Origin of the sequence: Photobacterium sp. 53610, from assembly GCF_036409375.1 — a bacterium.
Taxonomy (GTDB): Bacteria; Pseudomonadota; Gammaproteobacteria; order Enterobacterales; family Vibrionaceae; genus Photobacterium.
Map to the genome: position 1 here is coordinate 400787 of NZ_JAXOFS010000001.1, position 115343 is coordinate 516129.

General features: G+C 50.6%; 106 protein-coding genes (2 of these 106 running past the window's edge). 64 read left to right on the top strand and 42 right to left on the bottom strand.

Annotated features, from left to right (window positions below):
• Window positions 1-77: the final stretch of a DUF3137 domain-containing protein gene (locus SPK40_RS01895; protein WP_330959227.1), read on the top strand. It extends 907 nt beyond the left edge of the window; the window shows 77 of its 984 coding nt (coding positions 908-984); its start codon lies beyond the left edge, outside the window; the stop codon is at window positions 75-77.
• Window positions 78-143: 66 nt separating this feature from the next.
• Here the strand turns inward: SPK40_RS01895 and SPK40_RS01900 are convergent, their stop codons facing one another.
• From SPK40_RS01900 to pabB, 4 genes are all read right to left on the bottom strand, one after another.
• The gene (locus SPK40_RS01900; protein WP_330959228.1) at window positions 144-1505 is read right to left on the bottom strand and encodes an L-serine ammonia-lyase; all 1362 of its coding nucleotides are present in this window, start codon (window positions 1503-1505) and stop codon (window positions 144-146) included.
• Between the two features lie 180 nt (window positions 1506-1685).
• Complete coding sequence (locus SPK40_RS01905) at window positions 1686-2957, bottom strand: serine/threonine transporter (RefSeq protein WP_248140676.1); 1272 nt, start codon at window positions 2955-2957, stop codon at window positions 1686-1688.
• Window positions 2958-3124: 167 nt separating this feature from the next.
• Complete coding sequence (locus SPK40_RS01910; RefSeq protein WP_248140675.1) at window positions 3125-3763, bottom strand: CoA pyrophosphatase; 639 nt, start codon at window positions 3761-3763, stop codon at window positions 3125-3127.
• 47 nt (window positions 3764-3810) lie between these two features.
• A complete protein-coding gene (gene pabB / locus SPK40_RS01915; RefSeq protein ID WP_330959229.1) occupies window positions 3811-5187 on the bottom strand; it encodes an aminodeoxychorismate synthase component 1 in 1377 nt (458 codons plus the stop codon).
• 218 nt (window positions 5188-5405) lie between these two features.
• Here pabB and SPK40_RS01920 point away from each other — a divergent pair, with 218 nt between their 5' ends.
• The 4 genes from SPK40_RS01920 to SPK40_RS01935 all read left to right on the top strand — a co-directional run bounded on the left by SPK40_RS01920 (window position 5406) and on the right by SPK40_RS01935 (window position 12301).
• Window positions 5406-6920, top strand: a complete 1515-nt coding sequence (locus SPK40_RS01920; RefSeq protein ID WP_248140673.1) for a fumarate hydratase — start codon at window positions 5406-5408, stop codon at window positions 6918-6920.
• Between the two features lie 185 nt (window positions 6921-7105).
• Window positions 7106-8137, top strand: a complete 1032-nt coding sequence (locus SPK40_RS01925) for an efflux RND transporter periplasmic adaptor subunit (protein ID WP_248140672.1) — start codon at window positions 7106-7108, stop codon at window positions 8135-8137.
• Between the two features lies 1 nt (window position 8138).
• Entirely contained in the window at window positions 8139-9233 is a 1095-nt protein-coding gene (locus SPK40_RS01930; RefSeq protein WP_248140671.1) for an efflux RND transporter periplasmic adaptor subunit, read from the top strand.
• On the top strand, window positions 9230-12301 hold the full coding sequence (locus tag SPK40_RS01935; protein ID WP_330959230.1) for an efflux RND transporter permease subunit: 3072 nt from the start codon (window positions 9230-9232) through the stop codon (window positions 12299-12301). Before SPK40_RS01930 ends, SPK40_RS01935 begins: the two co-directional genes overlap by 4 nt.
• A 46-nt stretch (window positions 12302-12347) precedes the next feature.
• On the opposite strand, the gene SPK40_RS01940 is transcribed toward SPK40_RS01935, so the two are convergent.
• Together SPK40_RS01940 and pyrC are read right to left on the bottom strand one after the other, a co-directional pair.
• Window positions 12348-13580 carry a cation:proton antiporter gene (locus tag SPK40_RS01940; protein ID WP_248140669.1) on the bottom strand — a complete coding sequence of 411 codons (1233 nt, stop codon included), beginning with the start codon at window positions 13578-13580 and terminating at the stop codon, window positions 12348-12350.
• A gap of 144 nt (window positions 13581-13724) precedes the next feature.
• Complete coding sequence (gene pyrC / locus SPK40_RS01945; protein ID WP_330959231.1) at window positions 13725-14756, bottom strand: dihydroorotase; 1032 nt, start codon at window positions 14754-14756, stop codon at window positions 13725-13727.
• Between the two features lie 278 nt (window positions 14757-15034).
• On the opposite strand from pyrC, the gene SPK40_RS01950 reads away from it, so the two are divergent.
• Genes SPK40_RS01950 through SPK40_RS01960 form a run of 3 tightly spaced genes read left to right on the top strand, consistent with a single transcriptional unit; the run spans window position 15035 to window position 17986 of the window.
• The gene (locus SPK40_RS01950) at window positions 15035-15355 is read left to right on the top strand and encodes a 2Fe-2S iron-sulfur cluster-binding protein (RefSeq protein ID WP_256549289.1); all 321 of its coding nucleotides are present in this window, start codon (window positions 15035-15037) and stop codon (window positions 15353-15355) included.
• Window positions 15348-16733: an NAD(P)/FAD-dependent oxidoreductase gene (locus SPK40_RS01955; protein ID WP_330959232.1), complete on the top strand. Its 1386-nt coding sequence runs from the start codon at window positions 15348-15350 to the stop codon at window positions 16731-16733. The genes SPK40_RS01950 and SPK40_RS01955 overlap by 8 nt, the downstream gene beginning before the upstream one ends.
• Window positions 16730-17986 (top strand): NAD(P)/FAD-dependent oxidoreductase, encoded by a 1257-nt coding sequence (locus SPK40_RS01960; RefSeq protein ID WP_330959233.1) that lies wholly within the window; start codon window positions 16730-16732, stop codon window positions 17984-17986. The genes SPK40_RS01955 and SPK40_RS01960 overlap by 4 nt, the downstream gene beginning before the upstream one ends.
• A gap of 82 nt (window positions 17987-18068) precedes the next feature.
• On the opposite strand, the gene SPK40_RS01965 is transcribed toward SPK40_RS01960, so the two are convergent.
• From SPK40_RS01965 to SPK40_RS01980, 4 genes are all read right to left on the bottom strand, one after another.
• Entirely contained in the window at window positions 18069-18464 is a 396-nt protein-coding gene (locus tag SPK40_RS01965; RefSeq protein ID WP_330959234.1) for a ribosomal maturation YjgA family protein, read from the bottom strand.
• Window positions 18465-18552: 88 nt separating this feature from the next.
• Entirely contained in the window at window positions 18553-19908 is a 1356-nt protein-coding gene (gene creD, locus SPK40_RS01970) for a cell envelope integrity protein CreD (protein ID WP_330959839.1), read from the bottom strand.
• Between the two features lie 71 nt (window positions 19909-19979).
• Window positions 19980-21422 (bottom strand): two-component system sensor histidine kinase CreC, encoded by a 1443-nt coding sequence (gene creC / locus SPK40_RS01975; RefSeq protein ID WP_330959235.1) that lies wholly within the window; start codon window positions 21420-21422, stop codon window positions 19980-19982.
• Entirely contained in the window at window positions 21419-22135 is a 717-nt protein-coding gene (locus SPK40_RS01980; RefSeq protein ID WP_248140663.1) for a response regulator, read from the bottom strand. The genes creC and SPK40_RS01980 overlap by 4 nt, the downstream gene beginning before the upstream one ends.
• A gap of 147 nt (window positions 22136-22282) precedes the next feature.
• On the opposite strand from SPK40_RS01980, the gene SPK40_RS01985 reads away from it, so the two are divergent.
• Both SPK40_RS01985 and SPK40_RS01990 read left to right on the top strand, forming a co-directional pair.
• Entirely contained in the window at window positions 22283-23035 is a 753-nt protein-coding gene (locus SPK40_RS01985; RefSeq protein WP_330959236.1) for an AAA family ATPase, read from the top strand.
• A gap of 443 nt (window positions 23036-23478) precedes the next feature.
• Window positions 23479-24462 carry an ATP-grasp domain-containing protein gene (locus SPK40_RS01990; protein ID WP_330959237.1) on the top strand — a complete coding sequence of 328 codons (984 nt, stop codon included), beginning with the start codon at window positions 23479-23481 and terminating at the stop codon, window positions 24460-24462.
• Here the strand turns inward: SPK40_RS01990 and SPK40_RS01995 are convergent.
• Window positions 24426-25352 carry a LysR family transcriptional regulator gene (locus tag SPK40_RS01995; RefSeq protein ID WP_330959238.1) on the bottom strand — a complete coding sequence of 309 codons (927 nt, stop codon included), beginning with the start codon at window positions 25350-25352 and terminating at the stop codon, window positions 24426-24428. The genes SPK40_RS01990 and SPK40_RS01995 overlap by 37 nt on opposite strands.
• A 95-nt stretch (window positions 25353-25447) precedes the next feature.
• On the opposite strand from SPK40_RS01995, the gene SPK40_RS02000 reads away from it, so the two are divergent.
• The 3 genes from SPK40_RS02000 to SPK40_RS02010 all read left to right on the top strand — a co-directional run bounded on the left by SPK40_RS02000 (window position 25448) and on the right by SPK40_RS02010 (window position 28228).
• A complete protein-coding gene (locus SPK40_RS02000; protein ID WP_330959239.1) occupies window positions 25448-26644 on the top strand; it encodes an MFS transporter in 1197 nt (398 codons plus the stop codon).
• Between the two features lie 355 nt (window positions 26645-26999).
• A complete protein-coding gene (locus SPK40_RS02005; RefSeq protein ID WP_330959240.1) occupies window positions 27000-27446 on the top strand; it encodes a GNAT family N-acetyltransferase in 447 nt (148 codons plus the stop codon).
• A gap of 38 nt (window positions 27447-27484) precedes the next feature.
• A complete protein-coding gene (locus SPK40_RS02010) occupies window positions 27485-28228 on the top strand; it encodes an alpha/beta fold hydrolase (protein ID WP_330959241.1) in 744 nt (247 codons plus the stop codon).
• A gap of 429 nt (window positions 28229-28657) precedes the next feature.
• On the opposite strand, the gene SPK40_RS02015 is transcribed toward SPK40_RS02010, so the two are convergent.
• The 3 genes from SPK40_RS02015 to SPK40_RS02025 all read right to left on the bottom strand — a co-directional run bounded on the left by SPK40_RS02015 (window position 28658) and on the right by SPK40_RS02025 (window position 30682).
• Window positions 28658-29821: a hypothetical protein gene (locus tag SPK40_RS02015; RefSeq protein ID WP_330959242.1), complete on the bottom strand. Its 1164-nt coding sequence runs from the start codon at window positions 29819-29821 to the stop codon at window positions 28658-28660.
• A gap of 13 nt (window positions 29822-29834) precedes the next feature.
• Window positions 29835-30308 (bottom strand): hypothetical protein, encoded by a 474-nt coding sequence (locus tag SPK40_RS02020; RefSeq protein ID WP_330959243.1) that lies wholly within the window; start codon window positions 30306-30308, stop codon window positions 29835-29837.
• Between the two features lie 212 nt (window positions 30309-30520).
• Window positions 30521-30682 (bottom strand): hypothetical protein, encoded by a 162-nt coding sequence (locus SPK40_RS02025; protein WP_330959244.1) that lies wholly within the window; start codon window positions 30680-30682, stop codon window positions 30521-30523.
• A 228-nt stretch (window positions 30683-30910) separates the two neighbouring features.
• Between SPK40_RS02025 and SPK40_RS02030 the strand changes: the two genes are divergently transcribed.
• From SPK40_RS02030 to SPK40_RS02040, 3 genes are all read left to right on the top strand, one after another.
• A complete protein-coding gene (locus SPK40_RS02030) occupies window positions 30911-31522 on the top strand; it encodes a CHAP domain-containing protein (RefSeq protein WP_330959245.1) in 612 nt (203 codons plus the stop codon).
• A gap of 102 nt (window positions 31523-31624) precedes the next feature.
• Entirely contained in the window at window positions 31625-32182 is a 558-nt protein-coding gene (locus SPK40_RS02035; protein WP_330959246.1) for an NADAR family protein, read from the top strand.
• Between the two features lie 116 nt (window positions 32183-32298).
• Window positions 32299-32730, top strand: a complete 432-nt coding sequence (locus tag SPK40_RS02040; protein WP_330959247.1) for a hypothetical protein — start codon at window positions 32299-32301, stop codon at window positions 32728-32730.
• Between the two features lie 106 nt (window positions 32731-32836).
• On the opposite strand, the gene SPK40_RS02045 is transcribed toward SPK40_RS02040, so the two are convergent.
• Window positions 32837-34834: a methyl-accepting chemotaxis protein gene (locus tag SPK40_RS02045; RefSeq protein WP_330959248.1), complete on the bottom strand. Its 1998-nt coding sequence runs from the start codon at window positions 34832-34834 to the stop codon at window positions 32837-32839.
• A 417-nt stretch (window positions 34835-35251) separates the two neighbouring features.
• Here SPK40_RS02045 and hinT point away from each other — a divergent pair, with 417 nt between their 5' ends.
• From hinT to SPK40_RS02085, 8 genes are all read left to right on the top strand, one after another.
• The gene (hinT, locus tag SPK40_RS02050; RefSeq protein ID WP_248140651.1) at window positions 35252-35602 is read left to right on the top strand and encodes a purine nucleoside phosphoramidase; all 351 of its coding nucleotides are present in this window, start codon (window positions 35252-35254) and stop codon (window positions 35600-35602) included.
• 71 nt (window positions 35603-35673) lie between these two features.
• Window positions 35674-37071: a COG3014 family protein gene (locus tag SPK40_RS02055; RefSeq protein ID WP_330959249.1), complete on the top strand. Its 1398-nt coding sequence runs from the start codon at window positions 35674-35676 to the stop codon at window positions 37069-37071.
• The gene (locus tag SPK40_RS02060; protein WP_248140649.1) at window positions 37071-37466 is read left to right on the top strand and encodes a YcfL family protein; all 396 of its coding nucleotides are present in this window, start codon (window positions 37071-37073) and stop codon (window positions 37464-37466) included. Before SPK40_RS02055 ends, SPK40_RS02060 begins: the two co-directional genes overlap by 1 nt.
• A gap of 74 nt (window positions 37467-37540) precedes the next feature.
• Entirely contained in the window at window positions 37541-38131 is a 591-nt protein-coding gene (gene lpoB / locus SPK40_RS02065; protein WP_330959250.1) for a penicillin-binding protein activator LpoB, read from the top strand.
• Entirely contained in the window at window positions 38132-38983 is an 852-nt protein-coding gene (locus tag SPK40_RS02070) for a phosphotransferase (protein WP_330959251.1), read from the top strand.
• Between the two features lie 53 nt (window positions 38984-39036).
• Window positions 39037-39891, top strand: coding sequence for a DUF6279 family lipoprotein (locus SPK40_RS02075; RefSeq protein WP_248140646.1), 855 nt, complete (start codon window positions 39037-39039; stop codon window positions 39889-39891).
• Between the two features lie 108 nt (window positions 39892-39999).
• Complete coding sequence (ycfP, locus tag SPK40_RS02080) at window positions 40000-40542, top strand: alpha/beta hydrolase YcfP (RefSeq protein WP_330959252.1); 543 nt, start codon at window positions 40000-40002, stop codon at window positions 40540-40542.
• 133 nt (window positions 40543-40675) lie between these two features.
• Complete coding sequence (locus SPK40_RS02085; protein WP_330959253.1) at window positions 40676-41965, top strand: NAD(P)/FAD-dependent oxidoreductase; 1290 nt, start codon at window positions 40676-40678, stop codon at window positions 41963-41965.
• A gap of 97 nt (window positions 41966-42062) precedes the next feature.
• Here the strand turns inward: SPK40_RS02085 and SPK40_RS02090 are convergent, their stop codons facing one another.
• From SPK40_RS02090 to SPK40_RS02110, 5 genes are read right to left on the bottom strand one after another with little or no spacing between them, the layout of a single operon-like run.
• Window positions 42063-42536 (bottom strand): FKBP-type peptidyl-prolyl cis-trans isomerase, encoded by a 474-nt coding sequence (locus tag SPK40_RS02090; RefSeq protein ID WP_248140643.1) that lies wholly within the window; start codon window positions 42534-42536, stop codon window positions 42063-42065.
• Between the two features lie 39 nt (window positions 42537-42575).
• The gene (locus tag SPK40_RS02095) at window positions 42576-43139 is read right to left on the bottom strand and encodes a GNAT family N-acetyltransferase (protein ID WP_248140642.1); all 564 of its coding nucleotides are present in this window, start codon (window positions 43137-43139) and stop codon (window positions 42576-42578) included.
• 55 nt (window positions 43140-43194) lie between these two features.
• Window positions 43195-44004: a peptidoglycan binding protein CsiV gene (locus tag SPK40_RS02100; protein WP_330959254.1), complete on the bottom strand. Its 810-nt coding sequence runs from the start codon at window positions 44002-44004 to the stop codon at window positions 43195-43197.
• A gap of 28 nt (window positions 44005-44032) precedes the next feature.
• On the bottom strand, window positions 44033-47488 hold the full coding sequence (gene mfd, locus SPK40_RS02105; RefSeq protein WP_330959255.1) for a transcription-repair coupling factor: 3456 nt from the start codon (window positions 47486-47488) through the stop codon (window positions 44033-44035).
• Between the two features lie 6 nt (window positions 47489-47494).
• Window positions 47495-48070: a PilZ domain-containing protein gene (locus tag SPK40_RS02110; protein ID WP_330959256.1), complete on the bottom strand. Its 576-nt coding sequence runs from the start codon at window positions 48068-48070 to the stop codon at window positions 47495-47497.
• Between the two features lie 188 nt (window positions 48071-48258).
• Between SPK40_RS02110 and lolC the strand changes: the two genes are divergently transcribed.
• The 3 genes from lolC to lolE are packed head-to-tail and all read left to right on the top strand — an operon-like array spanning window position 48259 to window position 51390.
• Entirely contained in the window at window positions 48259-49467 is a 1209-nt protein-coding gene (lolC, locus tag SPK40_RS02115; protein WP_330959840.1) for a lipoprotein-releasing ABC transporter permease subunit LolC, read from the top strand.
• Window positions 49460-50149, top strand: coding sequence for a lipoprotein-releasing ABC transporter ATP-binding protein LolD (lolD, locus tag SPK40_RS02120; RefSeq protein WP_330959257.1), 690 nt, complete (start codon window positions 49460-49462; stop codon window positions 50147-50149). Before lolC ends, lolD begins: the two co-directional genes overlap by 8 nt.
• Entirely contained in the window at window positions 50146-51390 is a 1245-nt protein-coding gene (gene lolE / locus SPK40_RS02125; RefSeq protein WP_330959841.1) for a lipoprotein-releasing ABC transporter permease subunit LolE, read from the top strand. Before lolD ends, lolE begins: the two co-directional genes overlap by 4 nt.
• A 153-nt stretch (window positions 51391-51543) precedes the next feature.
• On the opposite strand, the gene SPK40_RS02130 is transcribed toward lolE, so the two are convergent.
• Window positions 51544-52053: a DUF2062 domain-containing protein gene (locus SPK40_RS02130; protein WP_330959258.1), complete on the bottom strand. Its 510-nt coding sequence runs from the start codon at window positions 52051-52053 to the stop codon at window positions 51544-51546.
• A gap of 53 nt (window positions 52054-52106) precedes the next feature.
• Between SPK40_RS02130 and SPK40_RS02135 the strand changes: the two genes are divergently transcribed.
• The 6 genes from SPK40_RS02135 to SPK40_RS02160 all read left to right on the top strand — a co-directional run bounded on the left by SPK40_RS02135 (window position 52107) and on the right by SPK40_RS02160 (window position 59754).
• Window positions 52107-54401, top strand: coding sequence for a DNA internalization-related competence protein ComEC/Rec2 (locus SPK40_RS02135; protein WP_330959259.1), 2295 nt, complete (start codon window positions 52107-52109; stop codon window positions 54399-54401).
• Window positions 54402-54531: 130 nt separating this feature from the next.
• Entirely contained in the window at window positions 54532-56289 is a 1758-nt protein-coding gene (msbA, locus tag SPK40_RS02140; protein WP_330959260.1) for a lipid A ABC transporter ATP-binding protein/permease MsbA, read from the top strand.
• An 11-nt stretch (window positions 56290-56300) separates the two neighbouring features.
• Window positions 56301-57314, top strand: a complete 1014-nt coding sequence (gene lpxK / locus SPK40_RS02145) for a tetraacyldisaccharide 4'-kinase (RefSeq protein WP_330959261.1) — start codon at window positions 56301-56303, stop codon at window positions 57312-57314.
• Window positions 57295-57474 (top strand): Trm112 family protein, encoded by a 180-nt coding sequence (locus SPK40_RS02150; RefSeq protein WP_248140634.1) that lies wholly within the window; start codon window positions 57295-57297, stop codon window positions 57472-57474. The genes lpxK and SPK40_RS02150 overlap by 20 nt, the downstream gene beginning before the upstream one ends.
• A complete protein-coding gene (gene kdsB / locus SPK40_RS02155) occupies window positions 57474-58220 on the top strand; it encodes a 3-deoxy-manno-octulosonate cytidylyltransferase (RefSeq protein WP_248140633.1) in 747 nt (248 codons plus the stop codon). The genes SPK40_RS02150 and kdsB overlap by 1 nt, the downstream gene beginning before the upstream one ends.
• A 226-nt stretch (window positions 58221-58446) precedes the next feature.
• Window positions 58447-59754 carry a serine hydrolase domain-containing protein gene (locus SPK40_RS02160; protein ID WP_330959262.1) on the top strand — a complete coding sequence of 436 codons (1308 nt, stop codon included), beginning with the start codon at window positions 58447-58449 and terminating at the stop codon, window positions 59752-59754.
• Between the two features lie 81 nt (window positions 59755-59835).
• On the opposite strand, the gene exaC is transcribed toward SPK40_RS02160, so the two are convergent.
• Window positions 59836-61356 carry an acetaldehyde dehydrogenase ExaC gene (gene exaC, locus SPK40_RS02165; RefSeq protein WP_330959263.1) on the bottom strand — a complete coding sequence of 507 codons (1521 nt, stop codon included), beginning with the start codon at window positions 61354-61356 and terminating at the stop codon, window positions 59836-59838.
• A gap of 268 nt (window positions 61357-61624) precedes the next feature.
• On the opposite strand from exaC, the gene SPK40_RS02170 reads away from it, so the two are divergent.
• Window positions 61625-63412 (top strand): sigma-54-dependent Fis family transcriptional regulator, encoded by a 1788-nt coding sequence (locus SPK40_RS02170; RefSeq protein WP_330959264.1) that lies wholly within the window; start codon window positions 61625-61627, stop codon window positions 63410-63412.
• Window positions 63413-63510: 98 nt separating this feature from the next.
• On the opposite strand, the gene SPK40_RS02175 is transcribed toward SPK40_RS02170, so the two are convergent.
• Together SPK40_RS02175 and elyC are read right to left on the bottom strand one after the other, a co-directional pair.
• Window positions 63511-64899 carry an L-cystine transporter gene (locus SPK40_RS02175; RefSeq protein WP_248140629.1) on the bottom strand — a complete coding sequence of 463 codons (1389 nt, stop codon included), beginning with the start codon at window positions 64897-64899 and terminating at the stop codon, window positions 63511-63513.
• A gap of 261 nt (window positions 64900-65160) precedes the next feature.
• Entirely contained in the window at window positions 65161-65973 is an 813-nt protein-coding gene (gene elyC / locus SPK40_RS02180; RefSeq protein ID WP_248140628.1) for an envelope biogenesis factor ElyC, read from the bottom strand.
• A 117-nt stretch (window positions 65974-66090) separates the two neighbouring features.
• Between elyC and cmoM the strand changes: the two genes are divergently transcribed.
• Genes cmoM through mukB form a run of 4 tightly spaced genes read left to right on the top strand, consistent with a single transcriptional unit; the run spans window position 66091 to window position 73441 of the window.
• Window positions 66091-66885, top strand: coding sequence for a tRNA uridine 5-oxyacetic acid(34) methyltransferase CmoM (cmoM, locus tag SPK40_RS02185; RefSeq protein WP_248140627.1), 795 nt, complete (start codon window positions 66091-66093; stop codon window positions 66883-66885).
• A 55-nt stretch (window positions 66886-66940) separates the two neighbouring features.
• Window positions 66941-68269, top strand: coding sequence for a chromosome partition protein MukF (gene mukF / locus SPK40_RS02190; RefSeq protein WP_248140626.1), 1329 nt, complete (start codon window positions 66941-66943; stop codon window positions 68267-68269).
• A complete protein-coding gene (gene mukE / locus SPK40_RS02195) occupies window positions 68250-68978 on the top strand; it encodes a chromosome partition protein MukE (RefSeq protein WP_248140625.1) in 729 nt (242 codons plus the stop codon). The genes mukF and mukE overlap by 20 nt, the downstream gene beginning before the upstream one ends.
• Window positions 68978-73441: a chromosome partition protein MukB gene (gene mukB / locus SPK40_RS02200; RefSeq protein ID WP_330959265.1), complete on the top strand. Its 4464-nt coding sequence runs from the start codon at window positions 68978-68980 to the stop codon at window positions 73439-73441. The genes mukE and mukB overlap by 1 nt, the downstream gene beginning before the upstream one ends.
• A gap of 112 nt (window positions 73442-73553) precedes the next feature.
• Here mukB and SPK40_RS02205 read toward each other — a convergent pair whose 3' ends face one another.
• On the bottom strand, window positions 73554-74336 hold the full coding sequence (locus tag SPK40_RS02205; RefSeq protein ID WP_330959266.1) for a sulfite exporter TauE/SafE family protein: 783 nt from the start codon (window positions 74334-74336) through the stop codon (window positions 73554-73556).
• Window positions 74337-74339: 3 nt separating this feature from the next.
• Complete coding sequence (locus SPK40_RS02210; protein ID WP_330959267.1) at window positions 74340-75239, bottom strand: NAD(P)-dependent oxidoreductase; 900 nt, start codon at window positions 75237-75239, stop codon at window positions 74340-74342.
• A gap of 265 nt (window positions 75240-75504) precedes the next feature.
• Between SPK40_RS02210 and SPK40_RS02215 the strand changes: the two genes are divergently transcribed.
• The 5 genes from SPK40_RS02215 (at window position 75505) to SPK40_RS02235 (ending at window position 80920) form a co-directional block, all read left to right on the top strand.
• Window positions 75505-76845, top strand: a complete 1341-nt coding sequence (locus SPK40_RS02215) for an aminotransferase-like domain-containing protein (RefSeq protein WP_330959268.1) — start codon at window positions 75505-75507, stop codon at window positions 76843-76845.
• Between the two features lie 299 nt (window positions 76846-77144).
• Window positions 77145-78197 carry a hypothetical protein gene (locus SPK40_RS02220; protein ID WP_248140620.1) on the top strand — a complete coding sequence of 351 codons (1053 nt, stop codon included), beginning with the start codon at window positions 77145-77147 and terminating at the stop codon, window positions 78195-78197.
• 320 nt (window positions 78198-78517) lie between these two features.
• Complete coding sequence (locus SPK40_RS02225; RefSeq protein ID WP_248140619.1) at window positions 78518-79342, top strand: tetratricopeptide repeat protein; 825 nt, start codon at window positions 78518-78520, stop codon at window positions 79340-79342.
• 155 nt (window positions 79343-79497) lie between these two features.
• Window positions 79498-79944, top strand: a complete 447-nt coding sequence (locus SPK40_RS02230) for a globin domain-containing protein (RefSeq protein ID WP_248140618.1) — start codon at window positions 79498-79500, stop codon at window positions 79942-79944.
• A 133-nt stretch (window positions 79945-80077) separates the two neighbouring features.
• Window positions 80078-80920, top strand: a complete 843-nt coding sequence (locus SPK40_RS02235; protein ID WP_330959269.1) for a hypothetical protein — start codon at window positions 80078-80080, stop codon at window positions 80918-80920.
• Between the two features lie 52 nt (window positions 80921-80972).
• On the opposite strand, the gene SPK40_RS02240 is transcribed toward SPK40_RS02235, so the two are convergent.
• Window positions 80973-81107, bottom strand: a complete 135-nt coding sequence (locus SPK40_RS02240) for a hypothetical protein (RefSeq protein WP_330959270.1) — start codon at window positions 81105-81107, stop codon at window positions 80973-80975.
• Window positions 81108-81287: 180 nt separating this feature from the next.
• On the opposite strand from SPK40_RS02240, the gene SPK40_RS02245 reads away from it, so the two are divergent.
• On the top strand, window positions 81288-82058 hold the full coding sequence (locus SPK40_RS02245) for a TSUP family transporter (RefSeq protein ID WP_248140616.1): 771 nt from the start codon (window positions 81288-81290) through the stop codon (window positions 82056-82058).
• On the opposite strand, the gene SPK40_RS02250 is transcribed toward SPK40_RS02245, so the two are convergent.
• Together SPK40_RS02250 and SPK40_RS02255 are read right to left on the bottom strand one after the other, a co-directional pair.
• Window positions 81958-82863: a LysR family transcriptional regulator gene (locus tag SPK40_RS02250; RefSeq protein ID WP_330959271.1), complete on the bottom strand. Its 906-nt coding sequence runs from the start codon at window positions 82861-82863 to the stop codon at window positions 81958-81960. The two genes, SPK40_RS02245 and SPK40_RS02250, sit on opposite strands and share 101 nt — an antisense overlap.
• 122 nt (window positions 82864-82985) lie before the next feature.
• Entirely contained in the window at window positions 82986-83483 is a 498-nt protein-coding gene (locus SPK40_RS02255; RefSeq protein ID WP_248140614.1) for a MarR family winged helix-turn-helix transcriptional regulator, read from the bottom strand.
• Window positions 83484-84046: 563 nt separating this feature from the next.
• Here SPK40_RS02255 and SPK40_RS02260 point away from each other — a divergent pair.
• The 7 genes from SPK40_RS02260 (at window position 84047) to SPK40_RS02290 (ending at window position 92337) form a co-directional block, all read left to right on the top strand.
• Window positions 84047-85297, top strand: a complete 1251-nt coding sequence (locus SPK40_RS02260) for an imelysin family protein (RefSeq protein WP_330959272.1) — start codon at window positions 84047-84049, stop codon at window positions 85295-85297.
• Window positions 85298-85401: 104 nt separating this feature from the next.
• A complete protein-coding gene (locus SPK40_RS02265) occupies window positions 85402-86826 on the top strand; it encodes a di-heme oxidoreductase family protein (protein ID WP_442957539.1) in 1425 nt (474 codons plus the stop codon).
• Window positions 86827-86836: 10 nt separating this feature from the next.
• Entirely contained in the window at window positions 86837-87847 is a 1011-nt protein-coding gene (locus SPK40_RS02270; RefSeq protein ID WP_330959273.1) for an imelysin family protein, read from the top strand.
• A complete protein-coding gene (locus tag SPK40_RS02275; protein WP_330959274.1) occupies window positions 87828-88949 on the top strand; it encodes a DUF1513 domain-containing protein in 1122 nt (373 codons plus the stop codon). Before SPK40_RS02270 ends, SPK40_RS02275 begins: the two co-directional genes overlap by 20 nt.
• 135 nt (window positions 88950-89084) lie before the next feature.
• Window positions 89085-90881 (top strand): L,D-transpeptidase family protein, encoded by a 1797-nt coding sequence (locus tag SPK40_RS02280; RefSeq protein WP_330959275.1) that lies wholly within the window; start codon window positions 89085-89087, stop codon window positions 90879-90881.
• A 160-nt stretch (window positions 90882-91041) separates the two neighbouring features.
• A complete protein-coding gene (locus tag SPK40_RS02285; RefSeq protein WP_248140609.1) occupies window positions 91042-91593 on the top strand; it encodes a YcbK family protein in 552 nt (183 codons plus the stop codon).
• A gap of 90 nt (window positions 91594-91683) precedes the next feature.
• The gene (locus SPK40_RS02290) at window positions 91684-92337 is read left to right on the top strand and encodes an MBL fold metallo-hydrolase (protein ID WP_248140608.1); all 654 of its coding nucleotides are present in this window, start codon (window positions 91684-91686) and stop codon (window positions 92335-92337) included.
• A 5-nt stretch (window positions 92338-92342) separates the two neighbouring features.
• On the opposite strand, the gene SPK40_RS02295 is transcribed toward SPK40_RS02290, so the two are convergent.
• Entirely contained in the window at window positions 92343-93014 is a 672-nt protein-coding gene (locus SPK40_RS02295) for a DUF2982 domain-containing protein (RefSeq protein WP_248140607.1), read from the bottom strand.
• Window positions 93015-93366: 352 nt separating this feature from the next.
• On the opposite strand from SPK40_RS02295, the gene SPK40_RS02300 reads away from it, so the two are divergent.
• Window positions 93367-93762, top strand: a complete 396-nt coding sequence (locus tag SPK40_RS02300) for a MarR family transcriptional regulator (protein WP_248140606.1) — start codon at window positions 93367-93369, stop codon at window positions 93760-93762.
• Window positions 93763-93988: 226 nt separating this feature from the next.
• Window positions 93989-94294, top strand: a complete 306-nt coding sequence (locus SPK40_RS02305) for a hypothetical protein (RefSeq protein ID WP_036751706.1) — start codon at window positions 93989-93991, stop codon at window positions 94292-94294.
• A gap of 125 nt (window positions 94295-94419) precedes the next feature.
• On the opposite strand, the gene SPK40_RS02310 is transcribed toward SPK40_RS02305, so the two are convergent.
• Window positions 94420-95610: an amino acid aminotransferase gene (locus tag SPK40_RS02310; RefSeq protein ID WP_248140605.1), complete on the bottom strand. Its 1191-nt coding sequence runs from the start codon at window positions 95608-95610 to the stop codon at window positions 94420-94422.
• A gap of 281 nt (window positions 95611-95891) precedes the next feature.
• Complete coding sequence (locus SPK40_RS02315; RefSeq protein WP_248140604.1) at window positions 95892-96785, bottom strand: LysR family transcriptional regulator; 894 nt, start codon at window positions 96783-96785, stop codon at window positions 95892-95894.
• A 115-nt stretch (window positions 96786-96900) separates the two neighbouring features.
• On the opposite strand from SPK40_RS02315, the gene SPK40_RS02320 reads away from it, so the two are divergent.
• From SPK40_RS02320 to SPK40_RS02335, 5 genes are all read left to right on the top strand, one after another.
• Window positions 96901-98109: an MFS transporter gene (locus SPK40_RS02320; protein WP_330959277.1), complete on the top strand. Its 1209-nt coding sequence runs from the start codon at window positions 96901-96903 to the stop codon at window positions 98107-98109.
• Window positions 98110-98545: 436 nt separating this feature from the next.
• Window positions 98546-99025 carry a DUF1456 family protein gene (locus tag SPK40_RS02325; RefSeq protein WP_248140602.1) on the top strand — a complete coding sequence of 160 codons (480 nt, stop codon included), beginning with the start codon at window positions 98546-98548 and terminating at the stop codon, window positions 99023-99025.
• Between the two features lie 409 nt (window positions 99026-99434).
• Window positions 99435-99764, top strand: a complete 330-nt coding sequence (locus SPK40_RS22960; protein ID WP_442957550.1) for a rhodanese-like domain-containing protein — start codon at window positions 99435-99437, stop codon at window positions 99762-99764.
• Complete coding sequence (locus tag SPK40_RS02330; protein WP_330959278.1) at window positions 99730-99951, top strand: rhodanese-like domain-containing protein; 222 nt, start codon at window positions 99730-99732, stop codon at window positions 99949-99951. The genes SPK40_RS22960 and SPK40_RS02330 overlap by 35 nt, the downstream gene beginning before the upstream one ends.
• Before the next feature lie 239 nt (window positions 99952-100190).
• Window positions 100191-100664 carry a hypothetical protein gene (locus SPK40_RS02335; RefSeq protein WP_330959279.1) on the top strand — a complete coding sequence of 158 codons (474 nt, stop codon included), beginning with the start codon at window positions 100191-100193 and terminating at the stop codon, window positions 100662-100664.
• Window positions 100665-100888: 224 nt separating this feature from the next.
• Here the strand turns inward: SPK40_RS02335 and SPK40_RS02340 are convergent, their stop codons facing one another.
• Window positions 100889-101287, bottom strand: coding sequence for a winged helix-turn-helix transcriptional regulator (locus SPK40_RS02340; protein ID WP_330959280.1), 399 nt, complete (start codon window positions 101285-101287; stop codon window positions 100889-100891).
• A 142-nt stretch (window positions 101288-101429) separates the two neighbouring features.
• On the opposite strand from SPK40_RS02340, the gene SPK40_RS02345 reads away from it, so the two are divergent.
• From SPK40_RS02345 to SPK40_RS02355, 3 genes are all read left to right on the top strand, one after another.
• On the top strand, window positions 101430-101909 hold the full coding sequence (locus SPK40_RS02345; protein ID WP_330959281.1) for a nuclear transport factor 2 family protein: 480 nt from the start codon (window positions 101430-101432) through the stop codon (window positions 101907-101909).
• Window positions 101910-102179: 270 nt separating this feature from the next.
• On the top strand, window positions 102180-103844 hold the full coding sequence (locus SPK40_RS02350) for a S1 family peptidase (RefSeq protein ID WP_330959282.1): 1665 nt from the start codon (window positions 102180-102182) through the stop codon (window positions 103842-103844).
• Window positions 103845-103922: 78 nt separating this feature from the next.
• Window positions 103923-104213 (top strand): hypothetical protein, encoded by a 291-nt coding sequence (locus tag SPK40_RS02355; RefSeq protein WP_330959283.1) that lies wholly within the window; start codon window positions 103923-103925, stop codon window positions 104211-104213.
• 82 nt (window positions 104214-104295) lie between these two features.
• Here SPK40_RS02355 and SPK40_RS02360 read toward each other — a convergent pair whose 3' ends face one another.
• Window positions 104296-105519 (bottom strand): GGDEF domain-containing protein, encoded by a 1224-nt coding sequence (locus SPK40_RS02360; protein ID WP_330959284.1) that lies wholly within the window; start codon window positions 105517-105519, stop codon window positions 104296-104298.
• Window positions 105520-105749: 230 nt separating this feature from the next.
• On the opposite strand from SPK40_RS02360, the gene SPK40_RS02365 reads away from it, so the two are divergent.
• Complete coding sequence (locus tag SPK40_RS02365; RefSeq protein ID WP_330959285.1) at window positions 105750-106421, top strand: hypothetical protein; 672 nt, start codon at window positions 105750-105752, stop codon at window positions 106419-106421.
• Window positions 106422-106582: 161 nt separating this feature from the next.
• Entirely contained in the window at window positions 106583-106771 is a 189-nt protein-coding gene (locus tag SPK40_RS02370; RefSeq protein ID WP_248140593.1) for a DUF4250 domain-containing protein, read from the top strand.
• 53 nt (window positions 106772-106824) lie between these two features.
• Here SPK40_RS02370 and metR read toward each other — a convergent pair whose 3' ends face one another.
• Window positions 106825-107736 carry an HTH-type transcriptional regulator MetR gene (gene metR / locus SPK40_RS02375; protein ID WP_248140592.1) on the bottom strand — a complete coding sequence of 304 codons (912 nt, stop codon included), beginning with the start codon at window positions 107734-107736 and terminating at the stop codon, window positions 106825-106827.
• A 214-nt stretch (window positions 107737-107950) separates the two neighbouring features.
• Between metR and SPK40_RS02380 the strand changes: the two genes are divergently transcribed.
• The gene (locus tag SPK40_RS02380; RefSeq protein WP_330959286.1) at window positions 107951-109630 is read left to right on the top strand and encodes a CHASE domain-containing protein; all 1680 of its coding nucleotides are present in this window, start codon (window positions 107951-107953) and stop codon (window positions 109628-109630) included.
• A gap of 47 nt (window positions 109631-109677) precedes the next feature.
• Here SPK40_RS02380 and SPK40_RS02385 read toward each other — a convergent pair whose 3' ends face one another.
• From SPK40_RS02385 to SPK40_RS02415, 7 genes are all read right to left on the bottom strand, one after another.
• Window positions 109678-110112, bottom strand: a complete 435-nt coding sequence (locus SPK40_RS02385) for an META domain-containing protein (protein WP_248140590.1) — start codon at window positions 110110-110112, stop codon at window positions 109678-109680.
• A 100-nt stretch (window positions 110113-110212) separates the two neighbouring features.
• Window positions 110213-111853: a mechanosensitive ion channel family protein gene (locus SPK40_RS02390; protein ID WP_330959287.1), complete on the bottom strand. Its 1641-nt coding sequence runs from the start codon at window positions 111851-111853 to the stop codon at window positions 110213-110215.
• A 92-nt stretch (window positions 111854-111945) separates the two neighbouring features.
• On the bottom strand, window positions 111946-112278 hold the full coding sequence (locus SPK40_RS02395) for a hypothetical protein (protein WP_248140588.1): 333 nt from the start codon (window positions 112276-112278) through the stop codon (window positions 111946-111948).
• Window positions 112279-112562: 284 nt separating this feature from the next.
• Window positions 112563-113312 (bottom strand): phosphate ABC transporter ATP-binding protein PstB, encoded by a 750-nt coding sequence (gene pstB, locus SPK40_RS02400; RefSeq protein ID WP_248140587.1) that lies wholly within the window; start codon window positions 113310-113312, stop codon window positions 112563-112565.
• Window positions 113313-113329: 17 nt separating this feature from the next.
• On the bottom strand, window positions 113330-114217 hold the full coding sequence (gene pstA / locus SPK40_RS02405) for a phosphate ABC transporter permease PstA (RefSeq protein WP_248140586.1): 888 nt from the start codon (window positions 114215-114217) through the stop codon (window positions 113330-113332).
• Window positions 114218-114222: 5 nt separating this feature from the next.
• Complete coding sequence (gene pstC / locus SPK40_RS02410) at window positions 114223-115134, bottom strand: phosphate ABC transporter permease subunit PstC (RefSeq protein WP_248140585.1); 912 nt, start codon at window positions 115132-115134, stop codon at window positions 114223-114225.
• Between the two features lie 94 nt (window positions 115135-115228).
• Window positions 115229-115343: the end of a phosphate ABC transporter substrate-binding protein gene (locus SPK40_RS02415; protein WP_248140584.1), read on the bottom strand. 704 nt of this gene lie beyond the right edge of the window; 115 of the gene's 819 nt are visible here — the last part of the coding sequence; the start codon falls outside the window, past its right edge — the gene reads right to left on this strand; its stop codon occupies window positions 115229-115231.

Below are 115343 nucleotides of genomic sequence, written 5' to 3' on the forward strand. Positions count from 1 at the left end.
TTTATCAGGACTTGGATTTCATTACTGGGATTGTGGAAGATTTGGCGCTCAATACCCGAATCTGGACCAAAACGTAATCGTCCGGGAAATTCAGAATAAAAAAAGGGAGGTATGGCCTCCCTTTGTCTATATGATTTGCTGATTTAGCAGATCACTTTAATTGCCAGACCACCCTGAGAAGTTTCACGGTATTTGGCGTTCATGTCTTTACCGGTTTCCAGCATGGTCTCGATCACTTTGTCCAGAGACACGCGTGGCTCAGAGGCGCGACGCAGGGCCATTCGGGATGCGTTGATCGATTTCACCGCAGCAATACCGTTACGCTCGATACAAGGCACCTGTACCTGACCGGCAACCGGGTCACACGTCAGACCCAGGTTGTGTTCCATTGCAATTTCAGCAGCCATACAGACCTGCTCCGGACTTGCGCCCATCAGCTCAGCCAAGCCAGCTGCAGCCATAGAACAGGCCACACCCACTTCACCCTGACAACCAACTTCTGCACCAGAAATAGATGCGTTGCGCTTGTACAGACCGCCGATCGCGCCGGAAGCAGCGAAGTAACGCAGGTACTCTTTCTCGCCTACAGGCTGAATGAACTTGTCGTAGTACGCCAGTACTGCCGGAATGATACCGCAGGCACCGTTGGTTGGTGCCGTCACAACACGACCGCCAGCGGCGTTTTCTTCGTTTACAGCAAACGCATACATGTTCACCCAGTCAACAACAGTCATCGGGTCGTTGTTGGTGCGTTCAGAAGTAATCAGCTGCTGACGCAGTGCCGCAGCACGACGCGGAACACGCAGCGGGCCAGGCAGAATACCTTCTTCGTTCATACCGCGGTCCATACATTCCTGCATGGTTTTCCAGATACGGGAGAAGTAGTCTTTGATTTCTTCGTCAGTATGCATGGCGCGCTGGTTTGCCATGACCACAGAACTGATAGAGCGGCCCTGATCCTTACAGTGCTGCACCAGTTCTTGTGCAGACGTAAACGGGAACGGAACCTGAACTTCAGATTCATCATCTTTACCGAAGTGTTCTTCATCGACGATGAAACCACCACCGATGGAGTAATAAGTCTTGCTGTAAACTTTTACATCACCCGCCCAGGCGTGAATGCTCATACCGTTTTCATGCAGCGGCAGATTGGTGTTATGGAAATTCATGCCACCGTCACGCTGGAAATCGACCGTGTGAATGTTACCAGCAATTGGAAGACGTTCGGTCTCGCCGACACTGGCGATAAACCCAGGAATGCTGTCGATATCCACAGTTTCGGGGCTGTTGCCCGCCAGGCCCATGATGATGGCAATATCTGTGTGGTGGCCTTTACCTGTCAGAGACAGAGAGCCATACACATCAACGGTGATTTTGGTGACATCGTTGATAGTGCCCATCTCGCGCAGGTCATCGACAAACTCTTTACCTGCTTTCATTGGACCTACAGTGTGCGAACTGGAAGGACCCACACCAATTTTGAAGATATCAAAAATACTGATCATGCGTAGTACCTCAGTCGGGGAAGCAGTCTTGCTTCAGCCCAGGACTGTTATCTTTTTGATGAACTCCCGCCCCTTCCTTGGCGAGTATAGTCAAAACAAAAGAGCAGGCGATGAAAGCTCCCCTGCTCTTAAGTATCGGTTCTTTTACGTATTTTGTCAGTAAGGCTGTACAGGCGACGCTTAGAAGAACAGGCCGTACAGAATGGCTGAGATAGCGATCAGGCCCATCAGCGTGACAAATACGTTGCTTATTGCGCCCTTGTACTGCTTCATTGCAGGGACTTTATGCACTGCATACATTGGCATCAGGAACAAAATAGTCGCAATAATCGGGCCGCCTAATGTTTCAATCATTCCCAGAATACTAGGATTAACTGTCGCGACCAACCAGATAGTTGCAATCATGAAGACAACAGTAAATTTGTCAATCTTCTTTTCGTTAACTTGCTTACCAGACGACTTTAATTGTTTAGAAACCAATCCATTCAGGCCTTCGCGAGCACCTAGGTAGTGACCAAAAAAGGACGATACAATCGCAACAAACGCAACGATCGGGCCGAGATATGAAATAAACGGATTATCGTGTTTGTTTGCCAGATAAGACAGGATGGCCAGGTTTGCTTTCTTCGCAGCAGCCAGATCTTCCGGAGACAGGCTCAGGACGCAAGAGAATACAAAGAACATTACAAAGCCCAACAGCATCAGTGCAGCACGGGACAGAATGCGTGATGCTTTCTCTTCTGCATGGATACCATGGTCACGAGCCTGCGCTTGTGAGAAGGCAGAAATGATCGGGCTGTGGTTGAACGAGAAGACCAGAACCGGGATGGTGATCCACAGGGTCACCGCAAAATCACCCAGAGATGGCATGGTGTCCATGCTCACGGCAGACAGGTTCCATTCCGGGATCAGGTAGACCGACATGAACAGCAGGATGCCGACCAGCGGGTAAACCAGGAATTGGGTCACTTTCAGCATCAGTTTCTCACCAGCGACCATCACAGACATCATGCCCAGAATCAGGATGATAGACAGCAATGCGCGCGGCATGGATTCCATGCCCAGCTGATTGACCATGAAAGAATCAACGGTATTGGTGATACCAACGCCATAGATCAACACAATCGGATAAATCGCGAAGAAGTAGAGGAGTGTGATGAGTTTACCGGCGTTCACGCCAAAATGTTCTTCAACAACTTCAGTAATGTCGCTTCCCGGCTTGGAAGATGACAGCACGAAGCGGGCCAGACCGCGGTGTGCAAAATAGGTCATCGGGCCAACCAGAATGGTCATTGCGACCAGTGGCCAGAAACCACTCATACCCGCATTAATTGGCAGGAACAGGATACCGGCACCGACCGCTGTACCAAACAGCGAGAGTACCCAGGTTGTATCCTGCGCAGTCCAGCGGCTTTTTGGCGCCGCAGATACAGTTGCAGTTTTTGTTTGCATAGGAAAATCCAAATTAGATAGGGAACAGGAACAGGCGTATTTTCCCTTATTTGGCGTATGAAAAAATGATCTGTGAAAAAACTGGCTCACTATTTAACATTTGTTGCAAGGAAATGAGAGTTTGATCACCAAAAGTTTTTTTAAATCTGTTTCAGATGGCGAAAGGTTCAGCAGTTTGAGTCTGTATTCTGAACTGACTTTGGGATATCGACCCATATTTGATGTGACAAAGCTTTGACGATCTGCGCTGTGGCACCCCAAATGGCATATTCCTTGTATGGGATCGCGTAGATCGTATGTGATCGCCCCCGGAACATAAAATGTTGCGTGCGCATATTCCGCGGGTCGAGGAGGAAGGTGATGGGCACTTCAAAGATGCTGTCGACTTCATTGTGATCCAGAACTGGCTGGTAGTCGGCAGTGATGGTTGACAGGAAGGGGGTCACCATATACCCGCTTAGCGTCGGCAGTGCAGGCAGCTGGCCGAGAATATCTTTTCTATCGCAGAGAATACCAATTTCTTCCTGCGTTTCCCGGATGGCTGTGGTCATCAGTTCACCGTCTTCAATTTCAAACCGGCCGCCCGGAAAGGCCACCTGTCCGGGATGATGTTTCAAATGACGGGCACGGCGGGTGAGAATCACATGATAACCGTCATTGCGGGCTACCAGAGGAATCATCACAGCCGCAGGTTTGAAGCGGCTGCTGTCAGGCAAAAGTTGTTTGATGCGTCTGTGGTGGCTGCGGTCATACTGGCCGGGCTGGGCAAGCAGAAAACGGCTGAGCATGTGATGCTGAGTGATCATGAAACTATCCTGACAGCGCCCCCTCCCGGCGAAATGTTGAGGGTCTGTTACAAGATTGGCAGAATCCTGCTCAACTTGTCCAGCGTTTCCTGGTATTCGCTGTTTGCCTCACTGTCTGCGACAACACCGCCGCCAGCCCACGCATAGATCTGGCTGTTTTCTGTAATCAGCGTCCGAATTGTGATGCTGGTGTCCATACGACCACAGCGGCTGAGATAACCGATACTGCCGCAATAAACGCTGCGCCGATGAGGTTCCAGCTCTTCAATAATTTCCATCGCCCGTACCTTCGGAGCACCGGTAATCGAACCGCCGGGGAAGCAGGCCCGGAGCAGATCAGCGGCAGAATGTTGCTCCGGGTTCAGCGTTGCAGTGACCGTACTGACCAGATGGTGGACTGCCGGAAAGCTTTCTATGGCAAACAGGCTGGGAACACGAACAGAGCCCGGTGTCGCAACCCGTCCGATATCATTGCGAAGCAGGTCGACAATCATCAGGTTTTCGGCACGGTCTTTCTCTGCATGCTTCAGATCATCTGCATTGGCCAGATCCTGAGCCGGATCTTCAGAACGCGGCCGGGTACCTTTAATGGGTTTGGTTTCAATCTGGTTGGCTTCCAGTTTCAGGAAGCGCTCCGGTGATACAGACAATACTGCGGCCTGCTCAAGACGGATAAAGGCTGAGAACGGCGCACCATTACTGTGTTCCAGTTTTTGGTACGCCTGCCATGAATCGCCTTCGTAGCTAGCCTGAAAACGTTGGGCCAGATTGATCTGATAGCAATCACCGGCTTTCAGATACGCCTGGACCTGGTCGAATTTGGTTCGGTAGCTTTCCGGTGACATATTGGCCTGCCACTCAGAAGTCAGCCGGAATCCGGCAGATTGCTGCTGTTGCTGCGCCTGTTGCTGCGCTAACCAGGAAAGGCGAGAGTCCACTTCCGGCGCGACTAGCGTCAGTGTTTGTGTCTGATGGTCTGCAATCAGTGTCCAGTCGTAAAGACCGACAGCCATATCCGGCGCATGGATATCCTGTATGGCAAGCGACGGCATTTTTTCAACCTGACGGCCCAGATCATAGGCGAAGTAGCCCAGTGTACCGCCAATGAAGGGTAAATTGGCTACAGGTTCAGCATTGGGCAGTAAATCCGCTTGCAGAGTTTGCAGCAGGGCGAACGGGTCCTGCTGTCTGATTTCCCGGGTGCCGTCGGCATAGGTGATGGTGTTGGTATCGCCGCGGGTTTCGAGGGTTGCCAGCGGGTTGGCAACCAGGATGTCGTAGCGGTTGTCCGGGTGGCCTTCGGCCGCAGAGCGCAGCAACATCGCCCACGGCGAAGCAGAAAGGGGTTCGAACCAGCTCAGGATAGCATCCTTGCTATAGTCCAGATGCAAAACCTGAAGTTGAGAGACAGCAGAATATTTCATTTTCTTTTTTGTGACAGGTGTTCGATTGGCGCATAGCGCGAGATTGCAGGCAAGAGTATCATAAAAATGAAAATGCGACGCCTGCACCGTGACTTTTCTCCGGTTTGTTGATGATTCAGCTCAAGACTCTGGTCTGCCTCTGGCACCCTACTGTCCAGTCCGGGTCGGACCCGTCAAATCGCAGGCGCGCAATACGACAATAAGCAACGAGGGCAACTATGACCGTCATCCGTAAAGACGATGTGATTAGCAGCGTAGCTGATGCGCTGCAATACATTTCCTACTACCATCCGCTGGATTTTGTTCAGGCCCTGGAAAAGGCTTATCACAAAGAACAGAGCCAGGCTGCAAAAGATGCCATGGCCCAGATCCTGATTAACTCCCGTATGTCAGCTGAAGGCCATCGCCCGATTTGTCAGGATACAGGCATTGTGACCTGTTTCGTGAAGATCGGCATGAATGTTCAGTGGGACAGCGATCTGACCGTGCAGGAAATGATCGACGAGGGTGTGCGTCAGGCTTATAACAATCCGGTGAATCCGCTGCGTGCTTCTGTTGTTGCTGATCCTGCGGGTAAACGCATCAACACCAAAGACAACGCACCGGCTGTTGTGCACATTGATATGGTGCCGGGAGACAAAGTTGAAATTCAGTTGGCGGCCAAAGGCGGCGGCTCTGAAAACAAAACCAAAATGGTGATGCTCAACCCGTCAGACGACATCGCAGAATGGGTCGAGAAGACTGTTCCGCTGATGGGGGCTGGCTGGTGTCCGCCGGGCATGCTGGGCATTGGTATCGGTGGTACCGCAGAGAAAGCGGCTGTACTGGCGAAAGAATCGCTGATGGAATCCGTTGATATTCAGGATCTGATGGAGCGCGGCCCGCAGAATGCGGAAGAAGAATTGCGTCTGGATATCTTCAATCGCGTGAACAAGCTGGGTATTGGTGCTCAGGGTCTGGGCGGCCTGACCACAGTGCTGGATGTGAAAATCAAGACAGCGCCGACCCATGCTGCGTCAAAACCGGTGTGTATGATTCCGAACTGTGCAGCGACCCGTCACGTTCACTTCACACTGGACGGTAACGGACCTGCTGAACTGACACCGCCGAAGCTGGAAGACTGGCCGGAAGTGACCTGGGAAGTGGGTCAGAATACGCGTCGTGTAAATCTGGACAACATCACCAAAGAAGAAATTCAGGAATGGAAGTCCGGCGAAACTGTATTGCTGTCCGGTAAAATTCTGACCGGTCGTGATGCGGCTCATAAGCGTATTCAGGAGATGCTGAAAAGCGGTCAGGGTCTGCCGGAAGGCGTTGATTTTACCAATCGCTTTATCTACTACGTTGGTCCGGTTGATGCTGTTGGTGATGAAGTCGTGGGTCCTGCGGGTCCGACAACCTCCACCCGGATGGATAAGTTTACCGATATGATGCTGGCCGACACGGGTCTGATCGGCATGATTGGTAAAGCAGAACGTGGTCCGATCGCCATCGAATCGATCAAAAATCACAAAGCTGTTTATCTGATGGCGGTTGGTGGTGCTGCGTATCTGGTGGCCAAAGCGATTAAGAAATCCCGCGTGGTTGCCTTCGAAGATCTGGGGATGGAAGCCATCTATGAATTCGACGTTCAGGATATGCCAGTCACCGTTGCTGTAGATTCTGACGGTGTGAATGCGCACCAGACAGGTCCGGATATCTGGAAAGTCAAAATTGCAGAAATGGACGCCTGATCGAATAAATAACTTTCAGTCAGAAATATTTTGAAAAACAAAGGAGCCGTATGGCTCCTTTTTTTCATGTTGGTTTAATCTCTTATTAAGGTATCAGCCAATAAAATGGCATTTTTTTGCTATAAAGTGTGTATGTAAATACATCATGCTGAAAAATTTTGACGTCGTGAATTGGAGAGCAATCAATGAGGCTCACTTTGTTGGCCCTGTGTCTGACGGCTGGTTTAACCGGTTGCAGCGAAAAGAACCAATCCGCCCCGGAACCGGCATCCAGGCCGGTAAAGCTGATGGTGGTTGAGGTTGGCGAAAGCCAGACCTATCGAACTTTTCCTGCTCAGGTAGAGGCAGGGGATAAAGCTGTACTGGCCTTTCGGGTTTCCGGAGTGCTGGAAAGTGTGGATGTGCGTGATGGGGAAGAGGTCAAAAAAGGCCAGCGGCTTGCCCAGCTGAAAACGGATGAACTGACTCTGTTGGTTGATCAGGCTAAAGCAAACTACAGCCTGGCGAATGTGCAGTACAAGCGAAATGCGGAACTGCTGAAAACCAATGTGGTGTCTGAATTGGATTTTGACCAGTCGAAAGCGGCCAGAAATCAGGCCAAAGCTGAATTGGATAAACAGCAGGCGAATCTGAAATATGCGACGCTCATTGCCCCTTACAACGGCACGGTCTCCATTTCGATGGCAAATGATTATGAATACGTCTTGGCAAAACAGCCGGTGATGCACATTCAGAGTGAAGGGTTGCTGAGTGTCTCGTTTCAGCTGCCGCAACAGTTGCTGACCCGCCTCAGTGCCAGTGATGACCGCACCGCACAGGTGATTTTCGATACGATTCCCGATCAGGCTTTTGAGGCGAGGCTGAAGGAAATTGACACCGAAGCGGATACCAAAACAGCGAGCTATCAGGTCACGCTGACCATGGAGAAACCGATTGGCCAGAATCTGCTGCCGGGCATGGCGGCTCAGGTGAAGGTAGCGCTTCCGTTTACCGGTTCTGGTGCTCTGCCGGAGCGGGCGATCCTGCGTCAGAATGATAAAACCTATGTCTGGCGGGTTGCTGAAGACGGTAAAGTCAGTCAGGTAGAAGTTGTGCTGGATGACAATGACCGGATTCTTGAGGGACTGGAAGATGGTGAGACGATTGCCGTTTCTGGCGTGACTGAGTTGAAAGAAGGTCAGGTTGTGCGGGAATGGGTGAAGGAGCGGGGTCTTTAAGATGAAGAGTACCTTTTTAGTCCGTTTGTCCGCTTGTGCTTTCGCTTTGGTTCTGGCCGGATGCGGCCGGGAAGCGCAGCATGAACCGAAAATGCCGCAGCCTGTTGCGGTTTACACCGTAACCATGGAAGACAGCGCCCCCATTTTGTCTTTTCCGGCTGTTGCTGCTGCCGCCGATAAATCAGTTTTGTCTTTCCGTCTGCCGGGTGAAATCATCAAGGTGAATGTGAAGCCCGGGGAGTTCGTAAAGGAAGGCCAGTTGCTGGCACAACTGGATCCGACGGATTACCAGCTTGAAGTCAATGATGCGCAGGCCAAGTTTAATGTGGCCGACAGCCAGTACCGCCGTTCTGCCAAGCTGGTGAAGCAGGGATATCTAGCCCAATCTCAATTTGATGAGCTGGCGGCTCAGCGACAAATCGCTAAGGCGAGGCTGAATCTGGCCAAACTCCGGCTGACTTTTACCGAACTGCATGCACCGTTTAGCGGCGTTATTTCCCGTGTTCCTGTGGAGCAATTTGAGAATGTTCAGGTTGGGGAAGCGGTGATGAATATCCACAGTGCTAAAAATGTCGATATTCTCATTCAGGCGCCGGACATGATTTATTCCAAAAGTACGGCCAGACAGGTTCAGGACCGACATCCGGGTACCAAAGTGGTTCTGGATACCGGTCATGAATATACCGCTTACCTGAAAGAGTACACCACCGAACCGGATCCTGAATTGGGGTCGTTCAAGGTCACCTTAACCATGCCGATGCCGAAGGACGAATTTATTCTGGACGGGACGGCCGTGGAAGTGAAAGTGGATGCCCAGCGCGTGCAGGTTTACCGCTCAGATGAAGTGGTGATCCCGCTGGAAGCCGTGTTTAACGAAGACGGAGATGACATTGGCCCTGCGAATAAGTTTGTCTGGGTTGTAAACGAGGATCATACCGTGACTAAACGCCAGGTGGTGACCGATAAAGTTGTCCCGAACGGTGTGCGTCTGGTCTCCGGCTTAAAAGAAGGTGAAGTGATTGTGACTGAAGGCGTGAACCGTCTCCGTGATGGTCAGCAAGTGAATATTGTCGACCAGGAGGCAGCCAGCTCATGAAACAGGATATCGCAACCTACTTTATTAAAAATAAAGTTATCAGCTGGATGCTGACCCTGATTTTTCTGATTGGGGGCTCGATGTCATTTCTGGATCTGGGCCGGCTGGAAGATCCTGAGTTTACGATCAAGGATGCCATGGTGGTTACTTCTTACCCGGGGGCCACGGCTCAGCAGGTTGAGGAAGAAGTCACGTACCCGATTGAAAAAGCGATTGGTCAGTTGCCTTACGTTGACGAGGTCAACTCGATTTCCAGTCGGAATCTGTCGCAAATCACGGTGACCATGAAAAACAAATATGGTCCGAATGACTTGCCGCAAATCTGGGATGAATTACGCCGTAAGGTGAATGATCTCAAACCGAGTCTGCCGCCGGGTGTCGGCACCCCCAAAGTCATCGACGACTTTGGTGATGTGTACGGTATTTTGCTGGCGGTGACCGGTGAAGGGTATTCCTATCGGGAACTGAATGACTACGTCGATTATCTGCGCCGCGAGCTTGAACTGGTTGACGGTGTCGGCAAAGTGCAGGTGACGGGAACGCAGCAGGAGCAGGTTTTCATTGAAATCTCCATGCAGCGTCTGAGCAATCTGGGGATTTCACCGCAAACAATTTATGGCACGCTTCAGCAGCAGAATCTGGTGACCAGTGCTGGTGGTATCCGGGTTGGTGACGAATATATCCGGGTTCAGACCACAGGTGAGTTCCAGAATGTGGATGCGCTGGGTGATCTGATTATCAAAGATGCCGGTTCTCAGGGACTGATTTATCTGCGCGATGTGGCCACGATCAAACGCGGTTTTAAAGAAATTCCGGACAATCTTGTCAGCTATGACGGGATGCAGGCATTGAATGTCGGGGTTTCCTTTGTGTCCGGGATCAACGTGGTAGACGGCGGTAAACGGGTCATGGCCCGGCTGGCAGAGCTGAAAGAGCAGCAGCCTGTCGGGATTGATATTGGCGTGGTGTACAGCCAGCCTTCGGAAGTTGATAAGTCGGTCAGTGGTTTTGTGATCAGTCTGGGCCAGGCTGTGGTTATCGTGATTGTGGTTCTGCTGTTCTTCATGGGGCTGCGTTCCGGACTCTTGATCGGCCTGATCCTGCTGCTGACGGTTCTGGCGACTTTCGTGTTCATGAAGTGGATGGCAATCGATCTGCAGCGAATTTCGCTGGGGGCACTGGTCATTGCGCTCGGGATGCTGGTGGACAATGCCATTGTGGTGGTGGAAGGTATCCTGATCGGGATGCAGAAAGGCCGAACCCGGCTGCAGGCGGCGTCTGACATTGTCACGCAAACCAAATGGCCGCTGTTGGGCGCGACTGTTATCGCGGTGATGGCATTTGCACCGATCGGGCTGTCGCAGGACTCAACGGGTGAGTATACCCGCACCCTGTTTACCGTCCTGCTGATCTCCCTGATGCTGAGCTGGTTTACCGCTATTTCCCTGACGCCTTTCTTTGGCGATCTGTTCTTCAAATCACAGAAGATTTCAGACGGCGGTGAAGCGGATGACCCGTACAAAGGCTTTGTCTTTGTTGCTTATCGCAAGTTCCTGGAATTCTGTATGCGCCGGGCGTGGCTGACCGTGGTCGCACTGGTGCTGATGCTGGGGGCGAGCCTCTACGGTTTCACACTGATTAAACAGTCATTCTTCCCGGCTTCAACGTCTCCGATGTTCATGGTGGATGTCTGGATGCCGGAAGGAACGGATATTCGCGCAACTAATGATGCGCTGAACCGTTTGCAGCAGCAAATTGAGCAGGACGACATGGTGGAGTTTGTCAGCACCAGTGCAGGCAAGGGTTCACAGCGGTTTATGCTGACGTATTCTCCGGAGAAGAGCTATGCCGCTTATGGTGAGCTGATTATTCGGGTGAAACAGTTTGAAGATGTCGTTCCGACCATGTCGATGGTGCAGTCCGTGATGCTGAAGGACTTCCCGGAGCTGGAATACAAGCTGAAGCAAATCATGTTAGGCCCGTCTTCGGGGGCGAAAATTGAAGCGCGGCTGATTGGTCCGGATCCGACAGTGCTGCGTGGTCTCGCGAAAGAGGTGGTCGATATCATGCGTGCCGATCCGGGAACCGCCAATATCCGTCATGACTGGCGCGAACGGAGCAAGGTGCTGGAGCCGGTGTTCAATGAAAGTCAGGCCCGTCGTTACGGGATTACCAAGAAGGATGTTGATGACTTCCTGCAAATGGCTTTTTCAGGTCTGTCGGTCGGTATTTACCGAGAAGGCACCACGTTGATGCCAATTGTGGCGCGCTTGCCGGATCAGGAACGGGTTGATGTCAGTACCATTGAGGGCATGAAAATCTGGAGTCCTGCGGTTCAGGGTTACGTGCCTTTGCAGCAGGTGATTTCTGCAGTCAATGTTCGCTGGGAAGATCCGCTGATTGCCCGGAAAGACAGAAAACGGGTACTGACGGTGATGGCCGATCCGGATCCATTGGGGGATGAAACAGCAGCGACCGTCCAGAAACGGATTCAGCCTGCAATTGATGCTTTGGAGCTGCCGCCGGGTTATGCGCTGGAATGGGGCGGCGAATATGAATCGTCCGGTGATGCGAAAGCCTCGTTGTTCAGTTCAATGCCAATGGGGTATCTGATGATGTTCCTGATCACCATCTTCCTGTTTAACAAGGTGAAAGAGGCACTGATTGTCTGGGCGACCGTTCCGCTAGCGGTGATTGGGGTGGCAACCGGTCTGCTGTTGCTGAATACGCCTTTTGGCTTTATGGCATTGCTGGGTTTCCTGAGTCTGTCGGGAATGCTGATTAAAAACGGGATCGTACTGCTTGATCAGATTGAGATCGAAATCAGCAGCGGGAAAGATAAATATGAGGCTGTCGTTGATGCGGCGGTCAGCCGGGTTCGTCCGGTCTGTATGGCCGCGATTACCACGATTCTGGGGATGCTTCCGCTGTTGCCGGATGTATTCTTTAAACCAATGGCGGTGACCATCATGTTCGGTCTGGGGTTTGCCACAGTGCTGACTCTGGTTGTGGTGCCGGTGCTTTACCGTCTGTTCCACAGTGTTCCTTTGCCGTCCAGGCAGGCCTGATTTGACTACCAGATGAAACAACCCGGCTTTTGGCCGGGTTGTTTTTTTAAGGCTGCTGGTTGACGGGTGTGTGCCGGGCGAGCATTGATTTGGTGATCACCGGATATACAATGAGCGAGAATAAAATCATGCTCACGGCCATGGTCAGAAACAGAGGCTTATAACTGAAATCTGCCGGCAGCATCAGCAGCAGGGCAATTGAGACTGCTCCGCGAGCGCCGGAGAAATTCAGCAGCCAGAAATCAAGCCGGGACAGTTTACGGTGGTTAATATGCAGAATAGGGCGCATCAGCCAGAGAGAAATAAACCGCGCGGTAAACAGCAGCGTGATCGACAGGACGATAATGCTGACGGACAGGTTGTCGGGTGACAATAGGGTGAACACGCTGGAACCCAACAGGAAGAACAGCAGGGCATTGGCGACATAGTCCAGATACTCCCAGATTTCCTGATGTGCCAGATGATCGGCATCATCTTCATAGGGCTTATAGCCATAAGCCAGGGCTGATGCGAACACAGCGAGAATTCCGGAGAAATGCAATTCTTCGGCAACTACAAAACTGCCGTAAGCCAGTGCCAGTGTGATATTTGTCGTCAGCGTATAGTGCCGCTCATGCAAGAGGGCCAGCAGCCAGCGTGCGGCTCTGCCCAGCAGGGCACCAACGGCCAGTGCACCGGCGATATGGGTGAAGAAACTCAGGCTGCTGATAGCCAGATCCAGCTCGGTTTCGCTGAAAAGAACCAGCGAGAGTATCCCCGCAACGGTGACGACAAAGCCGTCATTCAGAATAGATTCGCCTTCGACCAGCAGTTTCTGATCTTCCGTGACACTCTGGTTGTCTTTAAACAAGGCACTGATTGCCAGCGGGTCTGTGGCAGAAATAATGACGCCGAACAGCAGCGCGGGCATCCATGGAATGCCAAGCAACCAGTGAAGCACAGCGGCAATCACCCCCATACTGATGACGATGCCCAGAGTCCCCGCCAGCGTTGCCGGAACCAGTACATGCCGGAAATGAAACAGGCACATGCACTGCGTTGAGGAAAACACCAGCAACGGGACGAAGACATACAGGACGACATGCGGTTCCAGAACCAGATCCGGCAGGTTTGAGTCCGGCATAGCGGAAAATGCACCGTAGGTCAGACCTAGTAAGAGGATCCAGGTAATATCGGAAAACATCCGCCAGCGATGAGAAAAGTAAAAAATCGTGTTGAGTGCTATCCAGCCCAGCACAGCAAACATCACCAGCGAGGGGATAGATTCGTAGCCAGTCACTGAAGTCTCTCCGGAAAAGTGATTGATTTTTATACTCTAAACGGAAAGGGCAATGAAGCAAGCGAATTTCATGAATTCGCGAAGCCCCAAACAAAAGGCTCCGCAAGGGAGCCTTAAAGAGATGATTCTGGCTAAACAAGGGGTTTAGTTTTCTACTTTCCAGCTGATTTGTTCCCCGGCGCGGATCGGGACCACAACATCGCCGCCGAATGCCATGGTTTCCGGCACATCCCAACTTTGTTTGGTCAGGGTGATGGTGTCGCTGTTACGTGGCAGGCCATAGAAATCCGGACCATTGTGGCTGGCAAACGCTTCCAGCTTGTCCAGGGCGTCCGCCTGCTCAAAGACTTCCGCATAGAGTTCAATGGCAGCATGTGCGGTATAAGAACCGGCACAACCGCAGGCCGCTTCTTTCTTCCCTTTTGCATGGGGTGCAGAGTCGGTGCCCAGGAAGAATTTTTTGCTGCCGCTGGTAGCCGCTGCAATCAGGGCTTCCTGATGCGTGTTGCGCTTCAGGATCGGCAGGCAGTAGAAGTGCGGGCGAATACCGCCGGCCAGCATATGGTTCCGGTTATACAGCAGGTGATGTGCCGTGATGGTGGCACCCACGTTCGGTCCTGCATTGTTCACAAAATCGACCGCATCTTTGGTGGTGATATGTTCCAGCACCACTTTCAGGTCCGGCATTTGGGCGACAATTGGTGCCAGGACAGTTTCCAGGAACACTTTCTCGCGGTCGAAAATATCCACATCGTGCTGGGTCACTTCACCGTGAATCAGCAGCGGCATCCCGACTTCCTGCATGGCTTCCATGGTTGGCAGCAGTTTGCTGATGTCGGTCACCCCTGAATCGGAGTTAGTTGTGGCGCCGGCCGGATAGAGTTTTGCCGCATAAACATGACCGGTTGCCTTGGCCTTGCGGATTTCATCAGGAGTGGTGTTGTCGGTGAGGTATAAAACCATCAGAGGGGAGAATGTTTCACTTGGCTGGGCAGCCAGAATACGATCACGATAGGCCAGAGCAGCATGCGTGTCGGTTACGGGAGGAATCAGGTTTGGCATGACGATGGCCCGTCCCATATAGCGACTGATGTCCCGAACCGTATCTTTCAGCACATCTCCGTCACGAAGGTGAACGTGCCAGTCATCCGGACGAGTGATAGTGATCGACGTCATAATAGCTCCCTCCAAAAAAATTCGACCGATTCTAAAAGTATGACTTGTCTAAGTAAAGCCGTATTCCATCTTTAGATCTCAAAACTGGCAATCGTTTGCATTGTATGCTCAGAGTTTTGTGAATTTTTCGTTAAAAAACGTAACCATTGCGTGAAAGATTGATCGAAAACAATCGTTGGAAAAAATTACATGATAGCGTTCGCAATATGCATGCAGTATCACTACTGTGTGTTTTGTCAGTGATATTTCTTACTATACCTACATGAGATAGATAATAAATGACACATATAACAAGAACGCAGGATATTACACCAATCATCGATGAGACGTTTCGGATACGCGTGAACGAGACCGAAGTGGACGCTGTTCCGGGTGAAAGTGTACTGAGTACATTACTGGCCAGCGAATTCAGACGATTAATGAAAAATGATTATGGCCAGTCGTCCGGGGCATTTTGTGGCATGGGCGTATGCCATTGCTGCATGGTCAAAATTAACGGGCGCCACAAAAAACGCGCCTGCCAGACCATCGTTCAGCCCGGCATGCAAATTAATACATGCAGTAACCGTGTTGTTGAGGGAGCGGATAAGAATGTCTGAGAAAATTGTGATTGTTGGTGCTGGTCCTGCCGGGATGTCGATTGCGGCGACTTTGTCTGAATATGGTGTGCGTTCAATCGTGCTGGATGAGTCACCTAAAGCTGGCGGTGTGATTTACCGTGGTCCCTGGCGGACGACGCAATCCATGCCTCATCTGGATGAAAGCCTGCAGAAAAAGATTCATTTACAGCAAGCTTTAGTGGCGAAGCATCAGGACAACATTGATTTGCAGACCGAAACCCGGGTGCTGGGGCCACTGGCACAAAATCAGCTGCTGCTTTCGCATCAGGACAAGCTGTCACAATTGGATTTCGATTATTTGTTTCTGGCGACGGGCTGTCAGGAGCGCAGTATTCCATTTCCGGGATGGCAGTTGCCGGGCGTGATGCTGACCGGGGGCATTCAGCTGCAGCTGAAAAGCGGGCTGGTGCGCCCGGGTCATCAGGCCGTTCTGACCGGAACCGGACCTCTGCTAATCCTGGTGGCTTGCCAGCTCCACCGTGCCGGGGTGGATGTGAAAGGGGTCTATGATGCGACGCCATTCACTGAGATCAGCAAAGAGGTGCTGGCATTACTGAACCGTCCGCAGGTCGCGTTGGAGGGGATGTCGCTGATGGCGTACCTCAAACGACATCATGTCCCGGTGAAACATGGCTGGGGAATTGTGAAAGCAGAAGGCGGCGAAGCCCTCGAGCGCGTTGCAGTGGCGCCTTATAACCGCAACTGGGAAGCCGATAAGCAGCATATTCAATGGATTGAAGCGGATCTGCTGGGTGTCGGGTACGGCTTTGCGTCCCGTTCTCAGCTGGCGCAACTAATGGAGCTGGAAGTTCGTGTGGATGAGTTCAGCGGCCTGATTCCGGTTACGGATGAGTATCAGCGCAGCAGTCGTCCGAATATTTACTGTGCCGGTGACTCAGCACGGTTTGCAGGCGCGGATGTCGCCATCGTTGAAGGGCAGATTGCTGCACTCTCGCTGGTGGCCGAACTTCAGCCGGAGAAGGCGGTCGAAGTGAAAGCCAGACTGCCCGAGCTGCAAAAAACGCTGCGCCGTTATTATCGTTTCCGGGGTGCATTTGACCGCGCCAATCAGCGGAAAAAAGGGCTCCTGCAACTGCCAGAGTCGGACACCGTGATTTGCCGCTGTGAGCAGGTGAAGCGTTCAGCTATCGATAAAGCCATCAATGAAGGCTGTCGTGATACCGTGAGCCTGAAGATGCGTACCCGCGTCACCATGGGCGACTGTCAGGGTAAAACCTGCAGCCACTATTGTTATGACCGGCTGGCCCAGGAGGGCTACAACAATGAGCAGGGACATTTCAGGACCCGTTTCCCGCTCGATCCAATTCCTTTCTCAGCCATGGAGGACGAAGCATGAGTCAATATGATGTGGTGATCTGCGGAGGAGGTGTCATTGGCGGTTCGGTCGCCTATGCACTCAGCCGGAATAAGGACCTGAAGATCGCCTTAGTCGATTATAAAAATCCGGGGAATGCCTCACGGGCTTCCGCTGGTGGTTTATGGGCAATGGGCGAGTCTACCGGACTGGGCTGCGGCGTAATTTTGTTTAAAACTCTGTCGAAGCAGTTGCAGGAAGGCGCCGATGTCTCGCAGGCCGAAGGCATGAAGCCGCACATTATGCCAAAGCCGTTTTTTGATCTGGCCATGATGTCGAACGCGATGTATCCGGCGCTCAATCAGGAGTTGCTGGAAAAGCACGGCGTCGATATGAAATTTGAAAAAACCGGGCTGAAGTTTGTGTTGTTCGATCAGTATGACCGGATTTACGCTGAGCACATTGCCTCGGCCGTGCCCGACCGTCAGCAGCATATTCGCTGGCTTGACCGGGATACCCTGCTCAGTGAGGAACCCAACATTTCCCGTGAAGCCATTGGTGCCATGGAATTCGATACGGATCATCAGATCAACCCGTACCGGCTGAACGACGCTTATGTTGAAGCGGCTCGTCAGAACGGTGTTGACCTGTACCTCAATACCAAGGTGACCGGCATTGAGCGTCAGGGCAACCGGGTCACGGCGGTACAGACGTCACGGGGCAAACTGGACTGCGGGATGATCGTGAATGCCGGTGGCTCCTGGGCTGAACAAATCAGCTTGTGGGCGACAGGCATGCAAATGCCGGTCTTCCCGGTGAAAGGCCAGGTGCTGGTTTCAGAAAAGCTGCCAAAGATCCTGAATGGCTGTATTACCACCAGTGACTGCTACATCGCGCAGAAAGACAATGGTGAGATCCTGATTGGCTCGACGACAGAAGAGCGGGGCTATGACACCAGCACCGATCTGACCCTGCTGAAGCAGCTGGCTCAGGGGGCGATGAAGTCTATCCCTCAGTTGCGTGATATGAATATCAAACGCTGCTGGGCCGGATTACGTCCGGGGTCGCCGGATGAACTGCCGATTCTCGGTCCGATGCCCGGCATCGAAGGTTACATGAATGCCTGCGGTCATTTCCGTACCGGCATGCTGACCTCAGCCATCACCGGTAAGCTGCTGAACGAACTGGTTCGTGGCGAACCGACCAGTGTGGATATCAGTCCGTTCCTGTACGATCGTTTCCTGAACGAGAGCGGGGATATGGTGGGTGAATATCATCTGGAAGCCAGTTTGTAAGTTTCGTTTGGTTTTCTGACTTCAGTTCTTCAGACATTGAAAGCCTCAGGCAGTTGGCCTGAGGCTTTTTTGTTTGCAGCGTTTATTGCTCAGACAAGCTGTCAGTCCGGGATGGTTTGGAGGATATTTCAGCAACCAGACATATCCCGCAACCGATGGTGTAAGCCAGGATATCGAGCCAGTCGAAGGTGGCGCCCAGAATGATCCGGAGGGCCGTGTGATCTTCCCAGCCCAGCCATTGAAGCACCTGAACATACTGCGCCAGTTCGACGGCGTAAGCGAATGCGAGTACGCCCAGGCTGGCGAGCCATGGCTGACAGCGAATGACCGAGGTCACGCAGGCATAGATCCAGACCACGACCAGCACATCACCCAGGAAAGGGCGCACAAAACTGTCACGGACAAACAGGGCAATCAGTACCAGAACAACCAGCAACATGAAGCTGGTCAGGCAGCGAGCAGGGGAAAATCGAAACATCGGAATCCTTCGTTTTATTCGGGTCAGAGGAAAGGAACCGTTTTGTGTAAACGGCTCCTGAGATGAAACGGTTGATATTGTGGTGTGATTAAGCCGTCGGATCGGGTTCTGTGTTTGACTCGTTGTCTGGCTCAGAGGCTTCACGAATGGATGATTTGCCATACCAGTTGATGTGTCGTGTCATGACCATCACCAGACTCAGAATGGCGAAGCACAACAGGGTGCCCATCAGCAGTGCATAGCTTTCTGCCTGCAGCAGTCCGAACAGCAGGGCATACAGTACCAGCATGCATCCCGAGAAAACTGCACCATGCCGGTTGTGTTTCAGGATACCGGAAACATAAACACCCAATACCGCACTGGAAGCCATGGCAGAGACCAGATATGCCCAGTTAAAGCCAATGTGCTCACTGAAAGAAATCAGCAGCAGGTAAAACACCGCCAGTGCCAGGCCGACAAAACCATACTGAACCGGGTGAATCGGTTTGGCCTGAAAGATTTCCAGCAAATAGAAGGCCGCGAAAACCAATGTGATGACAAGCAGCGAGTAATTAATGGCCCGGTATGACTTCAGATAATGATCAACCGGTTCAATTAGGCTGACTCCCATTTGACGGCTGTTCAGTTGTGAACACTGATCATCAGACTGGCAACGGTTCAGCAGCTCGTCAATATTACTGGACAGGTGGTTCGTCATCCAGACCGCCTTGAAGCCCTGTTCAGAAATGTCAGATTCGATCGGCAGATAATCCCCGGTAAAACTTGGATGCGGCCAGGGGGAGCTCAGGCGGACCTCAGTTTGTTTTCCAATCGGGGAAACACTGAGTGAGTCCATCCCCTGAAGTACCATGGCCAGATCAAAGCGGAGTGGTTGGGCAAGATCGAGCGTTGCCAGATCCAGCGGAATGTGGAATCCCTGGGACCAGTGCTTCAGATCGGTACCGGGCTCAACCTGGTAATCCGTGCCGTTGAGCTGTGCTTTGCCAATGTGGTTGATACCACGGCTGTCGGAAACGGCGACGACCAGCTCGACGGTATCAATCTGACTTTGCGGCAGCTCTGTGATCGGCGATAGATCAAGCTGTCCGGCCAGCTGGGTATCGGCGTGATAAAGCCGGGCGGTGTAAATGCCGCGGTATTTTTCAAAACTTTTTAGTGCCGCGTTGATGCGAAATTGTTCCGGCAGAATGAACTTGGCCTTTCTGATTTCATAGGGCCCTTCTTTGCCGTTTACGGTTTGTCTGTATTTGACAATCATCAGCGGCCCTAAAATGGACTGCTTGTCGCTGCTGCTCCGGGCGATGTCCTGGCGTACGGATTGCTGCAAGTCAGAACGCTCGCTGATTAAGTCCTGAATCATGGATGTCAGGATTTGTAGCATCACCAGCAAGAACAGCACCAACCCGAATTTCATGCCAATCTCACTTTGAAAGAGTTTTTTCATCATTCGTCTCCTTTGTTGGCAGAAACTTTATCTACCTCAATTGGAGTCATGATGGTGAGAATGTGGAGATTTTATGGAGTTGGTAAAATCAGCGTGACATAAACCCCTTCAGCAACGTTTTCAATTGTCAGTTCGCCGCCATGCAGCTTCATGACCTGTTCAATAAAATTCAGCCCAAGACCGGTACTTTTCGCGCCATTGGCCCGCGGGAGTGAATAGAAGCGTTCGGTCAGACGGGGCAGGGCGTAGTCAGGGATCTGTGGCCCCTGATTAAAAATTGTCACCGTGATGTGATTGCCTTGCCGTTCGGCATGCCACTGAATGTCGCCAGACGGGGTCACGAAGTCCAGTGCATTTTCCATCAGATTAAACAACGCCTGTTGCAGCAGGAAGGGATCACCATCAACGGCCAGTGTTTCATCTGCGTTGATCCGGCAGCGCGCTGCTTTGATGTTTAACCTCGCTTCAGAAGACTGCACGACAGTGTCGAGCAACGGGTACAGCGGAATCCGGGAGACCTGCTCCAGTTGGGGCATTTTTTCCAGTCGCGCCAGTTCCAGCAGTCGTTCGATCAGGTGCTGCATCCGGCTGCTTTCCCGCTCAATATTCCCGGCGAAACGGGCCACTTTTTCTTCCGGCAGCGGCATTTGTAAAATCTCGCTCGCCCCTTTGATGGCTGAAAGCGGGCTTTTCAGTTCATGGGTGAGGGTCTGCACATAGTCTTCGACGTACTGTTTGCCATCAAGCTGATTACGCAGTTTTTCCAGGGCGTTACTCAAGGTCGCAAACTCATAGAAGATCCGAAATGTCGGCCGGGCGACTTTTTTGCCGGCCCCCATTTTTTCAGCGTAATCTTCCAGCCGGTGCAGGGCAGAATGCACCCGCCAGGCAACCAGACCGCCGACCAGTAAGATCAGAGCGGTCATTAAGAGCATCCAGAACGCTACATTTCGTTTGGTCTGATCAATAAATGGCTGAATCGAACGGTTAGCTTTCGCAACGGTGACACTGCCGATGATTTCACCATTGTGATACACCGGCGCGGCAATATGCATGACGCTGGAGGTGGGATCTTCCGGATCCAGCGGCGTACTGCGGGCACCATATTTGCCCCGTAGGGTCAGGTAAACATCATTCCATTGTGAATAGTCTTGTCCGATGTCCTGCCGCCAGGAATCGGCCACGACAATACCGTTTTTGTCCGTAATATAGATCCGGTGATTGATGGCGTTTTTTCCGATTTCCCAGATCCGGGCATTCGGATTACGCTTCCCGTAAGCTGAAATCAATTCAGACAGACGGCCTTCAGTGATATCGCCATTGACTAAATTATCCTCAGCAAGCACAGCCAGTAAATTTGCCATATCTACCAGCGTTTCTTCTGTCGCCTGCCGCACTGTCGGCTTGAGTTCCTGAATCACCGTGGTGCTGACCCCGTAGGCTGTCATGGCAACCAGGACAAAAAACAGAATAAACAGGCGGATACCCAGCGGGATCCGGGGCCAGCGGCTCATGCGTGTTCCTTGTCTGAATAGAAGTAACCAAAGCCGCGTTTGGTCTGAATCCGTTCCGCGAGGCCGACAGCTTTCAGCTTCTGGCGGATCGCTTTGATATGGGAATCGATATTGCGTTCATACACGGCCTCCGGGGCCATATCAGCCGCCACCATCAGTTGTTCTCGGCTGAAAACCCGGGGACTGCCCAGCACCAGTTTGTCGAGGATTTTGAACTCGGCCGCAGTCAGCCCCAGCGGCTGGCTCTGGTAGCAAAAGTCAAAGTTGTCGGCAAACAGGTTATTTGTCACGACTTCTGGCACAGTTTCCTGTACGGACGCCTGTGCAGATGTTTGTGCAGCCTCGAACTCAGCCGCTGGACGGTTTTTGATTCTGAGTTTGATGCGTGCAAGCATCTCACGCGGGCTGAACGGCTTGGTGACATAATCATCCGCGCCGATTTCTAAGCCGACCACGCGATCGATTTCATCATTTCTTGCCGTTAAGAAGATAATCGGAATATCGGAGAATTCACGTATGGATTTACACAGCTCAAAACCATTGCCGTCCGGCAGGCCGACATCCAGCACCAGCAGCTCAGGCTGGTGGTCTTTCAGGTAAGCCAGCCCTTCGCCTGCGGTCGGAAACCAGCTGACCTGATAGCCATCCAGTTCCAGCACGTGAATCAGGGTGTCCGCAATGGCGGGTTCATCTTCAATGATCAGGATATTCAAAGCGCGACTCTTCTTATTGTTGATCCCGGGATTATACCTGTGCTGTTTCTGTCCTTTCGAGCCAATCCCGTCAAAACATGTGATTTTCCTTGAATTAAAAGAATTTCTCCGGCTCAATTCAGCTTATTTCCAGAAGTTATCCGAGCCATGGAACCTTTACCTTATTTAAGAGAAATTCAGCTCAAACGCGATCAGATTGATTCTTTCAAGGCCTATCCGTTTTCTATTCCCGCCGTGAAAGGGCTGGATAAAATTGATTTCAGCGCAGAAGTGACCATTCTGGTCGGTGAGAACGGCAGTGGCAAATCAACGTTACTGGAAGCCATTGCGGTTGGCATGGGATTCAACGCGGAAGGAGGCTCGAAAAACTTTCATTTTTCAACTCGAAGCACCCATTCGGAACTGTACAAATATCTGCGCTTCAGTAAATCGTTCAGACGTTACAAAGACGGATTCTTTCTCAGAGCCGAAAGTTTTTATAACGTCTCTACCCATATTGATGAACTGGATGAAGCCCCGAGCTTCGGCCCGCCAATTATTGATTCGTATGGTGGCGTGTCATTGCATCATCAGTCTCATGGCGAATCTTTCCTGAGCTTGATGGTTGAACGATTCGGTGGAAAAGGGCTGTATATCCTCGACGAACCCGAAGCCGCGTTATCGCCGATGCGTCAGCTGTCGGTGCTCAGCCGCATGCATCAGCTGGTGCAGGACCAATCGCAATTTATCATCGCCACCCACTCCCCGATGCTTATGGCCTATCCCGGCGCCCGGATCTATCAAATCGGTCCATCTGGCATACACCCGATCAAATACGAAGACACGGAGCATTACACGATTACCAAGGCTTTTCTGAATAACCCCAGACCGATGTTGGATGAGTTATTTGTAGATAACTGATGGGGCGGTTTGTTTTGTTTTTTGTGGAATTTTGGATCGTGATTTAGGGAAGGTGGACTAGAGTTGGCAAAAGATGATCCTTTTATTTTGGATATCCGCTTCGATACGCGACAAGGGAACCCATCGCTAAAATTTGATGTAAGACTCGCAGGATCATCAAAGTAAAGAAAAATTCTCTCGGATAGCAAGTGAAAGTAGTCCGATAAGTATGCATTTGTGTAAACGGCAGTTGCATGAATGCAATAGAATAACCCGATGATATGGATGATAGAATGCCGTCTCACATCCTGAACTCTGCAGAACCTGAAAAATTGAAAAAGCGGGACGGAAAAATTCAGTGGTTATTCTATGTTTTTTCGTTGTTATCAGGCTTGCCAATTTTCTTAATTCTGGCGAGAAAATGTCCATATTATGAGCTGTAATTATCAATAGGAATTGAACAAATGGAATTGTCTGTCCACCTGGAAATTGTGAAAAAAGCGGCTGAAAGTCTTGGGCTGAACTTTGAAATATTGGACAAGTACTCAAAGAGAGTCGCAGAGATCTCTTGCTTGGATCAGTCCATTCTTGTTCAGTCACCGCAATACTTTTGTAACTCACAAACTGCCGCATCCCTTGCCCAAGACAAAGCGTATACAGATATCATCTTAAAACGAGCGGGAATCGCAACACCTCAAGGGGATTACTTTTTCAAAGTTGAAGGTGAAAACCTTTATTCGAAAGGGGTTGAAGAAGCATTTCAATACGCCAATGCACTTGGTTATCCAGTTTTTTTTAAGCCGATCAATGGATCTCATGGGCGTTTTGCGAGAGTCATCCATTCAGATGCTGAGCTTTATCGCCAACTTGTACTGCTTCCGGGAGAATATAATGGATTTGTTCTTCAGGAAGTTGTCCCCGGATGTGAGCATCGATTGGTCATTCTGAAAGGGAAGCCTTACTTTTCCTATAAAAAATATATTCCAATGCTGATCGCGAATGGCATGGATTCATATGAGACGCTTTTGGATAAATCACCTTATGAATATGAACGCTATCAAGAGTATTTATCCAGTGTTGTGGGGGCACTCTCAGGCATTCCGGAAAGATTTCAGACGATTCCTTTGGCGGCAAATGCAAACCCGAACAATGGTGGAGTCATTGAAGATTTCCGGACTTCATTTTCAAAAGCAATCGTTGACTGGTCTGCGAAGATCTATGCTGCCACCAAACTTGAAGTCATCGGTGTCGATTTGTTTTCACCTTGTGATATGGATTCTGATGTCAGGCTTTTTAAGGTGCTGGAGATTAACTCGAATCCATTTCTGAAGACGATTTACCAGAATGGTTACAGCGATGTCGCCATTGGGGTCTGGCAGGTGCTTCTTTCTGAACACTTTCACCTTTCAATTCAGAGAGAGGCCGTGAATGGTGTCCCTGTCGTGTGATCACCCCAGTGCGATACCAGTGCCTCACGCAATACAGTCAGTTTCGCTGAGTACTGGCGCGAGGGCGGGTAGAGTAAGGTTATAGGTTGTGGCGGTGGTGCGTATTGGCTGAGCACTTCCTGTAATCGTCCGTCGGCGAGGTAAGGGCGGACGAAAAATGTCAGCAGTTGTGCAATGCCAGTTCCGGCATTGGCTGCGTCGACCAAAGGATCACCATGATCGAGGACCAGGTTTCCGCCGACCTCAAGGCTGATGGGTTTGCCGTTTTCCGTAAACTGCCAGGGATTCATCTGCCCGGTGGAAGACAGCCTGACTCTCAGGCAATTATGCTGTGATAATGCCTCAATGGACTGAGGCACCCCCCGTCGGGCGAGGTATTTGGCAGAGGCGACAGTGACCCAGCTGGCGGGTGCCAGTCTTTTGGCAATCACTCTGGCATCTGCAACCGGGCCGCTCCGAATCACTGCGTCAAATCCCTCTTCGATAATATCGACCGTTCGGTCGGTCAGCACTAACTCGATATTTAACTGCGGATGCGTTGTCAGCAAATCGCTGACGATAGGGATCAGGATCAGGCGTCCGAATGCGGAAGGGGCACTGATTTTCAGCGTCCCTTTGGGGGCCGTGCCATGGTGCTGCATTTCATGCTGGGCGTCAGATAACCCGGCGATCAAAGGGCGGACGCGGGTCAGAAAGAGTTCACCGTCTGCGGTCAGACTCAGGCTGCGGGTATTACGGTGTAACAACTTTACGCCCAGCTGTGTTTCCAGTCGGCTGACGGCCCGTGAAATACCGGATTGCGTGATGCCTAATTGTGCTGCTGCAAGAGTGAAACTTCGATTGTCGGCAACTTTGATGAATTGCCGGATGGCATTGAGGTCAGCATCCATGATTTAAGTCATTAGTGAAATGATTTGAAGATATTTATTGATGATAATTCATAAATGATACTGGGTGAACCTTATCCTTTATCTGGAATCAATTTATGCGATCTTCTTTACCTTCAGGGGTTTACCTGCTGAGTCTCGGTATTTTCATGATGATTTCCTGCGAACTGCAGGTACTGGGGTTTATGCCTTCACTGGCGGCAGATCTGGGTGTCTCACTTGCTGAGATTGGTTATCTGGTTTCAACTTTTGCGGCCAGTATGGCGATTGGCGGCCCGCTCCTCATGCTTGTGTTGTCCCGATTCCCGCCCCGAACGATTCTGGTCAGCCTTTATGCCGTTTTCATTCTGGGTGAATTGTTCGGCGCGCTTGCACAAAGCTATCCCCAGCTGATGTTTGCTCGTGCAGTAACTGGAATGGTGTCGGGGGCATTCTTTGGGGTATCCATCGGGCTTTGCACAAGGATAACTGCGCCGCAAGATACCTTAAGGGCCATCGCCATGGTGCTGGCTGGCATTATGTTGGGCACTATTATTGGTTTGCCGCTGGCGAAATTAATTGCTGAACATTGGGGATGGCGCGGTAGTTTTTATGTTGTGGCCGTACTGGCCGTGTTCAGTTCAGGGGTGACCCTGAAAGTCATTCCGTCTCTGCCCGCTGAAGCGCCGCAACCTGTGAAGCAAGAACTGAAAGGGATACTGGACGCGCGGTTATGGTGGGTGTTTGCAACCAGCTTTTGCGTCCTCAGCGCAGTTTATGCGCCGTTCAGTTTCATCGTGCCTATTTTGACTGATCTTGCGGTATTGCCGGACGGGGTCGTCACCTGGCTGCTGTTTGTCTACGGATTATGCATGCTGCTCGGGAACCACTTCGTGGCTCAGCTTGCGGTGAAACACGCGAAAGCCACACTCGCAGGTGGTTTAGGGGGATTGATCATGATTTTTGTGGTGTTCGCTCTGTATGCCGACGTTGCCTGGGTATCCGTGGTTTGCCTTGTGGCAATGGGTTTTTGCGGGGTGAGCCTCAACCCGGCTCTGGTCAGCCGGTTGATGGAACTGCCACAGGGGCAACGGTCATTGATTAATACGTTGCATGCGTCTGTTGTGAATGTAGGAATCATGTCGAGCAGTTTTGCCGCCGGTCTGATGCTGGACTTTGGTTTCAGTCTCCGCAGCACAATCTGGATGGGGGCTGCCATTGCTGTTGTCGGGCTGATCCTGCTTTGGGTGTCACCAAAACTATCTTCCCGGTCAAATCAGGCCCTATCGCAGCTACCTCAAACTCAAATCCATTAAAACGGTATGTTTTGCAAAGCAAAGTGTACAAACATCGTCGTTCTCAAGTACTAAAAGGGCGTAAAGCCCTTTCTTGACCGTTTTGAATCGTATTTTTGAGGGCTTGTTTTATCAATGGTTATATTTGACGGCTTCGGAATATTGAAATGATACGGTGTTAAAGGACAGTGACTTTGAAAAAGCGTAGAGTCTGACCTCAGCGACCGCTCCTCATGAGACGAACAGTACAGAGCAATTCAGGATTGTCATTTGTCATGCTGACTTTATTGTGGTTCATTTGAGTCTCTGGCATAGAGTAGGGCTTTCAGGATGAAAGTCAGATAGCATCACGTCAGTTTGAAATAAGGATATTCAGATGTACATCTCACAGGTAACGCTTGCAGCGTTAGAACAAGTATCGGTTTTGTTCGATGCTTATCGTCAGTTCTACGCGCAAGAATCAGATCTGGGTGCTGCCAGAGCATTTATTGCAAAGCGTTTAGAAGAACAAGATTCCGTTATTTTTCTCGCGAGAACTGAAACAGATGAGCCTTTGGGGTTTGTTCAGCTCTATCCTTCATTTTCATCTGTTGCCATGAAAAGAATGTGGTACCTCAACGACCTCTATGTTGCAGAAAATGCCCGTCAGCAGGGTGTTGCACGCGCACTCTTAAACCATGTCGAAGTGTTTGCCAAAGAAACAAATGCACTCACTGTCAAACTGGCAACTGCGGTATCGAATGAGAAAGCGAAGTCGCTCTATGAGTCTGAAGGTTATGCCAAAGTGACAGCATTTGACCATGACACGCAACGGGTGAAGTGAGTGGTGTGCCAGTCAGTTTATGTCGTCATGAGACGCCGATGAGTAAAAAACAGCGAAACATTGATGAAATGAAAGGGAAAGTCATGCGACAAAAGTTATACCTGATACCGGGCACTCAGTGTAATGAAAGGCTTTGGGAAAAAATGGCTTCTTATTTACCTCCCTCATTTGAGCTGGTTCATCTGGATATTCCGGTTCATATGAGCTTTGATGACATTTCAGATGAATACAGTCAGCGACTATCCGACGAAAAAATAAACATCATTGGGTTTTCTCTGGGGGGATATATCGCAACTGATTTTGCGATGAAGCATCCGGAACGCGTCGATAAAGTGTTTGTTATTTCGAATAGCCCGACGGCCTTGCCGCCAGAAGAATTGAAGCAAAGGGGGAGTGTACTCCAACTGGTCAGAGAGTACGGATACAAGGGAATGACTCGCCGGAAAGCGGCGTCCATGCTGGATGGCAGAAATCAAAGCGATGCGTTGATAGATATGATCCTGAACATGGATCAGGCGTTGGGCGCCGAAGTGTTTCTGAGCCAGTATCAATATACGTCCGAACGAAAAGATTTATCGAAAGCACTCGCAGAGTATTCGGGTCGAATTCATTTCTATCATAGTGAAAACGATCCGCTGGTGGACTCAACATGGCTCCATGCCCTTTGTCATTTAAATCCGTCTCTAACCGTGACAAGTATTTCGGGTTCTGGGCATATGTTGCCACTGGAGATGCCTCGGGAACTGGCGAATTATATCATAGATTGGTTTGAAAGGTCTTAATCATTATCACCTGTAATATTGTTCATAACATAAAATTGAAGAAATAATAATTATGAATATTCGTTTTTATTCAGTAATCATAGGAACAATATGTTTTTTATATTGCGTGGGTTTTGTAGCAGTTTCTTTTTGATAGAAGATGATTTTTAGATTGTTTATATTTCATTCTCGTAAGTGATCTATAGAGTTTTGAAATGAAAAATTAAATTCACTTGTTTTGGTGTTCTGGTAAATGTGGCTTTTTAGTATTAATGGATGAGTGTTATCACTGAAGTCTAAGGTATAAAAACTATAGAAGATTAGTTAGATGAATACATATAGGTTGAAAATTAGGTGTGTGGTTGAGAGCGATAATCTTAGTTGCGTAAGAAATCTCTCTGGGTTATAGAAAACCACTGCTGGAGCAGTGGCCGTTATTATGAACGATTTTTATGGAAAGTTAATTTCTGTCACTTTTCCTGTCTTCAGATCTTTTTCAATGGCATCAGGGCCATTATCTAATCCTGAGTCGTGGTCATGTTTGTTTTCTCCACCTTTTCTTGAATGATTATCATTGTTTGAAGGGCCTGAATAATTAGTGCTAAATTTCGTTCCAAATGCCCTGTCAATTGCTTTCATGGCACTTTCATCAGTAACAAAGTAAGCTGCACTTCCTGATGTAATTTGCAGATCAGGTATTTGAGAGTAGCCACCTTTATAACCTAGAGAAACAGTGAAGCCTTGACCGAATGGCGACCCTGATAAAGGTCGCTCAAACTTTATACCTGCACCTTTGATTGGTGCTGAACCACCAAATGTTTCACCATTTAAATCAGTAACATCCCCTTGAAATACACCAATATCAATAGAAATGCCTAGATCCGCATCTCCTGCTGTTTTGTCAAAATATCCTCCTAGGCCCTTATCATCGGCCGCGAGTCCAGCTGCAAAGTTTGTCCCTAGTCCAGATGCGGAAATACCGACAGTAATTGTTACATCAGAAAAGTCTGAAATCGTAGTACTTCCATTATTACTTTGAGAAAATTGTTGAATACTACTTCTAGGCATGATATCGCTAGAATAGCTAATTTTGTTCTTTATTAAACCAGAGTATACATTTACTAGTGTGACATTTTGGCTCAAAGTACTTTTACCAAATAGTCTTTTGGGGATGGCAATTTCAGTAAAGTAGAGGTTGTTTACTTTTTTTGTTTTATATTTAACTAATGATTTGTATGAACTATTAATTGGGGTTAGATATTTAAATCGCGGTGTACCATTGATAAGTGTTATTTCAAGGTTAGAACTAGACGTGTGGTTGTTATTGCTATTGTTTATTATAGACTTCCCAAACGATAGATAGCTATGAACCTTGCTTTTGGGAATGAAAAATAAACTTTCAGAAGAATGTATTGGAATGAATGTAGTGTCAGATTCATTTAGGTAACTAATGTAAATATATTCTGAATCATTATATATTTGAGAGAAAGCCTTGATATTTGTTTTTTTTAGACTAGTCCACTCATTCATGTTACCATCGATAATAACATTCATCCCATAACTATAAAACGGGATGTGTAGTAGTAAGAAGATAAAAGTTTTTATTATTCTCATTGATGCTTCCTTTCTATTTTAAATATAGATATCCAATGTTGTTTTCTTGGCTGAAATGAAAATCCTCATCATAAAGCCAATATATTTTTATATTGTTTGAGTCCGCCCTGATTGATAATTTCTTTTTCATGTAAGGTGATGTTAATTGAATGTAAATCTTATCACCAATTGGGTGTGAATTTTTACTATTTATGTATTTCAATTGGGTGAGAGACTTTTTTATTTTCTCAATGCTAATACCTTGGCTTACTGTGATAGAAAAATCTTCTGTTTTTGTTACATTAGAAATGTTCTCTCGTGCCAGATATGGAAAAATGGTCATGATGATAATCAGCAGAGCAAAAGGGGAGATTAAAAAAATGTAAAAAAGAGAAAATTTTTTTCTAAACACAAATAAAATGACAAACAAAAAAACACAAGGGATAACGAATATAACGGAAAAACTAAAAATAGTATCCAGAACATGAAGTGATTTTTCTAAATACAAAGATATTTCCTCATGATTTGTTTGGGGTGGATTCTCTCACAAGATGAGATCTGAATCAATTCAACTAGGGAAATAATTATGATCAGAGTTTAAGTTAATGATAATTCTTAATGAGTATAATTGTTGAATTCAACTCAGCATTCTGAACTGTGAAGGTATCCAGCTTGTATATCACTGCCTTGTCGGTGCCGAAGAAAGTGTTTCGGCGTTGTTTAAGAAATCGGCACGTCATCGCAATCAATCGGAACGATATATTCGCCGCCTTGATTGATAATGATCTGTTGACAAGCAGGCTCATGCGTCAGCTTTGTCCAACTCCAGCTCAGGAATATGCTGAGAAGGACAAAGGTGAGCGGGTCGATCTTCGTTTTCATGGGTCACCTCATCCAAATTTATGGTTGATTTGCTTCATGTGTCATTGTGTTTTCTTCTGAGTCTTTTTTTCCGAATCTTACGGTTGTGCGATGCAAAAAGCCTTCGCTGTTTGCACGCTGTGCTTTCATGCCCGCATCAATTTGACGTTTAAAGCATTTCATCTTTGAACTGGATGTGACGCATTAGATAGAATCAACCTGAACGGCAGAGAGAAGGGTTTAACCGCAATGAAAAAAGTCATTCTGATATTGTCCGTGCTCATTTTTCTAGGTCTGGGGGCGTATCAAATTGTCACAAAGTTCAACCTGAATCCTCACTTCCAGGTTGGTGAGGAAATTGATTCTTTGAACGGCATTGTCGTTTACTACAATGGCGGCGTGAACCATGTCTCCGAAAGAAATTTATCTGCAGATGGCTACAACATCGGGCTGAAGTATCAGTGTGTGGAATTTATCAAGCGCTATTATTTTGAATATCTGCATCACCGGATGCCTGATACTTACGGGCATGCCAAAGATTTCTTTGATAAAAAGCTTCAATCAGGCGCGTTGAATACACAACGAGATTTGATTCAGTTTACCAATGGTGCAGGACAGTTGCCAAAAGTGAGTGATATTGTTGTCTATGACGCGAGTCTGTTGAATCCATACGGACATGTTGCGATTGTTTCTCAGGTGAATCCAGAAACGCAGTCGATCGAAATCATTCAGCAAAATCCGGGGCCATTTCAGGGCTCCAGGCAAGCTTATACCATGGAAGAGAGCCATGACGGCTGGACAATTCAGAACTCAAATATTCTGGGTTGGCTGAGTCAGAACAGTCCTTCAATCAAATTGTGAAAATGCATCCTGAGGAATGACGAAAGGCTTAGTTTTCGTCATCTCAGGCCAAAGCTGGATTGATTGACCGGACGGGATAGTGAATACGAGGAATATTTGCAAATGGTTATGATTCAGAAAAATGAAGATCTGTTAGAGTTTGTTTTGCGGGGCGGAAAACCTGAATATGTTTTCTTTTGGGGTCATCAGAAGCCAAAGTCGGGTGTGTCGAAATCGTGTTTCAGCCAATGGTATGACGCTTCTTTTGAGGAAAATGGCATTCAGTTTCGCACGGCTGAGCACTACATGATGTATCAAAAAGCAGTTTTGTTTGGTGACTTTGCTGTGGCCGAAAAAATCATCCGGTGTGATCTTCCGAATGAAGTGAAAAAGCTGGGGCGTGAAGTTTCAGGCTTTGATGAGACGCTGTGGAATCAAAATCGATTGAGTATTGTGGTTCAGGCGAATCGGCTTAAATTCAGTCAAAATCCGGATTTACTCGCGTTCCTGATTTCTACTGGAGACAGCATACTTGTTGAAGCAAGTCCGGTGGATAAAGTTTGGGGAATAGGTCTGGCAGCCGACGATGAGCGTGCGAAAGATCCGGCGCAATGGCGCGGGGAAAATCTGCTCGGTTATGCATTGATGCTCGTCCGCAAAGCGTTCATGTTGAAATCCTAGTCTGTGACTTTGAGAACAGTCAGTATTTCAGACATGAGCGCACAGTTTTTGACAAAGAACGATGTCGCTGTTGAGTGAATGGAATTTATAAAATTTGAGTGGAAGTGGTTCAGTTGATGACGTTCAAAGTCTATTTTAGATATGCCCTCTTTATTCCTTTTATCTGCGGCTTGATAGCCATACTGCTGGACTTTTCTTTTGGATTGGCTGCCGACAGTTTTCTTGTATTACTTATCGTACTCTCCGTCCTGATTGCTGGTTTTCCTTACGCGCTTTTTGTGGCTTGTACCCTCTATTGGATGAGGGACCGAAGCGATCATGAAGTGAAAAAGGTCATGTGGTTGACCCCACTGATTTTTTTGCCTTTTCTTTCAATCGCCTCTTTGCTCGCTAGCCCACCGAACAGTTTTTCTAGCGCTGGATCCACTGTTTTGTTTCTTTGCTTTTTAGGACTGATCTTTGGTTACGGTTATGTGTCGATTGCTTATGTAGGTTGGAAGATAGTGCAGCTATTAGGATGGAGCTCGGAAAAAGCTGATTTTAAGTAACGCGTGTTTGAGGCTATACAGTGAACTCAAATTCCTGCACTCAACATACTGATCTTAAATGATAAACAGGCCGGATAATCATCCGGCCATTGGACAGTTGGTAACACTATAATTTAAATCGTCGCACCAGTTCGTTCTGTTCTTTGGCTTGCTGATCCAGCTTCAGGCTGGCACTGGTGACGCTTTCCATGGATGCCAGATTGGCATCAGCAATTTCACTGATGTCTTCCAGGCTGCGGGCAATGCTGGCGGTAGTACTACGCTGTTCTTCCGTTGCCTGCACAATCTGGCTGCTCATATCACTGATCTCAATGATAATGGCCTCAATCTCTTCCATGGCGCTGCTGGCTTCCGAGGTCTGACTGACACTGTTTTCCATTTCCTGCACGCAGCTTTCAATCACCCGGACACCCTGACTGGCACTGGATTGCAGCTCCTGGATCATCGACTCAATTTCGCCGGTCGAATCTGTAGTGCGCTGGGCCAGAATTCTGACTTCATCAGCAACCACGGCAAACCCGCGTCCCTGATCTCCGGCGCGAGCAGCTTCAATGGCAGCGTTTAATGCCAGCAAGTTGGTCTGATCCGCAATATTGCGAATGACGTCCAGAATACTGCCGATATTACTGCTCATTTGCTGCAGCTGGGTAACGGCTTGTACGGACTCGTCGAGTTGTTCCGACAGTTGATGCGTTGTCGAAATATTGCGGCCCATGACATCGCGGCCCGTGGCTGCAGCCGATTCAACGTTCTTGACCTTATCCAGTGTATGCTGAGCGCTTTGGGTGACATGAGACACGGAGTGTTCCATCTCTGTCATTGCCGTGGCAACAGATGCTGTTTGCTGACGCTGTTCGTGCAGGCGGTTTTTGGCATCTGTGGTCGTCGACTGGTTTTGTGCTGCAACCTTGGTCAGCTCCCCAGATGCATCACTAAGCTGGCGCAGCAACTGCTGTAAGTGATCGGCCAGGGTGTTGATGTGGTGACTGAGCTGGCTGAATTCCGCAAATTTGTTGTTCGTGATGCGCTGTGTCATGTCGCCTGCAGTCAGAGCTTCCAGTGTTTGCAGTGTTGAAGCCAGTGGCTGGCGGACATTTCGTGCCAGGAACCAGCCGATGATCACAGCGAGCAGGGCAGTCAGACAACCCAGTAGAATCGTATGTGTCACACCGGACTGATAAGATTCGCCCGCTTGTTCGATAGCACGATCCATATCTGCGCGAGCCTGAGTCCGGAAGCTGGCCAGCAGCGAATTTGCGTTGTTGATTTCAGCAGTCAGCTGACTGATGTTGGCATAAAGACGTTCCTGGGCCTGAATGTAGTTGAAATGAACGTCCAGCACACCGCCCGGCTGGCCGATATCCTGATTATATTCTTCGATGGGCGAATCAAAAGTACGCTTCAGATCCGGGATCATACTGCTCAACGTCCGGTAAGAATTCTTGAGGTGACTCACCAGTCGTTTGTTGTTTTTGATCGCTTCGTTGATTTTATCAACATCAGAAGAAGCTAGGGCGTCTGAAGTAATGGCTTCTGTCTGACTGAGCTTGTCAAAGTAACTCTTGGCCAGCATCAGCTCGGACACCCGGCTGCGATCCGCAATCACATCTTTCATGCGGACATTCAGATCGCGGTGCAATTGCTGAAATCGGCGGATGGATTGCTGTCGCGCTTCATTTGCAGCCAGTTGCTCCCGGTAGTTGCTCATGGCAGCCTGAGCCTGTGCAAAATAACGATCTTCGAGGGCATTCAGCGCATCAAGCTGGTTGCTCAGTGCGGGGTCATCCTGCGCTGTTTCGACCAATTGTTCCAGCGTTCGACGAAACTGTTCATAGGCTTCGGTAAACTGGGCTTCGTCGTGCTTCATCTGTGTCTGATTATTGCTGGTCAGGAAGTCTTTAAAGACTTTATCCGCAGTCAGGAGCTCGACATTGGCCTGGCTCGACACCGTGACCAGAGGCAAGGATTCTGTATTGACGGTCTCAAGATGACCATAAATGTTTTTGGTTTCCATCAGGGTGAGCGTACTGGTCATTGCGAACAGAGCAATCATGACGGCAAAACCCGCATACATGCGCCTGATAACAGAGGTTTGTTTCTTCATTGCTTATCGTCCCTAAACAGCATGTGCCGAAATCGGCAAAATCTGTCCATTTAAACTTTGGTGGCTTAGCCTTTCTTTTTTATCAATTTGTTATTGTCATGTGATGTCATACAACGTTTGCTTCACGACGTAAAATAAGTCATGTGAAAGCCGTGACCATGTCATCAAAATATCATCTGGTTTTGTTATGGACAGTCAGATTTCTGACGTTCATGGGTTCGGTCTCCTTGCTTGCGCTAATGAGTGTTTTAAAGATAAACAAATGTTATCTACACATACTTTGCCAGGGGTAGCAAAAACTTGAATCGACTGAAAATAAATGCTGGAAAAAGTGTTTAAAACGGTGTTCAATATTGCGCCATCGACAGGAGTCGAGCATACTCGGGGATGGTAAGAAATGAGAAAATGGAGCTAGCCATGGCAGAAGAAACTATCTTCAGCAAAATTATTCGTAAGGAAATTCCGGCTGATGTTGTGTATCAGGATGATCTGGTCACTGCATTCCGCGATATTAATCCACGTGCACCCAGTCATATTCTGATCATTCCAAACAAATTGATCCCGACGGTGAACCATGTTGAAGCCGATGATGAAGCAACCATGGGCCGTCTGTTTACAGTAGCGCGCAAGCTGGCTGAGGCGGAAGGGATTGCCGAAGACGGTTACCGGCTGATCGTGAACTGCAATCCATTTGGCGGGCAGGAAGTCTATCACGTTCATATGCACCTTTTAGGTGGTCGCCCGCTCGGACCGATGCTGGTTGGTTAATCGTTAAAGAAATCTCCTTGGCAGTCGTCACATATAAAGTATGACGACTGCCAGATGACAGACAGGATCGAATGAAAAAGAATTTCCTGCGTACACCGATTATCTATTTTTGCGCTTCTGTTCTTGCCGGCTGTACCAATTTATCGGGACACAGTCTGTTCAGCCATTACAGTGCCAGCACAACTGCCAGCAGGCATGCGTTGGTTAGTGGGCAATACCAGACGGCGCTGGAGGCGCTGCCTGAAGAACCTGCTGGTCCTATCCTGGATGGAATGGAACGCGGGCGACTGAACTTTCTCACAAGGGACTACCCGGACAGTTTATCGGCTTTTCAGTATGCAGATCATGCTGTGAAGCTCCAGCAGGATGCTGCACAGATTCAGATCTCGGAAGGGCTGAATCAGGCTGGGTCATTGTTCACGAATGACAATATGATCACCTACCAAGCCACTGATTATGAACTGGGTTTTTTGCATTTATATCTGGCTCTGAACTACATTCAGAAACATGACCTGGAAGGTGCGCTGGTCGAAATGCGACGTGCAAACATGGTTCAGGAGACCGCAAAGAAACTGCGTGAATCTGAGCTGCAGGCCGCAGAAACCCAGATGAAAGATGAAGGGCTTTCCGACAATATTGGTGCCGTTTTATCAAACTACCCTGGTGCAGGGAACAAATTGGCAGCGGTACAGAATGGCTATCTGTTCTATCTCTCCGGTGTGTTGTTTGAAGCTGATGCGAATCTGAATGACGCCTATATCGATTACAAACGCGCTTTGGCTGTTGCACCGGATAACCTGTATGTGGCCCGAACCGTTCAGCGGCTGGCTGTAAGGCTGGGCATGAAAAATGATCAGCAGTTGCTGGCTAAAAAATACGGCGCCCTGAAATCACCGGAATCTGGAACTGGTCGCCTGATTATTTTAGATGAGCAAGGGGTCGTGCAAGCGCCGGAAGGCCGACGTACACCGTACTGGGTGTATAACGACAACGGTCAGAACGTGCTGCATAATCTGGCGCTGCCTTATTATCCGCCGCGGCCAGTGATTTTGCCGGGGCAGCTCAGCATTGGTGAGCAGGCAGTCAATGCATCGTCGTTGACTGATGTGACGCAAATGGCAAAGCAAAGCCTGAGCGAAAGCATGCCGGCGAGAGTTTTACGGCAGGTTTTGAGAGTGATTGCAAAAGAGCAGCTGCGGCAGGCTGCGGCTCAAAATGGCAATGATGTCGGTAATTTGCTGGCCAATATATTCAACACATTGACTGAACAACCTGATACCAGAAGCTGGCAGACTCTGCCTGCAAAGGTGACCCTCTATCAGGACGATTTGCGTCCGGGGACTCACCAGATTCACTGGCAGGGGCATTCGGTTGATGCAGAGGTGAAACAAGGCAGAACAACCTTGGTTTGGGTATCCCGTCAGGGAGAGACAATGGACGGTTGGTCCGTGCTATTAGGAGGAAACTGATGAAATATGTGATAGCGATTTGCTTGGCGCTGATGATGACGGCATGTGCCCGGACGACAACATCAGGGATCAGCATCGACAGCAGTAATCAGAGTGTTGTCATTGCGAACCCTCAGCTGGCGAACAAAGTAGGCATCGAAAAAGCTGATGTGACGCGGCAAAACGGTTTATTACAGGCTGGCGTGCCGGTAGTCAGTAAAGTTGATGGTGACATTAAGCTGCAATACCGTTTCTACTGGTATGATGCAAAAGGACTGGAAATCGGCGGTAGCGACAGTCCGTGGCGTCAGTTTGTTCTGCACGGTAAGGACACCATGACGATTAAAGCCATGGCGAAAAAACCTGAAGCGGAAAACTACCGTATTTACATTCGTGAAGCCACGACTACTTGGTAAGCGTTCTGGATTGGGTCGGCTTTTTAGCCGGCACAGCATTCAAAAAACAAGATTAAACCGATAAAGGGTTAGAAATGAAAAAACGCGTCATTGCTTTAATGGGTGTTGCTGCACTGATGGGCGGCTGTGCGAAGCAGGTTTCTTACGGGGATGCTCAGGCGGTTGAAACCACAACGGTTGATTTCGGCTCAAGCGATTTACAAAAAATTGCAGAAGATATGACAGACAGCATGCTGTCGTCTGGTTCTGTGGCGGCTATTACTGCTGGCAAGCGTCCGATCATCTTTGTCGAAAGCATCAAGAATAAAACCAGTGAGCACATTGATACTGAGTCTGTGACTGACTCTATCAGTACGAAGCTGTTGAACTCAGGTCGTTTCCGTTTTGTCGATATGACGCGTGTTGAGTCAGTTCGTAAGCAGCTGAATTTCCAGAACAACGATGAGCTGGTGAACCAGAGCACAGCCATTCAGTTCGGAAAAATGGTGGGTGCTCAGTACATGATGTACGGCAACCTGTCCAGTATCGTCAAACAGGCGGGCAGCGATAAAGATGTGTACTACAAGATGACCATGCGACTGATGGATCTGGAAACAGGACTCATCGAGTGGGCAGACGAAACTGAAATCCGTAAGCAGGAAGCAAAGCGCCTGCTGGGCTGGTAAGTGCCATCACTTTCCGCAAAGGGAGCACTTCCGTTCTCCCGTATTGCAGGGTTTGATGTGATCCAGGCCCGTCCCTTAGGGGGCGGGCTGAGTAATCGTTGCTGGCAACTGACATTAAAACCTGTCTCATCTCCTTCCGACGGTAAAAGTACCACCTCAGCCGTCTGGCGCCCCGTCAGTCAGGCAAGCCTTGCTTTTGGGGTGAACCGTGACCACGAATATCAAATTCTTACGGCAATTCAGCATATCGGTTTGTCTCCTGCGCCTGTCGCCAGAACAGGAGAGGGGATTCTGGTCGCCTGGCTTGAAGGCGAAACTTTCGAACAGCCCCCTTCATTGAATGAGCTGATCACGGTTCAGACGCAGGTGCACCGCTTACCCGTTCCGGAATGGCGGCTTGAGGTCAGGCAGCGGGCAGAACATTATCTGAAATCTGTGCATCCTGACGATAGGCACGACGGATTAGAGCGTGTTTGCGCCAAATTTTTCCGGCAGATCCCTCGAAGTCGTTTTGCGGATACTTGCTGTCACCATGATTTGGGTTACTACAATCTGATCCGGCAGTCCGATGGCCGAATCCGGGTAATTGACTGGGAATATGCGGCTGCCGGTGATCCGATGCTGGATCTCTCGCTGACAATTCAGGCAAATTCTCTGAACGTTCAGCAGGCTGTAAATACCTATGCCCGGGAAATGGGGTATGACGCCGAGGTTGTCTCAGAAGCTGTTTTGCAATGGCTTCCGTGGTGCGATTTCTTGGCTATGCTTTGGTATTATGCTGGCGCAAATCTGTGGCAGGATCCATCCTATCGTCTTGAAGCAGAAGCTTTGTTTGCAAAGCTGACGCACTGATGAGCCATGGCCAGCCAGTTAACCGGGCAGTGTAATCTGCTCAAGGAGGGAAAGTGGCTGTGATCCGAAACTGCCGGCAAAGGCTGCTTTTCCTTTTTCTGACACTGATTCTCTTCACGGGTTGTACTGCCCGGCTTGCCTATAACACGATGGATTACTGGGTTCCCTGGTATCTGGATGATTATGTCAGTCTGACTTCTGCTCAAGAAGCGCGTTTTATCGGTGAACTCCGGCAGGCTCAGGCCATCCATCGGGCGCAGGAACTGCCTCGGTTGCATCAGCATATTCTGAAGTTGCAGCAGGATTTGCAGCGACCGATGACGACAGCTCAAATTCAGGGGTATCACCATAGTTTTACCGCGCTTGGTGAGCAGACGATTGCGGTTTTTACCCCACCGGTGACCAATCTGCTTCGTTATCTCAGCAATATTCAGGTTGAACAGATAAATACCAGGGTCAACAAAGATCTGGACCAGTTGCGTCAAGACCGGGACAAACTGAGCAAGCAAGAGAAGCTCAAGCGATATCAAGCTCGGTTTGAGAAAATCAGCCGGGAATGGATAGGCTCTTTAACTGAAGAGCAAAAGACCATGATTTCGGAGCTGGCTCAGTATCAGCTGGAGATTGAACCGGTTTTTTTCTCGACCCGCGAGGGGTTGTATCAGCAGTGGCTGGCATTGATGGAGAAGCGTCATCGTCCTGAGTTTGAAGCGCAACTTGAGCGGCTGCTCAAAGATATTGTTGCCTTTCGTTATGCGCCGGTTCAGCCTCAGCTGGATCAATATCTGCAACGCCGGTTTGCTGTCATGACCCGGCTGAATCAAAGCCTTTCTCAGAAACAACGTCAGCACTTCATTGATAAGCTGACCGTCATCCGCAAGGACATTGCCGTGCTGATTCAGCAGTGATCTGATGATTTGGCTCAACTGTTAACCATTTCAAGATTGTGGTGATGAAGGGATGTTGCGTATAGTAAATATCCACAAAATTAATCTGGATATACATTGGAGGCATCAGTGATTATTTATCTGCATGGATTTGATTCAACTAGCCCCGGCAATCATGAAAAAGTACTTCAGCTGCAGTTTATTGATCCCGACGTCAGAGCTGTGACTTACAGTACGTTTCACCCCAAACATGATATGCAGCACTTGCTGAAAGAAGTAGATAAGCAGATTTCTGCTAGCGATGATCCTTCCCCTTTAATCTGTGGGGTGGGCCTGGGCGGCTACTGGGCCGAGCGTATCGGATTTCTTTGCGGTATTAAGCAAGTGATCTTTAACCCGAATTTACATCCTGAAACAATTATGCAAGGTAAAATTGATCGTCCTGAAGAGTACTCGGATATCGCAACAAAATGTGTGGTTGATTTTCGGGAAAAAAATGCCGGTAAGTGTCTCTGCATACTTTCAACTGAAGATGAAGTGTTAGATAATCTATCAACAAGCAGAACATTGGACGCATATTACCGAGTCATCTGGGATGAGACCCAAACGCATAAATTCAAAAAAATCTCCCAGCACTTACAAACAATAAAGCAGTTTAAAGCAACAAATTGAGTATATGCCTCTCCCTCTGCAGGTGAATGACAGTCATCACCTGGTCAAACTCTACGTCAGTCAGAATTTATACCTGGCAGGGCTTTTGCCCTGTCGGTTTGTGCAAGATTTATAAAAACTAGAGGAAAAGACTGTGACTAGAATCATCGTAGTTGGAGGCGGTGCTGGTGGCCTTGAGTTGGTCACAAAACTTGGGCGGACACTTGGCCGTAAGGGCAAGGCAAACGTTACCCTTGTCGATAAAAACAGCAGTCATCTGTGGAAACCCCTGCTGCACGAGGTCGCAACAGGCTCGCTGGATGAAGGGGTGGATGCGCTGAGTTACCGGGCGCATGCCAAAAATCATCATTTTGATTTTCAGCTGGGTGCGCTCAAAGATATCGACCGGGATCGGAAAGTCATTCAGTTACATGCACTGAATGACGAGCATGGCGATCTGCTGATCCCTGAACGTGAACTGGAATACGATATTCTGGTGCTGGCGATTGGATCAAAGTGCAATGACTTCAACACGCCTGGAGTTCGTGAACACTGTATCTTCCTCGACAGCCCGGAGCAGGCGAGTAAGTTCAGAACGGAAATGAACAACCAGTTCCTGAAACTGCATGCTAATAAAGAACAGAAAACGGTTGATATTGCCATTGTTGGCGCTGGTGCGACCGGTGTAGAGCTGTCGGCTGAATTACACAATGCGGTCAAAGAATTACGTCTGTACGGCTTTGGTGATCTGGACAGTTCACGCCTGAACGTCAACCTGGTTGAAGCGGGGGAGCGAATTCTTCCGGCATTGCCGCCACGGATCTCTTCAGCTGCGCACAGTGAACTGACCAAACTCGGGGTTAATGTTCACACGGCTACCATGGTGACCAAGGCTGATGAAACCGGTTTGACCACCAAAGACGGTGAGCATATTCCGGCTCAATTGATGGTCTGGGCGGCTGGTATCAAAGCACCTGATTTCATGAAAGATATCGCCGGACTGGAGACGAACCGGATCAACCAGTTGGTGGTGAAAGACACACTGCAAACCACACGTGATGATGATATTTATGTCATTGGTGACCTGGCTGCATGTACTCAGAAAGACGGCACGCTGGTTCCGCCGCGCGCCCAGTCGGCCCATCAGATGGCCAGCCGCTGTTTCTCAAACATCGTGGCGAAGCTGACAGACCGTCAACAGAAGCCTTATGTGTTTGTGGATCACGGCTCACTGGTTTCACTGAGTCGCTTTTCTACCGTCGGGAGCCTGATGGGGAATCTGACGAAAGGCTCGATGATGATTGAAGGGCGGATTGCACGTGTCATGTATATTTCACTGTACAGGATGCACCATATTGCGTTGCACGGCTTCTTTAAGACCAGTCTGATGATGCTGGTCGGACGAATCAACCGCGTACTGCGCCCGAACCTGAAACTGCATTAATGTCATGCCTGGTCATGGTTGGGGGGACTCCCTGGCTGATGGCCGAAAAAAACCGCCTGAGTTCAGGCGGTTTTCTTTTTGGGGATTCCCAACCTATTTAGTTGATTTTCAGAAGTTCAACATCAAAGATCAGCACCGAGCCCGGGCCGATTTTTCCCATACTGCGGTTCCCGTAGGCAAGATCGGCAGGAATAAAGAGTCTTACCTTTTCCCCTTCAACCATCAGTTGTAAGCCTTCTGTCCAGCCCCGGATGACTTGATTCAGACTGAATGCAATGGGTTCGCCACGCTCAACTGAACTGTCAAATACTGTGCCGTCGATTAAAGTACCGTGGTAGTGCACGGTGACTTGATCTGAAGCTTTCGGATGCACTGTGCCTGTACCGGTTTTCAGCACCATGTACTGCAGTCCGGAACTGGTTGTTTTGATCCCTTCCTGATTTTTGTTGGCATCTAGAAAGGCTTTGCCTTCCTCAATATTTTGTTGTGCCTGTTGCTTGTTACTTTGGCTGCGTTGGAAGAAGAAAACGAGTAAGCCAATGAGAATGACAGCAATGATAATTTTAGACACTGATTTTCCTACCTTTTGTTAAGTCTGCTGAGGAGAAGTTTAGCCTAAAAACCTGGTGATATCTTGCGGAATGAGCGAATAAACCATGCCGTCCTTCGGTTGATCGTGTGTGAATATGCGATTCCGGCTTAAAGACTCAAACCGTGCGCCACACCGTTCAGCGGTTTTCTGACTGGCATGATTCCCGAGATGGACGACAATTTCCAGCCGGGTGAGCGCTAACGTTTCAAAGGCGAAACGTGCCAGAGACAAAATAGCCTCGCAGGCATATCCCTGCCGGTGGCAACTGCTGCGAATCCAATAGCCTAATTCGGCTGAGTTGGTCAGTCTGGACAGGTTATTGAGGCAAACGGTACCCAGAAATTGGTCATCACGGCGTGTGAAAATAGCCAGTTCGTAACCGTTTTCCAGTTTCCAGTTCATTTGGGAGGCTGATATCCAGGCGTGAGCATCCTGCTGGCTATAGTGGGGATGACACCACTCAACCCAGGGGGCCAGATCAGATTGCGATTCCAGGACTGCAGCCAGATTGTCAGCCAGATCGACCATTTTGTATGGGCGGAGGTAGAGGCGGGGAGTGGTTAAAACATAATCCAGTTTCATCTGAGTATCTGCCCGGTCGATCAAAAACGGGGCCAGTGACGGCCCCGTTAATGCGTTATGAATCAAGACGTCGGATTTGTACGACCATCCCCATGAGCGGGTGATCCAGATAGTGAGTTTCACCACTGCGCATCTGACGCTGTTGATCAAATCGGAAAGTTTTGAGGAACTCTTCCACCTCAATTTTCTTCTTCACTTCCTGTAACTGACCAAACTGAACATTGTCACTCAGCGCGGTGGAAAGGTCATCCAGGGGTTCGGTGCCTACAACCACTTCACGGCGGCCAGATTCACGCAAGTCCAGCTGTGCATTGGTGAACAGGTAATGGTTCACATAGACCTGAATTTTACCTTCCAGCTCATAAAGCGGAGTGTTTGGCTGCACAGCAGGGGCTGCCTGAGCTGCGTCTTCTGAAAGTTCAAAGCTCGGCGGTGCAGTCATTGCTGTTGCACCTTGTGCAGCTGCTTCCGCTTTGGATGAGCCATCTGTCAGATACTGTTCAGAAAAGTCACGGCCTGCAACCAAATGGAAGGTTGGTGCCTGTGCTTTACTCAGGTCACCCTGGCGCCAGCCAAAATGAGCGAGCGGCGTAAAACCGGCATGGTCTTTCAGACGCTGGAATTGGCTGTTCAGCTGAAACTGGCTGGCAGGCATCATGGTAATGCCTCGGTTCGACAGCTGTGGTGAGCCGCTCAGTTGCACCGTTCCGGAATAATCCAGGGGTGCGGGTTGGTCTGGCCAGGATTCACCGGTTTGATCCGGATTCACATTGCGTTTGAAAATGATGATCTCAATGTCAAACTGGCGCTCTGCGAAACTTGGCAAACTGATGACAAGCAGCAGTAAATAAATCAGATTTTTCAAGATAATACTCCGCACTGGTATGCAGCCATTATAGGGTGTTTTCAGCTAATTGTGTTAGGAAGCCGTCAACATACTTGATGCGTTCCCGGCGATCCGTCAGCGGCGCTGTGACCTTCAGTTTGGTCGGGCCATCCATCCGGAATTGTTGTGGGTTTGATTGTAACAGACTCACAAGAAAACCGGGGTCTATGGCGGCATTTTCGGTAAATTCGAAATAACCGCCTTTTTCGCCGGCTTCAATCCGTCGCAGGCCCAGGCTGGCCGCTTTCAGTTTCAGCTTATTCAGGGTGAGCAGATTCGTTGTGGCATCCGGCAGCAGACCAAAGCGATCAATCAGCTCCACTTTCAGTTCATCCAGCGACTCTTCATTGCCGGCACTGGCGATGCGTTTGTAAAGCGACAGCCGGGTGTTGATATCCGGAATGTAGTCTTCCGGGAGCAAGGCTGGCAAACGCAGCTCGACCTCGGTCTGTTCACGCAGCAGATCATCCAGCGATGGTTCTTTTCCTGCTTTGAGTGACTCAACGGCCTGTTCCAGCATTTCCATAAACAGCGTAAAACCGACAGACTGGATCTGGCCGGATTGTTCGTCACCCAGCAGTTCACCTGCTCCCCGAATTTCGAGGTCGTGTGTTGCCAGCGTAAAGCCCGCTCCCAGATCTTCCAGTGACGCAATCGCTTCCAGACGTTTGACGGCATCTTTGGTCATGCGTTTCGGATGTGGCGTCAGCAGATAGGCGTAAGCCTGGTGATGGGAACGACCGACCCGTCCGCGTAACTGGTGTAACTGCGCCAGTCCCAGATGATCAGCTCTGTTGATGACGATGGTATTGGCTGTCGGAACGTCGATACCGGTTTCGATGATGGTTGTACACACCAGCAGATTGAAACGCTGGTGGTAAAAGTCGCTCATGATCCTTTCCAGATCGCGCTCACGCATCTGACCGTGGGCTGTGGTAATCCGGGCTTCCGGGATCAGCGTTGCTAGTTCCTGGGCCGCTTTTTCGATGCTTTCGACGTCATTGTGCAGGAAATACACCTGACCGCCACGCATGATTTCACGCAGCACCGCTTCCCGGATAATCAGATCTTCCCGCTCACGGACGAAGGTCTTGATCGCCAGTCGGCGTGCCGGCGGAGTGGCAATGATCGACAGATCCCGCATCCCGCTCATCGCCATATTCAGGGTTCGCGGAATCGGGGTTGCGGTCAGAGTCAGGATATCGACATCTGCGCGCAGCGATTTCAGTTTCTCTTTCTGACGAACCCCAAATCGGTGTTCTTCATCGACAATCAGCAGGCCAAGATCATGATATTTGACCTCGGCATTGAGCAGCTTGTGGGTGCCAATCAGAATATCGACCTTGCCTTCTTTGACGTCTTCCAGAATGGTCTTTTGCTCTTTGGCCGTTTTGAAACGGGACAGGACTTCAACCCGGACCGGTGTGTTGGCAAAACGATCGCGGAAGTTCTCGAAGTGCTGCTGAGCGAGCAGAGTTGTCGGGACCAGCACAGTCACCTGCTTGCTATTATCGACGGCAACAAAAGCGGCACGCATGGCGACTTCGGTTTTACCAAAGCCCACGTCACCGCACACCAGCCGATCCATCGCTTTCGCCTGGCACATATCAGACAGCACGGCGTTAATCGCCAGTGCCTGATCATGGGTCTCCTCAAACGGGAAACCGGTGCAGAAATCTGCGTAAGCTTCTCGATCGAGTTTGAATTTGAAACCCGGTTTAAGCTCACGTTTCGCGTAGACATCCAGCAGCTCGGCGGCCACATCCCGGACTTTTTCAGCGGCTCTCTTTCGGGCTTTCTGCCAGGCTTCCCCGCCCAGTTTATGAATCGGGGCAGCTTCTTCGGCGCCGCCTGAATAGCGGCTGATCAGGTGTAGTGAGGCAACCGGTACATAGAGTTTGGCACCGCCCTGATATTCAAGCGTGACGTATTCAGTCGTCAGGCCGCCGGCTTCCAGGGTCTGCAGTCCCTGATAGCGGCCAATGCCGTGATCCAGATGGACGACAGGCTGGCCGATTTTTAGTTCCGCCAGATTGCGAATAATGGTATCGGAACTGACGGTCCGTTTTTCTTCACGTCGGCGACGCTGAATGACGCGTTCACCCAGCAAATCACTTTCACAGATAAAGGCCAGCTGCGGATCTTCAAGAATAAATCCTTGTTCCGCAGCTCCGATCACCAGGGTGCAGGGACTGGCAGCAGCCATCGCTTCTTCCAGACTCAGGCAAACCATTGGCCGTAATTTGATCCGTGCCAGCAGATCGAGCAGGGCTTCGCGGCGCCCTTCACTGGCAACCGAGAATATGATTTTGCCGGTGAAGCTTTCCTGAAACTTGCGCAGGGCAGACATCGGTTCTTTGAGCTGATGGTTGATCGTCAGAGGCGGCACTGGTGTGATTGCCGGGTTGAATCGACCAGCTTTTTCTTCTTCCGGCGCTTTGCTCAGTCTGACCTGCGGCAGTGTTTTGAAGCCAGAGAACATGTCGCTTGCCGACAGCCAGAGCTCTTTCGGTTCAAGTAACGGGCGCAACGGATCGACGCGGCGTTCCTGATAGCGGTAATCTGCATCACTCAGAAAATGTTCGGCGGCCTGTTCCAGTTCGCCAATGGTGAGCAGCAGGGTGTCTGCCGGCAGGTAGTCAAACAGGGTGTCTGTTTGCTCAAAAAACAGAGGTTGCCAGTATTCGATCCCGGCAGGCCAGGTCCGTTTACTGACCTGCTGATAAATCGACTCCGGTTCCCGGCGTGCTTCAAAGCGCTCGCGCCAGCGCATCCGGAAGTTTTCTACTGCCACTTCATCGGTTGGAAATTCATGGGCAGGCAGCAGATGAATGTTGCCGATTTCGCCGGTCGAACGCTGGGACTCCGGATCGAACTGGCGGATGGAATCCACTTCATCATCAAAGAAATCAATCCGGTACGGCTCGTTATTCCCCATCGGGAATAAATCGAGCAGTGAACCACGGCTGGCATATTCACCATGTTCCATCACCTGATCGACATGGCGATAACCGGCGGCTTCCAGCTGAAGGCGCAGTTTCTCCAGTGACAGGCGATCGCCCTTGCTGACCAGCAGGGCATGCTGATGCAGAAAAGTGCGCGGTGTGAGCCGTTGCAGCAGGGTACTGACGGGAACCAGCAGGATACCTTCATTCAGGGTAGGCAACTGATACAGGCGCGCCAGCCGGTCGGAGATGATGTCCTGATGCGGTGAAAAACTGTCGTAGGGCAGGGTTTCCCAGTCCGGAAACACATTGACCTCGACTTGGGTAAACTGGCTCACTTCCGGCTGCAGGCGAAGCGCGGTCTGAGTGTCCGGCACGACCGCCAGAACCGGCCCCTGATGACTCTTGGCCAGCTCGGCAATGGCAATCGCCAGCGCAGCTCCGGAAACCTGACCGACGAATCGTTTATCGCCGGCTTTGGTTGGTACCGGAAGCGAAAATAAAGTCTGTATTGTCATGACAAATTATTGGTTATCGTTTCGTTGCATCGCGCGTTGCCTCAGCAGTTTCTGCTGAATGTGTAACGCCGCACGGATAAGCAGATCCCTGTCTTCTTCCTGCAGTCGGGTGTAATGCAGAGTAACTTCAAAGCGATCATCCCCGGCTGGCTGGCAGTTTTGTACACTGGCATAGCAATACACGGCAGCAGGCGGATTTTCAAGAAAGAGTTTCAAACGGACCGGGCTGCCGGCGTTCAGTGGCTGCCCGGAAATATAGGTCAGCTGACTGGCGCCAAAAGTTTGTGTGATCTGGCGAAATGCCGGGTCATCCTGCTGAGCAAGCACAAACGACAGGAGCAGGTTGATTTTATGATTCTGGGTTGCCAGATAATCCAGCAGGGTGCGGTTCATGTTTTTACTTTCCTGCTGCAGAACCTTTTCAGCATTGTGCTCCAGTTCGCTGCATTCACTCGCAACACGAAATAGCGGCGGGATTTCGCGGATAAACGTCAGATCGTCGGGCAGCTCAAATTGTTCCGGCAAAGGTTCAACATTAATGGTAAGCCCGGCATGGACTGAAAAGTACTCGTCCTGATTCATGTGTTACTCGTGTTTTCATGCAGATGCTTCGATTATCACTTAGCACAGGCTGGCGGGCAAGCCGGAGGCATCAAGAGCTTGATTTTTAGCCACTCTTTTTTCATTTCTTTTACACCACTTCGTGGTAATCCCGTCTGTCAGAAGGTATCCTTTTGAACACTGTTAACAGGATGGTTCCAGACCGAATGATGTTTCATCCATTGCCCGTATTTATTGGGCTTCGATATCTGAAAGGCCGTTCCGGCGATCGGTTCAGCCGCTTTGTTTCCGGCATGTCTACCGCAGGCATTACCATTGGTGTGCTGGCGCTGGTAATTGTGATCTCTGTCATGAACGGATTTGAGCAGCAGCTCAAAGATCGGATCTTAGGTGTGTTGCCTCAGGCGCTGATCTCACATCCCGATGGCCGCTTTACACAACCCGAGCAGCCACCGGCAGCACTTTCTGCAATCCCTCAGGTGAATCAGGTTGCGCCATTGACCCGTGCGGAAGCGGTGCTGCAAAGCCCGAATGCGCTGGCTGCGGGCTCTATGCTGGGTGTGACGCCGGATGGTTTTGAGCCGCTGGCTGCGCATATGGTGCAGGGCGCTGTCAGCGACCTGACACCCGGCAGCTACCGGGTGATTCTGGGGAATGGTATGGCACAGCAACTGGGTGTCAGAGTTGGCGACAAAGTTCGTCTGATGGTCACGAGTGTCAGTGTTTACACGCCGCTCGGCCGCATTCCCAGCCAGCGTAATTTCATCGTTGCCGGGATTTACTTCACCGGATCGGATGTTGATAAGTCACTGGTGCTGACCAATATTGAAGATGCCGGCCGGTTGCTGCGTTATAAACCCGGCGAGTTTTCAGGCTGGCGTCTGTTCCTTGAGGATCCATTCAGTGTCACGCAGCTTTCTCAAATGCCGTTGCCGGACAACTGGCAGTGGTCTGACTGGCGGGAGCAGCGAGGCGAGCTGTTTCAGGCGGTCAAAATGGAAAAGAACATGATGGGCCTGATGCTGGGACTGGTGGTTGGTGTGGCCGCGTTTAATATCATTTCCGCCCTGATCATGGTTGTGATGGAAAAACAGGCTGAAGTGGCAATTCTGAAAACTCAGGGCATGACCAGCCGTCAGATTCTGCTGACTTTTATGGTTCAGGGCGCCAGCAGTGGGGTGATTGGGGCATTAACCGGCGGCATTCTCGGGACCATCCTCGCTTTGAATATTAACCCCCTGATGTCGCTGCTGGGGATCAACCTGGTCAATCTGGGCGGCGCTTTGCCGGTTGAGGTGAAGCCGTTACAGGTTGCAACAGTCATTCTTGGCGCAATCAGCCTGAGTTTATTAGCAACCTTATTTCCTTCTTACCGGGCGGCTTCCGTCCGTCCTGCAGAGGCCTTGCGTTATGAGTAATTCATTGTTGGTATGCCGAAACCTCTTCAAGGTGTACCGGGAAGCCCAACTGGAAACCCAGGTACTGAATGATATTAGCCTGGAAATCAATGCCGGGGAACTGGTGGCGATTGTCGGTTCGTCCGGTTCCGGTAAAAGTACCTTGTTGCATCTGCTGGGTGCGCTGGATGCGCCAACGAAAGGGGATGTGTTTTTCAAAGGCCAGAAACTCAACAGTATGAGTGCGAATAAACAGGCGAAAATCCGCAATCAGGATATCGGCTTTGTTTACCAGTTCCATCATCTGCTTGCGGATTTTACGGCAGAAGAGAACGTCGCGATGCCATTGATGATTGGCGGTGTTTCGGCCGTGAAGGCAATCGAGCAGGCCAGAAGCATCCTGGGCCAGGTCGGACTGAGTCACAGATACACTCATCGTCCTTCTGAACTGAGTGGCGGTGAACGTCAGCGTGTGGCGATAGCCCGTGCTCTGGTGAATAAACCGGCGCTGGTACTGGCCGATGAACCGACCGGAAATCTGGACCATAAAACGGCACTGGAGATTTATGACCTGATGCGCAAGCTGAACCGGGAGTCCGGAACGGCTTTTCTGGTGGTGACCCATGATAATGAACTGGCATCAAAGCTGGATCGCTGTCTCCACATGCAGGATGGTCAGCTGGCGGCGGTTGAGGTGGCCTGATGCGTCCATTGTCATTATTTATCGGTAGTCGCTTCAGCAGGGCCAGAAAACGCAACCGGATGGTGTCATTTATCTCCATTTCCTCCATTTTGGGAATAGCGGTGGGCGTGGCGGTCATTATCATCGGCCTGTCAGCCATGAATGGCTTTGAGCGGGAATTGCAAAACCGGGTGCTGGCTGTGATTCCGCACGGAGAACTGGAAGCTGTTCGCCCGCCTTTCAACGAATGGAAACCGGTACTGGAAACGGTTGAGCAGAATCAGCGGGTGAAGGCGGCTGCGCCTTATGTCCAGTTTACTGCGTTGCTGGAGAAAGGGACTCAGCTGAAAGCGGTCGAAGTCCGGGGCGTTGATCCGCTGCTGGAAACCCGGGTCAGTGCGCTGCCAAATTATGTGAAAGACAATGCCTGGCAGAATCTGAAAGCAGGTCAGAAGCAGATTATTCTGGGACAGGGCGTCGCAGATTTACTGGGCATTGGTGTCGGAGACTGGATCTCCGCAATGTTGCCGAACCGGGATAGTGGTCAGCAGCTTAAAGCGCCTAAGCGGATTCGGCTTCAGGTGGCCGGTGTTCTGGCGCTGGGGGGGCAAATCGATCATAACTTTGCTCTGGTTCCGCTGAAAGATGCGCAGGACTATCTGGCCATGGGTGAGGGAATCTCGGGGATTGCGATTAATGTCGACCAAGTGCTGGATGCTACGGCCATTGTCAAAGAGGTCGGCATGACCCTGCCTGTTTATGTCTACCTGAAGAGCTGGACTCAGAAATACGGTTATTTGTACCGGGATATTCAACTGGTCCGTACCATTATGTATCTGGTGATGGTTCTGGTGATCGGTGTCGCTTGTTTCAATATCATCTCGACTCTGATGATGGCCGTGAAAGACCGGGCGGCAGATATTGCGATTCTGCGCACGATGGGCGCGGGCGATCGGCTGGTGCGGATGATTTTTGTCTGGCACGGATTGCTTGCAGGACTGCTGGGGAGTCTGCTGGGCGCTGCGCTCGGTGCTTCCGTGGCGCTGAATCTGACGTCAATCGCACAGTTTGTCGAACGTCTGATAGGACACAAGTTCCTGTCCGGGGATATTTACTTTGTGAATTTTCTGCCGACCCAGCTGGAATGGCAGGATGTTGTGCTGGTCATGGCGACGGCCACTTTGCTGAGCCTGCTGGCGACCTGGTATCCGGCCAGACGTGCCAGTGCATTACAACCGGCACAGGTACTGAGTGCGAAATAACCGTAGGGTTACGTGCAAAATGTGTGACATGCCCCGGAGCGGATGCAGACAGATTGTCTGATGTCTCCGGAAGCATGGTGCTGTGTCTTCCAGTTCGATTTCCAATAAAAAACCTCGCATTGCGAGGTTTTTTTGTATCGGTGCAGAATGCGGTTAACGGAAACGGCGTTTGTTCCAGCTGCGTACGACAGAATAGCGCCAGAATCCCCGGATACCAAAGTAGCCAACCAGCGCACAGATCGTGCCACAAACAAAGCAGCCCAGCAGAAATGGCGGGCCAATCTGACTCATCTGCTCCTGCAGGAAGGCCCAGGACAGTTCGAAGTGGAACGGCTGGTAAGGCACATTCATTAACCACGCCCCGAGTTTATAGGCCGCATAAAACATGACGGGCATGGTAATGGGATTCGTGATCCAAACGAGGGAGACGGAAAGCGGCAGGTTGACACCAAATAGTATGGCCAGACCGGCAGCCATGATCATCTGGCTCGGTAAAGGCACATAAGCCATAAACAGACCAACCGCAAATGCGCCTGAGGCAGAGCGGCGGTTCAGACACCACAGGTTAGGGTTATGCAGCACAGTACCAAACACTTTCAAAGCTTTATGGCTTTTAATCATTTCCGGGCTGGGCATGAAGCGTTTTATGAGTTGTTTTGGCATCGTATGTCGTTTTTTCTTTTGGCTGTATTCATCGGGTTGTCATGATGTACCAGATGACTGCCGGTTTATCTCTCGGGATTTTGTCACTTCACTTCTGGCCATCCTTGCCAGATTACATCTGCTTTATTACAGCCATGATTATCGGTGGAGCGATATACCTGTGTTTGCGATCCGTCATAATTTTGACGTTCGCGATGGGTGGGCTCTGGGCTTGGTTGATTGCAGCTGATTATAGTCAGACCGTGAACCGTCTTCCGCTGGAGCGCGGAAATATTACCATAACTGGCGAAGTTCGTAGCCTAATAAATCATAATATTCTTGATAAGAAATTCATTTTCTTAACTGAAACTGTGTCTGACCGCGATCTTCAGCGCAAAGAAAAGATACAGTTACAACTCGAATGGCCCAACGCACCTGTATTCAGACAAGGGCAGCGCTGGAAGTTCAATATTCGTGTGCGCCGTCCGAACGGACGTGTCAATGCGGCGGGATTTAATGCCGAACGATACGCCGTCGGAACCGGAATTCACGGAATTGGTACCGTGTTGTCCGGTCAGCTGTTGTCCGGGGTATCTGAGACCAGTCTTCGCCAGACCTGGTTCGAACAGGCGATAAAGCAGACAGAAATGTTGCCTTATCAGGCCTATTTACTGGCACTGAGTTTTGGTGAACGGCAAGGGCTGGATCAAAAGGACTGGACAATTCTCCGCGACAGCGGGCTGGCACATCTGATGGCAATTTCCGGGCTGCATATCGGACTGGTCGTCGCCTGGGGCTGGTGGGCCGGGAACCGCGTGCGTGGCGCATTGCCGGAACGTCAGGAGACATACTGGTTGCCGTTATGGCTGGCGCTCTTACTCGCCTTGGGGTATGCCTGGCTGGCCGGTTTCAGTATTCCGACCCAAAGAGCGCTGCTGATGTCCGCCCTCTGCTTATTGCTCATCCGGCTGGAAGTGGTCTGGAGTGGCATGCGAGTGTGGCTGCTGGTGTTCACGGTTTGTCTCTTCCTCAATCCCCTCGCAACATATTCGGCTGGTCTGTGGCTGTCCTTCGGCGCAGTGCTGGTGCTTTATCTGGCGAATGTCGGGGGGATCCGGCGCAGAAAAGGGATCTCGGTTTCTGGAGTCGCTGCCTGGCGAGAAAACTGCCGGGTATACATGTTGCTGCAACTGGTGTTACTGGGGCTGATGCTGCCATTACAATGGGTATGGTTTGGTGGGATTTCGCCGGTCGCGCCGCTCGTCAATCTGCTGGCTGTACCCTGGGTCAGCCTGATCACTGTGCCTTTGGTCCTGCTGGCTGTTGTTACGCTGGCCTTTCCGGCAATCTCAGGGATGTTCTGGCAAATGGCAGACGGGTCACTTCACCCGGTGATGAACGTCGCGACTCTGACTTCGGGGACCTGGCTGCCGCTTTCTGATGGATTGTTCTGGGGCTTGCTGATTCTGATCGTCCTGCTGACGATGGGATGGTTTCTGCCCTGGCGTCAGTTCGCAGGCTTACATCTGAGTGTGGCGATTGTGCTGTGGGGAAGTTATACCGGATATAAAAGTTATCGCGTCCCGCCACAAGACTGGCAAATCGATATGCTGGATGTCGGACATGGTCTTGCCGTCATCATTCAGCGACATGGCCGGGCTGTTCTTTATGACACCGGAAACCACTGGCCGGGAGGCAGCATGGTGCTTTCCGTGGTAGAGCCAGTATTGCACCGGTGGGGCATTACCGGGCTCGATGGTTTCATGCTCAGTCACGCGGATGCTGACCATGCGGGTGGCACGGCAGATGTGCTGGAAAGACTTTCTCCTGACTGGCAACGAAGCAGCGACAGGCGTGAAGGTTTTGCCCCCTGTGTCCGCGGGCAAGCCTGGCGCTGGCTGGATTTGAGTTTTCAGGTGTTGTGGCCGCCAAAGCGGGTCGGGCGAGCAGCAAACCCGCATTCCTGCGTGATCCAGGTCAGTGATGCCCGGCTGAATCCTGAATCTCAGACAAGCCTGCTGTTAACCGGTGATATTGATGCCATTTCTGAACTCTTGCTGGCCCGGCTCGAACCTGAACTGAAAGCAGACATTTTACTGGTGCCACACCATGGCAGTAATACCTCGTCTACACAGACCTGGCTGCAATCGCTGCAAGCCCGTTACGCGTTGGTTTCAACGGGGAAATACAGCCCCTGGCCCTTACCATCAGTGCGGATCCGGGAGCGTTATCGCTCGCATGGCATCACCTGGCTGGACACGTCGGAAAGCGGGCAAATCAATCTTCGTATCCATAAGGGAGAGATCACGGTGACACGTTACCGGCAGGATCACAGAACGGACTGGTATCAGGCATTGTTCAGACCGTGATATTGACTGAATGATCTGCAATTTGCTGTAAAAACAGGCGTGAGGCGCCTGCAGGCGTTGGCAACTGACTTGGTGCATTTCAAGTTAACGAGTAGAATAGCCGCCACTAACAGATAACAATCGGTTTTACATGACACAAGTTAACGATCAATCCACTTGGGATACGTTTAAACGACTCTGGCCTTCTATCAGTTTATATAAGACGGGGCTGATTGCCGCCGTTATCGCTCTGGTTGTCAATGCTGCCAGTGACGCACTGATGCTGTCGATGATCAAACCGTTGATGGACGAAAGTTTTGGCGGTCTGAACAGCGTGGAATCCAATTTCCTGGCAATGATGCCTTTTTATCTTCTTGGGTTGATGTTGGTTCGCGGATTGAGCGGCTTTGTTTCAACTTACTGTCTGTCCTGGGTGTCGGGCAACGTGGTGATGAATATGCGTCGCCAGGTGTTTAACCATTTCATGAAAATGCCGGTCAGCTTTTTTGATAAGGAATCGTCCGGTGCGCTGCTTTCCCGCATTACCTATGACAGCGAGCAGGTTGCTTCAGCAACCAGTGGCGCGCTGGTCAGCCTGGTCCGAGAAGGGGCAACCATCATTGCCTTAATGACCATGATGTTCTGGAACAGCTGGCAACTCTCCGCCATCTTACTGGTGATTGCGCCTGTGGTCGCCGTCAGTATCCGGATCGTCTCCAAGCGTTTTCGCCGCATTTCCAAAAACATGCAGGACACCATGGGGTCGGTCACTTCATCTGCCGAACAGATGCTGAAAGGACACAAAGTTGTGCTGAGCTACGGTGGTCAGCATGTTGAGCAATCCCGCTTTGAGAAAGTCAGTAACAGTATGCGTCAGCAAACCATGAAGCTGGTTTCTGCGCAGGCGATCGCCAACCCGGTTATTCAGATTATTGCGTCGATGGCTCTGGTTGCTGTGCTGCTGCTGGCTAATACAGAAAGCCTGCGCAGCGAACTGACACCGGGAACTTTTGCGCTGGTATTTGGTGCGATGTTCGGCATGATGCGTCCGTTAAAAGCGCTGACCAATGTAACGTCTCAGTTCCAGCGTGGTATGGCCGCCTGTCAGACCCTGTTTGGCCTGATGGAAATGGAAACTGAAAAAGATCACGGTACATACGTTGCTGAACGTGTAAAAGGGGATGTCACTTTCAAAGACGTGACCTTCACTTATCCGACTAAAGACACCCCCGCACTTCGTCAGGTCAGCTTTGATCTCCCTGCCGGTAAAACGCTGGCACTGGTCGGCCGCTCCGGTTCAGGAAAAAGTACTATTGCGAACCTGCTGACACGTTTCTATGACATCGATTCCGGTGTTATTACCATCGATGGCCGTGATATTCACGAATACAAGCTGGCCAATCTGCGTGATCAGGTCGCGATTGTCTCCCAGAATGTCCACCTGTTTAACGACTCGATTGCCAACAATATCGCATATGCCAGCGGCGATCGTTACAGCCGCGCAGATATTGAAAAAGCGGCTGAACTGGCTTTTGCCATGGACTTCATTCAAGGCATGGAACAAGGTCTGGATACGGTTATCGGTGAAAACGGTGTCAGCTTGTCCGGTGGTCAGCGTCAGCGTATCGCCATTGCCCGTGCACTGCTGCGTGATGCGCCTATTCTGATTCTGGATGAGGCAACTTCGGCGCTGGATACGGAATCTGAGCGTGCGATTCAGGCGGCACTGGATGAGCTGCAGAAAGACAAAACGGTTCTGGTGATTGCACACCGTCTGTCGACGATCGAGAATGCTGATGAAATTCTGGTGGTGGATGAAGGTGAAATCATTGAGCGCGGTGTGCATGCGCAGTTGCTGGAAAAAGACGGCGCCTATGCACAGCTGCATCGCATTCAGTTTGGCGACTGAGCAGGCACCTCATGGCGAACCTGATCGAAAAAATCTGGTTTGAGCGCCACCCGGCCGGGTGGGCGCTTGCACCCGTGTTCTGGCCATTGAGCAAGCTCTTTGGCTGGCTGAGCCGGTCCCGCCGGCAGGCTTATCAGAACGGAAAGAAGCAGGCTTACCGCGCCTGTGTACCTGTGGTGGTTGTGGGTAATATTACCGCCGGAGGTAATGGCAAGACTCCGGTGGTGATTTGGCTGGTCGAGCAGCTTCAGGCTCAGGGCATGAAAGTCGGCGTGGTCTCCCGTGGCTATGGTGGTAAATCTGCACATTATCCGTTGCGGCTGACCGCACAGACAACCACGGCTGAAGCCGGTGATGAGCCTGTGCTGATCGCGCGTCGTACCGGCGCTCCGGTCGTGGTGGCGCCTCAACGATCTGAAGCGGTCAAGATGCTGGAAAATGAGGTCGATGTGATTATCACGGATGACGGTCTTCAGCATTATGCCCTCAACAGGGACATCGAAATTGTCGTAATTGACGGCAAGCGCCGTTTTGGCAATGAAATGCTTATTCCAATGGGGCCGCTCCGTGAATCGTGTGACAGACTGAAGGAAGTTGATTTCCTGATCTGTAACGGCGGAGATGCCAAGCCGGGTGAAATCAGTATGCAGCTGGAGCCCGAAATGATGGTGAATCTCGTGACAGGGGAACATCGCCCCGCAGAACGTTTGCAGGATGTTGTTGCAATGGCGGGTATCGGTCATCCGCCCCGTTTTTTCGCTACACTGAACGCATTAGGACTGACCCCTGTCCATTGCCAGTCTTTTCCGGATCATCAGCCGTATACAGTTGAAGCATTGAGCGAGCTGGAGAAGTTGGGCCAGCATCTGGTGATGACGGAAAAAGATGCGGTGAAATGTCAGGATTTCGCTCAGCCAAACTGGTGGTATCTGCCTGTCAGAGCCCGGTTGTCTGAACCGGAGTCGACAGAATTGTTGAATCAAATTAAAAAAGTGAAGGAAGAATATGGATCATCGTCTGCTTGAAATCGTTGCTTGCCCGGTATGTAAAGGCAAACTGCACTTTGATAAAGACAATCATGAGCTGATCTGCAAATTTGATCGTCTGGCTTATCCGATCAAAGACGGCATCCCGGTTCTTCTGGAGCCAGAAGCACGGACTCTGAGTGCGGAAGAGGTGATGTAATGTCATTTACGGTCATTATTCCGGCTCGCTATCAATCGTCACGTCTGCCGGGTAAACCGTTGGCTGATATTGCCGGAAAGCCGATGATCCAATGGGTCTACGAGCAGGCCAGCAAAGCAGGCGCAAAACAGGTGATTGTTGCAACAGATGATCAGCGTATTGCGGATACTGTGAAAGGCTTTGGTGGCGAGGTCTGCATGACGCGGGCTGATCATGATTCAGGGACTGAGCGTCTGGCCGAGGTGGTCGAAAAGTATCAGCTCGCTGCAGATGAAATTGTCGTGAATGTGCAGGGGGATGAGCCTTTAATTCCGCCGAGCATTATTCGTCAGGTAGCGGATAACCTTGCACACAGTATCGCGCCGATGGCGACACTGGCCGTTGAAATTGACCATGCTGATGAAGTCTTTAACCCGAATGCGGTGAAAGTTGTCACGGACAAAAATGGTTACGCGCTTTATTTCAGCCGTGCATCGATTCCATGGGATCGCGATAACTTCGCAAAACGCCCGCAGGAGATTCATCAGAACCTGCTGCGTCACATTGGGATTTATGCCTACCGGGCGGGTTTCATCAACACTTACATCCATTGGGAGCCCAGCACACTCGAGAAGATCGAGTCGCTGGAGCAACTGCGTGTGCTCTGGCATGGTGAGAAAATCCATGTCGATGTCGCGATTGAGCCGCCGCCAGCTGGTGTAGACACACCGGAAGATCTGGAAAAAGTCCGTTTGCTGATTCAGTAAACACGACATTCAACAGCCGGTCATCAGACCGGCTTTTTGCACGTCTTGACCATTCATATACAACCATTCTTAGCAACTGATTTCACATCAGTGACTCATGGTGCAGATTTCTCCTTTTTATTCGTTATAAAATAAGTCGCTTATCAGGTGGCGGTGTTGGACTTGTGATTGCTCCGATGCTTTACCCAAATCTGACGCTTCATATGGCGACAAATGCAGGTTAACGATGGAAAAGATTTCTCGGAGAGGTTTACTGAAAGGTGCTGTGATTGCCGGTGTTGCGGGTGCCACAGGCGCGTGGTGGCTCAATGCCGGGCAAACGCCGAAGGAGGCTTTGGACAACATGTTCAATGATGCTTTAACGGATCTGCCTGCCGCATCAATTAGCGCCGCTTTGATCAAAAATGGCCAGATGGTTTGGGGAAAAGGTTTTGGTTATCAAAACTTGGATAGCGGCGTGCCTGCAACGCTGGATAGTATCTGGCCGTCACTGGGTTCAGTCTCTAAATTGATCACCTGGACAGCCTTGATGCAACTGGTGGAAAACGGCAAGGTTGATCTGCATGGTGATGTCAGTGGTTATTTTGGCTTTCCGTTGAGAAATCCTGATTATCCGGAAACACCGATTACGCCTTATCATCTGCTCACGCACAGTTCTTCTTTGTCGACTCGAAGGATGACGTCAGCGCCGGACAGTATGGCCGATTTTTTCTGCTCGGCAGAAGGAGGGACATTAAAGGATTGGGTCGACACAAACATTGCCCCGGACGGTTTGAAAACCGATCTGAAAAAAGTGTTTGATCCCTATCGGCCCGGTGATTTCCCACAGTTGACTGCAGATCCACTGGGTGTGATTTCCGGCTACTCAAATCTGAATGCGATGGTGGCGGCATACCTCATTGAGCAGGTCAGCCAGATGTCTTTTGAATCCTATACTCGTCGTTTTATTTTTGAACCCATCTCGGCCACAGACATGGCGTGGACTACGAGTACCTTGGATCAACAACGGCTGATAACACCTTACGAAGCGAAGCGTAGCCCGCGGACACCTGTCATGGCGGTCTATACCAATACCATGAGAGAGAAAGGTTACCTGAGTTCTGTCGAAGTACAGATGAATCGTGACGAAGCCTATTATGCCTTTACCCAATGTGAATATGATTCGCCATTTAATGCTGCGGGCTTGCTCGGGAGTTCAACAGTATCACTGGTCTCTTTTCTGTGTGCTTTTCTGCCTTCTAATCATGCGGCACAGCCTTTACTCAAAGTGGAGACCATGCAGCAATTATGGCAAATGCAGCGTCTGGATCCACTCACCGGGAGTGCTATTGGCCTGGGATGGTTTCGATTCCCATGGGGCAGGAATGAAGTTTTTTGGGGACATGACGGCGGCGGACCGGGAATTTTATCCCGAGTCATGATTGATCCTTATTCTGGTGATGGGCTGGTTTTGTTGCTGAATAACTTCTTTATAGATTTCAGAAAGCGTGCCGCGTTGCTCGATCAGCTGGTGAAAATGCTGAAGAAGTTCTAGCCGGAAATTGTCCTGAATTTCATTCAATCCCGGAGGCGTATTGCCTCCGGTCGCGTTTGGGTTGATATGAATCTTCCGGTATCAGAAGAAACCCAGCGGATTCACATCGTAGCTCACCAGCAGGTTTTTGGTGTTCTGATAGTGATCCAGCATCATCTTGTGGGTTTCACGGCCAATCCCGGATTTCTTATAGCCGCCAAAGGCTGCATGAGCGGGGTAGGCGTGGTAGCAGTTGACCCAGATCCGGCCAGCTTCGATTTGCCGGCCCATGCGATAAGCGCGGTTGGCGTCCCGGGTCCACACCCCGGCCCCTAAGCCGTATTCGGTGTCATTGGCAATCGCCAGCGCCTCGGCTTCATCTTTGAAAGTGGTTATTGCAATCACAGGGCCGAAGATTTCTTCCTGAAACACCCGCATTTTATTGTGACCTTTCAGCATGGTCGGTGCGATGTAATAGCCGGATGCAATCTCTCCGGACTGCACTGCCACATCACCGCCCAGTAAGACTTCAGCACCTTCCTGACGGCCGATTTCGAGATAGCTCAGGATTTTGTCGAACTGCTCCTGAGATGCCTGCGCGCCGACCTGAGTGTCGGTATCCAGAGGGTTCCCCTGTTTAATGGTGCTGGCTCGTTCAATGACTTTGGTGATGAACTTGTCGTAAACCGATTCCTGCACCAGAACCCGGCTCGGACAGGTGCAGACTTCTCCCTGATTGAAGAAGGCCAGCAGCAAACCTTCGACACATTTATCCAGATAGGCATCTTCGTGATCGAAAATGTCTTCAAAGTAAACATTCGGTGATTTCCCGCCCAGCTCAACGGTGGACGGGATCAGGTTTTCTGCGGCGCATTTCAGAATGTGATGACCCACATCCGTCGAACCGGTAAAGGCCAGCTTGGCGATGCGTTTGCTGGTTGCCAGTGCCTGACCGGCTTCGCTGCCGAAGCCGTTGACGACGTTCACGACACCGGCCGGAATCAAGTCACCGATGGTTTCCAGCAGCACCAGAATGGAGGTTGGCGTCTGTTCGGCGGGCTTCAGAACCACACAGCATCCGGCGGCCATGGCTGGTGCCAGCTTCCACGCGGCCATCAGCATCGGGAAGTTCCAGGGAATAATCTGGCCGACCACGCCCACAGGTTCCGGAAAATGGTAGCTGGCGGTGTTGGCATCTAATTCAGCGGCGGTGCCTTCCTGTGCCCGGATACAACCGGCGAAGTAACGGAAATGATCGACGACCAGCGGCAGATCAGCTGCCAGAGTTTCACGTACGGGTTTGCCGTTTTCCCAGCACTCAGCAATGGCCAGCATTTCGAGGTTGGCTTCAATTCGGTCGGCAATTTTCAGCAGAATATTGGAACGCTCGGTCACACTGGTCGTGGCCCATTTGACACGCGCTTCATGGGCCGCATCCAGTGCCAGTTCAATATCGGCCGCACCGGAACGGGCAACCTGACAATAGGCCTTGCCATTGACCGGTGACACATTGTCGAAGTATTGGCCGGAGACAGGTTTGACCCATGCACCGCCAATGTAATTGTCGTAATGGGATTTGAATTGGATGAGCGCGTCAGCGGAACCCGGTTGAGCGTAGATCATAGCAATATCCTTTTCCTGTTGTTTCAAACCTTGACGAATCACCCGTCTTTTCAATGCGATAGACAAAAGGGTGATGTTTGTTTTCCCGATTCACAACGCAAGTTGCGGGCCAACGCGGCGGGCTTGTTGTTAAATAAATGTAAAGCTATGATGAATCGAATATTATTAAAAACGGTGCCGCTTCGGGCGCTGAACTGTTGTCCGCTGCCAGTGTTCCATTCTTTCTCAGAGAGGGATGGAACACTGTCCCAAAATGGAACACTTGATCATGCCGACACTTGCAAGCCGGGATCCCGCCGACTGGCTGTCCGAATCATGGCACCGATGCCAGATTGCCGGGCTGAGAGAGAGCCAGCTGCCTGAAAATATCCGTCTGGAACACACACAGCTGGATGAGCGTCGCTCAGATGCTGCTGATTTGATTGCAGCCGTCGAACATAAGGCGGTGCCATTGTTCAATCAGGTTTTTGCCGGAACCAACAGCCGGTTGCTGCTGGGCGACACCGAAGGGGTGATTATCAAGTCCTGGGGGCAGTCCCGATTCGAGCAGCGATTAACCGGCATTGCGCTTGAGTCCGGTGTGTGCTGGCAAGAGCGGTTGAAAGGGACGAATGCCATCGGCAATGCACTCACCGAAAAACAGTTCATTACTGTGGTCGGTGATCAGCATTTCATTCGCCAGCACCGTTTTATCAGTTGCTCGGCAGGGCCGGTTTTCAGTCCGTCTGGTGAGCTGATTGGGGTGCTGGATATTACCAGCGAACAGCAGGTGCACTCCGACCAGACCCGGCTGTTTGTTCAGCATATGGTGCAACAAGTGGAAAATATGTTGTTGTGTCAGTTGCCGGAAGCCAGCATACGCATTGATCTGGCGTGCGATCAGACTTTGTTGCACACCGGCTGGCAGGGCATTCTGGTGGCCAATGAACAAGGGAAGATTCTGGCTTATAACAGTGTTGCCGAGCGCTTGCTGGGTCAACGTCCTGTGCTGGGCCGTGATATTGATGCGCTGGTGGCGTCCCGGCGGAGTACCCGGCATGCCCTGCCACTGGTTTTTCAGCGGAAAATGATGAAACCGGCACAGAAAAAAAACAGCATCTCATCTCGTCAGTTATGGTCACCGGCCTGCCCGTTGCATCATGGTGATGACCGGGTTGAACTGGCCTGGCAGCAAGCCTGTAAACTGATTGATAAAGGCGTTAACTTGTTGGTGCTGGGTGAAACCGGTGTCGGGAAAGGGGAGTTCGTCAAACAGCTCCATCAGCACAGTGCCAGACGGCATGCCCCTCTGGTTTCCGTGAACTGTGGTGCGCTGCCGCAAAATCTGATTGAGTCTGAGTTGTTTGGGTATGTGCCAGGCGCTTTTACCGGTGCCAGCCGACAGGGGCAGCAAGGACGGATCCGACAGGCGGATCAGGGGATTTTGTTTCTGGATGAAATTGCTGAATTGCCATTATCCGCCCAAACCCGTCTGCTGCATGTTTTGCAGGAAAAAGAAGTGATGCCAGTGGGGGCAACCCAGCCTGTGAAAGTGGACATCCGGATTATTGCCGCGACCCATAAAGACCTGGCCCAAGCGGTTGCAGAAGGGCAGTTCCGGGAAGATTTGTATTACCGGCTTAATGGCCTGATCCTCAGTTTACCGCCATTGCGGGAGCGGCAGGACAAAGCCGAACTGATCGAGGCGATTTTGCTGCAATACAGTGATGCGACCTTGCAGATTTGCTCTGAGTTATCAGACCGGCTGGCCGGATATCACTGGCCCGGGAATATTCGAGAACTGGACAATATGCTGAAAGTGGCCGCAGCGCTGGCAGAAGGCGAGCCGGTTCTGACGTTGGCACATTTACCGCAGCATTTCGCGACTCAATTACCATCTGCGGCCAATACAAGTGATGCCCCTCAGCAGACGAAAAAACTCGAAGCTGCAATTTCGGGCACTTTACTGGAAACCTATCAGGCCAATCACGGCAATATTTCCCGGACTGCAAAGATATTGGGTATCAGCCGCAATACCCTGTATCGCCGTCTGCGTAAGCTGGGTATTCAGGTGTAGTCAGTGACAAAAAAGAAACGCCAGACAAGAAACAGCCCGGCCAAATGACCGGGCTGTTTCGTTCTCAGGGGAGGTTTCAGAGCATGAATCTCTGAGCGTTAAGCGTTGACGCGCTCACCGCTGATTTCTTCATCCTGCTCGAAAACGCTGTGGTCAGCCTGACCCAGTACCCGGGAGGTGATTGTGCCGGCAGTCATCGAACCGCTCACGTTCACGGCGGTACGGCCCATATCAATCAGGGGTTCGATTGAAATCAGCAGACCCGCCAGAGCAACCGGCATATCCAGCGCAGACAGAACAATCAGTGCAGCAAAGGTCGCGCCGCCGCCTACACCGGCAATACCGAATGAGCTGATGGTGACAATTGCGATCAGCGTCAGCATGAAGCCAGGATCCATTGGGTTGATGCCGATGGTTGGCGCAATCATCACAGCCAGCATGGCAGGATAAAGACCGGCACAGCCGTTCTGGCCCATGGTGGCACCGAATGAAGCCGAGAAGTTTGAAACAGCTTCGCCATTCCCCAGTTTTTTGACCTGCGTTTCAATGTTCAGGGGCAGGGTGCCTGCACTGGAACGGGAAGTGAACGCGAATGTCAGGACTGGCAGAATCTTTTTCAGGAAGCGGATCGGGTTGACACCAATGCCGGACACCAGCAGCAGGTGCATCACCAGGATCAGTCCCAGACCGACGTAGGAGGCAACGACAAAGTTCAGCAGGTTCAGGATGTCGCTGTAGTTAGAACCGGCAACCACTTTGGTCATCAGGGCCAGCACGCCATACGGGGTGAGCGCCAGTACCATACGTACCAGCGTCCGGACCACTTCTTGTGCCACATTGACGAATGTTTCCAGGCTCTTGCCCAGTTCCGGCTGCGTGCGGATAACCGTCAGGCTGGCAACACCAACAAAAGCCGAGAAAATTACGACTGCGATGGTGGATGTCGGGCGGCTACCCGCGAGATCAGCAAACGGGTTGGCCGGGAAGAAAGAAATAATCATGTCCGCCAGGGACAGCGTTTCAACTGATGTCAGGCGCGTTTGCAATGCTTCGCCACGCGCAATTTCACGGGCACCCTGAACAATGCCTTCGGCACTCAGGCCAAATAGGTTGCTGACCAGAATACCAATCAGCGCAGAGGCCGCTGTCGTTGCCAGCAGGATACCAATGCTCAGACCGGCAATTTTGCCCAGTGAGCCTGCGTTTTTCACTTTCACAATGGCTGCAATAATGGAAACCATGATCAGCGGCATCACAATCATTTTCAGCAGGCTGACATAACCAGAACCAACAATGCCGACATATTTCAGCGTTGTGGCGATGGTGTCATTCCCTTCACCATAGAAAAACTGCAGTGCAGCACCAAACACAACACCCAGCCCAAGGCCAGTGAACACACGTTTGGACAGTGTTTGCTCACGTTTCTGCTGTTGAACCAGCAAGGCGATCAGCAGTGCAAAAATCGCCAGATTGATGACCAGATACATATTTCTCTCTACTTAAAGGGGTTCAGTCTGTATGGAATGTCGCACAGGGCAGTGCGCAGAACTGTATAAAATTTTCCTGCATCATAGGGATTAAGCGACGCAGAAGAAATGGCTGCTCATTACTTTGACTATTCAAAAATGGAACATGTTAAAACCAAACAGAATATGGATGCATTCATGTTCAAGTTGAAGTAAAAAAGCGCTTTTTTGGGGAGGAGCAGCCAGGAAGTACCTGGCTGTGAGTTGGTCGGGCTGAAGGGATCAGGCGGTCGTGTCTTCAGAGACAGGCTGAACCACATTCACGGGACCGGCGCTGTCGGCCATGTCACGCAGTTTTTGCCACCACTGGCCGAGGGTTTCATGCCAGAAGCGTTCGGTCTGCTCGAGGTACTGTGCTTTCGGCGCGTACTTCAGCCATGGCTGGTGAATTTTATTGCTGGCCAGAAAATTGGTCGGGGCCGGAATCGGGTCCAGGCCTGCCAGTTTAAATTCTGTGATAGCGCGCGGCATGTGACTGGCAGAGGTCACCAGAACCAGGCTTCGTTTCCCGACCACCGAAGCGGCCTGGAAGGCTTCTTCCCAGGTATCTTTGGCCGTTTCAAGCAGCAGGACGTCCAGTTTGTTCACGCCCAGGGCCGTTGCGACTTTCGCCATCATCCGTGCCTGGCTGATCTCCGTTCCGCCGTCATACCCGGAGAGGATAATTTTAGAGCCCGGAGAGAGGTTGTGAATGCGGATTGCTTCTGCCAGACGCATCAGAGAAGCGCGGGACAGTTCCGAGGTCATTGGTAACTCTTTGTCGACCACATGACTGTTGCCCAGCACCATGATGTAATCAACCGGTTGTCCGGATGGAATATAGCCTTTGTATTCTCGCTCCAGCGGTCTGAGCAGATGGGTCGAGATAGGCTGGAATGCCACCAGGAAAATACCTAGCAGGGAGATGCTCAGCAGCCAGGAGGCCAGTTTCTGTCGGCGTGTAAACCAAAGTACCATCAGACCGGTAACACCGATAATCAGCAGCAGTGGCAGAGGCATCAGAAAAGCCGACAAGATTTTTTTCAGTTCAAACATATCAGGTCGTCCGAAATTTCAGCAATTGAGCTTGAAAACGTGCTCCAAGCCTTTATTCCTCTAAAGCTTGTGACACAATAAGCGTCTGACAAGAACGCTATCATAACGAAAACTGACGTGATCAGAGACCGAAATTTTGATGATTTAGCCCAAAAGTTCTCAGAAAACATCTACGGTACAGCAAAAGGGCTGATCCGTCAGACTGTCGTATGGCAAGATTTGGAGCAGATTTTACATACCCTTGACGTGGCTTCGGCCAGTCAGGGCGCATCATTGCACGTCCTGGATGCCGGTGGTGGCATGGGGCAGCTCTCGCAGTTGATTGCGAAACTGGGTCACCGGATTACTTTATGTGATCTTTCTGGAGAAATGCTGAAACTGGCCCGCGAGGAAATTGCTAAAAATGGCTTGCTTGAGCAATATCGACTGGTTCACTGTCCGGTACAGCAGATCGATGAATATCTGGATGAGCCTGTTGATTTGATTCTGTTCCATGCCGTGATGGAATGGCTGACAGACCCGCGCGCAGCGCTGGAAACGCTGATGAATCAGGTCAAACCGGGCGGGATCATCTCCGTGATGTTTTACAACTATAACGGCCTGATGTTTAAGAACCTGATTTGCGGCAACCTGACCCATGTTGAACAGGGCATGCCTCACCGAAAACGATTTAAGCTTCAGCCGCAATCGGCACAGAAGCCTGAAGAGGTGTATGCCTGGCTCACGGAAGGCGGTTTTAACATTTTAGGCAAAACCGGTGTGCGGACTTTTCACGACTATATGCGGACCAGCCGTGTCGGTGAATTCAGTCTGGAACAATTGCTGGCGATGGAGCAGAAAATCTGCCGTCAGGAACCGTATTTATCGTTGGGGCGCTATATTCACGTTTACGCCCAAAAGCCGTTGCAGTAAGCAAATGACTTCTTTGTCTGTTGCATGCAATAAATCTAACAAATAAGGACAACGGATGAGTGACCAATCCCAGACCGTTCCTGAGCTGGTGACGTGGGTGAAACAGCATGAATTCGCCCTGAACCTGTCCACGGAAAGGCTGGCATTTTTACTGGCGGTTGCTGTATTGAGCGGCGAGCGCCTGGATGAAGAGCTGGGGGAAGGTGAACTGGTTGATGCGTTCAAAATTGTGAGCGATCTGTTTGACCAGTCGAAAGACACCCTGGTGTTTCGTGCCAACAATGCAATCAATGAGCTGGTACGTCAGCGTTTGATTTCCCGTTTTACCAGCGAAATGACCGAAGGTGCAAATATTTACCGGCTCAGTCCGCTGGCGCTGGGGATTGCCGATTATTACTCACGCCATCGTGAGTTTTCATCGATGAAGCTGTCGATTCAGCTTGCCATGGTGGCCGATGAATTGAACAAGGCAGCGGTCGCGGCCCATGAAGGCGGCGATGACAAGCACTGGAAATTGAACGTTTATGCGGTGCTGAAATATTCAGTCGCTGAGATTTTCGATCGGATTGATCTCAACCAGCGCACCATGGACGAGCAACAGCAGCAGGTCAAACAAGACATTGCTGAGCTGCTGAACCAGGACTGGCGCGCGGCGATTACGAACTGTGAAAGCCTGCTGAATGAAACCTCCAGCACCCTGCGTGAACTTCAGGATACCCTTCAGGCGGCGGGAGACCAACTGCAAACTCAGCTTCTGGCCATTCAGGATGCGGTCGTTTCCGAACCTGAGCTGGATCTGGCGTATATCGACGGCATGGTGTATTCCCTGCAAGCCAAGCTGGACCGCATTATTAATTGGGGGCAGCAGGCGATAGACCTGTGGATCGGATATGACCGTCATGTGCATAAGTTCATCCGTACCGCTATCGATATGGATAAAAACAGGGCCTTCAGTCAGCGCCTGCGCCAGTCTGTCGCAGAATTTTTTGATGCGCCCTGGCAGCTGACTTATGCGGACGCCGAGCGTCTGCTGGATATGCGTGATGAGGAACTGGTCCTGCGTGATGACGAAGTGACCGGGATCGTCCCTGATTCGGTGGAATTTGAAGAACTGAGTCAGGTCAATGATCAGCTCTCCGAAAAAATTGCCGCCATGCTGGATATCCATAAATCACAGGGAACTGCGATCAATCTGGGTTCTGTGATCCGGGAGTATCTGGCCCAGCATCCGCATGCTCAACATTTTGATTTAGCTCGTATTATTGTCGATCAGGCCGTGAGATTAGGCTATTCAGAGTCTGACTTCACCGCCATCCAGCCTGACTGGGAACTGATCAACGACTACGGAGCCAAGGTACAAGCCAATGTCATTGACAAATATTGAAGAATTTATGCCAGAGAATCTGGCAAAGGCCATCGCCAACCCATTGTTTCCGGCACTGGATAACGCCCTGCGCTCTGGTCGTCATGTTTCCAGCGAAGATCTGGATAACCATGCGTTCCTGCTGGAATTCGAGCAGGACCTGATGCTGTTCTACAAGCGCTATAACGCGGAACTGGTGCGCGCACCGGAAGGTTTCTTTTACCTGCGTCCGCGCTCAACATCTCTGATCAGCCGATCGGTTTTGTCTGAACTGGATATGCTGGTGGGCAAAGTCCTGTGTTTCCTGTACCTGAGCCCGGAACGACTGGCGCATGAAGGCATCTTCACCAATCAGGAACTCTTTGATGAACTTCTGTCACTGGCAGACGAAAAGAAGCTGATGAAGCTGGTGACCAACCGTGCCACGGGTTCAGACCTGGATCGCGAAAAGCTGTTCGACAAAGTCAAAACCTCTCTGCGCCGTATGCGTCGTCTGGGGATGGTCATTATGCTGGGTGATTCCGGTAAATTCCGGATTAGCGAAGCCGTATTCCGCTTTGGTGCGGATGTGCGGACCAGCGAAGACATTCGTGAAGCTCAGCTGCGCTTGATCCGCGACGGTGAAGCTGTGGTGCATCAGCAGCCACCAACACAATCCAGCCTGATTGATGAGATGCAGGGCGAGGATTCAGAAAGCGAAGAACAAACGGAGCAGGAGGAGCAAGCCTGATGGAGCGCGGTAAGTATCAGTCTCTGACCATGGTCAACTGGAACGGCTTCTTTGCCCGTACCTTTGATATTGACCAACTGGTGACCACACTTTCCGGCGGTAACGGTGCGGGTAAATCCACCACCATGGCCGCTTTTATCACGTCTCTGATCCCGGATCAGAGCCTGCTGCATTTCCGGAATACCACAGAAGCGGGCAGTTCGTCTGCCTCCCGTGACAAAGGTCTGCACGGTAAGCTGAAGCCGGGCGCCTGTTATTCAGCACTGGATGTGGTGAACTCGAAAAACCAGCGCGTGATTTTTGCAGTGAAGCTGCAACAGGTCGCGGGCCGGGATAAGAAAGTCGATATCAAACCTTTCCTGATTCAGGGGCTGCCGGCAGCGGTGAAACCAACGGATGTGCTGATGGAAACCCTGTCTGAGAATCAGGCGCGGATCCGTCAGCTCAATGAAGTGAAAGACGCGGTTTCTCAGTATGAAGGCGTGCAGTTTAAAACCTTCAGCTCAGTTACGGACTATCACACTCAGATGTTTGAGTTTGGTGTGCTGCCGAAGAAACTGCGCAACAGCACGGATCGCTCAAAATTCTACCGTCTGATTGAAGCCTCTCTGTACGGCGGTATTTCCAGTGCAATTACCCGTTCTCTGCGCGACTACCTGCTGCCGCATAACTCCGGCGTGAAAAAAGCATTCCAGGATATGGAAGCGGCGCTGCGTGAAAACCGCATGACACTGGAAGCGATCAAAGTCACTCAGAATGACCGCGATCTGTTCAAGCACCTAATCACCGAAGCAACCAACTATGTTGCTGCGGACTATATGCGTCATGCCAATGAGCGCCGCTCCAAACTGGAGCAGACGCTGAACCTGCGTGGCGAACTGCTGGGTTCCCGCAATACGCTGATTGATCAGCAGCAGGTGTTCAGCAATATGTCGCAGGAACTGGACGAGCTGAAAGACAACGAAAGTGCACTAGAGCAGGATCATCAGGCCGCTTCTGACCACCTGCAACTGGTTCAGACGGCGGTTCGTCAGCAGGAAAAAATTGAGCGCTATCGTGACGATCTGCTCGAGCTGACAGAACGCCTGGAAGAGCAGGTGATGATTGTCGAGGAAGCGGCAGAGCAGCTGGCGATGGTCGAAGAACAGGCCATGCTGAGTGAAGAAGAAGTGGACAGCCTGAAGTCTCAGCTGGCCGATTACCAGCAGGCGCTGGACACGCAGCAAACCCGTGCACTTCAATATCAGCAGGCGGTTCAGGCACTGGAGAAAGCCCGCGCGATTACCGGCGATACTGAGCTGGATAAAGACAATGCCAATGAACTGCTGAGCCATTTAAAGCAGCAGCAAGAGGGGAAAACGACCGCTCTGCTGGCGCTGAAACACAAACTGGATATGTCAGCGGCGGCGGCACAGCAGTTTGAGAAAGGTCTGCAACTGGTGATCACTATTGCCGGTGCTGTGGATCGCGCTTCAGCCGGTCAGAAAGCCCGTGAATTGCTGGCTACCGGCCGTGAGATGCGCATGATTGCCCAGCGCAGCGAGCAGCTGAGTGCGCAATACCGCGATCTGGAACGCAATATGCGACACCAGCGTCAGGCGCAGGAGCTGGCTGATACCTATACCAAACGCTTTGCGGTTGAACTGGATAGTGAACTTGCACTGGCAGAAGAACAGGCCCGCCACGAAGCCACGCTGGAAAGTCTGGAACAAAACCAGTCTGAACTGGTGGAAAAACGCAGTGAACTGCGCCGTCAGGAGCAGCAGCTGTCCCAGCAAATGACAGAGCTGGAAGGCAAGGCGCCGGCCTGGATTGCAGCCAGTGATGCGCTGGAAAAACTGGCGGAGCAGTCCGGTCAGGATCTGTATGACAGTCAGGCGGTGATGACAGCCATGCATCAGACGCTGGAAGCCGAGCGTGAAGCGATTCATACCCGTGACAAACTGGCGATCCGCAAGCAGGACGTTGAGCATGAAATCGAGCCTCTGGCGCTACCGGGCGGGAGTGATGACTCACGTCTGCGTGTGATTGCGGAAGTGCTTGGCGGCACTCTGCTGTCTGAAATTTATGATGACATCACCATTGATGATGCGCCGTATTTCAGTGCCATGTATGGCCCGGCCCGTCATGCGATCGTTGTTCAGGATCTGCAGGCGGTGCGAGAAAAACTGGCGGAGCTGGATGACTGCCCGGATGATCTTTATATCATCGAAGGGGATGCCGACTCGTTTGACGACAGCAGCTTTGTGGTTGATGAGCTGGAAGGCGCCGTCTGTGTTCAGCTGAACGAACAACAGTTGCGTTATTCACGTTTCCCGAAAGTCCCGTTGTTTGGCCGCGCGGCCCGTGAACAGCGTCTGGAAATACTGCGTGAAGAACGGGATCAGGTTGTTGAAGATCACGCCAAGGCATCCTTTGATGCACAGAAACTGCAGCGTTTGTATCAGAGCTTTAATGCCTTTGTTGCCAGTCATCTGGCCGTCGCTTTTGATGCGGATCCGGAAGAAGCCATTCGCGTCGCCCGCGAGCAACGGAACCAGATTCAGCGTCAGCTGGGTGATACCGAAGCGACCGAACAGCAGCAGCGCAGTCAGCTGACGGCAGCGCGTGAAGGTCTGTCTCTGCTGGCGAAACTGCAGCCTGTCGTTGGCATGCTGGAAGATGACACACTGGCAGCACGACTGGAAGAGGTTGAGCAGCAACTGTCTCAAATCGACGAAGCACGTCATTATCTGGAGCGTCACGGTAAAGCGTTGGATGAACTGGAAGGTCTGGTGTCTGCACTGGATGCTGACCCGGAGCGTTTCGATGCGATGCAGAGCGAATACCAGGAAGCCGATCAGGCGCTGCAAACGCTGAAGAGTCAGATCTTTGCCCTGTCGGATCTGGTCGAGCGCCGTCACCACTTTGGCTATGCCGACGCGGTTGAGCTGCTGAGCAAGAGCTCTGAGCTGAACGAACAGCTCAAATCGAAACTGGAAGCGGCAGAACGTGAACGGACGCGTCAGCGTGAAAACCTGAAGCAGTCGCAGACGCAGAATAACCAATACAACCAGCTGCTGGCCTCGCTGAAGAGTTCGCATCAGGCGAAGCTGGAGACGGTTCAGGAATTTGAACGTGAATTGCAGGAACTGGGTGTCCGTGCGGATGTGGAAGCGGAAGAACGCGCCCGTCTGCGCCGTGACGAACTGCACGAGCGCCTGCACAGCTCACGCAACCGTCGCAGTGAACTGGAAAAAGCGACCACTTCGCTGGAACTGGAAATGCGCGGGCTGGTGAAGCGTCTGCGGAAAGTCGAGAAAGACTATGCCGACCTGCGTACGCTGGTGGTGAACACTAAAGCAGGCTGGTGTGCGGTCCTGCGTCTGGCACGTGAAAGCGATGTCGAACGTCGTCTGCACCGCCGTGAAATGGCATACATGAGTGCCGATGAGCTGCGTTCGCTGTCGGATAAAGCATTGGGTGCACTGCGTCTGGCTGTTTCGGATAATGAGACCCTGCGCGATGCGCTGCGTCAGTCGGAAGATGTTTCCCGTCCGGAGCGTAAGGTTCTCTTCTATATTGCCGTGTATCAGCACCTGCGTGAGCGGATCCGTCACGACATTATCCGTACCGATGATCCGGTGGAAGCCATCGAAGAGATGGAAGTGGAACTGGCGCGTCTGACGGAAGAGCTGACTGCCCGTGAAAAACGTCTGGCGATCAGTTCAGACAGCGTGGCGAACATTATCCGCAAGACCATCATGCGTGAGCAGAACCGGATCAAGATGCTGAACCAGGGCCTGCAGAATATCAGCTTTGGTCAGGTGAAAGGCGTGCGTCTGAACGTCAATGTCCGCGAAACTCACGAAGCATTGCTGGCGGGTCTGTCTGAGCAGCAGGAGCAGCATCAGGATCTGTTCGGAAATAACCGACTCACGTTCTCTGAAGCAATTGCCAAGCTGTTCCAGCGTCTGAACCCGCATATTGATATGGGTCAGCGTTCGCCGCAGACCTTGGGTGAAGAGCTGCTGGATTACCGGAATTATCTTGAGCTGAGCATCGAGGTTAACCGGGGTACGGATGGCTGGCTGCAGGCCGAGTCGGGTGCACTGTCGACCGGTGAAGCGATTGGTACAGGCCAGGCGATTCTGCTGATGGTTGTGCAGAGCTGGGAAGAAGAAGCCCGCCGTCTGCGCGGGAAAGATATCATCCCGTGCCGTCTGCTGTTCCTGGATGAGGCAGCGCGTCTGGATGCTAAGTCAATTGCCACCCTGTTCGAGCTGTGTGAACGTCTGGACATGCAGTTGCTGATTGCAGCACCGGAAAACATCAGTCCGGAGAAGGGGACGACCTACAAGCTGGTGCGGAAGATCTTTAAAGATCGTGAACACGTCCATGTCGTCGGCCTGCGTGGCTTTGGTCAGGAACCGAAAACCATTGAGGCGGAAACCGGACGGCAACTGGAACTGGATCCGGCCTGATCAGGTCTCATCGGCAAGTGAGAAAAACCAGCATGGAAACATGCTGGTTTTTTTATGCCTGAAAGGGCTGGGGTCAGGACAGATGATTTTGAGGGGCAGTGCCGACAGCGGATCAGGCCATCAGAAACTTATATCCCAGAGAACACATCAAAAGCGTGAGCGACAGGGACAAGATTTTGCGAACCATCCCGGGACCATATTTCATGGCGGATGCACTGCCTAAATGATTGCCCAGAAGGTTCATCAGCACTAAGGGGACAGCCAGCAGGTACAGCACATTGCCTGAAATCATGAAGGCGATCAGTGCGCCGATATTGGATGAAAAGTTAAACAGCTTCGAGGTCGCTGAGGCAGAGACCAAATCAAATCTGAGCATGTAATGCAGCGCCAGAATCAAAAAACTGCCTGTCCCGGGTCCGAAGAAACCATCATAAAAACCAATGATAAAGACGACGATCGGAACACCGAGCAGCAATACGGTTGCGTTAACCGGCTGTGAAGCATCAATCGTCTCTTTTTTCGGGAGAAAGGACAGCAGAATCCCAACCGGTAACATAGCGAGAATAATTTTGCCGATGGTGTCCGGGTCAAAGTACAAAATGGCCTGTGCGCCGGCATAAGCGCCGATGAGTCCGGCTGGGATACCGGTTGCCACTGCAGTCCAGATGACTTTCCGGTTCTGCACAAAGTTACGGATGGCTGCAATGGTGCCTAAGGTGCTGACAATTTTCTCCTGACCCAGTGCGACTTGCGGGGGTAAACCCGCAAGAATGAATGAAGGCACAAGGATCAGCCCGCCGCCGCCAGCGACGCTGTCGATAAATCCGGCGGCCAGTGCAGCGAGCATTAAAGCACCAATAATCCACAAAGAGAGGTCATTCAGGAATAGATCCATTGGTTACCCTTCTTCATGAACCGAGGCGAATGAGGTTTTGTATGACTGAATCAGGACGGAGGTATCCATGCGGCCCAGACCCTGCTGGATCAGTTGCTGGTAGCGTTGATTCACATCCTGTGTCATCGGCAGCGCCAGGCCGTTGCGCTCAGCTTCTTCCAGACAAATCAGCAGATCTTTGCGCATCCAGTCAATGGCAAAGCCAAAGTCGAAGGAATCCGCTGCCATGGTGACGGCACGGTTTGCCATTTGCCAGGAGCCTGCAGCCCCCTGCGTCAGTGCACTGGTGACCTGCGCGATATCCAGATCGGACTTTTCTGCCAGCAGCAGGGCTTCGCTCAGACCTTGCAGCACACCGGCAATACAGATTTGGTTCACCATCTTGCACCGCTGGCCCTGTCCGTGACCGCCCAGCAGCACAGCATGTTTTGCGTAGGCACGGATCACTTCAGCGACCCGGTCATAAACCGCGGCTTCACCGCCGCACATCACCGTGAGCGCGCCGTTTTCAGCCCCCGCCTGACCTCCGGAAACCGGTGCATCGATGAAATGGACGCCTTTTTCTTTACTGGCCCGGGCGAGTTCAGTGGCTAAATGAGCCGATGTTGTGGTGTGGTCGACTAAAATACTGCCCGGTTTCATTGAAGAGAGTACACCGGTCTCGCCATAGATAACGCTCCGGACATCGTCATCATTCCCCACACAGACAAACACCATATCGCTGTTGTGAGCTGCTTCCTTCGGTGTCTGAGCCGATTGTCCGGCGTATGTCCGGGCCCAGTGCTCAGCTTTTTCGCCTGTGCGGTTATACACAGTGACCTGATGACCGGCGCGGGACAAATGCCCGGCCATTGGGTAGCCCATCACGCCTAAACCGATAAATGCGACTTTGTTTCCTTCCATGATTATCTCCCGTCCCCCAGACTCTGGGTCAATATGGTTTAAATGATATATGTCAAACCCAAGCGCACTGACAACAGCCTCAGCTGTTCCCGACTGTATGAAAGCGGCATGTGGCGTTGTTGGATCATGACATGATGTAATTTGCGCAACGGGGTGACTTTAATGAATTCAATTGACATATGTCAATATGTGGGTATCAAATTATTTTAATCGTGATTAAACTAAGGAGCTTTGAAATCAGATGGTCACCTCATGGAGTTTGGGCGTGAGTGAAAACAAGTTCAGGCAGATTGCCAGTGCAATAGAGTCGAGAATTGACAGTGGTCAGTACCCGCCGAATTCAAGACTGCCAACGCATCGTGATTTGGCTGAAGAACTGGAAACAACCCCCGCAACAGTGGCGAAAGCCTATAAACTGCTGGTCGAAAAGAACTACGTGGAATCTTTCGTAGGGCGGGGCACCTTTGTAAAAGGGAACACTGAATTGGGTCAGGTGATTCAGGCACCAGACCTTGAAACCGTCTATAACTTTTCCATTCTTCAGCCCTGTCTGGCACAGAGTCTGCCCTGGCTACAGGCGGCGTTCACACAGGCTTCAAACAAACTGAGTACCGATTTGATCGGTTATACAGAATTTTCCGGCCATCAGGCGCACCGTGCTGCGGGTGTCCAGTGGGCGGCCCGCTACGGGCTGGAAAAAGGAACCCCAGAAAATACGCTGCTGGTGGATGGGGCGCAGAATGCGCTGTCATTGCTGATCATCGCGCTGACAAAGCCCGGCGACACGATTGCGGTTGAAAGGCTGACTTACCCCGGGATTCTGGCGATTGCCAGTTTGCTGGGACGGCGGGTCGTCGGCGTCGACATGGATGATGAAGGCATGATGCCGGAACATCTCAAAGCTGTCATCAGGCATGATAAACCGAAGCTGGTGGTCACGATCCCTTCACATCAGAACCCGACAGGGGTGACGATGCCTGAAGCACGCCGGAAGCAGATAGCAGACGTCATTGCAGCATCAGATGTGTGGCTGGTGGAAGATGACGTTTATGCTTTCTTGAACAGTGAGACGATACCGGCGATTTGTAACTGGATCCCCGAGCAATCTTTCCATATCACCAGTTTGTCGAAAGCGATCAGTCCTGCATTACGCTGCGGATTTATCAAAGTTCCGGACAGTCAGGTGGCCGCCATGAATGCTCATATCCGGGCCAATATCTGGTTGTCTTCACCTATCAACTATATTGCTGCTGCGGAGATGATCACCAATGGCAGCGCCTTCCATGTGGCCGGGCTGCAGCAGCAAATTGCCAGACAGCGGCAGCAGATTGCGCAGTCGGTCCTGAGTGTGCCTTATACAACATCTCACGGATATCATATCTGGCTGCCTTTACCGGACGGCTGGCGGGCCGAGCGCTTTGTGATGGAAGCGAAAAGCCGGGATCTGATTGTCAGCAGCGGCAGTTATTTTTGTCCGGACTCAAAAGAATCTGATCACATCCGGTTATCTCTGATGTCAGTTTCTTCTGATCAGAAGCTGGAAGAGGGTTTAAGTAAACTCGACCAGTTACTGCAGTCTGAAATCAATACCCTGTTTCATTTCTAGCGTTTATTCTCCTTCCTGTATCGGCCCTCAGTATTGAGGGCCGTTGCTCACTTCATCTGAATTCTCATTGTTTATCCATAGCCGTTGACTTTTTTTGTTCCCAATTTTGTCTTGTTCCTAAGACCCCTTTCTCAATCGTTAGTGTCGCTGACGATAGCGCTTTTCGCTGTGACTGAGTGCCTAGAATTTTAGTGTTGGAGTCGGCCATCTGACTAATCACTCAATACTAAAGCGAAGCCTGGCGGCCGTGATTGAGTGTAGAAAAACGATTCATTCAGTTTTGTCGTAGGGGTAATGACATGAAAAATATAATTCTTTTAATGCTCGCTATGATGGCAGTGGCGGGCTGTAGTGATTCAGGCAGTGCGGACAATGCTGCGAATACACCATTGGACTCTGATGGTCAGCAGGAAGTACCTGTCACCATCGAGGTTCCGGAGAACCCGGATACGGATCCAGGCGATCCTTCTGACCCGAGCAATCCGGGCAACGGTTATGATGGCCCCCGTAAAGTCTGTCTGGCGATTACGGGTCTGGAGCTGAAAGGAAGCAGCGGCAATATTATTGAATACACCAATGAGGTCATTCAGCAGGCTCTGGAATCTGATCCGGACTGCGTGCCGCCATCCGATATTGTGAAAGATGCATTGCCCGAGGGCATGGTACTGGTCGATCTGCTGCACATGAGTAATGATCTGGTGTACTTGCTGAAAGGCGTCGGTTTACCGGTCGATGATTATGTCAGCGTGACGCTGAAAATTAATGATCAGGGCACCTATGGCGGTTTCGACATCGACTTTGACGGTGATGTGGACATCAGCTCAGGCAGTCCTTATTCCTATGTGCAGGAATATGACGGCGATTACAAAGCGGTCGATTTGGGCGGTAAGCTGGAATTTGCCGGCTTTAACCTGAAAGACAAATATGGTTATCCGCAAACCTATTCCATGATGATTGACCCGTACAGCGCACTGGAAATGAAAGACAACGGCGCGTATGGCCTGACCGGCAAGGGGATGTGGTTGGTCAATAAGCTTGATGCGGTCGATATTGTGGGGGACGTGCTGGACTCGGCTTGTGTCGAAGATGCAATGAAGCTGATTTATCTGTTCAAGTCAGATTCTGAAGGACCAAGTTCAGGTGGTGATCCAGACTACATTACCATGGCCAATGATGACGGCGACGGTACATACTCTTACGGCATGTCCAGTATTCCGAAAGGGTATTACGACTTCGAAATCATGTGTGATGTAGACGATGCGATCCCTGAGTTCTCCGGCTATGGTAAGTATGATGTTGAAGTCACCGATAATGCGTCGGGTAACTACGACCTTTATGATTCAATGAATTAAAGATGCTGCTGTTGCATGAACCGAACCAACCGGCCAACTTTGTTTGGCCGGTTTGCTGTTGAGGCGTACACTGAATACTCCCTGAACACTCAGATGATCATGCTGTACATGTGAGTTTTTAGCTTTTGTAGCAAGATCAATATCTCATTTTTGCGCAAAAATTATCTGAATCGTTGGATATCAACTCTTTGATTCTTGTGATTTTTGTCGCAAATGTCGCTGTTTTCATCCCTTCCTGCCCAGCTTTTGCTGGTTGTTTTTTAACCTCCGATTCATTACATTCCTTCTGCATCGCGTATTGGAAACAAAGAGAAACAGCTATGACATTCAGTGGCAAACTGCTTTCACCGGCATCGAACGGACTCACTTCTTTCAAAAAATTTGCATTCAGTTCAGTGCTTGGTCTGGCTGTGTTCGGGTACGGCATTCACCCGGCACAGGCATCTGTGACAACGAAGCCAACAAATCATTTGGAGTCTACGTTGAAGTACGTAGAGCTGGAGGCTCAGGAAGGCGATAAAAATATGCAGCTTTTCCTGGGGCGCGCCTATCTGGAAGGTAAAAGCGGAGTTGAAGCGGATCCGCTGAAGGGTCTGTACTGGCTGGAGCAGGCTTCGGTGGATATGCCCGAAGTGAAAACCATGATTGGTGATCTGTTCAAGAACGGTCAGTTAGTGCCACAGGACAGCGAACTGGCGGTGCACTGGTACACGAAAGCCGCAAATGAAGGTGACATTCCGGCGATGGAAGAGCTGGGAATGTTCTATGCCTCAGGTGCGGATGGTCAGGTGGACTGCGGTAAAGCCATTCACTGGTTTACTCAGGCATCGAACGGCGGTTCACTGGATTCGAAACGTAATCTGGTCTGGTTGTATGCAACCTGTAAAGATGAAAAAGCACGTGATGGTCATCTGGCGCTGAAACTGGCAAAACAGGTGATCAGTAAAACCAGTCCTGATGCAGGTGATTACGACAACCTCGCCGCTGCATATGCTGCCTGCGGTCAGTTCCTACAGGCTGTCAGAGCCCAGCAAATTGCGTTGGATAAGCTGGAGCAGGATGTTGAGGCACAGCGAATTGCGAAATTCACACAGCGTTTGAAGCTGTATCAGCAAAATCAGACGATTTACAGTGCTTCACTGTAATTCCCTTTTCGCATAACGCCAATCATTCTTCTCCTGTTATGCAATATCAAGCCTTCACCCGTTGTGAAGGCTTTCTTTTTCCCATTTCAAATACAGAAATTCACAGCAGCTGACACATAATCAATACATGGATGATTTTCGGGATTCTTGCTGTTGTGATACCACCAGAACGCGATATTTCAGGCATTGTCAGTCTGGACAGTAAAGATTATTCCTCCGGTGAAAACCGCATGCGGGCTGTCGGCGGAGAAGCGGGCATCGGTTTGCTTGCTGATGCATTTTGCAATGCATTGGATGCAATTTCGGAAGCGAGCGGTATCCGTCAGAAATATCCTGAAGATCTGTCAGAGTTCCGGGCCTCTCTTGTTTCTTTTTTCACGATCTGGATGACCGGAGAAACGCCGTTATACAGTAAAGCAAACGGCCGGCGCTATCTGTCGGCGAACCCCAAACGACTCCGTCTGAACGGCGCAGAAAAGCAAGCCTGGCTTGATTGCATGCAGTATGCACTGGATGCTCAACCTTATGATGAAGTGTTTAAACGTTATGTCATGGTGCAACTGACACTGGCTGCAGAAATGACACGACTTCCATCATACTAAAGTGTGACGCCGGAAATTTTTAGACTTCATTTTCTCGGGCGAATACTTTTGGGTGAAAAACTGTTGGTTAATTTTGGTCTGCTTCTTGCTTTTTATTACCCATGTAAAGGTGGTTTGCGCAGGGGATAAAAGCATGGAATTGTTGATTAAGTTAACATTAGCTGCATCGTGTTGTTTTGCAGTCTCGGCCAGTGCAGCTGAGATTAACCTGGCAGCACCCGGGACGGAGCAGGCTGTTCTGAACATGGGGAGTCAGGGTAACAGCTATGTTACTGTTTACCAGCAAACCGGGGCCGGCTCAGGTCATTTAGGATCTTTCCTGCGTATTCAGGAAAGCGGAAATGGCAACGGGAACGGAAACAGCAACGGAGATGGCAACGGTATTCAGGAAGGATTTAATACCAGCACCACGGATCCTTACATGATGGATCAGCACCCCTCAGGAAATTTTACACGTGATGTACTGTTTTCTGAGCTTCAGTCCGCTTACGGGTTTTATGCTTTCATTCTGGATGTTGATGAAACAGGAAATGACAACGAAATCGTGCTGACGAATTTGATGCTCTTTTCGACCAGTACACCAAGCCAGAATGTGGACGACATCAGTCACCTGCAAGACAAGACGTTATTGTGGAGTCTGGACTGGAGTGATAGTGGTACGTTTCAGGATAATTCAATCCGTCTGGATGCAAGGAAGAACAATAACGGGCCGGGGAGCGGTGCAACGGACATAGCATTTTTCATCAATGATGATTATCTGTCATCCATCCCTGACGGGCAGAACAACTTTGTTCTGTATGCGAGTTTTGATGAGTTTGATTCCGGATATGAAGAATGGGCACATAGCACCGTGTACTTTGATGAACCGCCTACATGGGTCTCAGAGCCTTCCGGAATGGCGATGCTGGGCTTTGGTCTGCTCTCCGTGGCAGCCTGCGTCCGCAGACGCCGGGTGAAGGTGTGCGAAGGACGCTGAACTGAATGTTCAAAGGGAGCCGAGGCTCCCTTTTTTCATCGTGTTCATCCATTCAGTACGTTGCAGCATCCTGAGGTGACTTAAACAGATCTTCAATGGCCTGAATGGCGGCTTCGACCCATTCCTGCAAGGTTTCAGTTTCCGGAAAACCTGGCTTAATCGCGTTCAAATATCTGCAGAAACACATAAATTTGCACCTCCTCAGTAATTGTAGACCCGTCAACGGTAAGCTTCATTCTGCTGTTCAGCACGGCATTGATATCAATTCCATTATGGAATGAGTTTATATCTCAGCTTTCGCTGTTATCCGTAGCTGAAGGCTGTTACTTTTCTCGCCTGATGTAAGTGTTTGGTTTCAGGGAGAAGTATGGACATATCATTAGACATTCTGGCGCTGCTGTTTTTTGTAGCCGGACTGGCCGGATTTATTGACGCGATCGCTGGCGGCGGGGGACTGCTCACGATGCCAGCACTGCTGGCCGCCGGGATTCCGCCGACTCAGGCACTGGCGACCAATAAACTGCAAAGCTCATTTGGCAGTTTTTCGGCCACTTATTATTTTGTCCGGCACGGAATGGTGAATTTAAGACAAATGGGGCTGGCGATTGCCTGTACCTTTGCGGGGTCAGCGGTCGGTGCAGAATGGGTTCAGCAGATTGATGCCAGTGTGCTGACCATGATGATCCCGGTTCTGCTGATTGCCATCTCACTCTACTTTCTGCTGGCGCCGCAGGCCAGTATTCATGGCGGAAAGGCCCGGATATCTGACAACCTGTTTGCGTTTACCGTGGGAACGGGCATCGGATTTTATGACGGCTTCTTTGGTCCCGGCACCGGTTCATTATTTACCATTTGCTTTGTGACGCTGGCGGGGCTTGGTATTGTGGAAGCAACGGCACGAACCAAAGTCCTCAATTTCACCTCGAACATTGCCGCGTTGCTGTTTTTTGTTCTGGCCGGGCTGCCGGTCTGGAAAGTGGGTCTGGTGATGGCGGTGGGCGGATTTATGGGAGCGCGGCTCGGTGCCAAAGTAGTCGTCAGCAGGGGGCGGAAGCTGATTCGTCCGATGGTGGTGACGATGTCGATGCTGATGGCTGCAAAGCTGCTCTGGGAACAAAATCCGCAATGGTTTCAATAAGAGTTCTGACCCGTTCTGCGCGGTAACTGTGCTGGCGGTAGCAGAGATAAATCGGGCGGATTAAATCATCCAGAAAGGCAAAGTGCTGGCAATTTTCAGGTGGAATGGCCAGGGTCTGAACCACAGAGAAGGGCACCAGGGCCGGTGCGGTGCCAGCCAGAGCCAGCTTGGCTGCGGCGGTGTAAGAGTCCATTTCCATCAGTGGCTTGATACCGGCCTGCTGCAGTAATCCGGCCTGATACGCATTGGCCGGATTACTGAGATCATTGGTCAGCAGGGCGGCGGGCGGCTCAGCGAGATGCCGGTCGTACACAACGGTAAAGGGCTCATTCATCAGGTGGATGAGCTGAAGACCATGCTGGCCCGGCATGTGTCCGGCACAAAAACCCAGAGTCGCATCCCCGGACTGCACCCGTTCGACGATCACGGGGGTGTGATGCGTACTGATCACGATATAGGGATCGGTTTTCAGGTATTTCCCCATGAAAGGGGCCAGATAGCCGGAGACCAGCGTTTCTGAACACGCCATCGTGATCGGCGTGTTATCCCGGACAGATTGCTGCTCGAAAATCCGGCCTTTCAGTTCGTTGAATCCGGGGCCAACCTGAGCCACTAATGCCTGTGCATCCGGTGTGAGTTTGATGTGGCGGCCATCGGGAACAATCAGTTTTTTTCCCAACCGTTTTTCCAGCCGGGCGATACGCTTACTGACCGCACTCTGGCTGATATACAAACGGCTGCCGGCACGGCTCATTGTGCCTTCTTTTGCAAGAACCAGCAGCGTTTCCACACCTTCAAGCAGCATCAGCGTCTCCGGATGACTCATTCATGAAAAAACGGAATGAATTCTAGCAAAGAATCGTGTGTATGCGGAACAGGAAACAAGAAACCGCCAGTCATGAGATACTGGCGGCTTGGAAAAAGGGATTAGTTGTTCGAGGTGTCGTCCGGATGGGTCTGCGTAATGCTGCCGACTTCAAGCATCGGTGCAACATCCAGATGTTCTGCATTCATCATGGCAGAGATTCGCTGGACGGAGGATAACAGCAGCGACTGCTCCCACTCATCTAACTGCTGGAAACGGGATACAAAGCTCTCCTGAAGCGGCAGAGGCGCCTTTTCCAGATGTGCTCGTCCTTCATCGGTTAAGTGGGCGTGGACTTTTCGCTTGTCCAGTGTGCTTCTTTCCCGGACGACCAGTCCGCGTTTTTCCAGACGGTCAAGAATGGTCGTCGCCGTTGCCTGACTCATATTGGTATTGTTGGAAAGCTGACGGATGGTGACTTCACCTGAATCACGAATGGCTTTCATTAATACAAGTTGCGGCCCGGTCAGTCCGGTCGACTTATTCAGTTGTCTTGAGTGCAAATCGATTGCACGAATGATTTGTCGCAGGGCGATAAGGACTTCTTCATGTTTGTCCATGTTGCTCTCCCACCTTTCTGCCGTTCGTCCATCCTGAAAGTTCAGACAGAAGCTGAAGCGGCAAATGCATGATTGATTCTTATATTAGGGTAAACAGCTGCGTGAGATTGGAGTAAACCGGCAGGTCCCTTTCGCTGATGCGAAATTCTAGCATGCCAATTGTTTAGCCTTCTATCAAAAAACGCAGTAAAAACCATGATTTGCTCGATTTTTCATCTTTGTTTAGTGCTTCTGGATGCCGATGAGCGCTTTCGCAGCTGTTTTGTACAACCGGAAGGAGCCTCTTACTGAGTTTAGGCGACTGGCAGTGAGCGATAAATTGTGACGGTTCTTTGATGTGAGTACGGGTGAATAAGCTGTCGGAAGGCCGCCGTGAAAATGAGATTTTTATGTTGTACAAAACTTCAGCGAAGCATCGTTGCATATTTCTGTTCGTACAAATTTTGTGCGTTATTTTTCAAATTGTGTCTTTCTGTTACTTGTTATTGTTGCTCATGTGAATAATAATGATTATCAATTTTAGCCTTAATTGTTTTTAAACTGATCAAGGACGACATGTCACAATGAAAAAGACGTTTGCCCTTTCTTTACTCGCGGCTTCAGTGCTGGCGACAGGCCATGCACAGGCGGCCACCAAGCAAGACGTTGTTCAACACTATGCAGATATTGCTTTTAACGTATTCAGCGATGCGCAATCGACAGCGCGCAACCTGGACCAGGCGATTGATGCTCTGATTGCAAACCCATCTGAAAAGACGCTGGCCGAGGCAAAAGCTGCCTGGAAACTGGCGCGTATCCCTTATCAGCAATCTGAGGTTTTCCGTTTCGGTAACGCCGTTGTGGATGACTGGGAAGGCCAACTGAACGCATGGCCACTTGATGAAGGCCTGATCGACTATGTCGCGCAGGGTTACCATCATGAGCTGGGTAATGAAGGCGCAACGGCAAATATCATTGCAAATGAACAGATTCAGGTTGGCAATGTGACCATCAATGCGTCACAAATTACGCCGGAGCTGCTGGCAGACATGAATGAAATTGGTGGTTCTGAAGCGAATGTCGCAACCGGATACCACGCAATTGAGTTTCTGCTGTGGGGACAGGATCTGAATGGCACCAATGCGGGTGCAGGTGAACGTGCTTACACCGACTTTATCAGCGGTGAGGGTTGTACTCACGGCAATTGTGACCGTCGCCGGACTTACCTGAAAGCCGCTTCTCAGCTGCTGATGACGGATCTGGGCTGGATGACCAAGCAATGGTCGGCAACAGAGAAAGGCAATTACCGCAGTGAGCTTCTGGCAGACAGCCCGGAAAACGGTCTGCGCAAAATGCTGTTCGGAATGGGATCTCTGTCGCTGGGCGAACTGGCCGGTGAGCGGATGAAAGTTGCGCTGGAAGCAAACTCGACTGAAGATGAGCACGATTGTTTCTCAGACAATACCCATAATTCTCATTTCTACGATGAGCAGGGTATCTACAACATCTACACCGGTACTTACAAGCGTGTTGATGGCAGCACCTTGTCCGGTCCGAGCATCCATGACCTGGTTGCTGAGAAAGATCCAAAAGCGGCGAAAGCCATCCATGCTGAATTTGACCAGACGCGTGCACAGGTTTATGCCCTGGTTGAAGCAGCAGAGAAAAATAACCAGCATTTTGACCAGCTGATTGCAGCAGGCAACAAAGCCGGGAATAAGCTTGTGAATGACGCCATTATGGCACTGGTAAAACAGACGGCAGAAATTGAACGTGCCGCTGGTATTCTGGGTGTCACAAGCCTGAATCCGGATACTGCGGATCACCAGTTTTAATTCGTGATGACGTCAAAAAATTATAAATAAAGAGAAGGGCTCAGTTGAGCCCTTTTGTCGTCATTGTTCATCAGAAAAACTATGAAAAAATGTGAGTATCAACAATGAATTTGAGGACTTTTGCAGCCAGGATTGCTGTGCTTTCTCTGCCGCTGACGTTTCCGGCTTTTGCCCAGACCGCTGATGCCTTAACAACTGAATCTGCCCTGATGAAATCAGGTGGAGAGACCAGTGTGAATAAGGCCGGCGCGAACGCATTTTCAATGCCGGCGGCTAACCTGCCGTTGGTGAACCGTCTGGATTTCAGTGTCGGCAACAGTTTTTTCAGAAACCCATGGGTTCAGGCGCCTGCGACGACGGATGCCCGTGATGGTCTGGGGCCGTTGTTTAACACCAATGGCTGCCAGAATTGCCACATTAAAGATGGTCGCGGCCATCCGCCTGAAGCCGGTGACAAGAACAGTGTGTCTATGCTGGTGCGCCTGAGTATTCCGGCGATGACCCCGGAACAGAAGAAATCCCTGATTATGGATGGCGTGGTGCCTGATCCGGTTTACGGCGGACAACTTCAGGACTTTGCACTGCCGGATGCCAAACCAGAAGGGCAGGTAAAGGTGATTTACACCGATGTCCCGGTGATTTTTGCTGACGGTGAAGTGGTGACTCTGCGCAAGCCGAAGCTGGCCATCACCGATTTAAATTATGGTGAGATGCACCCGGATATCATGATGTCTGCCCGTGTCGCACCACCGATGATCGGACTGGGATTGCTGGAGCAGATTCCTGAGCAGACACTGGAATCTCTGGCAGCAGCACAGCTGAAAGAAGATCAAGGCGTCTCCGGCCGGTTGAATCGTGTCTGGGATGTTGAGAAACAACAGACCGTTGCAGGCCGTTTTGGATGGAAAGCCGGTCAGCCAACCCTGAAACAGCAGGATGCCGGTGCTTTCAACGGGGATATGGGGCTGACCAGCAGTCTCTTCCCGGTTGAAAATTGCACCAGCGGACAAACCGCCTGCCAGACGTTACCAAGCGGTGGCGAACCGGAAGTCAGTGATAAGATTCTGAACTTTGTTGAGTTTTATTCCCGCCATCTGGGTGTGCCGATCCGACGCAATCTGGCCGACCCTCAGGTGCAGCGCGGTGAGCACCTGTTTGCGGAGAGTGGTTGTGGTTCCTGCCACCAGAGTCAGCTGAAGACTGCGAAAGTAGACAGCCTGCCTGCACTTTCAGAGCAAACCATTCATCCGTATACAGACTTACTGCTGCATGATATGGGCGAAGGACTGGCGGATCACCGGGATGAGTTCCTGGCGAATGGCCGTGAATGGCGTACCGCACCGCTGTGGGGCATTGGTTACACAGAAGAAGTGAACGGTCACACTTATTTCCTGCATGACGGCCGTGCGCGGAACATGATGGAAGCTGTCCTCTGGCATGGCGGAGAAGCCGAGCGAAGCCGTGCGCAGGTTCTGCAAATGAACAAACAAGATCGTGAAGCGCTGATGGCCTTCCTGCACTCACTGTAAGGACAATCGCATGAAAAAATCGATAATTGCGCTCAGTCTGCTGCCAGTCCTTTCCGGGCTGGCTGGGTGTAACGACAAACAAGCCTCAGTGACAGCGGCGATTCACCAGCAACATCAGCAAGCTGCGGCTGCAGTTTATGCCGCCTCTAAAGGGCTTGAAAGTGCCGTGACAACGATGTGTGCCTCACCTTCAGAAGAGACGCTTGAGGCCAGCCGCTCTGCATGGCAGACGCTGATGCAGGACTGGATGGTCTTGCAGGGGCGGGAAAAAGGCAGTGAAGAGGCATTGTCTCTGTCCTGGCAGATTCAGTTCTGGCCGGACAAAAAAGACATCACGGGCCGTAAAATGGAGCAGTTGCTGGCACAGCAGAAAAACTGGACTGCCCGTGAACTGGCGGATCAAAGCGTGGCTGTGCAGGGTGTCGGCGCGATGGAATGGCTGCTGTATGGCAACCCGGAGCGTTTGAACCAGCCTTACGGCTGTGAGCTTGCCACAGCGATTGGCCAACGGCTGATGCAAAGCGGTGACGCGCTGGAACGTGCCTGGAAGGACAACCCGTGGCAGGCAATGACGCCGCAACTGGCGTTGGGGGAATATTTAGGCGCCCTGACAAACCAGCTTGATTTTGCTATGAAGAAACTGACGCTGCCGATGGGGAAACCGGGTCATCCGCGTCCATACCAGGCGGAATCGTGGCGCTCTCAGACCTCACTGGCCAACCTGAAGGCGAATGTTCAAGCCATGCAGGCGCTGTACCTTGCCGAAGGCAATGGTCTGGATGCATTGCTGCGTGCGAAAGGCGAAACAGCGATGGCTGAACGGCTGACGGACAAATTCAGGAATGTCCTGGCAGACTGGCCACAGAGTCCGGGTATGGGGGCGATGCTGAAATCAAAGGACGGATATCGTGAGCTGATCAGTCTTTACAATGATCTGGAGTCCATCCGTTTCACGCTTCATGATGAAGTCTCGCAGGCGTTGGGAATTGTAGTAGGGTTTAATGCAACCGATGGTGACTGATTTAACACGACGTGCGCTTCTGAAAAAAGCGCTTGGTACGGCGATTCTGCTGCCGACGGCTGGCGTGCTGTCGGCCTGTGTTTCAGCAGAAGCTGATGAAAGTCTGTCTGTGGCACAAGGTGATCGCATTATTGGCTGCAGCCGGACACCAGACGGCCGGTTTGCGGTGGTCGTGGCTGACACGCACGGCCGACCGCTGCATCAGATTGCTTTGCCGGAGCGCGGGCATGGCGTCGCCATTCAGCCGGGCGGTGAGCTGGCGGTTGCGTTTGCAAGGCGTCCCGGCAGCTATATGCAGGCTTTCAATCCCAACACCGGCGTGGCATTACCACTGCGACGCGCGGATCAAGGCAGGCATTACTATGGCCACGGGGCGTTTTCGGCGGATGGCCGCTATCTGTTTACCACTGAAGGGATCAGAGCAACCAGCGAGGGCGTCATCGGTGTTTACGATGCCTCAGCCGGTTTAAAGAAAGTCGCGGAATACACGGGGTTTGGCATCGGACCACATGAGGTGGTGCTTGCTGACGCTCGTACTCTGGCTGTTGGTGTCGGTGGTGTGCATACCCATGGACGTGAACCGCTGAATCTGGAGACCATGCAACCAGCGCTGGTGTATCTGGATATCCGGACCGGGGAAGTGCTGGAAAAAGCGGTTCTGGCGGATAAGCGGCTCAGCATCCGGCATCTGTCTGTGACGGATACCGGTGAAATTGCCTGCGGACAACAATACCGGGGCCAGCCAGAACAGGCTGCGCCGCTGGTTCATCTTCACCGTCGTGGCGGGGCTCTCCGGCCCTTACTGGCTGAAGACGAGGAATGGCTGCATTTCAATCACTACATCGCCAGCATTGCCAGTCTGGACGGTTATCTGCTGGCGACCTCGCCACGCGGAAACTGTTACGGGATCTGGCACGAAGCCAGTGGTGAGCTGGTCGATTTGCGACCGCTCACGGACGCATCCGGTGTCGCTGTCAGCGAGGGACAATGGGTGGTGGGCTCCGGGGCCGGTAAGATCCTGACCCGTGGCCCTGAAAATGCCGGGCAGATTGCTCAGTCTGCTGTGATGTGGGATAACCACTGGAATCTGCTGCTCAGTTGAAACTTTGAAACAACTGACCCTCCGCACTTCTCGCTACTTTTATTAACAGAACGAAACAGTTTTGACTTACCGCTTGCTTCAGGCGGTAAGTGTTTCGCTTTGCCATAATAATAATGTCGGAATCGGAGAGCACACATGACGAGGCTAGGTCGTTTTGGGCTTCTTCTGCTCGTGGGCAGCGTTTCACTCCCTCTGCAGTCCCGGGAAAGTCAGCAGACAGATCCGGGTGAGCCTGCTGATGGTATGGTTGTGGCAACGGTAGCCTCCGTTGCTGAGCAGGCAGTGCCTGCAGATCCTGCCATTCCTCCAGCCGTGCCGGCTGAGGCAGAACCGGCACTCACTCCGGAACAGATTCAGGCTGAGGCTCAGGCCGCAGAACTGGCGAAAGTCCGCCAGAAGTCGCTTGCCTGGGTGAACGAAGTCTCCGGCCAGCTACCCGGGTTGCGGTACCGGGAGCAACTGGCGCAGGTCTACCATGGTCTGGGTTATGTCCCGCTCTGGCAGGACAGCTTTACGGTCACCGAGTTTGAAAAGCAGCTCTGGTTTCTCACGCTGGCTCAGGTCAGTCCGGATTTTGAGCACCGGCTGCGTCAGCTCAGGCACCTCAAACAGACAAACGACTGGCGGCAATACGATTTGCTGGCAACAGACACTTTGCTGGCTTATCTGAGTTTCATCGAAAACGTACGTGACAGCCGCACGCACTGGCTGTTTGGTGAAACGGTCCCACCCCAAATTCCTGCTCCGTCTGAACAGACCATGACCACGCTGATGAGCATCCTCGAGCGTGATCAGCTGAATGCTTTCGTGCTGTCTCTGAAGCCCGCCGGTAAACAATATCACCAGCTGATGCAGGCTATACGCCGGATGGAAAGTCTGGCTGAGCAGCCCTGGCCCGTTTACAGTGAGCGGCGGATTATCCGGCTGGGTGCCCGGCTCCGGAACCCCGATGCTCTGATTACGATTCTGGAGCGTCTGGGAGATTTAACCCCGTATCAGGCCGAACAGCTCAGGGCATCAGGCAAGAAGCATTACAACGTGGATCTGGTGCAGGCGGTGAAACACTTTCAACTGCGCCACGGTCTGAAAGCGGACGGTGCCATCGGCCCTCAGACAAGTGCCTGGCTGGTTGTGACACCTCAACAGCGTATTCGTCTGCTGGCAATCAATGCACAACGCAGCAGAGCGTGGATGTCCGATTATCCGTCCCAGCTGGTGGTGAATATTCCGGGATTTGCGCTGAAACTGCGGCTGGATAATCAGCAGGTCTTTGATGCCAGAGTGATTGTCGGCCAGCCCAAACGGCCGACTCCTGTGATGAGTTCACGCATCGCTTCCGTGGTCTTTAATCCGTACTGGAATGTACCCAACTCCATTCTGAGGAAGGACATACTCCCCAAAGTCCGTTATGACGAGGGCTATCTGTACCGTCATCATTATGATGTGCTGCGTGGCTGGAACAGTAACGAAAAGATTCCGATCAGCAGTATTAACTGGCGTTATGTCTCCGCCAAAAACTTCCCGTACCGCTTACGCCAGCAACCTGGAGCTCACAATGCGCTGGGACGTTTCAAGTTCAATATCCCCAATAACAAGTCGATCTATCTGCACGATACGCCGTCTAAAAACCTGTTCAATAAAGATGTCCGGGCATTCAGCTCAGGTTGCATCCGTGTCCAGGGCGCCGACGAACTTGCCAAAATGCTGCTGACCTATGCCGGTGTCTCGGAAGAACGGTTTGCGCAGCTTGCGGGCAGACAATCGACCAGAACGATTGGTGTGAAACCCCGAATTGAAGTTCACCTTATCTATCAGACGGCCTGGGTGGATGAGCAGGGGCTGGTGAACTACCGGGATGATGTTTACCGTTATGATGACCAGAGCAAAAATTCACCAGACTCAGAAAAACTTGCATCCGTTTACAAAAACTAAATTCCTTATTCGTCAATAGGTAGTCAAAATTACGTCTTTTCAATGTCTGTTTTTTTGACATCTGTGCGTTGACTCAAAGAAAACACACGGCTATCTTGCTGTCGTTTACGGGCTTGCGCGCCTGTTTTTTGTTTGTGTTTTCCAGTTGAGTTTTTTCAGGATGTCAGAAGTAGATAATAAGCGTCGTCAGTTCCTGATCGCGAGCGGGCTGACCTTAGGCGCCCTGGCGTTGCCTCAGATTGCTGTGGCAAGCCCATACCGGGCCAAGAGCCCCCGAGAGCTGTATCTTTGCAACATTCACACCAAGGAAGAAGTGGAAACCCGCTACTTTGACGGGAAGTTCTACCTCGACCGTGAACTGAAACGCCTGAATCATATCTGCCGTGATTACCGTCAGAATGAAATCGCTCCGATGGATCGACGTCTGTTCGATGCACTTTCTCAGATTCGGGAAGAACTGGGACACAATGGCCAGGTTCGGATTATCTCTGGCTACCGCTCTGCCAAAACCAACCAGATGCTGCGAAACACGACCAAAGGTGTAGCGAAGAAAAGCTACCACATGACCGGCCAGGCGATCGATTTTAACCTTGAAGGGGTTTCACTGTCCCGTGTGCGCAGTGTGGCCTTGGATCTGAAACTGGGTGGGGTGGGCTATTATCCCCGCAGTGGTTTTGTCCATATTGATACCGGTCCGGTTCGTCGCTGGTAAATCAGACTGAAATCGCTTGCATTGTGTTGAACCCGGGATCGGATGAAGTGTGTTATGCTGACGCCGTTTTGGAACAGTTAGGACAAGTTTATGAGTCTGCAGTTTGAAATCGTGCCAGTGACCCCTTTCCAGCAGAATTGCTCCATTCTGTGGTGTGATCAGACGATGGAAGGTGTTGTCGTCGATCCCGGCGGCGATATCGAGCGTATCACTGCACGGATTGATGCATTAGGGATCCGGGTTGTGAAAATCGTACTGACCCATGGTCATCTGGACCATGTCGGCGGGACTGAGCCGCTGGCGCGTCAGCTGGATGTGCCGGTCTGGGGACCTCATCAGGACGATGCATTCTGGCTTGATGCCCTCCTGCAGCAATGTCAGATGTTCGGTTTCCCGCCGGTGACGCAATTTCAGCCGGATCGCTGGCTGGCGGAAGGGGACAGTATTGCTTTCGGCCAACAGAAACTGGACGTGTACCACACGCCGGGTCATACGCCGGGTCACGTGGTTCTGCACAGCACGGAAGCACAGCTCGCGGCTGTCGGTGATGTGTTATTTAACGGCAGCATCGGCCGGACAGATTTTCCCCGCGGTGACCACAGAACACTGATTGCCTCAATCAAAAACAAACTATGGCCATTGGGGAATGAAACCCGTTTTATTCCCGGACACGGCCCGATGTCTACCTTCGGTGAAGAACGTGCCAGCAATCCGCATGTCGCGGATCAAATGCCACTGTACTGATTCGTCTATCTGGACTGCGCCAGAAAACGACGGGCCAGCCCGATGAAATCATCGGCTGGTCTGTCGAGTAAATCTTCCGAAATAAAGAAATCAAACCCCATCAGTTCACGGTTGTAACGCATCCGGTTTGCCAGCATGGCAAGCAACCCTTTGTTTACTTTCCCGTTTTCGCCCACAAAGTGTTTATCATCGAACAGCATGTCTTCAATTTCATGGGGTGGACTGTCTGCACGCTTGTAAGCCATGATCAGCAGCCCGCGCTGTTCCATCAGAATCTGGCTGGCGATGCGGGGACAGATACTGTCCAGAAAGTCATCGTAATGCTTCAGCCGCACGCCAATCCAGGGTAGAGGCTGATACCAGCCCTCGTAGCCGACAGAAGCACGGCCAATCTCAGCCACATCCTGCCATTTGGTGATCCATCCCCCCTGCGGACTGTGATACTGAAGATGCATGAAAGTGAGCGTGAAACCTACAGGTGGCTGCCGGTTCAGCCGGATGCCAATCCCCAGCAGGCAGAGCAGCCCGAACAGGAGGAGGGCAACTGCAGCGCCATTGATGTCGGGAAAAAGAAAGACGGTCACGCCCAGACCCAGGATGGCCAGCAGGCTCAGCCAGATCAGGTAAGCACCGGGTTTGGGATGTCGGGGCAGAATATAGACCGTGTTCAAAATCACTCCGGGACAGCGCAAAAAATCAACAAGCTTACTTGAGTAAGTATGGCAAATTTACAGCAGATCCATCAGCACCTGTAACGTGCATTTCTGATGTCAAACCTTTGACAGCTTCATTTTGATTTACAGGGAGTTAGTGTGCATGAAATGTACTTTTTATGCCATAAATGGCATGTCCGTAAAAAAGATAAAAATGAGATCTTGTCGCTTAAAATCCCTTAAATCTGGCTTTTATCGTGCTTAAAATAGCCGTTTGCTGGCATTTCGTTGACATACTTGGTATAACACGCGCTACTTTTTTCCCGCTGGACATCCAAACTGGCGACTGAAAGTAGTACAACGGAGTAGGAAGTTAATGAGAATCTCTCACAAACGTAAAGTACAGCTGAAACTGCAAAAACGCATTAAAGCAGCCACTGCAGTTGCTCAAAAACCTGTCACCAAAGCAGCGGTGAAAAAGGCAGCCCCAGCTAAAGTGGCAGCGGCAAAGCCTCAGGTTGAAGAGAAGCAAGCGGCACCAGCGGCTCAAGTCGCTACCTCAGTCTCTCTGACACCAAAACAGCAACAGGTGCTGGATATCGTGGCTAAGAATGCTGAAGGCATTAACCCGAAAAGCATCGGCCTTGAAGCCGGTCAGGAAGACAGCAAAGCCGCTTCCTGGGCAACAGGTGCATTGAAAAAGCTGGTTGAAGAAAACCTCGTTGAGCGTCTTCAATTGGCTGGCAATAAAGTCGTATATAAAGCGCTATAATTGTCCTGTCCCGTTCCTGAGACGCTTCAGGAGCGGGTATCTTCATCTCTCTTCCTTTCAACTGTTTATCCTTTCTTTTTCTGTGCTCCCGTCTTTATTATTTCTGCCGTTGTTGGCTGATTTTATTGTGTAATTTCGTTTTGTTCTGACGAAGTAATGTGACTCTGCTATACCTTATATGAGGATCGGGTTATTCACGGATGCAGGCACTCACAGACGAGGTGATATGACGATGATCAGTGCTCGAGAGTTTTCAGAATGGCTCAGAAGCCGTTTTGCCGAGGATGAACAGGGTGTGTGCTTAACACGTGAGGATATTAACCAGCTGACAGGCCGCCAGAGCTTTTCACTGGGTTTTGTTCACGATATTCATTATGAGCTGATGCCATACGGCATGGCATTCGTGACAGACACGTCACGGGAAAATTTCTATCTCGTTCATATTTCGAAACGTTCCTGGCGTGAACAGCTGGAACAACAGTACGAACGGGAACTGTTCTGTAATGTGCTGCCTTTGGATAAATCGGGCTGACAGCCTTCAGGCATCGCAGAATAACTTCAGGCATTGCAGAAGAATCAGGAACAAACCATCAGGACCAATATAACGAAGGGGCGCACATGGCGCCCCTTCTGATATTCAGCCTGATTCAGGATGAATTACAGAACCGCAGCAATGCCTTTGCACAGCGGCATCATATTGTCTTTTGTCATTCCGGCGACGCTGATACGGCCGGAACCAACGATGTAGATGCCGAACTCTTCTTTCAGACGTGCAACCTGATCTTTATTCAGACCCGAGAAAGAGAACATGCCGTTCTGGCGCTCGATGAAGCTGAAGTCAGCATCAACGCCCAGATCTTTCAGCGTTTGTACAAACAGGGTACGCATTTCCTGAATACGATCGCGCATGTCTGCAACTTCCTGTTCCCATTCAGCACGCAGGGCAGTATCGTTCAGAATTTCAGTCACAACGGCAGCGCCGTGCGCTGGTGGGTTTGAGTAGATCACTCGGGCAATGCTTTTCACCTGGCTGAACGCGGTGTCTGCAACGTCAGCAGATTTCGCAACCAGTGTGAACGCACCGACACGCTCGTTGTACAGACCGAAGTTCTTGGAGAATGAGCTGGCAATCAGAAGTTCAGTATTATGCTCGGCAAAAATACGCAGACCGGCTGCATCTTCTTCAACGCCTTTGGCGAAGCCCTGATAAGCAAAGTCAAACATCGGCAGCAGATTTTTCTCTGCGCACAGTTTTGCCAGGGTCAGCCACTGATCAGCATCCGGGTCGATACCGGTTGGGTTGTGGCAGCAGCCGTGCAGCAGAACAACATCGCCTGCTTTGGCATTTTCCAGCGAGCTCAGCATCGCGTCGAAATCCATGCTCTTGGTTTCGGCGCTGTAGTAAGTGTACTGTTCAGTCTGCAGACCAGCTGCGCCGAAAACACCAAAGTGGTTCGCCCAGGTCGGGTTACTGATCCACACGGTCACATCGCCCAGCTGACGTTTGATAAACTCAGCTGCGACACGCAGTGCACCTGTACCACCTGGTGCTTGCGCGGTTTTCGCGCGTTTTTCAGAAATAATTGATGCGTTTTTGCCGAACAGCAGTTCCTGAACAGCCAGGCCGTACTCAGCGGTACCCGGAATGCTCAGGTAAGATTTGGTAGTTTCTTTTTCCAGCAGGATTGCTTCAGCTTTTTTCACTGTCGCCAGAACCGGAGTATTACCGGATTCATCTTTGTAGATGCCCACGCCAAGGTTAATTTTTTCAGCGCGAGGGTCATTTTTGAATTCTTCAGTCAGGCCCAGGATTGGGTCGGCAGGTGCGGCAACGATTTTTTCAAACATTCGTGAATCATCCATGCTAGTCAGTGATACGGTGGACATGCCCGGAAAGACCACCAGCACATGATGGTCGTGTGAGTCTGATCGAAAATCTGTTGTCAGCAAAGAGATCAGACAACCAGAAATCCGGTATGGCTTTTGACATTCCGGTGCGATCAGGTTTCCAGGTTCGCTTCCATTGTAAAAGAAAATGAAACACAAACATCATCTATCGGAAAATATCACGTGATCTTGATCACGTTGCGTCTTTGCAATGGGCTCAAATATCCTGGTACGAAGCGAAATCAGATGGAATGAGGTTTGCGGTGACGCTGATGTGCCTTGATGAACTCCATGAAGGCTCTGTCAGCCAGCGACAGATAACCATTTTTACGCCAGGCAATCGCCAGATTCAGGTGAACCGGCTCACGGAAAGGAATGGCGGTCAGCCCCGGTTCGTGACGGGTCACCATTTTGAGCAGCGCGGAAACGGCAAACTCCTGACGGATAATGCTGAGTATCATCGGTAGCAGGTTGGTTTCAAATGCAATCTTTTGCTTCAGTTTGTGTTTCTGGCAAACCGAATCCAGATAGTCACGGTGAAAGTAGCCTTGCTTGAACATCACCAGTTCCTGACTGAAGAACTGCTCAAACGACACGGCGGGAAGCTGAGCAAATTCATGGTTCGGGCTCACGACGGCGACCATCTCTGAAGTCAGTAAGGGCTCAGCTTCCAGACTGTCGGGCAGGTCGGCACTGCGGATAACCCCTAAATCCAGCTCGCCGCTGAGCAGCATACTGCGGATGGACTGTGTGCCTGCTTCAACCAGCGTCAGTTTGAGGTTAGGGTAACGGGATTTAAATCCCATCAGAATCTCCGGGAAAAAGTAGGAGCCCAGCATACTCGGAACGCCCAGCCGGACTTCTCCTTTCTGGAGTCCTTTCAGTTCTGCCATGGCTATCCGCGCATCTTCCACCTGCTGCAAAATCAGCCGGGCATGCTGGATCAATACCTCGCCCTCATGCGTGAGGGCAATTTGCCGGTCGCTGCGATGAAACAGCGGCATCTCCAACTGCTGTTCAAGCTTTTTCATGGCGATGCTCAGGGCAGGTTGTGCGATATGGAGTTTTGATGCGGCACGGGTGAAACTGCCGCATTCAGCAATGGTAATAAAGTAGGTTAACTGTCGGACGTCCATGGCTTGCACCCTTATCCATTAATAAAATATATGGAGACAATATTTTTAATATATTTTCACTATCATATGGAAATTGTTACCGTCTGCGTATCTTTTTATTGTGTGGTCGCTGTTTATGATAGAAACGCATAGCGCTGCGTATCGTCGTGCCAGTTTTGCGCTGGCACTGGGTTCATTTCTGGTGTTTTGTAATCTTTACCTGTTTCAACCCATGTTACCGGTGATGACCGAGGCTTTTTCGGCGAGTGCGACCCGGGTGAACTGGCTGCTGGCTGCGGGGACACTGGCTCTGGCCCTGACTTTGGTGCCCTGGGCTGTCAGCTCTGAAATGATTGGCCGGCGTCGCGTGATGCTGCTGAGCCTGTTTCTGCTCCCGCTGGTGGGCGGGATCATGCTGTTTGCCAACAGCCTGTTGATGCTCAGCTTAGCGAGAGCACTGATGGGAGCTTCACTGGCGGGGTTTGCTGCTGTCGCAGTGGCTTATATGGCCGAGGAGTTCTCGCCGAAAGCGCTGTCGCTGGCGGTTGGCGGTTATATCAGTGCGAACTCTTTAGGCGGTATTGCCGGTCGCCTGTTCGGCGGTTTCGCCTCTGATGCCTGGGGCTGGCAGGGTGCTGTTGCAGGCATGACGGTCCTGAGCCTGATTGGTGCCGTTGTGGTCGCGCGACTGTTACCCCCGCAACAGTATTTCACACCACAGCGCGGGCAACTGCGCCATCACACCAAGCATGTGATCCGACATGTGCAGCAGCCTGTGTTATGGATACCCATGCTGATCGGCGGGATCAATTTTGCTTTATTTGTGAATCTTTATACCGTCATGGGATTCAGACTGGTGTCTCCGCCGTATAATTTACCCGTCAGCTGGGCTTCGATGATTTTTCTGTGTTACCTGAGCGGCACTCTGACTGCAAAACTGAGCGGTCGCTGGAGTCTTCGGTATAAGCCGCTCAATGGCATGGTACTTGGCACGACCATCAGCGTGCTGGGTATGTGGGTTGCAGCGCTTGATTCACTGTCTGCCATGCTGGCCGGTTTATTGCTGATCAGCTCCGGCGCCTTTTTCACCCATTCTCTGGCCTATGCCTGGGTAAGTCAGAAAGCCAGAACTGCCAAAGCCACCGCGACGGCACTCTATCTGGTGCATTATTACCTCGGAGGCAGCCTCGGCGGATTTTATCTGATTACCTGCTGGCAACACTGGGGATGGCATGGTGTGCTGGCGGGTGGGAGTGGGCTTTATCTGCTGCTTTACGGTCTGTGCTGGAAACTGGGCAACCTGGCCCCGATGTCGGAAACGACTGTTGCCAATGCCTCGTCCTGATAATTCCTCTGTTCAACTTGTTGAAATTAAAAGCGTTCCTGTGTGACGGGGCGCTTTGATTGGTTCCAGCACACTCATTTTGATCGACTCCTCCATGCAACTTTGCGCTTGCCCGCAAAGATGGTATCCGAAATGCTGCTCATATTTCGCTATCATGATGGCCCAAAATGGAACGTATATTTCTGCCGCTGAGAGAAAACTGCCGCTGAGAGAAAAGTGAATCTTTCAGTGAACACGAGCCTTACGACTGAATTTTTAAACCATCAATAAGGCTCACCAAGTGTGGTTATGCCTGGCTGGTGTGAGTCATATCATTCGTTATGATTCTCAGGCCAAATGACACAATTGGTAGGGAGCAGGAAGTAAGTCTGGTAAAATCCCAGTCTTCCAGTAATCACGTTGATAGCACTGGATTGACCTAAGATTAGGAACTATTTTGACCAATAATGATATTTTATGCTCTGTACGTTATACATTTGATTTACAAGATAATGTAATGACTGAAATCTTCTCTTTAGCAGATCTCAATGTGACAGACGAACAAGTTGCTGGTTGGCTAAAGAATGAAGACGACGAATCATTTGTCAAACTTAGCGATACTGAGCTGGCAATATTTTTAAACGGTTTTATCAACTTTAAACGTGGTAAGCGGGAAGGTGAACAACCCAAGCCGGAAGCGCAATTGAGTAATAATATCGTATTCCAAAAGTTGCGCATTGCTTTGAATTTGAAAGCTGAAGATATTCTCGACATTCTGCAGCGTGTTGACATTCATTTAAGCAAGCATGAACTCAGTGCATTTTTCCGTAAATCTGAGAACAAACATTATAGAGAATGCAAAGACCAAGTTCTTCGAAACTTTTTGTTAGGTCTGCAACATCAGCTACGCCCAAATGGGGAAGCATCAGAGTCATAACAAAATACCATGAGGTAGACCGTCATAGTGAATATCTTCATCTGACTGTTTGACGGTGAAGTCATCGACTCTCGATGACTTTTTACTTCCATGAGTATTGATGTATTTTGCTTTAACATAAGGTCTACCGTTCTGCCGCAACGAAAGAGGATACGACCCCACTTGAGCCCTGATGGAAGTAGTGTGGGGCTTTCCCCTTTTAATCGATATGCTGTAAAAAGCTTCGTTACATGCAGATCGTCTGTTTGGAATACTGGGACAGACACCCTGAAAAGCTGATTTCAGGACCTGACAGATCTTAATAAATCCGACCTCAATACGCTGCACTCCTCTCGGCGTATTCTTGGCGCGTTAGGCGCGATTAGACACTGGTACGGAACACAGGGAGATTGCTATGAGTCAGTTCAATATGCATTTACCCGAGACAGGCACTCTCCACCCGCTTGTCGAACCAGAGTGGCTGGAGAAACATCTGGACGACCCTGACCTGCGCATCGTGGATGCTACGGTGCAAGTCAAACTCTGGCCATTTCCGCGTATCAGGAGCGGGAGGCGTGAGTTTAAGCGCAGCCACATTCCAGGCGCAACATTTGCTGATCTCTTGAAAATATCGGATCCCCAACGGTCTTCCTACACGTTTACGATGCCAACCGCGGAATGGTTCGCCGACCACATGGGCCGGCTAGGTATCGGGAAGGGCACTCGTGTCGTGCTTTACGATGCGCTATCGTCCGGCTGAAGAGTTACGTAAGCTGTTTCTGCCAATATTGGTGGCCGAGCGCGTGATTACCTATTGTGGCGGTGGGATTGCCTCTTCGAGCGATGCGTTTATCCTTCACTTGCTGGGGCATCAGAACGTGGCCGATTATGACGGGGGCTCATCGAGTGGGCGGTCCGGGAGTAACGGCGGCTCTCTTATAGCGTGAAGGCATTCAAGTGTTCAGCCAGCATACAATAGCGAACCTGAAGGCTGAACTGGAACGACATCGTTAACAAACAGCCGTTGTTAACGTCTTATCCTGAGAACCCCCTCCTAACTTGAAGAAATTCATAGCGCTCCTGTGTGACGGGGCGCTTTGATTGGTTCCAGTACACGCATTTTGATCGACTCCTCAATGCAACTTTGCGCTTACCCGCAAAGATGCGACTTGAAATGCATCAATTCATGAAACGGTGCACATACATCTTTATCATCTCTGCGGTATTGCTTGGTTCGGAAGGCGCTGTAGCAGATGAATTTCGCTGCGAGTCGCTATGGCATGAATCGATAGGGTTAGACGTATCAACTTTTATCAATCGTGGAGTTCTTATGAAGAAGTTTTTTTTGGTTTTGCCACTTTTATTTTCGAGTATTTCAATGGCAGAGACCATTGATTGTGAAGGTATCACATTGGATAAAGTGACCGTGGAAGGTTCGCGCGATGATAAGCATTTTTTTGAAAACAAGTTAGTGATTAAACTCATTCAGAGCTGTGGTGGTAAATCCTATGTTCATGCAGATTTAAGTCATCCTGCATTTAATGGTTTTTTATCTGTTGCGCTCGCAGCAAAAGCAGCTGAGAGGAAAGTGAATATTTCCGTGAATACGAGTGATACGACTGAATTATCAAACCAAGTGGCATATATCGGAATTGATTAAATTAAACAGGCTCACCAAGTGTAGCAATACCTGGTTGGTGAGCCTTGTCATGCATCATGTTTGTCATCATTGTCCATTTCACTGTTAGTAAATCAAGGTACGAACTTGATTTGAGAAATGTACTCAGAAACATAACAAATGATAGTGCCTTATGGGATGGCTTCTATGCCGATGATCGCGAGTGATATGTTGGCCTAATCTGATGTGCGAGATCATATCGTTTGTCAGTTTTCTATTCTTGCCAGCAAGTCATTGATCAGGTTTTCACGTTCATTTTGTGCTCTCTCTATGACCTGAGTGGGTGCATTGGTATTCGGATCGTATTTGCTGCTCCAAATAATCATCTCTAACAGGATAGGTAACATGTCTTTACCAGCCTGTGTCAGCGCATAACGTTTTTTTCGTTTGTCGTTGACATCAGTTTGCTTGGTGATCAAGCCGTCTTTCTCGAGCCGCTCTAAGCGGCTGGAAAGTATGTTGGTTGCCATGCGCTCTTCCGAATGTTGTAGCTCGGAATACGAATGTTTGCCAAAAAAGATGAGATCCCGAAGTATCAGTAAGCTCCATTTGTCGCCGACAATATCCAGTACATTCGAGATTGGGCAGTTTGAACGTCGTGTCATGTCTTACCTCGTTTTCAGTTGAAGTGCTCAGTTTAAAACACTTGCATATTGCAAGCAAATTGATTAACTTGCATTTTGAAAGTTAAATGAGCGGCCACCTGGTCACACTGGAAAGTCTCTTGAAATGATGAGGAGTGAATCGATGTCATCCCCAAAAATCAATCTGGAAGCGCTGGAAAAATCTCACTGGAGCAGCACAGACAAAAGGAATGCAGCGCTGGCAATCGAATTTGTACAGCTAATGATGAACGACCACAATTTTGACGAAATGACGCGTCGATATGCAGGCCAGCCTTATGAGCAGCATAATCGGAACATCGCGAATGGGATTGAGGGCGTGGTTAAAACGGTGAGTAACTTGGTTAAAAATGCGCCAGAGTTTAGCTATGACGTGAAGCATGTTTATGTGGATGGTGACTCCGTGATTTTACATTCGCATGCCACGCTGAAAGCGAAACATCGTGGTGATGATACTCAGGGCTTAAATATTATAGATACGTGGAGAGTTTCTGACGGTCGATTGGTTGAACACTGGGATGCGGTACAAGGGATTAGTTTCTCTATGCGGTTGTATGCACTGATGACGGGTGGCCAAGTTCGAAATGGAAATGGCGTGTTTTAAATATGAATGGCCCCAGCACATCAAATGACGGGGCAGTCATCCGATAGAAAAATTTGATTAGATTTCTCTGATTTTAATGAGACGAATCAGGGAAGGTTATTGTTTCTTTAGATGTCTGTCCTGGTATTTTTGAAAAATTTAAAGAGATTTGTTTTATAAAAGTATACATATCGTAAAAATTTTCACGCCTAAATCTCTTTGATTTACTTTTGAATCAATCATGCTATGGTACCGTTCCCACGAAGGCTGTGGGATATTTTTGAGGTATCTATGAAGCAATTCTATTTATCAGGAGTGATTGGAGCACTCTTGCTGGCATCGTTCTCCTTTGCTGCTTCTGGAATGGAATCTGACATAACTAGCCGAATTATTGGTGGTGACAAATCGAAATTAAACGCATGGCCATTTATGGTCGCTTTAACACGGCCGAATAAAAATGACGCCTTATGTGGCGGCAGCTTTTTAGGCGATCGATATGTTCTGACCGCTGCTCACTGTGTTCAGGGGTTAAAGCCAACCGATGCTGAAGTTGTGATTGGTGCTTATGATATGAATAACTTATCACCAGCCGAGCGTGTCTCTATCAAACATATTTACCTGCATAAAAATTATCAAATTTCTTCCAAAGCCCAAGGCGATGATATTGCAATTCTTGAATTAACCCGAGCGCTAGGAAAGTCACGCATAGAGTTAGCGAATCTGAATCATTTTGAGGAGTTGAAAGCGGGATTTGGGCTCACAGCGATTGGCTTTGGCTATCGCCAATATGATCCGACTCGGAGAGAAGGCAGCGATAGTTCTCCTGTTTTACATCAAGTCGAAGTTCCCTTTGTTCCACTGACGCAATGCAAAAACTTGCCCGGCAGTTACCAAAATTTGGGGGAGGGTGTATTTTGCGCGGGAGAAACGGGTAAAGATACTTGTATGGGCGACAGTGGTGGTCCAATTATATTCGACACGAATGATGGTCCCAGACAAATGGGAATTGTGAGCTGGGGCAGAGGATGTGGTATTTACCCTGGCGTGTATACCAAAGTCAGTCATTACAGTGATTGGATTTCCGATCACACAAAAGGGCTTTCTTATCGCCAAAGTGAAGACCTCGGCATCATAAAACTGGGTAACTACTTCCATACTTTTACGTTGACGAACCACTCTGACAATACGATTCGGCTCAATAACCCTAAAGTGACTGTAGATGGTATGGAACTTGGCTATATTGATTCAAGTCAAGACCAATGTAGTGGTGATTTAGAACCCGGTGCTGAGTGTAACATCCAGATATCTTATCTGATTCCAAGATTCAAACAGGGTAGAGTTCAGCTGGAATTTGACTCAGATGATTTCAGGGAAGGTAAAGTTGCTGCTTGGCTCGACTATCACGCATTGCAGGATGCGCCTCAAGAGGTCACTGATTATTTATCCACACTACCTGGCCACAAAGCATACGATAATGGCAATGTTTGGCAAGTCAGTGGAGACAATCTGAGAAGTACAAGTTCTCTTGAAAAAGATCAAGTCTCAGAGCTGGTATTAGAAGGCCTGCCAAGAGGAGAGCTGACGTTTAATTATCGGGTGCATTCTCATGAGTTTCTCGATTCACTGACTATTTATGTGAATGGTAAAGAAAGTCAAACGATGCGAGGCGGTAATTTAGGTGACATCTTTAACCGAGGTTCGCACTCGATTGAGATGTATAATCAAAGTAATATTGTTCGTCTGGTATATCATAGACATCAATATAGCAATGAATCAGATAGCCACGTCAGCGTAACTGATATCAAACATCAAAAGCTCACATATGATCTTCTGCGTGAAACGCTTGATCTGATGCGAGCCAATAACAACAGTAAAAGAGGTGGTGGTAGTATCGACTTCGGAGCAGCATTTCTGTTATTGCTTTTGGTTTGGATACGTCGCTCTCGACATCATTAATCTCTTAAATATATCAGCCAAGTCGTGACATCACTGCTTGGTTGTCGCTGCATTTATCACTGAAAATGGAAATGAAGAGTGGCTAAATATCAGTTTTTTTGTATACCCGATTCCAAGCGCAGGGAGTTTACCTATATCAATATGGAAAGTGATACGTATTTAGCAGAAAAGAAGCAGCTGTTGCAATCAGGCTTTGAAGTTGAAGACGATGTCATTTATGCAGATACGCCTGAAGAAGCGGTAGAAAAGTTCCGATCGAATTATATTTATGCGTTGGATGAGCATAATAATTCTTATCCAGAGGGTGGTTTGATCAAGTTTATGATTGAAAGTTATCAAGAAATTCGTCGAAAACTAGGTAAGCGATAAACACTCACTGAGTGACTTTTGTTGACTTCCCCCACAAGTAACAAACGGATGATTTCAGGGGGAAGTGAGCAGGTTCTTCCCCCTAATCAACCACAGCAACCCTTGGGGTTTTCTTTGTACGTGCCTCAAGTGGTGTTCTCCGGTCATGGTTGGCAGGTTGATAACCGTGGGGATGAAAACGAAAGCAGTCCCGGCCGGCATCTTTGCATTCGTACAGTGCGCGGTCGGCTCTGTCGATCATGGTCATCAGGCTGTCACCTGGTGTGTAGGCGGAGATGCCGATACAGGCAGTCACGGAAATATGAGTGTCTTCGATATCGGTCGGTAATGATAACTCCCGGATGTCTTGCAACATCCGGCCTGCAATTTTCTGAGCCGTTAAAGTGTCGCAAAACGGCAGGCAAAGGATGAACTCTTCACCGCCATAGCGCCCGAACAAGTCTGTTTTTCGGGAGGATTGCTGAAGGTGCTCGGCAAAGCCCCGAAGCACTTTATCTCCGACACCATGCCCCCAGGTATCGTTGATTCGCTTGAACCGGTCAATATCAAACAGCAGCAGCGCGAAAGGCTGCCGTTTTGCCTGACAAATATCGAGTGCTTTCTGGGCTTGCTGTAACAGCATGCGACGGTTGTAAATACCGGTCAGCGGATCCAGTGTTGCCTGACGGTAAAGGCGCATCAGCATATAAAGCTTCGAGAGCTGTGACCAGATCACAATGACGGCCAGAATATTTTGCAGCCAGTAATTGGCGAGTGTTTCCGGGGTTTGTATGCTGCCTGCCTGCGCATCAACGCTCATTTCCGTAATCGCGGTGATCGCCAGTAAACACAGGCTTTCTTTCAGGGTGATCGGTAAAATCGTCAGAATCGCGACATGCAATATCGGGAGCAGGGTATAGCCGTATTCAAATCCGCTGTAGACTTTCGGAAAACCGAGGACCCAGATGGAATAGCTGTAAAACAGGTTCAGCCCGGTGACCAGCAGTACCATACAGAATTGCGACTGGCGCAGGGTGGTGTGAGATTCATTCAGCCGCGCAACCAGGATCAGAAATGTTGCCAGAATCAGCCGTGCGGAGGCAATGCGGATATCTTCTCCGGTTTTCAGATAAAAGAAATCAAACGGGATCCAGGCGATGATCAGGATCGCCCAGACGATAGCAAGCAGTGAGATGCGGCTGCGCAGATAACCGCTTCGGGTGTTCTGGAAATTTTGGGTGTGCGCCTTCGCACTCCATAAATCCGGGACATAGAGCCTGAGGGAATGGCACAAATGCCTGTAAAAATGGTTATAGGTTGATATCATCTTTGCTTCCAGCTCATCTGACATCTGTTTTTGTAATGAAAAACAGACGCTAATCGTCCTTTATTTTTATAATTGGACAATTATTCTACATGATGCGGCTCAAAACCGTGATCCTGGTTCATATAACACATGTGAAACCGGGTTTGGTGTACAAAATATGAGCGCTGGGTATTTCCGGCAGCCTTCTGATATAATTCGCGCCTTATCTGTGTCTTCGTTGTTTGCCTGTCATGAATATTGCCTATACCACATTTTTGATTCCTGCCCTGCTTGGGGCACAGCTCATTCTGTCTCTGGTTTTGACGAAGGGGGAAATATGCCCGGGTCAGCGGGGACGAATCCATAAAACTTTGCCTGTGCTGCTGATTGGCTGGGTTTTGGTGACTGCGAGTCAGCCAGCCGCGCTGCTGCCGTTACTGACATTAGCCTGGTTTACCTTTCAGGTGAAAACCGGCAAAACCCGCGATGCCGGTCCGTTGTGGGTGCTGTATGTCTCCTGCGCTGCGGCATTGCTGAACTGGTTGCTGTTGTTGCCTTCACTGTCATTACCTGTATCCGGGATGAGCCTGGTTGCGGTTGCTTTGCTGGGTTCTTCCTTAGCCCATTTGCTGCTGACCCGTGCCCGGACCCGATTGCAGGCATTTCATCGCCTGTTACCTGCGGCTGGTCTGGTCAGTGCCATGCTGACGGTCTTGCTCATGCTGTGGCAGCTGTACACTTTGCCTCAGGCCGCTGTTGAAAATCAGTTGCTGGTTATCTGTGCGGCACTGCTGCTGCTGATTGCTGCGCAGCTGGTCTGGGTCGGCCACATTGTTCTGGGGAAAACCGTTCATGTCTGGCAGCTTGCCTGTGCATCGTTCTTATTGACAGTTTCGGCCGGTCTGCAGCTTTCCCTCTTTTAAGGTTGGCTTTGAAAGATACGGATGGTGCTCTGTTGGTGAGATACCAGCGTCTGCGTCTATGCTAATAACAGGTCATGTCAATCATTCTGATTGAGATGCATTGTGGGGGAAGCCATTTCCCTTTTGCTGGTGCTCGGACGGCTGTCGCCGAAGGAGGGACTGTGGAAATCAGAAACCTGCTGAACATGGATGCCAACATTGTCCTGGGAATCGTGAACGAAAGACTGCGGCTGGAATGCGATACGATTGAGGAACTCTCAACCCGGTATGAACTGGATCAGAACGCGCTGAGAGAAAAAATGGCGTCGCTGGGTTACCGGTACGATCCAATCTCAAATCAGTTTAAATAATCAGTAAGTCAGTGTGACGGGCGCCGGAAATGGCGCCCGTCGTCTTTCATGGGTCAGGCCGCTTTAATACCTTCAAGATGGGTCTGACATTGCTGCCGGGCGGTGGCAAAAAATGCCTGAAGATAGTGCCGTTCTCGTTCTGAAGCCCGGACCGCAGCATACAGTCTGCGCCACAACCCTTTGCCCAGTGGTTTGCTGACAATCAGTCCCTGCCGGGCAAAATCATGAATTGCCCAGTTTGGCAGGGCGGCAACCCCCAGACCGGCAGATACCATCTGAACCAGCATCAGGGTGTTGTCGGCCTGTTTCCATACCATTGGTTCAATCCCCGCCGGTTGCAGAAAATGTTTCACCACATCCAGGCGGCTTTTATGAACCGGATACGTCAGCATGGTCTGGCTGGCGAGGTCAGCCGGTTTGATGGTGCTCAGTTCAGCCAGCGGTGACTGCGGCGAAACCACCAGACGCATTTCGAAGTCGAATAAGGGCTCATAGTGAACTTCAGCGCGCGGGTTGATATCGGAGGTGATCACCAGATCCAATTCACCGGCTGCCAGAGCCGGAATCGGTTCGAAACTGAAACCGGAAGAAAAATCCAGACTGACGGCCGGCCAGTGAATCTGATATTCCTTCAGCGCCGGCATCAGCCACTGAAAGCAGGAGTGGCATTCTATTGCCATATGAAGACGGCCTTTGGCGTCTTCCTTCAAATTCGCCAGTTCATGTTCTGCCCGTGTAATGCGGGGGATCAGATCATCCGACAGCCGGAGCAGAATCTCTCCTTCCGCCGTGAATCTCACCGGGCGGGTTTTTCGCAGGAAAAGCGGGGCACCGATGCGCTGTTCCAGATCTTTAATCTGATGGGACAGTGCTGACTGGGTCAGGCACAGCGTGTTGGCTGTTGCGGTCAGGGATCCGGTGTCTCTCAGTACCGCTAACGTGCGAAGGTGTTTAATCTCGATCATGTTCACTCAGTCCCTGAAGTTTTCTGTGAATCAGGGTACTGGTTCTTGAGAGAAGTGTAAACATCCAGACGTCTATAAATGATTACATCTGGCCTGAAAGACTGCCGCATATTGATCTTGGATCCGTATTCCGATCACTCATTGGCAAATATCATGTAACTCGCATACAAATAGGGGTAGGCCGAATGGAATGTAGCGTGTGTAAGGGAAATCAATGAAGCGACAACGCCTTACCTTTATCAGTTTACTGCTCGCCGCCGGGATGCTGTTATCCGTGGTCCTGCTGTTCATTTTTTCTCACCTGGAAACGAAGCGGCTCGAACGGGAGTTTCAGTCGGATGTAACGGAAACGGCGCATGCTTTTATCCAGGCAATCAACAGCCATTTCGAAGCTTTATATTCTCTGCAATTGAACCTGGATACGCAGGGTATTCCTGATGCCAAGGGCTTCCAGGCCCTGACCGGAAAAATCCTGCAACGTTATCCGGCAATCACCGCTCTTGAGTGGATTCCTGAAGTGGACCATCAGGCGCGTTCTGTGCATGAATCAGAGGCCAGTGCCTGGCTGCCGGGTTATGTCATTACCGAACAGGTTGCTTCCGGCGCGCGTGTGGCAGCCGGAGACCGGGGCCTGTACTACCCGGTTTACTATGTGGAACCGGTCGCCGGGAACGAAGCGGTGATGGGGTATGACTTAGGGTCACATGCATTGCGCTTTGAAGCCGTACAGCGCGCCCGTGACAGCGGTCAGCTGCAGCTGACCGTGCCATTGCAGATACGTCAGAATAACGTCGAGGCGCAAGGGGTGCTCAGCCTGTTGCCAGTGTATGAATTTCCGGAGCCCATGACTTCTGTCGAACGGCAGGACAGCCTGCTGGGCTTCGTGGGCGGCGTTTTTAATCCGGCACAAATCTTTTTATCGTCTTCCGGCGCCCGTGAGGCCAACGCTTTTTCACTGACGCTGATTGACACGCTGGCGCCTTCGGGCCATCGCGTGGTGTTCAGTCTGGTGCCGGAAGCTGAAACCGGGCTGGTCAGTCAGCAGAAGCGTTACCACTACGTTCAGAAAGCACTCACGCCGGATGCACTGGCAAAACACTATGATGAAAACTACCGGTATATTCATCAGGTGCTGAGTAAAGGTGGTCGTCGCTGGGTGATTGAAGCGGTTCCGCTGCAGGATTATGTGACCAGTCACCAGGCATCAACGCCGTGGTGGGTGTTCTTTGGCGTCAATGCGTTCTTTGCACTGGCCGCACTGGTGAGCTTTTTTGTGTTTCAACGCGGTCAGGTGTATCTGGATAACCTCAATCAGCAGAATGACCGTTTGCTCCTTGTGAATGAGAAACTGGAACGCATGAGCCGGGTCGACCCGTTGACCGGGATTGCCAACCAGCGTGCATTTGAGGAGGAGCTGGATAAAACGGTCCGGATTGCCCGGCGGGAAAAAACACCGCTGGCACTGCTGGTGATTGAGATCGACGACTATGAACACTTTGTCAGACAGTGTTCTGCTGAAATGCTGGATTCGAGCCTGCGGATGCTGGCCAATGAGCTGGACCGGACCCTGAAACGTCCCGGAGATAAAATGGCGCGTCTGGATGACGACCGGTTTGCTGCAGTCTTACCGAACACCAATAATGGGGAAGTCGTCGCACGTCAGCTGCGCTCAGCGGCTGAAAGGCTGAATCTTGCCAGCACGGAAATGAGTGCCAATCCATACCTGACGGTATCGGTCGGCGTTCTGACGGTGTTTGAAACTCGGGAGATGACGGCCGAAGCCCTGTTCCATCAGACTGAAGCACTACTCAGCCGCGCTCAGGAAGAAGGGTTCAATAAGATATGTGCGGTTCAGCTTGAAGGGGAAACATCAGCTGAGCAGGCACTCAGCTGATAGATAGATTGTCTGCCTGGGATCAGGCAGACAAAAAAGGACTGAGATTACAGAGGCTGGGTCGCTTTGAACGTCAGCGTATGCAGGCTGTTCGACAGGGTCAGCGTATTGCCTTTCAATTCCGCTTTACTCCACTGACTCAGCGTGTCACTCATCACTTGCTCCAGTTTCATCGCATCTTCAGGACAGGCCATCATGGTCATGCCCATTTTTTCAATGCGGAACTGGCCGTCTTTCAGTTCGGCATTGCCGAAATAGCGGTTACAGCCGGAATGGCCATGTGCCATCGTTTGATTTTCAAAGCCCAGCGTCGGAACGGCGCCCATGGACGGTACAGTGACAGCCTGACTGTCGATTTTCGTCAGTTCCCATTCATACTGAGTCAGATCGCCTGACGATTGAGAGGCGGTACTGCCACCTGTTCCGGCGCAGGCAGATAACAACAGGGCAGTGCCCATTGCGGTCAGCAGGTGTTTTTTCATTGTTTTTCCCCTGATGGATTTGAGTATTTTTGACTTTCGTCGAGACAAAAAATTCCGCGCGCAACTCAATTTATTGTAGAAGTGAATTGCGCGCTGTTGGTTACGAGTTGAGATTTTCCGCTTGAACCATGTGTAAATGCACATCCTGTTGCGGGAAAGGGATGGTCAGTCCTTCTTTATCAAATCGGAGTTTGACCGCCCGGGTAACATCCCAGTACACATCCCAATAGTCATCTGTTTTTACCCAAGGGCGGACAATAAAGTCCACGGATGAAGTATTCAGGGTATGAACCTTAATTGTTTTTTCCGGGGCCCGCAGAACAGCCGGGTGGCTGTCAATAATATCGTGTAAAACGGCTTCGGCTTGCTCAATGCTGTCGTGGTATCCAATGCTGAAGACCATGTCCACCCGCCGTACACGCTCATGAGTCACGTTCTTGATGGTATCGCCCCAGATCTTGCTGTTCGGCACTATGATGATCTGGTTATCAAAGGTTCGGATTGTGGTATTCACCAGGCTCATATGGCTGACCTTTCCTGAAACACCACCCGCTTCGACAAAATCTCCGACATCAAAGGGACGGTAGATCAGCAGCATCATGCCGGAGGCAAAGTTCGACAGTGTGTCTTGCAACGCGAAACCGACGATCACACCCGCCACTCCGAAACCGGTCAGTATCGGGGCCAGGTTCAGGCCAATCTGCGACAGGGCAATCAGCAGACCGATGAAAAACACCGTCTTGCCGGACATTGAAATGAAAAAGTCCTGCATAAGCTGCGACATCCGCAGGTTCGGCGAGGAGACTGCACGCTTCACAACTCTCCGGGTCAGGTTTTTCAGTAACCGGAAAACCAGAATGACCAGAATAAAGATGAAAATCTTGAAGAGCACCTGCGGTGCGTAGTCGACCACCCAGCTTTTGAGGTTTCCGGACCAGGTGGCAAAAATCGAGTAAATCACCTGAAAATTCAGAATATCGTTGGTCAGGTCACCGGTCACTTCAAATTGCTGTTTTTTATAGCCGGAGGTGTCTATCTGAACTTTGTCACCCAGACTGACCAGATAATTCAGGCGATCAATGTCGCTGGATACTTTTCGCTGCGCCAGAATATGCATCAGCTGCAGCGCAGACTGTTCACTTTCTGAGGCGTCTTTCAGCTGCTTTGACAGCACTCTTTCCTGCTGGTTATTGTACTCAAGTGACGCCGACACAAACGCCAGACGCTCACTGATATCTTTGGCCAGTCTGGCTTTGTCTCTGTCAGTGTTGATGCCCAGCTGCTCTAGCCAGTTGTAGTTTGTCCACTGGTCTCCCAGCATTTCGACAGAGAGCTGGCGCTCTTCATCCAGCTGCTTTTGCTTGAGCAGCTGTTCTTCCTGAGGCGCACTGTCCAGTGCCTTCTCATCTGTTTTAATCTTTTGAGCCAGATATTTTGTCGTCGCATTTGTGTAGCGGACCTGACGCTTTACATAGTCAATCAGCTTGCCTTCTGAGCCATCAGGCGGGGCACTGATAAGCTGGCCGAGCTGGTCTCTGAGGTCGTTATTTTTATTGAGCACCTGCATACGCAGGACATCCCGGGTGGAGCCGGTACGCGACTGGCTGGCCTGGTACAGTTCCATGACTTCCTGATTGAGCTGGGCGAGATCGTCCAGTTTCGACCGGGTGACTTCAGGTTCTGCCAGAGCACTGAAGCTGAAAGTGATGAAGGTAAAAAGGAGTAAAAGCTTGCGTATCATTGAATGGATTCCGGATTCATGCGGACAGGTAGAAACAGGTCATTACGGTCACAGGCGTACCGCGATGTGATTCGTGGTCGATCGGGATGCTTTTAAAGCAGATCTTGCTGACAAAGAAACCGATGATGGCTGAACTGCCAGCACCAGTCAGGGGTCCACAGTTCCTGATTCAGAATAATCAGCATAGGGCGTTTCACCTGACGCAGCATATACCAGAGCGCAGGGTAGTGGTGCTGATCACAGATCAGGGTGTCGCAGCCAGACGCAGCAATGGTCTCGGCCAGCAACTGCTGGTGGCTTTTTCGGGTATAGGCAAAGGCCATCAGATGATGCAGCCGGCTGAATGCTGCCAGCTGTTGGGTGATGACTCTTGAAGACTGGAGAATGCCAGTAAGTTTAGGTTTAGCATCCATAGCTGAGAGCATGTCAATCCAGGACTTTGCTTGTGATAGTTCATGACTCTTTTGCATCATTTCACCTGTAGAGCTGGGCCATGGTTCTGGCTTTCAGGGAATTAATCAGTGTTCATTTGGAGTCTATGTCCGGCTATTGATTCATATGTCAGGCACGAGTAAAAAATGAGAACAAAAAAAGCCCCCTGAAAAGGGGGCAAGTGTTTACCATCGCTATTATTATCCGGTTGTTCCCGGGAAGACCGGCCAAAGCCTGCCGGGAACAATTGAGCTGAACACTGCTGATTTCGGGTGAATCAGCCGAAGTCACCGTTCACATAACCGCGGGTACGATCGTCACGCGGATTGTTGAACAGGGCGAAAGTATCATCGTGTTCCACCAGTTCACCCATCAGGAAAAAGGCAGTGCGGTCTGAAATGCGGCGCGCCTGCTGCATGGAGTGGGTGACGATGACAATGGTGAAATCTTTCTTCAGAGATTCCATCAGGTCTTCAATTTTTTTGGTTGCAATCGGGTCCAGTGCAGAAGTCGGTTCGTCCATCAGGATAACTTCCGGTTCCATCGCAATGGTACGCGCAATACACAGACGCTGTTGCTGTCCACCAGACAGGCCAAACGCGTGAGACTTCAGACGGTCTTTCACTTCATCCCACAGCGCGGCACCGCGCAGTGAACGCTCAACCACTTCGTCCAGTTGTTTCTTATCCGTGACGCCCTGTGCACGCAGGCCGTAGGCCACGTTCTCATAAATGCTCATCGGGAACGGGTTTGGCTTCTGGAATACCATGCCCACCTTGATCCGCAGCTTGGAAACATCGATGTTGCCATAGACGTCTGTACCGTCCATGGTGAGTTTGCCTTTGATTTTGACGCCTTCAATCAGGTCGTTCATCCGGTTCAGACAGCGCAGCAGCGTTGATTTACCGCAGCCTGAAGGGCCGATCAATGCGGTAACCTGACGGTTTGGAATAGGCAGGTTAATTTTTTTCAGTGCCTGGTTTTCGCCGTAGAACAGGTCCAGATTTTCAATGTTGAATTTGTTCATCTTGTCTTTCCTCGAAATCAGTAAGTCGCAGTGTTAAAGCGTTTTGCAATCAGCTTGGTAAACAGGTTAATGACCAGAACCACAACAATCAGAATGGTGGCGGTGGCGTAAGCCTGGTGCCATTCATGAATGGTGTAGAGTTCCTGGGTCAGTTTATACAGGTGAACGGTGAGCGTTCGGCCGGAGTCAAGCAGACTCTCCGGAAGACGCGCCACCATCCCTGCTGTCATGAAGACCGGCGCTGATTCACCGATAACACGACCTACACTGAGGATGATAGAAGTAACGATACCTGGCATTGCACTTGGCAGGATCAGACGCCAGATGGTGTAAATTTTTGAAGCACCCAGGCCGTATGAACCTTCACGATAGGTTTGCGGCACAGCCATCAGCGCTTCTTCTGTGGTCCGGATGATCACTGGAAGGATCAGGATACTCAGGGTCAGTGCGCCGGACAGGATCGAGAATCCAAAGCCCAGCACGACCACGAAGAAGGTCATCCCGAACAGACCGTAGATAATTGACGGAATACCCGCCAGTGACTCGGTACAGAAACGGATCACTTTCACCAGACGACTGCCCACTCGGGCGTATTCGGTCAGGTAAATCGCAGTCATGATGCCCAGTGGCGCAGCAACCAGAATGGAAGCCAGCACCATATAAATGGTGGAGACAATCATCGGCCAGATGCCTGACTCTTCGCCCAAAGTGGTGTAATTGCTGGAAACAAAGGTCCAGTCGACATAGGCCAGGCCATTGCTCAGAATGTACCAGACCACCCACAGCAGGAATCCGACGGTGATCGTGGCGCATGTCCAGATCAGGCCCAGATAAATCTTGTCTTTCAGTTGTTGCCTGGCAGGGTTTCCTGCCTTTTGGATCATATTCGAAGTCGATAAATTCATTGTGATTACCTCGCACGCTCACGGTTCAGGTAGAGCAGCGCTGCATTCAGCACCATGATGAAAACAAGCAGGACAATGCCGGTCGCGTAGAGTGCGCTTGCATGGATACCGGTCGCGTATGACATCTCGATCGCAATGTTTGCGGTCAGTGTCCGTGCGGAATCCAGAATACCTTGCGGCATCGCCGGGGAGTTCCCCATCACCATGATGATGGCCATGGTTTCGCCCAGTGCACGGGCAATCCCCAGAATCACACCGGTCATGATGCCTGAGCGGGCAGCAGGAACCAGCAGCTTGAAAATCGTGAAAATGTGCGAAGCACCCAGTGCCAGCGAGCCTTCTTTATAGCTGCGGGGCACCGCACGAATCGAGGTTTCTGAAACCGTGATCACCGTGGGCAGAATCATGACTGCCAGCACGATAATCCCGGCCAGCACAGTGTTACCGGCAGGAACGTTGAAGACGTTCTGAATCATCGGCACGATAATCACCAGGCCGAAGAAACCGTAAACCACGGAAGGGATACCGGCCAGCAGCTCGACCATTGGACGGATGATGTCCGACAGGCGTTTCGGGGCGATTTCAGCAATGAAAATCGCTGTCATGACCCCGACTGGTACACCCAGAATCACGGCACCGGCGGTTGAAACGACGGAAGCCACGATCATCGGGAAAATACCGAACAGCGCAGGTGGCAGCCATTCGTCACCCAGCACAATACCGGCCACGCCAGCTTCTGCAAAAGCCGCATAGCCTTCACGGAAGATGAAGTAGCCGATGGTGATCAGAGACAAGATGCCCAGAACGGCACTTGCCAGAAACAGATACTTGAAGAAGAGTTCACGCCAGTCGATTTTTTCCGCTGCGGGCAGCGGGGATTTGTTGTTGGCGCTTTCAAAATTGTTCGCGATGGTCATTATTTCTTACTCCAGACACTGAACCAAAACATTCAGGTACTGAGGAATCGAAATGTCCGGCCTGAAATCAGACCGGACATAAAAGTTTTGCAAATTAGTGAGTTGCGATGAAGCCTTTTGCAGCAACGATTTTCTGAGCGTCTGCAGTTTTAATCCAGTCCAGGAAATCCAGCGCAGCTTTAGAAGGACGACCTTCTTTGTAAACCACC

What these genes read in the sequence shown, in the direction of transcription:
- SPK40_RS01900 (WP_330959228.1), bottom strand. Translation starts at nt 1,505, where the DNA reads ATGATCAGTATTTTTGATATCTTCAAAATTGGTGTGGGTCCTTCCAGT.
- SPK40_RS01905 (WP_248140676.1), bottom strand. Translation starts at nt 2,957, where the DNA reads ATGCAAACAAAAACTGCAACTGTATCTGCGGCGCCAAAAAGCCGCTGG.
- SPK40_RS01910 (WP_248140675.1), bottom strand. Translation starts at nt 3,763, where the DNA reads ATGATCACTCAGCATCACATGCTCAGCCGTTTTCTGCTTGCCCAGCCC.
- pabB (WP_330959229.1), bottom strand. Translation starts at nt 5,187, where the DNA reads ATGAAATATTCTGCTGTCTCTCAACTTCAGGTTTTGCATCTGGACTAT.
- SPK40_RS01920 (WP_248140673.1), top strand. Translation starts at nt 5,406, where the DNA reads ATGACCGTCATCCGTAAAGACGATGTGATTAGCAGCGTAGCTGATGCG.
- SPK40_RS01925 (WP_248140672.1), top strand. Translation starts at nt 7,106, where the DNA reads ATGAGGCTCACTTTGTTGGCCCTGTGTCTGACGGCTGGTTTAACCGGT.
- SPK40_RS01930 (WP_248140671.1), top strand. Translation starts at nt 8,139, where the DNA reads ATGAAGAGTACCTTTTTAGTCCGTTTGTCCGCTTGTGCTTTCGCTTTG.
- SPK40_RS01935 (WP_330959230.1), top strand. Translation starts at nt 9,230, where the DNA reads ATGAAACAGGATATCGCAACCTACTTTATTAAAAATAAAGTTATCAGC.
- pyrC (WP_330959231.1), bottom strand. Translation starts at nt 14,756, where the DNA reads ATGACGTCGATCACTATCACTCGTCCGGATGACTGGCACGTTCACCTT.
- SPK40_RS01950 (WP_256549289.1), top strand. Translation starts at nt 15,035, where the DNA reads ATGACACATATAACAAGAACGCAGGATATTACACCAATCATCGATGAG.
- SPK40_RS01955 (WP_330959232.1), top strand. Translation starts at nt 15,348, where the DNA reads ATGTCTGAGAAAATTGTGATTGTTGGTGCTGGTCCTGCCGGGATGTCG.
- SPK40_RS01960 (WP_330959233.1), top strand. Translation starts at nt 16,730, where the DNA reads ATGAGTCAATATGATGTGGTGATCTGCGGAGGAGGTGTCATTGGCGGT.
- SPK40_RS01965 (WP_330959234.1), bottom strand. Translation starts at nt 18,464, where the DNA reads ATGTTTCGATTTTCCCCTGCTCGCTGCCTGACCAGCTTCATGTTGCTG.
- creD (WP_330959839.1), bottom strand. Translation starts at nt 19,908, where the DNA reads ATGAAAAAACTCTTTCAAAGTGAGATTGGCATGAAATTCGGGTTGGTG.
- creC (WP_330959235.1), bottom strand. Translation starts at nt 21,422, where the DNA reads ATGAGCCGCTGGCCCCGGATCCCGCTGGGTATCCGCCTGTTTATTCTG.
- SPK40_RS01985 (WP_330959236.1), top strand. Translation starts at nt 22,283, where the DNA reads ATGGAACCTTTACCTTATTTAAGAGAAATTCAGCTCAAACGCGATCAG.
- SPK40_RS01990 (WP_330959237.1), top strand. Translation starts at nt 23,479, where the DNA reads ATGGAATTGTCTGTCCACCTGGAAATTGTGAAAAAAGCGGCTGAAAGT.
- SPK40_RS01995 (WP_330959238.1), bottom strand. Translation starts at nt 25,352, where the DNA reads ATGGATGCTGACCTCAATGCCATCCGGCAATTCATCAAAGTTGCCGAC.
- SPK40_RS02000 (WP_330959239.1), top strand. Translation starts at nt 25,448, where the DNA reads ATGCGATCTTCTTTACCTTCAGGGGTTTACCTGCTGAGTCTCGGTATT.
- SPK40_RS02005 (WP_330959240.1), top strand. Translation starts at nt 27,000, where the DNA reads ATGTACATCTCACAGGTAACGCTTGCAGCGTTAGAACAAGTATCGGTT.
- SPK40_RS02010 (WP_330959241.1), top strand. Translation starts at nt 27,485, where the DNA reads ATGAGTAAAAAACAGCGAAACATTGATGAAATGAAAGGGAAAGTCATG.
- SPK40_RS02015 (WP_330959242.1), bottom strand. Translation starts at nt 29,821, where the DNA reads ATGAGAATAATAAAAACTTTTATCTTCTTACTACTACACATCCCGTTT.
- SPK40_RS02025 (WP_330959244.1), bottom strand. Translation starts at nt 30,682, where the DNA reads ATGAAAACGAAGATCGACCCGCTCACCTTTGTCCTTCTCAGCATATTC.
- SPK40_RS02030 (WP_330959245.1), top strand. Translation starts at nt 30,911, where the DNA reads ATGAAAAAAGTCATTCTGATATTGTCCGTGCTCATTTTTCTAGGTCTG.
- SPK40_RS02035 (WP_330959246.1), top strand. Translation starts at nt 31,625, where the DNA reads ATGGTTATGATTCAGAAAAATGAAGATCTGTTAGAGTTTGTTTTGCGG.
- SPK40_RS02040 (WP_330959247.1), top strand. Translation starts at nt 32,299, where the DNA reads ATGACGTTCAAAGTCTATTTTAGATATGCCCTCTTTATTCCTTTTATC.
- SPK40_RS02045 (WP_330959248.1), bottom strand. Translation starts at nt 34,834, where the DNA reads ATGAAGAAACAAACCTCTGTTATCAGGCGCATGTATGCGGGTTTTGCC.
- hinT (WP_248140651.1), top strand. Translation starts at nt 35,252, where the DNA reads ATGGCAGAAGAAACTATCTTCAGCAAAATTATTCGTAAGGAAATTCCG.
- SPK40_RS02055 (WP_330959249.1), top strand. Translation starts at nt 35,674, where the DNA reads ATGAAAAAGAATTTCCTGCGTACACCGATTATCTATTTTTGCGCTTCT.
- SPK40_RS02060 (WP_248140649.1), top strand. Translation starts at nt 37,071, where the DNA reads ATGAAATATGTGATAGCGATTTGCTTGGCGCTGATGATGACGGCATGT.
- lpoB (WP_330959250.1), top strand. Translation starts at nt 37,541, where the DNA reads ATGAAAAAACGCGTCATTGCTTTAATGGGTGTTGCTGCACTGATGGGC.
- SPK40_RS02095 (WP_248140642.1), bottom strand. Translation starts at nt 43,139, where the DNA reads ATGAAACTGGATTATGTTTTAACCACTCCCCGCCTCTACCTCCGCCCA.
- mfd (WP_330959255.1), bottom strand. Translation starts at nt 47,488, where the DNA reads ATGACAATACAGACTTTATTTTCGCTTCCGGTACCAACCAAAGCCGGC.
- SPK40_RS02110 (WP_330959256.1), bottom strand. Translation starts at nt 48,070, where the DNA reads ATGAATCAGGACGAGTACTTTTCAGTCCATGCCGGGCTTACCATTAAT.
- lolC (WP_330959840.1), top strand. Translation starts at nt 48,259, where the DNA reads ATGTTTCATCCATTGCCCGTATTTATTGGGCTTCGATATCTGAAAGGC.
- lolD (WP_330959257.1), top strand. Translation starts at nt 49,460, where the DNA reads ATGAGTAATTCATTGTTGGTATGCCGAAACCTCTTCAAGGTGTACCGG.
- SPK40_RS02130 (WP_330959258.1), bottom strand. Translation starts at nt 52,053, where the DNA reads ATGCCAAAACAACTCATAAAACGCTTCATGCCCAGCCCGGAAATGATT.
- SPK40_RS02135 (WP_330959259.1), top strand. Translation starts at nt 52,107, where the DNA reads ATGACTGCCGGTTTATCTCTCGGGATTTTGTCACTTCACTTCTGGCCA.
- msbA (WP_330959260.1), top strand. Translation starts at nt 54,532, where the DNA reads ATGACACAAGTTAACGATCAATCCACTTGGGATACGTTTAAACGACTC.
- lpxK (WP_330959261.1), top strand. Translation starts at nt 56,301, where the DNA reads ATGGCGAACCTGATCGAAAAAATCTGGTTTGAGCGCCACCCGGCCGGG.
- SPK40_RS02150 (WP_248140634.1), top strand. Translation starts at nt 57,295, where the DNA reads ATGGATCATCGTCTGCTTGAAATCGTTGCTTGCCCGGTATGTAAAGGC.
- kdsB (WP_248140633.1), top strand. Translation starts at nt 57,474, where the DNA reads ATGTCATTTACGGTCATTATTCCGGCTCGCTATCAATCGTCACGTCTG.
- SPK40_RS02160 (WP_330959262.1), top strand. Translation starts at nt 58,447, where the DNA reads ATGGAAAAGATTTCTCGGAGAGGTTTACTGAAAGGTGCTGTGATTGCC.
- exaC (WP_330959263.1), bottom strand. Translation starts at nt 61,356, where the DNA reads ATGATCTACGCTCAACCGGGTTCCGCTGACGCGCTCATCCAATTCAAA.
- SPK40_RS02170 (WP_330959264.1), top strand. Translation starts at nt 61,625, where the DNA reads ATGCCGACACTTGCAAGCCGGGATCCCGCCGACTGGCTGTCCGAATCA.
- SPK40_RS02175 (WP_248140629.1), bottom strand. Translation starts at nt 64,899, where the DNA reads ATGTATCTGGTCATCAATCTGGCGATTTTTGCACTGCTGATCGCCTTG.
- elyC (WP_248140628.1), bottom strand. Translation starts at nt 65,973, where the DNA reads ATGTTTGAACTGAAAAAAATCTTGTCGGCTTTTCTGATGCCTCTGCCA.
- mukF (WP_248140626.1), top strand. Translation starts at nt 66,941, where the DNA reads ATGAGTGACCAATCCCAGACCGTTCCTGAGCTGGTGACGTGGGTGAAA.
- mukE (WP_248140625.1), top strand. Translation starts at nt 68,250, where the DNA reads ATGTCATTGACAAATATTGAAGAATTTATGCCAGAGAATCTGGCAAAG.
- mukB (WP_330959265.1), top strand. Translation starts at nt 68,978, where the DNA reads ATGGAGCGCGGTAAGTATCAGTCTCTGACCATGGTCAACTGGAACGGC.
- SPK40_RS02205 (WP_330959266.1), bottom strand. Translation starts at nt 74,336, where the DNA reads ATGGATCTATTCCTGAATGACCTCTCTTTGTGGATTATTGGTGCTTTA.
- SPK40_RS02210 (WP_330959267.1), bottom strand. Translation starts at nt 75,239, where the DNA reads ATGGAAGGAAACAAAGTCGCATTTATCGGTTTAGGCGTGATGGGCTAC.
- SPK40_RS02220 (WP_248140620.1), top strand. Translation starts at nt 77,145, where the DNA reads ATGAAAAATATAATTCTTTTAATGCTCGCTATGATGGCAGTGGCGGGC.
- SPK40_RS02225 (WP_248140619.1), top strand. Translation starts at nt 78,518, where the DNA reads ATGACATTCAGTGGCAAACTGCTTTCACCGGCATCGAACGGACTCACT.
- SPK40_RS02235 (WP_330959269.1), top strand. Translation starts at nt 80,078, where the DNA reads ATGGAATTGTTGATTAAGTTAACATTAGCTGCATCGTGTTGTTTTGCA.
- SPK40_RS02240 (WP_330959270.1), bottom strand. Translation starts at nt 81,107, where the DNA reads ATGTGTTTCTGCAGATATTTGAACGCGATTAAGCCAGGTTTTCCGGAA.
- SPK40_RS02245 (WP_248140616.1), top strand. Translation starts at nt 81,288, where the DNA reads ATGGACATATCATTAGACATTCTGGCGCTGCTGTTTTTTGTAGCCGGA.
- SPK40_RS02250 (WP_330959271.1), bottom strand. Translation starts at nt 82,863, where the DNA reads ATGCTGCTTGAAGGTGTGGAAACGCTGCTGGTTCTTGCAAAAGAAGGC.
- SPK40_RS02255 (WP_248140614.1), bottom strand. Translation starts at nt 83,483, where the DNA reads ATGGACAAACATGAAGAAGTCCTTATCGCCCTGCGACAAATCATTCGT.
- SPK40_RS02260 (WP_330959272.1), top strand. Translation starts at nt 84,047, where the DNA reads ATGAAAAAGACGTTTGCCCTTTCTTTACTCGCGGCTTCAGTGCTGGCG.
- SPK40_RS02265 (WP_442957539.1), top strand. Translation starts at nt 85,402, where the DNA reads ATGAATTTGAGGACTTTTGCAGCCAGGATTGCTGTGCTTTCTCTGCCG.
- SPK40_RS02270 (WP_330959273.1), top strand. Translation starts at nt 86,837, where the DNA reads ATGAAAAAATCGATAATTGCGCTCAGTCTGCTGCCAGTCCTTTCCGGG.
- SPK40_RS02275 (WP_330959274.1), top strand. Translation starts at nt 87,828, where the DNA reads ATGCAACCGATGGTGACTGATTTAACACGACGTGCGCTTCTGAAAAAA.
- SPK40_RS02280 (WP_330959275.1), top strand. Translation starts at nt 89,085, where the DNA reads ATGACGAGGCTAGGTCGTTTTGGGCTTCTTCTGCTCGTGGGCAGCGTT.
- SPK40_RS02285 (WP_248140609.1), top strand. Translation starts at nt 91,042, where the DNA reads ATGTCAGAAGTAGATAATAAGCGTCGTCAGTTCCTGATCGCGAGCGGG.
- SPK40_RS02290 (WP_248140608.1), top strand. Translation starts at nt 91,684, where the DNA reads ATGAGTCTGCAGTTTGAAATCGTGCCAGTGACCCCTTTCCAGCAGAAT.
- SPK40_RS02300 (WP_248140606.1), top strand. Translation starts at nt 93,367, where the DNA reads ATGAGAATCTCTCACAAACGTAAAGTACAGCTGAAACTGCAAAAACGC.
- SPK40_RS02305 (WP_036751706.1), top strand. Translation starts at nt 93,989, where the DNA reads ATGACGATGATCAGTGCTCGAGAGTTTTCAGAATGGCTCAGAAGCCGT.
- SPK40_RS02310 (WP_248140605.1), bottom strand. Translation starts at nt 95,610, where the DNA reads ATGTTTGAAAAAATCGTTGCCGCACCTGCCGACCCAATCCTGGGCCTG.
- SPK40_RS02315 (WP_248140604.1), bottom strand. Translation starts at nt 96,785, where the DNA reads ATGGACGTCCGACAGTTAACCTACTTTATTACCATTGCTGAATGCGGC.
- SPK40_RS02320 (WP_330959277.1), top strand. Translation starts at nt 96,901, where the DNA reads ATGATAGAAACGCATAGCGCTGCGTATCGTCGTGCCAGTTTTGCGCTG.
- SPK40_RS22960 (WP_442957550.1), top strand. Translation starts at nt 99,435, where the DNA reads ATGCATTTACCCGAGACAGGCACTCTCCACCCGCTTGTCGAACCAGAG.
- SPK40_RS02335 (WP_330959279.1), top strand. Translation starts at nt 100,191, where the DNA reads ATGAAACGGTGCACATACATCTTTATCATCTCTGCGGTATTGCTTGGT.
- SPK40_RS02340 (WP_330959280.1), bottom strand. Translation starts at nt 101,287, where the DNA reads ATGACACGACGTTCAAACTGCCCAATCTCGAATGTACTGGATATTGTC.
- SPK40_RS02345 (WP_330959281.1), top strand. Translation starts at nt 101,430, where the DNA reads ATGTCATCCCCAAAAATCAATCTGGAAGCGCTGGAAAAATCTCACTGG.
- SPK40_RS02350 (WP_330959282.1), top strand. Translation starts at nt 102,180, where the DNA reads ATGAAGCAATTCTATTTATCAGGAGTGATTGGAGCACTCTTGCTGGCA.
- SPK40_RS02360 (WP_330959284.1), bottom strand. Translation starts at nt 105,519, where the DNA reads ATGATATCAACCTATAACCATTTTTACAGGCATTTGTGCCATTCCCTC.
- SPK40_RS02365 (WP_330959285.1), top strand. Translation starts at nt 105,750, where the DNA reads ATGAATATTGCCTATACCACATTTTTGATTCCTGCCCTGCTTGGGGCA.
- metR (WP_248140592.1), bottom strand. Translation starts at nt 107,736, where the DNA reads ATGATCGAGATTAAACACCTTCGCACGTTAGCGGTACTGAGAGACACC.
- SPK40_RS02380 (WP_330959286.1), top strand. Translation starts at nt 107,951, where the DNA reads ATGAAGCGACAACGCCTTACCTTTATCAGTTTACTGCTCGCCGCCGGG.
- SPK40_RS02385 (WP_248140590.1), bottom strand. Translation starts at nt 110,112, where the DNA reads ATGAAAAAACACCTGCTGACCGCAATGGGCACTGCCCTGTTGTTATCT.
- SPK40_RS02390 (WP_330959287.1), bottom strand. Translation starts at nt 111,853, where the DNA reads ATGATACGCAAGCTTTTACTCCTTTTTACCTTCATCACTTTCAGCTTC.
- SPK40_RS02395 (WP_248140588.1), bottom strand. Translation starts at nt 112,278, where the DNA reads ATGCTCTCAGCTATGGATGCTAAACCTAAACTTACTGGCATTCTCCAG.
- pstB (WP_248140587.1), bottom strand. Translation starts at nt 113,312, where the DNA reads ATGAACAAATTCAACATTGAAAATCTGGACCTGTTCTACGGCGAAAAC.
- pstA (WP_248140586.1), bottom strand. Translation starts at nt 114,217, where the DNA reads ATGAATTTATCGACTTCGAATATGATCCAAAAGGCAGGAAACCCTGCC.
- pstC (WP_248140585.1), bottom strand. Translation starts at nt 115,134, where the DNA reads ATGACCATCGCGAACAATTTTGAAAGCGCCAACAACAAATCCCCGCTG.